An 89,102-nucleotide genomic window follows, 5' to 3' on the forward strand; every position below is an offset into this window, starting at 1 on the left:
CGCCTGTCGCTCGTGCATGTGGGGAGCCTCGCTCCCGACGCGCTCGCCACACCTCAAACCATGGACTATGAAAGGGCCAGACTCTCGAAATGAATGAGGGACCCGAGGGTCTCAGGTCACACACAATATATTCAGAATTCATATTATATTTTTTCCCTCAAAGCAGGATCATTTGCCCCGCCCTGGCCGCCCCCGTATCTCGACCGGCATCCACGAGTCGAAGACGCTGGCCCTCTACAATGCTGGGCGAGCCCTGCTGGCGGCGCGGGACCATGAAGCCTTCTCGGTCGCGCAGATCGCCAAGCAGGGGCGATGCTCTGTCGGCGCGTTCTATGTGCGCTTCCCGGACAAGACGGCCTTCCTGTCTTTCGTGATCGGTCACAGCTTTGATTTCGCGGCGCGGTCATTTGCTGACACGCTGGCACATGGTGGGATCAGCGTGACGGGTGTTCCGGCCAAGGCGCAACTCGCGGTTTCGCGTCTGGCTGAACAGTTCGCCGATCCGGAATTTGCCGGAGCCCTGCGCGCGGCGGTGAAGCTGGGATTTGCCGAGCCTCACTGCCGCGTTCCGTTCGATCTGTACAAAACGGCCATTGCGGATCATGTCACAGACTGGCTTGCGGATGGCCGCACTCGGCATGAGGCCCAAATCGAGGCCGCATTGCACATCATCCTCGGAGCGCTGACAGATGCAGCGCTCTCTGAGGATGGCGCAGTTTCGCTGAAGTCGAACGCGCTGCAAAACGCACTGGGTTTCCTGTTGCAGAATGCGGCCTCCGGCGCGTTCAAATCCGGCCGCAGTTTCGGGCGTCCAAAGCCTTCAAAAACGGCGCACCAAAAAACGCTGCCGGTTTCTGCGCTCAAAAAACCTCCGGAATCGGCAAGAGAACGCCCTTCAAAAATGCCCGCCCCCAAGCCTGCGCAGCAAAAATCCCTGCCCGCTTCCCCTGCCCGCCGCATCCGGAAAGTCTGAGCCCGGGGTCCGGCACAAGGTTCGCATGCCGGAAGGGGAGAAGTGCGAAAGGTGGCTTGCCGTGCCGGACACGAACAAAACTGAGTCTGGGAAATTCCCGGACGCCTTCCTGCGGGACCTTGGCGACCGCTTCGGGTTTGATGCGTTCCGGCCCGATCTGCGCCAGGAACTCGATTACATCGCCCGGCGCTACAAGCGTGATGTGAGGCTGTTTGACTCGGCAGAGGATCAGAAAGCGGAACGGCTCAGGTACGGTGTGTTGCGGGAGCAGATCGAAGCCCTCCAGCAGATGCTGGCTTCGCCTGAGTATGCAGACTTCGGCTCAGAGATTTTCCTCACACTGCGAACAGCGATGCCGGACACTCAGGTTAGCGGGTTAAGCCAGCTTCCGGCTGCGAACGGAGCAGCGGGCGAACACATCCTGCAATTGCTGGAACGCTTGCTGCAGTTGTCAGCCGCAACGGCTGCTAATGTTGAACAGCGCAATGCTCCGGGTATGGGGCGCAGACCCGATTACGCGCTGGAATGCCTTGTGCGGAACATTGCTTATCTCTGGAAAGATGTCCTGCAGCGGCCATTCCGGCTGGATTATCACAAAGGAAGCGTCCTTACGCAGGCTGCAGAGTTTGTCATTGCGGTTGCGGGCTTAGTTGCGCCGGATGTTCCGCAAACACGGCTGATTACAGCAATGCGGACAATTATCCGGGAACAGAACTTTGTACCGCCGGTAAAATAGTAATCTCGCAGCTTACCGGGCTTGTCTGCCTTATGCTCACAGAAATGCCCCTCGCTGCGGACAGGCCATTCCTGCCAGCGCATTCAAATGCGCCGCCCGTCCGGCTGTGCTGCTCTTGGCCCGGCAAGCCGGGGCATGTCGCCCCTGCACGGGAGGCAGCAATCCGGTGCGCAAGCTAGGAGATCAGAGACAGGCGAAACGGCGCCCGGCGAATGACAATGCCGGGTCGCGCCGCGTTGTCTCATTGCTTGGGCCGGACCTGCCCATCACCGAAGCCGAGTTGCAGCTTGTTGAAGTCTGGCTCTCCGGTATCATCGCCTCACTGGCGGGGGCAGAAGGCACCCTGCGGGACAAAAGCAATAGCGGGTGATCACCATGAAGCGTGCGGCGATCTATGCGCGGGTCTCGACCGGCAAGCAGGCAGCAGGCGAACTCTCCCTTCCCGATCAGGTGAACCAGTGTGAGGGGTTCGCGAAGGCGAAGGGCTTCGAACTTGCGGAGCAATTTGTGGATCGCGGCGTCTCGGCCCGCTCCGACAAGCGGGCCGAGTTCCAGCGGATGATCAACCTGGCGCTCAGCCCACACCGCCCGTTCGACGTGATCCTTGTTCACAGCCAATCGCGCCTGTTCCGCAATACCCGCGATCTCCTGATCTATCAGGGCAAGCTGGCGGAAGCCGGTGTTTCGCTGGTTTCGATCACGCAGGACCTTGGAGAAGGCGAAACCGCAGACGTGCTGCGCACGGTGGTGGGCGCCCTGGATGAATACCAATCCAACGAAACCGCCAAGCATGTCGCCCGCTCGATGATCGAGAATGCAAAGCAAGGCTACTGGAATGGGGCCTCAGCCCCGTTCGGCTATCGCACTTATGCCGCCGAAACACGCGGCGCCCGGATCAAGAAAAAGATCGAGACCGATCCGGCGGAGGCCGAAATCGTCCGGCTGGTATTCCGGCTCTATGTGCAGGGCGATGGCCAATCCGGCCCGATGGGGGTCAAGCGGATCGTCTCTCACCTAAACTCTGCTGGATACCGCAACCGGCGCACTCAGCCGTTCCGGGTCCAATTTATCGACAAGATTCTGCGTAACACGGCTTATATCGGCGAGCATTGGTTCAACCGCACGAACTCCCGGCGCAAGACCGAGCGCCCGAAATCGGAATGGGTGCCCTTTGAGATACCCCGGATCATCGATGATGCCCTCTTCTATGAAGCGCAGTCCAAGCTCGACCGGCAGCACCCGCTGAAAACGCCTCCTCGCATTGTCACCAGCGATGTGCTGCTGACTTCCGTTGCCGTCTGTGCGGACTGCGGCGCGCCGATGCGCAAGCTGACAGGCAAGTCAGGCCGGTATTAGTATTACCGTTGTTCGCGCAAAGCCGACTCGGGTGCTTCGGCCTGCAAAGGCAGTGCGATCCCGATGGCAGAGCTGGACGGCATCGTTCTGGACGCCATCGAAGACAAAATCCTCGAACCCAGGCGGCTCAAGAAACTGACCGAAACGCTTGTCAGCCGGGCCAGCGACCGTGCGGGAGCGCTGAACTCAAGGCGAAAGGCTCTGGAAGGGGAAAAGCAGAAAGCCAGGGCACAGGTGACGGAACTCTACCGGCAGATCGGCACAGGCGCGCTCGCGATGGAGGCCACCCTCTCCGCGCACATCAAGGGCCTGCAGGAAAAGGTCGAAACACTCACCCGGCAGATCGCGTTCCTGGATGCCGAGAGGACTTCGCCGGTTGAAGCCCTCTCAGATGAAGCAGTCGCCGGGTTCGGGAAGGCTGTTTCAGCCGCGCTCCGGAATCCTACGAATCGCGGGTTCGCCCGCGCCTATGTGCAGGCCCTCGTCAGCCGCATCGAAGTGTCAGAGCGCGAAATCCGGATCAGCGGCCCGAAAGCCGCAATTGCCCGCAGCGCCGCCCTGTTTGCATCGAGAGGGGAACTGGTGCCCGGCTCTGCACAAAAATGGTGTGCCCAGCAGGATTCGAACCTGCGACCTACTGATTAAAAGTCAGTTGCTCTACCGACTGAGCTATGGGCACGGACCGGGGGCCGGAATCGACCGAAGCGGCCATTTAGGCTGCGCGAAGGGGCCGGTCAACACCTGCCTGCATGGCGTGGCTTGATGATGCCACTTTTTTGGCGTTCCCTTTGACCATGAAAGCAATTTTCCTCTCTCTCGCCGCGCTCCTGGCCCTTGCCGGGTGCGCCAGCCGGGGCTCTGGTGAAGACTCTCTCGGACAGAATGTCGGCCAGGCGGCTGGCAGCGCGACCGCCCAGACCCGGCAGGGCCTCGGCGACGCGGCCCTCTCCCCCCTCGAAGACCTGAACCTTCGCCGCCGCGAAATTCCGCCCCTGCTGGCTGCCATGGCCAACCCTTACGATGTGCCAGCTGATCTCAGCTGCGGCGCCATCGACCTGATGATCGCGGAGCTGGACGGTGTGCTCGGACCGGATTGGGACGCGCCCCAGCCCGATGAGCGGCTGCGGACGGAAGTGCTTGCGGATGAAGCGGCCAATGCTGCGCTTGGCGCGGTGGAGTCCGGTGTGACCGGCTGGATTCCATTCCGGGGTCTCATCCGCAAGGCAACCGGCGCTGAAAGCCATGAGAAGAAATACAACCGCGCCTTCAAGATCGGCGCCCAGCGGCGGACCTACCTGAAAGGCTATGGCCTTGCCAAAGGCTGCCCGGCACCTGCGCGCCCGGATTTCGTAACGCTGCATGCGCACGACGACGAAACGATTATCTACAAGCAAGACTCGCCGGATGACGTTGAGCCGGAAGAAGCGGCGACGGACTAGGCCTGCTTCGCCGCAGAGCGCGTTGATGCCCAGCGCTCCGAAAGCTCTGCCCGCAGTGCTTCGAACCGGCCCTCGGCAATCGCCGTGCGGATCTCCTGCATCAGCGCCTGGAAGAAGGCCGTGTTGTGCCAGGAAAGCACCATCGGGGCGAGATATTCTCCGGCCTTGAACAGGTGGTGCAGGTAGGCGCGCGAATATTCGCGGCTTGCCGGGCAATTGACCGCTTCGTCGATGGGCGAGGTATCTTCCGCGAAGCGCGCATTGGTGAGGTTGATCGGCCCGTCCCAGGTCCAGGCCTGACCATGCCGGCCGGAGCGCGTCGGCAGGACGCAGTCGAACATGTCGATGCCGCGCGCAACGCTCTCGACGAGATCTATCGGCTTGCCGACACCCATGACATAGCGGGGCAGATGGTCCGGCAGGTTCGGCACGGTGAAATCGATGGTCTCGCACATCTGCTGGTGGCCTTCGCCGACCGCCAGGCCGCCGAGCGCGATGCCGCCGAAGCCCTGCGCGACAACGCCCTTCGCAGAGCGCTCGCGCAGCGCCGGATAGTTCGATCCCTGAATGATTCCGAACAGGGTCTGGTGCTCGCGCGCTCCGAAAGCCTCAAGACTGCGCTCGCCCCAACGCAGGGAGAGTTCGAGGCTGCGCTCGGCCTCTTCGGGCGTGCAGGGAAAGTTCGTGCACTCGTCCAGCTGCATGGAAATGTCGGCGCCGAGGAGGTCGGCCTGAATTTCGATCGAACGGGCGGGCGTCAGCCGGTGTGTGGAGCCATCGATGTGGCTCTGGAAGGTCACGCCGTCGGCGTCCATCTTGCGTAGCTGTGCTAGTGACCAGACCTGGAAGCCGCCGCTGTCGGTCAGCACCGGGCCGGACCATTTCGCAAAGGCGTGCAGGCCGCCGAGCTTCTTCAGCCGCTCCGCGCCGGGGCGCAGCATCAGGTGATAGGTGTTGCCAAGGATGATGTCGGCGCCTGCGGCCCTCACCTGATCCATGTACAGCGCCTTCACCGTGCCAGCCGTGCCGACCGGCATGAAGGCGGGCGTGCGGATATCCCCGCGCGGCGTTTTCAGCCAGCCGGTGCGGGCCTTGCCCTCGCGCGCGCGGATTTCAAAAGGAAAAGTAGCCATGCGCCGGGGCTATAGGCGCTCGACCTTCCGAAGCCAAGCACCGGTCTCAGGCCGCCATCGCGCCCCAGGCAGCCATCAGGATGGTAAAGGCGCGCATGTCGCCTGTTGTGGTCGCGGCCATCTTGTTCATGGCGTAAGCGTAGGTGGCCTTTGCGTCCATATCGACGACGACCAGCGAGCCGCCATAGCCGCCCCAGAAGATGGTGTTCGGATTGGGGAACGGCACCGAACCGCCCGCAAGGCCGTAGCCCAGACCATAGCGAACGGGGATGCCGAGGATCTTGTCGGTGCCTTCGATCTGCAGTTCCAGCGCCTTGCGGCATCCGGCTTCTGACAGGATCTGCTTGCCGTTCGCCCAGCCGCCATTCGCCATCAGCGACTGCACCGCCGCCACAGACCGCGCATTGCCTGTGCCGCCTGCGGCCGGAATCTCCGCGCCGCGCCAGGCGCGGGTGCGGGTGTCGAGCGGATTTATGGGAGGGTTGGAGGACATGTTGGTGACAAGTTCGTCTGCTGAGCCATTGCCCAGCGTACCGCTTGCAGGCGGCGGGGTCAGGTCCGCGACCCGGTGATCCTCCGTAGACGGAAGGCCGATATGGAAGTCTGCACCAATGGGGCCAGCGATCTCTTTGCGGAACACCGTGCCGACGGTCTCGCTGGCGATACGACGGATGACTTCCCCGACCAGGTAGCCCTGCGTCATGGCGTGATAGCCGGGCGCCGTGCCGGGTTTCCAGTAAGGCGCCTGCGCGGCCAGCAGGCTCGTGGCCTTCTCCCAGTCATAGAGGTCTTCGCGCACCAGCGGCTCTTTCCAGCCGGAGAGGCCGGCGGAATGGCTCATCAACTGGGCGACGGTGACGTCCGCCTTCCCGTTGGCCGCAAACTCCGGCCAGTATTTCGCGACCGGCGCCGCAAAATCGAGTTCACCCTTGTCGGCCAGCAAGAGCGCGGTGAGCGCGGTCATCGTCTTGGTCGTCGAGTAGACGTTGACGATCGTGTCCTTCTCCCACGGGCGCGTCTGCGCTTCGTCGGCATGGCCAGCCCAGATATCGACGACCGGCTTGCCTTCCAGCTTCATGCAGAAGCAGGCGCCGTTCTCTTCGCCGTTTGCGAAGTTCGACTCGAAAGCTGCGCGCACCGCTTCAAAGCGCGGATCGACATGTCCCTGGCTGCGGACCTGGCTCATTACAATTCCTCCCGGCGGGCCCGTTCTCTCAATGGGAACGCGCTCTCGCGGGCTTTGGCCTAATTTGCGGGCGGATTGCTGGCAAGAGCGCGGACGTCTTTACCTAACGTCAGAAAGCGATCTCGACGCCGGCGAGTTCGGGCAGCTGCAGCACGATGAGGAGATCGCGCAATTCCTGCCGGGCGGCCTTGTGGCTCATCGTGAAGGCGACATTGGACGCCTGCTCTGTCAGGTCCAGCAGCGTCAGGCCGGCCGGGAAGAGTTCGCGGTAGATCACACGCTCCGAAAGGCCGGGCGCAAGGCGGAAACCGATGCGTTTGGACAGGTTCTCGAGCGCACCGCCGACGCGTTCCTTGTTGCGGGCCGCCAGCGGCGACATGCGGTTGCGCATCACCACCCAGTCGATCGGGCGGCGCGACGTCTGCGCCTTCTTCTTGCGGCAACCCCAGACCATCTCCGAGTAGAAACTCGGGCGCAGCACTTCCAGCGTCTGGGGGTTCACATCGCCGAGCAGGTCGAAGTCCACGAAGCTGTCATTCAGCGGCGTGATCAGCGTATCGGCATACATGTGTGCGAGGCGCGACAGGAACGTGTCGCCGCCGGGGGCATCGATGATAATGAAGTCGCACTCGCGTTTCATGCGGGCCAGTGCGGACAGGAAGCGTTCGCTCTCCTCCGCTTCAGCCTTGTCGAGATCTCGTTCCTGGCTCGCCTCGACGCGGACAATCTCCGGCATGGTGAGCTTGGCGCCGGTATTTTGCATCCAGCGCGCGCGGTTCTCGAGATAGCGGGTCAGCGAGCGCTGGCGCACGTCCAGATCGATGACGCCGACTTTCTTGCCGATGGAAAGCAGACCGACGCTCAGATGGATCGAGACCGTCGATTTGCCGGCCCCGCCCTTTTCGTTTCCGATGACAATGATGCGGGCGTCCGCCTGCTGGGCCGGGATGTCCGCCACGCCGCCGCGGCTCAAATCAGACATCCCATCGGCGGGCATTCTTTGGACTCCACTAAAAACCCGGCCTCAGGCCCGGGTCAAACCAGCAAATCACGCAACGCGTGGAAGTGATTCAATAGGCGCGGAGGGTTTCTGAAGTGTTAGCCCGCATTCGATGAAGAGGTCGTCCTCGTCGAAAGCCACGACATTTGTCAGCAGCGGAACGGGCGCAGCAGCTTCCTCGAACAGCATCGGATCCAGCACCATTCCGGCAGGCGTCGCCACCGGCGTATAGTCCGCATCGGCTTCCAGAGGCATCCGGGCAAGGCTGGTCAGCACGGCGCGCAGGCTGGCGAGCGCGCCGGATACCCGGCCATACTCGCGCTCCAGCATGTAGGCACTCGCCGAGACCGCCGATTCGCCGCGCTCGAACATCCAGCTGTCGGATGCGTCTTCCGGAAGCGCGCTGCTTCGGATGGCTTCCGGCTCGCGCACATCAACCTGTGCTTTCCGGAGGCCCAGCGTAACAGCCCCGTAGAGAGCCAGCGAACGAACGGTGTTAACGATGCGGTGTGTCATGACTAGGAAATTCCGGTCTATGGGTTAACAACCCGTTTACTTCATCCTGATGCGGGGCCGGATCAAAGTGAAATTCGTGACAGAAAAGAGTGTGGCTATCGTGCGCTCGCGTGTGGCCTTGCAGCAACAGGTGCGCGCCTGGAAAGCCGCGGGCGAGACTGTCGGATTCGTGCCCACGATGGGCGCGCTTCATGCGGGTCACATCTCGCTCGTTGAAAAGGCGAAGGAATTCGCCAGCCGTGTCGTCGTGTCCATATTCGTTAATCCGGCGCAGTTCGCACCGGGCGAAGACTTCGACACCTATCCGCGCCGCGAGGATGAAGACCTTGCCCTGCTGAAGGCTGCCGCATGCGACGCCGTTTATTTGCCGACTGTTGCAGAAATGTATCCCGATGGTTCGGTCACGGACGTTCGGGTGAACGGCATGTCGGACCTGCTCGACGGAATCTACCGGCCGCACTTCTTCTATGGGGTCGCCACCGTTGTCGCGCGCCTGTTCCTGCATGCGCAGCCGGACGTCGCGGTGTTCGGCGAGAAAGATTACCAGCAGCTGCAGATCATCCGCCGCATGGTGCGCGATCTCGGCTTTCCCGTTGAAATCATTGGCGGCGACACAAAGCGCGACGGCGATGGCCTCGCGCAGTCTTCGCGCAACCTCTACCTTTCTGCGGAAGAACGCCGCACCGCCGGCGCGCTGTTCGCGGCGCTGCACCGCGCCTCTGTGCGCCTGTCACGCGGAGCGATTCCCTCTGAGGTGCTGGACGAAGCGCGCGCCTTTGTGCTCACGGCGGGCTTCAAGTCTGTGGATTACATCGCACTGGTCGATCCCGGAACGCTGCAGGCCCTGCCCGCCGATTCGCCGCTGCCCGCCGGTACGGCCGCACGCCTGCTTGGCGCCGCCTGGCTCGGCCGGACCCGGCTGATCGACAATGTCAGCGTGACGCTGTGAAGTCCTTCAGCGCATCGAGGCAGCGCGTGTTGTCCGCTGCGCTGCCGACCGTAATGCGCAGCTTCGTCGGAAGACCGTAGCCCGCAATCGCCCGCACGAGGATCGCGTGATTCTTCAGATGCTGGAAGGCCGCCGCCGCCCGCTCGGCACTGCCGAATTCGCTGACAATGAAGTTAGCATGCGAAGGCGGCGTCGGCAGGCCCATCGCGTTCAGCGCCTCCGTCATCTTCGCGCGCCATTCGGTATTGTGATCGCGCGACAGTTTCAGGAAAGCTTCATCGCCGACGCTGGCAATGCCGGCAGCTGCGGCAAGCGTGTTCACATTGAACGGCCCGCGGATGCGTTGGTAGGTCTGCGCAATCGCCGCCGGCATGTAGGCCCAGCCGAGGCGCAGCGCTGCGAGGCCATAGATCTTGGAGAAGGTGCGCATCATCACGGTCGTATCCCTGCGATCCACCAGGTCGCGCAGGGCAGCTTCGTACTCTGGCCCGAGATATTCCGAGTACGCACCATCGACCACGAACAGGACATGATCTGGTAGCGCATCCTGAAGCGCCTGCAACGCCTCTACAGAAAGCATCGTGCCGGTCGGGTTGTTCGGGTTCGCTAAAAACAGAATTTTCGTCTTCGGCGAGACCGCGCCGAGGATGGCATTCACACCCGCCGTCATGTCCGTCTCCGGCGCCTTGACGACGGTTGCGCCGTGTCCGCGCGCGGACACTTCGTACATGGAGAAGGCGTGCTCGGTGAACAACACCTCGTCGCCCGGCCCGGCATAGCATTGGGTGAGCAGGTGGATGATCTCATCCGACCCTGCGGACGTGACGACGCGGCTGACATCCCGGATCCCCTTCGCCGCCGCGATGGCTGCGCGCAGCTCGCCATAGTCCGGGTCCGGATAAACTTCGAGCCCTGCCCCCGCCGCCTTGCGCACCGCCTCTATTGCCAGCGGGCTCGCGCCGAAGGGATTCTCGTTCGAGGCGAGCATCGCCACTGGCCCCGCCGCGCCATGCAGCTTGCCGCCCGGAACATAGGGTTTCGTGCGCGCGATATGGTCGAGGGGGCGGATCGTGTTCATGAGGCGGGCGATTACACCAAAGCGTAGGCGGCGAAAATGCCTTCCCGCGTGTCCTCAGCCTTTTGGGGGCGCGGTCGATTCCCGCACGACCATCCGGTGCGGCAGGACGATGGCTGTCTCCGCGCCCGGATCGGCCTTACCGAACAGCCGGCCGGCGGCTTGCGCCGCCATCTCGCGGATCGGCTGGTAGACGGTCGTCAGCGAGGGCGAGACCACAGAGGCCAGCGGCGTATCGTCAAAGCCGGCCACGGACAGGTCCTGAGGAATGCGCAGGCCCTTGCGATAAGCGACCGCCAGCACGCTTGCGGCCATGTCGTCATTGCTGGCGAAAATGGCTGTCGGCGGGTCGCTGGCAGAGAGGATCTCCTCGGCCGCACGCAGGCCAGATTCGAAATGGAAATCGCCGACAGCCACAAGGCCGGGCTCCGGCTTCAGGCCGTGCCGGGCGAGCGACGTCTGGAACCCTGCCTCGCGCAGCCGCGCCTGCGGGTGGTCGCCGGGTCCGGCGATGAACCCGATGCGGCGATGGCCGAGGCCGATCAGGTAGTCGGTGATTTCCTGCGCGGCGAGTTCGTCATCCATGCTGACATGCCCGGCCTCGCCCACCGCTTCGGAGGGCGCAAGGCGCACGAAGGCGATGCCGGCCTCGATCAGCCGCCGGATCAGCGCCAGGTCCTCGGTCAGCGGCGGCACCAGGATCACGCCGGCAAGGTCCGGCTCTCCGCGCAGGGAGACAAGCGAGTCGATCCCGCCAGTCATCTTTTCGAAGATGGCATTGAAGCCTTCGGCATTGCATCGCTGCAGCACGCCAAGCTCGATCTCGCTCGTATAGTTGCGCGAGGGGTTTGAATAATAGACCGCGATCAGCCGGCTCTGGGTGGCGCGCAGATTGCGGGCGTAGGGGTTGGCCCGGTAGCCGAGCGCCCGGACAGCTTCCATCACGCGTGCACGGGTTGGCTCGCGCACATTGGGCTCGCCGTTCAGAACGCGGCTGACCGTCTTGAAGGACACGCCGGCCTCGCGCGCCACATCAACGATGGTTGCGGGTCTGCGGTCGTGCGTATCGATGGTTGGCCCCTGCATGTTTCCTACAGCCTTTTGCCGCGGACATCGTTGACACAACCTTATGGTGTCGCCGCAAGGCGGCAAGCCCCGTTCGCAGGCGCAGGGTTAATTCTCGCGGCGTTTCTCGGGGAACAGCTGGCGCACCTTGGCCAGATAGTCGCGCGGATGGATGAAGTCGTCAGAGAACCAGACCGCGTCGTGGGAGTCGAAAATCTTCATCAGCCAATCAATCACCAGCTTCCCATGCGTCAGGCGGCGCACGCGCTCGGTATAGGTGATCCAGAAGCGGACCGGCGCCAGCTCCGGCAGGTCCAGCGGCTCGAGCCGCGGGTCGATCTGCGCCATGTAGGAGGGCAGGACGGCAATGCCGCCGCCCCTCGCGCAGGACTCGGCGATGACGGTGCCGGAATTGGTGATCAGGGCAAAGTCGACCATCTTGCGCAGTTCGCTCATCTTCGGCGCCCAGCGGTCGACCTGGTTCACATAGGACGTGTGCAGGATGCAGCGGTGCTTGTGATAGTCGAAGATGCTTTCGGGCCTGCCATGGTCGCGCAGGTAGTCCTTCGAGGCGAACCCGACATAATGCTGCACACCCAGCCGGTGCGCGATGATCTCGCGGTCACGGGGTTCCTGGAAAACAATCGCGATGTCCGCCTCACCGGCATGAAGGTCAGGCGGTTCGTCGCTGACCCTGACCTTGATCTGGACACGCGGGTACTCGCGGTGGAACTCCGTCAGCTTCGGGGCAATCCAGTATGGCCCCAGCCCGTCGCCGGTCCCGATCGTGATGGCACCCTGCACGAGTTCACCGCCCCTGGCGGTCTCGCGGTGCAGCGTGTCGGCCGCTTCTGCCATTGCCAGTGCATGACGAAGCACGAGCTTGCCGGCATCAGTCAGCTCAACCCCGCGTGTCGAACGCAGGAAGACCTGCGTGCCGATGCTGCGTTCAAGCTCGTCTATCTTCCGGCTGATGGTCGGCGGGGACTCTCCCAGCCGCGCTGCCGCAGCGCTCATGCTCGACAGTTCGGCCACAACGCGAAAAACGCGCAGTGTGTCCCAATCCAGACGGTCCGTAGACATTGAAAATCACCCGATGGCGCGCCTTCGCCGGACGCAACGTCAATCGCTGCGCCCGGTGTGAGACTTGCCATGCCCGGCGTCAACTCAAAAATGTAGATGACGCTGCGACATCATCCCAAAGTTGAGGTTCTGTAATTCTAGCGACAGAAGCTATTCGGCTGCCATGCGGCCCGACAGCATGCCGTCGAAGTAGGCGATGGTCTTGGAGAGGCCGTCGCGCAGCTGCACGGTCGGTTCCCAGCCCAGGATTTCGCGGGCCTTGGTGATGTTGGGCTGGCGCTGCTTCGGGTCGTCCTGCGGCAGCGGGCGGAACACCAGCTGCGACTTCGACCCCGTCAGGTCGATCACCTGCTCGGCCAGCTGGCGGATCGTGAATTCGCCCGGGTTGCCGATATTGATCGGGCCGGTCACGCTGTCCGGCGAGTCCATCAGCGAGATCAGGCCGCGCACCAGGTCGTCGACATAACAGAAGCTGCGCGTCTGGCTGCCATCGCCGTAAAGTGTGATGTCTTCACCTTTGAGCGCCTGAACAATGAAGTTCGAAACGACGCGCCCGTCATTCGGGTGCATGCGCGGGCCATAGGTGTTGAAGATGCGGGCCACCTTGATGCGCAGCTTGTGTTGACGGTGATAGTCGAAGAACAGCGTCTCGGCGCAGCGCTTGCCCTCGTCATAGCACGAGCGCGGGCCGATCGGGTTGACGTTGCCCCAGTATTCTTCCGGCTGCGGATGGATGTTCGGGTCGCCGTACACTTCCGAGGTCGAGGCCTGCAGGATCTTCGCCTTCACGCGCTTGGCGAGGCCGAGCATGTTGATGGCGCCGTGCACACTGGTCTTGGTCGTCTGCACGGGATCGAACTGGTAGTGGATCGGGCTTGCCGGGCAGGCCATGTTGTATATCTCGTCGACCTCGACATAGAGCGGGAAGCAGACATCGTGGCGCATAAGCTCGAAGCGCGGATGGTTCAGCAGGTGGGCGACGTTGGTGCGCGTGCCAGTGAAGAAGTTGTCGGCGCAGAGCACGTTGGCGCCGCTCTCGAGCAGCCGCTCGCAGAGGAAAGAGCCAATGAATCCGGCCCCGCCGGTGATCAGAATGCGACGCTCGAGGTGCATGACTGCGTGTCCTTTAACTATACGGGCGGGCTGGAGCGCCCTGTCTCGCACCAAATTCTGCAAGAACCGTGCAAGCCATCGTGAAAATTCGCCTGTCAGGCTGTGAACCACAACTTTGCGGGGAGGAAAACTGCCGGAATCCCGGGGTTTAACCTTCAGAGGCGGCTCCACAGCCTGAAAATCAGGGAGAGATACCGGTCGCCTGCCCCGGGCCCCGTGCAGTACTGGCCCGGCCGGCCCGTTCCAAAAAGGCGCAAGGAGAGGCCCGGACTAACCCAACGCGGCCTGCCTCAGCTTCGAATGCCGCGCCCCGTAGGCGGCATAAACCACTGCGCCCAGCAGGAGGTAGGCCCCGACAATCGCCGCCGGCACCCAGTCGCCCCGCAGACATTTCAGCACGATGTCGATGGCGACCGGCGCAGACATCGCAAGGCACGCCGCCAGCGCCAGTACCGGGATGACCCCGATCCAGATGCCCCCGATACGGACACCTCCGAACGGCACTCTGAAGGGCCGCTCCAGCTCCGGGCGTGCATTGCGCAGCCAGATCACGCTGATAGCGACCGTGGCAAACACGATAGCCGTGCCGAGGCTCACAAGATCGCCCAGCAGGGAAATCGGCAGCGTCGCCGCCGCCACGCCCGAGATCGCCGCGATCAGGAACGTGCCCTTCACTGGCGTGCTGAAACTTGCATGCAGCTCCGAAAACACGCGCGGCATCAACCCGTCGCGCGACATCGCGAACGCCACGCGGCTCTGCGCATAGGTGTTCACCAGCAGCACCGAGCCGAGCCCCGTCAGCGCACCAGTCTTGATGATCAGTATCCAGACGGGTTCGCCGATGACCGAGACCGCAACCGCCACAGGGTCTGCCACGTTGAGTTCGGTATAGGGCACCAGCCCCGTCATCACGATGGCGACCGCCGCATACAGCGCGGTTGCAATCGTCAGCGCGCCGATGATTCCCACCGGCACATCCCGCGCCGGATGAGTCGATTCAGACGCCGCCGTCGCCACGGCCTCGAACCCGAGATAGGCGAAGAACAGGATCGAGGCTGCACGAATCATGCCTTCCGTGCCGAAGTGAAAGCCGCCCTGGTTTTCCGGAATGAACGGCGTCCAGTTTTCCGGCGTCACATGCCCGGCCCCGACCAGAACGAAGGCTAGCAGGACGCCGATCTTGATGAATACCAGCACGGTGTTCACGAGCGAGGAGTGTTGCACGCCGCGCGACAGAATCGCCGCGACGAAGATCAGGCTGAAACAGGCCAGCAGGTTCACCGACCCGGTCTGGACCAGCCGGCTCTCCTCATCGATCATCTGGCTCTGCAGCGTTGGCGTCACCATCCATTCCGGAAAACTCACGCCGAAATCGCCGAGCAGGCTGACGAGGTAGCCGGAGAAGCCCACTGCGAGCGCCGCGCCTGCCAGCCCGAATTCGAACATCAGCATCCAGCCCAGTACCCAGGCGAAGACTTCGCCCATTGCGGCATAGGCATAGGTGTAGGACGCGCCCGAAACCGGCAGCACGGAGGACAGCTCTGCATAGCACAGTCCCACCAGCGCGCAGGCGATGCCTGCAAGCACAAAGGACAAGACCACCGCAGGGCCGGCATAGCTTGCCGCCGCTGTCCCGGTCATCACATACACGCCGGCGCCGACGATACACCCGATGCCCAGCAGCACGAGCTGGACCGGCCCGAGCGATTTGCGCAGCCCGGTTTGATCCGCCTCCTGACGAACCGACTCGATCGACTTCTTCAGGAACATCGGATTCATGTGTCTGCGCCCTTCTGCCCATCCCTTCCCAGTCTGAGGCCGAAACGGCGGGCGCGCCCGAAAATCCGGATCATTCTTTTGCTTGAACGGGCCAGATTTCGCAGGTGCCGGGGCTTGCCGCAGACTCCGGCTTTCCTTCCCTGCCCCGCTCTTGCTACAGCCGGAAACAGACCCCGGAACCGCGCACCCGCCATGACCCATCCATTTGAAACTGTTTCCGATACAGACCTCGCCCGCTTCGTGGCCGAGAATCCCGTCGCCTGGATCGTGCCGGCCGCCGATCCGGCCGATGCCTTCCTGATGCCGCTGCTGCTCGAGACGGACGCGGGCGGCGCGCCCGCGAGCCTGCTCGGCCACCTGCCGCGCCACGGCCCGCTGACGGAGCGCATGAAGGAAAATCCCGCCGCCACCTGCCTCTTCCTCGGCCCGCACAGCTACATCCCGCCGGGCTGGATTTCGAAGCCCGGCTGGGCGCCCACCTGGAATTTCGTGTCGCTGAAAGCCAGCGGCAGGATCGTCCCCGACGACCGCCTGACAGACGAAGCCATCCGCGCGCTCGTCGCCCATATGGAATCCGCCTCCGGCTGGAATGTCGAACAGGTCGGTGCGCGCTATGAGACACTCCTGCGCGGCGTCATCGGATTCCGTATGCGGATTGATCGGCTCACGCCGCGCTTCAAGACCGGGCAGGACGAAACCGAAACCTCCCGCGCCGAAATCCACGCGGCGCTTCAGGGCCACGCGCTGCAGTCCTGGATGCGCTGACCCGCCATTCTGGCCCGAACGCGAAACCGAATGTCCCGCCCCGGCGGGCCGCTCCTGCGCGCCACTGCTAGGAAACAGGCACGCCCCGATCCATCAGACAGAGCGCCGCCATGTCCCTGCCGCAGAACCATCCCGTCCGCGATTTCGCCCCCGGCTCGCCGGAGCGCGCGCGCCTGATCGATGAGCTGAAGCACCAGCGCGCCAACCCGCGCTGGATCCTTCCGGTCATCAACGGCAGGAAGGTCGACACCGGCACGTCCACCGAGATGCGCGAGCCACATGCCCATGCCCGCGTGCTGGGCACCTATTCCTCCGCCGGCGCTGCGGAAGCGGACGCAGCGATCAAGGCTGCCGTTGACGCGCGCCACGACTGGGCACGCACCAGCCCTGCCTCCCGCCGCGCGGTGTTCCTGCGCGCCGCGGAACTGCTCGCTGGCCCGTTCAACGCGCGCCTACTCGCCGCCACGATGCTGCAGCAGAGCAAAACGGTTTTCCAATCCGAGATCGACGCCTCCTGCGAACTGATCGATTTCCTCCGCTTCAACGTTGCCTTCTCCGAACAGATCGAGGCGATGCAGCCGCTCTCCACCGCCGCCGAGCGCAACCGGCTAGAGCATCGCCCGCTTGATGGCTTCGTCTTCGCCGCTTCGCCGTTCAACTTCACCGCCATCGCCGGAAACCTCGCCCTCGCACCCGCGCTGATGGGCAACACAGTCGTCTGGAAACCGTCCGAGCGCTCGGTATATTCTGCCGCCTTCCTGATGGACCTGTTCGAAGCGGCCGGCCTGCCGCCCGGCGTCATCAACATGCTTCCCGCGGAAAACCCTGCGCCGATCGGCGATTCCGTTTTTGCCAGCGAACACCTTGCCGGCGTGCATTTCACCGGCTCCACCGCTGCGTTCGATCGCATCTGGCGCACGGTCGGCGGGAATGTGTCTGCCTACCGGTCCTATCCCCGCCTCGTGGGGGAAACCGGCGGCAAGGATTTCGTCTTTGCGCACGCCTCGGCCGATATCGACGCGCTCGTCACCGCTCTTGTGCGCGGCGCGTTCGACTATCAGGGCCAGAAATGCAGCGCTGCCAGCCGCGCCTATATCCCGCTCAGCCTTTGGAAGCCGGTGATCGAACGTCTCACCGAAATCGTCCGCAGCCTGACGATGGGCGATGTGACCGACCTGTCGAATTTCATGGGCGCGGTCATCGACCATCGCAGCTATGCCCAGATTTCCAGTTTCCTCGACTATGCCGCCAGCGCCCCTGGCCACCGCAGGATTGCGGGCGCGGCGCCCTCGGACAAGGACGGCTGGTTCATCCCGCCCACGGTCATCGCCTGCGATAATCCGAAATCTCGGCTGATGACGGAAGAAATTTTCGGCCCCGTCCTCGCGCTCTACGCCTATCCGGATGCAAAGCTCGAGGAAACGCTCGCCCTCGTCGACCAGTCGACCCCCTATGCCCTCACCGGCGCCATCTTCGCCCAGGACCAGGCCGTCATCGAGCGGCTGTCCCTCGCGCTCATGGACGCTGCCGGCAATTTCTACATCAACGACAAGCCCACCGGCGCGGTCGTCGGCCGCCAGCCCTTCGGGGGCGGGCGCCGCAGCGGTACTAATGACAAGGCGGGCAGTCCCTTCAACCTCCTGCGCTGGACCTCCCCGCGTACGGTCAAGGAAACCTGGGTCCCGCCCCGGTCACACCTGTATCCGCATATGGCCTGAGCGCCGCACAGCGCCGGTGCCGGTCAGCGCGTCACAACATCTCGCTGCATCGGTGCGAGCTTAGCCAGAAGTTTGTTCTGTGCACGGAAGGGTACGCCTTCCTTGTTCATGGCGTGCTGCAGGTTCTCAACCAGCGCATTGAACTCGCGGTTGGTAATCCCGTGATCCTTGTGGGAGGAGGCCATGTCCCTCCCCGTATAGTCGCACGGGCCATTGAGGATGTAGCAGAACTGTTCCTTCAGCGTCCGGCGCAACCTGACAAGATCGCTCGCGGCCAGAATCTCTCCGATCCTCGGGTCCGCGACGCTGCGCTCGACCAGATCGTCTACAATCCGGCTGATGCCCGCCTCGCCATTGAACGCGGCAAACAGGGCCTCGCCTTCGAATGGTTCTGCGCCGGCATTGGTGTTCGACATTTCATACGGATCAACCGGCAACTCGCCCGGAGGTGGTTCGGCGAAAACCAGGCTGACTGGCACAAGCAACACGGCGAAGAGAGTGCTGAGCTTCTGCATGATTTAGAATCCAATCTGTGCACTGAGATAAACGCCGCGCTGACCATCAAAAGTCGCAATCGAGCCGAGGTCCGTGTAACCGGCCGTCAGGGTCAGCGTGCTATTGACAGCGTAAGCGCCGAAGACATCAAAAAAGTCATCTTCCTGCGCGAAAGCAAGCTTGTCCGGCTTGAAACGATACTCGCCGCCGATCACGAGGCGCCGGCTCAGCATATAGCCGAGCGAAAACTCCGGCTGAACGCTGCCTTCGTCACTGAAGCCAAGTAGGCCAGTCTGGTGCGCCTTCGTGTAGCGCAGTGTTGCATTGGCCAGAACGCTTTCTGCCAGGAACAATTTCGTTGCAGAAGCGTAGAGATCAACGCCTTCATGGTCTGCGGCGCCCAGAGCGCGCACCAGTGCTTCCTGATTGGATCGCTTGAACTCGGCGCCGATCGCAATCTGTGGCAACCACTTGTCCTGATCATAAACGGCGTCACCCGCAACGCGCAGTTTCGCGCCCCAGACATCCTGCGCAAACTCGAACCCTTCCCCGATGCCTAGCGCCGCGCCGGCATCCTGCGTGTCGAACACCATGCGGGAATAGGACACTTCCAAACGATCGTAAAAGCCGGCCGCCGCGCCGTAACTTGTCAGGCCGAAATCGCGCACGGAGACATAATCATAATGCGCGGTTGCACCGATACCGCGATCGGTTTCATTGCCGGTGATCAGCGCCCAGGGCGTCAGCGCGCCGCCGCCTGCCCCCTCAAGGTTGGAAATGCCGCGGGTCAGCAGCAACTTGCCGCCGGGTTCAAGCGGCAACCCCTGCGCCGCGCAAACTGGAGACGCTGCAACAGCTCCCGCTGCAATCAAGAATATTCTGACATTCATGTCGGCTGGCACTCCGGTTACGGATCAACTTCCGCGCGCCGCCGGAATGATCCTGTTTACTATGATCCCACTTGTATTCAGGGATTTATTTCCGGAAGTGTTTAACGACACGGAAATCTTATTGTGCGAGGGACAATTTATGTTCCCGCTTCTTCGCTCTCTCACCGCCCTCATCTTTTTCCTGGGCGCGCTGACCGGCGCTGCTTTCGCCGAGAAGGTCACGTTCGTGGTGACCGATGCGTCCGGCAAACCGGTGCGAGATGCTGTGATCATGGTTGCCGCCGAGCCCGGCGCGCCGAAGCCGGCTTTTGCCTGGCCGATGGAAATGAAGCAGCAGAACCTCGCCTATGATCCCTATGTGCTGATCGTTCCGGCCGGCACCGAAGTGAAATTCCCGAATCTCGACCGCGTCCGCCACCACGTCTATTCCTTCTCCAAGGGCAACAAGTTCGAGCTGAAGCTGTACGGCAAGGACGAGTCCCGCGCGGTCACGCTCAAGACTGCCGGCATCGTTGCCATCGGCTGCAACATTCACGACGAGATGGTCGCCTATATCCGCGTGGTCGATACCCCCTACGCGGCAAAAACCGATACCGATGGCAAGGCCATTCTGGACCTGCCGGCGAGTGCATCGAGCGCAACCGTGTGGCACCCCGATGCCCTGCCTGCAGAAGTGAAAGTTGCCCTGCCTTCCAGCCGCGCGGCGTCTGTCGCCGTCACCCTGAAAGTTCGCCACACGCATGCGCATTGATGCGTGGATACGCGGGTCGCTGCGCCGCAAGCTGACGCTGATCTATTCCGTCCTGTTCGGCGGAATCATACTGCTCGTCGCGGGCGCAGTTTATTCGAGCATCAAGTTCAATGCTGAACGCACCGTGGAGCGCGAACTCGTCGCCAGCGTTGCGGCGTTCGACAGGCTCTGGTCAATGTCGGCGCAGCACATGGCTGCCAGCGCTGAAGTCCTGTCGGCAGACTTTGGCTTCCGCGAAGCCGTGGCCACAGAGGACATCGACACAATCGCCTCTGCCGCGCAAAATGCCAATGCACGCCTCGATGGGTTGCAGGTGGCCGTGGCCTTTACCGATGGCCGTTTTGTTACGGCAGAGGGAGACGCGGGTGAGCTGCCCGAAACGGTCTACACCGCACTGATCGAGGTCGAGCGCCCCAGCGGGGTCATCAGCCTCAACGGTCTGCACTATCAGGCCGTTGCGGTTCCGGTAAGGGCGCCGTCACTTGTCGGCTGGGCCATCTTCTGGTCCGATCTGGATGCCGGGCGCATGCAGACACTCGAGCAGATGTCGGCCATTCCGGTAACGGCTGAAATTCTTCCCACCGCCGATGTACCGGGTACGGACGAAAGCGTCTTCAAGACAAAGGATGCTCTCGGCGCCTCAAAGATCATCTCCAGCTTCGGCGATACGCAGCCTGTCAGCCTGGTGATCACCTATCCTCTCAAAGCGGCGATGGCACCGTATCAGCCGATGCTGGTGGCGATCCTGTTGTTCAGCCTTGCCGGAGCAGCCTTGCTGATCGTGTCCGGTGGGTTTGTAGCGCGTTTCCTGACGCGGCCGATCAATGATCTCAACGCCTCCGTGCAGGCACTTGCCGAAGGGCACCGCAAACCGGTCGATGCTCCGGCTGACGACGAGTTTGGCAGCCTCGCCCGCAGCTTCAACACAATGCTCGGTGACCTGGAGGCCCGCGAGGCGGCAATCGTGCAGATATCGCGCGAAGACAGCGAAACCCGCCTCGCCAATCGCCGCGCCATGAATGATGACCTGCGCGCACGCATGGAATCGGACGGAGAGCGCAACCTGCGTGTCGTCGTCATCCGTGTCATGCGGTTCCAGCATGTGCGCGCAGCTATCGGCCATGCGGCTGCAGCGACTGCGCTGAATGTTCTGGCCGGACGTATCAGCGACTTCATGGATGGCGCGCGACCCTACCGGATCAGTTCAACGGATCTCGGCATGATCCTGCCCGCCAATGGCAATTTCAGTTCGAAGGAAGCCTTGCGCCGCCTCGTCAGTGCGTGCTCCCAGCCGGCAACCATCGGCGACGCATCGGTGGACCTCCTCTTGTGCTGCGGCCTTGCCGAACCGGAGGCCGCGCCGGATGCCCCGATCGGCCCGATAGACCAGGCCGTCGTCGCCGCCGACTTTGCCGAGAAGCGTCAGGAACCCGTCGTCGCATTCGATCTCAAAGACTACGGCAATCCTGCCGCGACCCTGTCGCTGATGAGCGAGATGCTGTCCGCCTTGTCGGAAGGTGGCCTTGCACTTCACTATCAGCCGAAATACTGCCTCGCAGATGACGATGTCTGCGGTTTCGAAGCCCTCATCCGCTGGCACCACCCGGTTCGCGGTCAGATATTCCCGGACAGTTTCATTCCGATTGCGGAAGAAACCGGACATATCCGTCAACTGACGGAATGGGTCGTGTCACAGGCGATTGAAGACCAGCAGCGGCTTTCCCGCGAAGGCTTTGATCTGCCGATCTCCGTGAACATCTCCGGCCGGCAGCTGAACGACGAGAGCTTCGCCCTGTGGGCAATCGGCAAGGTCAAGTCGAGCGGCGCGAAGCTCTGCTTCGAGATCACGGAAACGGCCGTCATCAACGATCCTGAAAAAGCCCTTCGGATCATCAACCTGTTCCGCAATACCGGCATCGGCATCTCGATTGACGACTATGGCGCGGGACTCTCCTCCCTCTCCTACCTGAAGCAGATCCCGGCCAACGAACTGAAGATCGACAAGTCCTTCATCCTCGCGATGACCGAAGGGCGCTCCGATCAGCTGATGATCCAGTCGACCATCGACCTGGCGCACGCGATGGGCATGTCGGTTGTAGCCGAAGGTGTCGAGACAGAGCATGTGATGGCCCTGCTCAAGCTGATGGGCGCCGACACCGCGCAGGGCTATTTCATCTCGCGGCCACAGACCCTCGAAGCGACCCTCGAATTTCTCGGCGCTCCGCGCGAAATCCGCCATCAGGCCTGACGCCATCTGCCTCTGAACAGGCCGCAGAAGCTGGCCTCCGGTATCCCGGAAACATGCCCTGGCAGTCTGCTAAATTCTGGAGCGGGCGAAGAGATTCGAACTCTCGACCCCAACCTTGGCAAGGTTGTGCTCTACCCCTGAGCTACGCCCGCGTCCTGAATGGGTATGGCTGCCGTGACCGGCAGAGCGGTGGGAATAAGCGGACAGGCGAGGCTTGGCAAGGGCCAAAAACAAGTCCGCTGCAGCGGCTAGCCCCGGAGGACCGGGCGGATCTGGTCGGGGCGCACTTCACGGCCATCGGCATCGACGAAAGCGGCCCGGATGGCGGCCTTGGAGCCGGCCTTGGTGAAGGTGATCGGCGGGGGTTCGCCATTGCCGAGCCAGATATCCCCCCATTGGGTGAGGCCGATCAGGATCGGGCGCAGGGACAGGCCCATGGCCGAGAGGACATATTCAGGCCGGGCGCGCTTGCCGGGGACCTTGTACATCTTGCGGGTCAGGAGGCCCGTATGGACGAGGTTTTTCAGCCGCCCCGACAGCACCGTGCGGGGGCAGTCCAGCTCTGACTGGAAGTCGTCAAACCGGCGCACGCCGTACAGCGCGGCCCGCAGAATCAACAGGGTCCACCGGTCGCCGATAGCATCGATGGCCCGCGCCAGGTTGCAGACATCAGGCGGGACAGGCGAACGGCGGGCAAGCGGAATCTGGCTCATGCTTAACTTTGTGAAAGTGTTCGGAACTGAAATAAAGACTGCCTTCACGAAAAGGGCTGCACTTTGTCACCCGGAGGTCGCATCCGTCTGCGATGAGACCAGTCCAGCCCGGAGACAAAGCCTTGCCCCTGAAGCGTTTTCCCGCACTTCTCACCTCTGCCGCAGCGCTTCTAGCCCTTGTCACCTGCGCCGCGCCGGGGGCTCCGGCCGCCGCATCGGTTGCGCAGTCCTTTCCGCAAGATTCCAGCTTTTTCTACGAAATCGCGGCGCCCGAAATCCGCGCGAAATCCTGCGCGGCGCATACGGGCGACCCCACCCCTTTCTCCCCGATCAGCCTGTCGGCAACCGCTTTGACCGAGGCGCAGGCCGCTGCGCTCGCCAAGCGCCTTCCGGCGGGGGCGAGCCTGGCGGGGGGCTGGGAGCTGACTTCGGACGATCCGAACTTTGGCGGGCTCTCCGGCCTCGCCCTTGCGGAGGGAAACCTTCTGGCGGTGACCGATGCTGGCGGCTGGGTCGCGCTGGGCCTGATCGATGACGCCCCGGCCTCTGCCGCGATTGCCTACATGAAGGGCGCCGATGGCCGGTTCCTGTCGGGCAAGACGGAGAATGATGCGGAGGGCCTCGCCTGGCGGGAGGGCATTGCCTTTGTCAGCTATGAGCGGGACTTCCGGGTCGAGGCTTTCGACCTTGGCGGCTGCGGCGCAGCAGCAATGGCTGTGCGCGTGGCGGCGCTGCCGGGGGAGTTTGAGGGCAAACCGGTCGACACAAATTCAGGGCCCGAAGCGCTGGCGTTGACGCCGGAAGGCGCGCTGCTGTTCGGGTATGAGGGACTGGCCGATGCCACCTCGCCCATCGGTCAGGTTCTGGCCGATGGCACGGGCCGGTGGACCGGGCGACTGGCGGACAACCCCAAGGGCTTTGCGCTGGTGGCGATGGACGTGGTGCGCCTGCCTTCCGGCGAGGAACGGGAGATTGCCCTCTACCGCGCCTTCGACCCCGTGCGGGGCGCGCGCTCGGTGCTGGTCTGGGGCGCGGGCGAGGACCAGCGCCTAACCCTGTCTCGGCCCGTGCTGACCGACAATTTCGAGGGGCTGGCGGCGGAGGTTCTGCCGGATGGCCGACTTCGCCTGTGGATCGTCTCGGACGACAATTTCAGCAAGCTGCAGCGCACCCTGCTCTACGCCTTCGAGGTAACCCCCTGACAGGCGTGAAGATAACGGCCCTTCCCACGGGGGCCCGCACCCCTTAGATTGGGTTTGCACAAGGGCTGCGGCGCCCGCGTGGGACTGATCTCCAGCGACCTTACTTACCGTCAGGGAGTTGGCACTCTGGCTGGGGCCGTGGCCCTGGCTCATCCGGCGCCCACCTAGTCTCTAGGTCGACGGGAGTGAAATGTGCCCAGCGGCGACTGTGGTTCTTGTGCGTTTTTGTTTTTTGCTCGGTGCTGTTGCCGAGCCTTTCAGGCCCAGCGCACCTGCGCCTTCGCTTTGCTCGTGGGGCGCCAGGTATTGCGCGCAGCACGATTGCCCGGACGCGGGGGTTCCCGGCCGGTTTGTTTTTCCTGAACTCAGTTTCCTGTCATCCCGGCGAAAGCCGGGATGACAGGGATTGGCTAGGATGTGTTTGGGGTGAGGGCAGAGGCCCCCTCCGTCAGCCTGCTACGCCAGAGGCTTCGCAGGCTGCCACCTCCCCCGCTGCGCAGGGGAGGATGGGGATGGGGCCGCAGGGTTTCGGTTGTGGCGAGCGCGAGGAGAGGCGTGGGCACGTTGGTGCTCCACACCGGATCATCCCAGCGGGGTTTCTCGCGGACGTATGGTCTGTAGGCTGAGGGATCGGGGATCTTGTCGCCAAGGTAGGCGATGTAGACATAGCCCCAGGGCGTGGTGGCGTAGAGAACCTCTTCGTAGCCCGCGCTGGCATACCATCTGATCAACCGGTTCAGTGACCACCAGAGGATCGGCCAGCACAGGGCATGCACATGCGCAAAAAGGGGCGCAAAGTGCGGGTTGGCTCGGAGGGCGCGCATCGGGATCATGGGGAGAGTGTAACCCCTGTATTGGGGGTGTAGCGCAAGTTTTCTGGTTTTTCTTTCCGGGCTTTGATCCGTATGGGGATTTTTGGCGTTTGGGCTGATTTGGTGTTGCATAAGGCACCTTCAGAACCCCTCTCCCTTGGGAGAGGGGCTTAGACGTTGCGCGGCGGCGTGAGGGCGGAGTTGCCAAGCTTCGCTCCAGAGCCCAAGAAGCGGCGATGAGCATTGAAGATGACAAGACGACCCTGCGCCACCGGATGCGGACGTTGCGCGCGGAAGCGGCGGCGCGGGATCCGGATGCGGCGGAAAAGCTGGCGGGCATCTTTCCGATGAAGTTGCTGGAGCGCTATGGCCCGGTCGTCTCGGCCTATGTGCCGATCAATGAGGAGCTGGATCCGATGCCGCTGCTGGAGCGCCTGGCGCGGGCCGGGGCGGAGACCTGCCTGCCGCGGATGACGCCGGGCGGGATCAGCTGGCGCGCCTGGGCGCCGGGCGAGCCGCTGGAGCGGCGGGGGTTCGGCCTGCTGGAGCCGCCCGAGGATGCGCCGGAACTGGCGCCGACGCTGGTGCTGACGCCGCTGCTGGCCTTCGACACGCAGGGCAACCGGCTGGGCTATGGGCGCGGGCATTATGATCAGGCGCTGTCGGTGCTGCGCGCCAAGGGACGGGCTTTTGCCTGCGCGATTGCGTATGCGGCGCAGCAGATCGACCGCGTGCCCTCCGAGCCCCACGACCAGCCGCTGGACTGGGCCGTGACCCCTATCGGATCGGTGCCGCTGTTCATGATGCGCAACCGGTCAGCGTTAACGGCGCCGGCCCCGGATTCTGACCCGGCTGCGTGAACTTGTTGACGATCCCCATGCTGGCAAGGAACTTGCTGGTTAGCGGGGCGTTAACAATTGGGGACTCCGCGTGGCCGACGGTAACCATATCACGAATAAGCCATGGCGCCGCCCGGATGAGGGCGCAGATGCGCTGGTTGTTTTCAGCTGGATTGCCGTGGTTTTCGCAGCCTTCGTGCTGCTGCGCCCGCCTGCCCTTCCGGCCGTGGAACACCAGATTGCGGCCGCGCCGGCACCTGTGATGGTGGCTGAGTCGGCCGGTGCGCGGGAGCCGGACTTTTATCCCTGGGTGCGCCCCGGTTCACGCGCGGAAGGCGATGACCGGCCGCGCTGGACCCCGCCCGAAAAGCCGCGCACCGGCGGGTTTTATACCCGCCTCAATTCCCCGCTGGATGACCAGATTTTCAAAGCCTCGAACCACGGCAACACGCAGAGCTTCTATGGCGGCAACTGGTCGCCGGAGCGGGTGAGACCCCGCGCGGGCGGCGCGCTGCTCGAGGTGCGGCGCACGCCGGAGGGCGAAGAGCCGTTCTCGGCGGGCGAGATGCAGTCTGACGGGTTTTACCAGTATGGCCGGTATGAAGCGGTGATGCAGCCGGCGGCGGGCTCGGGCCTCGTGACGGCGTTCTTCACCTATACCGGACCGTGGTTTGGCGGGCCGCATGACGAGATCGATATCGAATTCCTCGGATCGGACACGACCAAGATCCACTTCAACTATTTCCGGAAGGGCAAGAGCATCCAGCCGGCGACCTTCGACCTGCCGTTCGATGCGGCGGCGGCGCCGCGTCTCTATGCGTTCGAGTGGCGCCCGGACGGGATCACCTGGTTTGTCGAGAATGAGCCGGTCTATTCCACGGTGCCGGGCGACCCGAGCCTTCCAGTGGCGGCCGGCAAGGTGATGTTCAGCGCCTGGACGGGCAAGCCGCACATGGCAGGCTGGCACGGCAAGCCGACCTTCCGCGACGGGGCCGGGGCGACGTTCCAGTGCGTGTCGTTCACGCCGATGGGGCATGCGACGCCGAAATGCAGCGACAGCTATTACGGGCCGGTGGTGGCAACGCTGGCCAGCGGCCAGCGCTGAGGCGGGCTCAGCCCTTGAGGATCTGCTCGCGGGCGACGGGCAGGAGCCGGGCAAGCTCCTCGCGGATTTCCAGATCGGACTTGGCAATGCCGGCCTTTTCGAGGTCGCCTTTCACCTTGCGGATCACGTCATCGTCGCCGGCTTCTTCAAGGTCGGCGAGCACGACGGACTTGGCGTAGGTCTCGGCGGCGTCGCCGGTGACGCCCATCAGGCCGGCAGCCCAGAGGCCCAGGAGCTTGTTGCGGCGGTTGGTAACCTTGAACTGGGTTTCCTGATCGAGGGCGTAGCGGGCTTCCTCGGCGCGTTCACGATCATCGAAAGAGCTCATGGAATTCCCTTTTCTGCATCAGGTGTTGGCTGTTTGCGGGTCATATAGGTCGCAGCATGGGGTGTTCGCAATAATTGTTTCTGCCCCCGGTTTGGCGTAACAGTCCCGGCTTGAGGGGCGCGGCGGACCGATTCCACCACGGCGCGACGCCCGGGCACTGCAGGAAGGGCCGAAAAGAATGAACAAGCGGCGCATTGTCTATGAGGGCAAGGCCAAGATCCTCTACGAGGGTCCGGAGCCGGGCACTTTGATCCAGTATTTCAAGGACGACACGACCGCCTTCGACGCGCAGAAGAAGGCCGTGCTGGACGGCAAGGGCGTGCTGAACAACCGGATCAGCGAGTTCATCATGACGCATCTGGCGTCGATGGGCATCCCGACGCACTTCATCCGCCGGCTCAACATGCGCGAGCAACTGATCCGCAAGGTTGAGATCATTCCGCTGGAAGTGGTGGTGCGCAACATCGCCGCAGGGTCGCTGTCGAAGCGGCTCGGCATGCCGGAAGGCCAGCAGCTGCCGCGGCCGCTGGTGGAGTTCTATTACAAGAATGACGCCCTGCACGACCCGATGGTTTCGGAAGAACACATCGCCGCGTTCGGATGGGCGAGCCCGCAGGAGTATGACGATATCGTTGCGCTGGCGCTGCGGGTGAATGATTTCATGAGCGGCCTGTTTGCCGCCTCGGGCATCCGGCTCGTGGACTTCAAGCTGGAATTCGGTCGCTGGTTCGAGAATGACCACGACATGCCGCGCATCCTGCTGGCCGACGAGATCAGCCCGGACAGCTGCCGGCTGTGGGACGCGAAGACCGGCGAAAAGCTGGACAAGGACCGTTTCCGCCGCGATCTGGGCGGGGTGACGGAGGCGTATGCGGAAGTGGCGCGCCGGCTTGGGATCATCAAGGAATCGGGTGACACGGACAACGTCGTCAGCTTCACCGGGGGCAGCAAGTAATGAAGGCCGTCGTTCACGTCTCACTGAAATCCGGCGTGCTGGACCCGCAGGGCAAGGCCGTCGCCGATACGCTGGCGCGGATGGGCTATGGCGAAGTGGAAGCGGCGCGCGTCGGCAAGGTGATCGAGCTGGAGCTGGGCGCGGGCGTCTCGAAGGCGGACGCTGAAAAACGCGTGAAGGAAATGTGCGAGAAGCTGCTCGCCAATACCGTGATCGAAAGCTACCGGATCGACCTCGTCGCCTGAGGCGTCGGGGCGCAGCCCTTCCCAAACTGTGATCGCCAACAGGCCGGCAGTCCTCTGCGCGGCAGGCATGGTTTATGCGGTATTCACACATTGACGCATTAGTGAGCGAATGATCACTTGCAAACAGGGCCGCGCTCGGGTATAAGTCCGCCTGACAGAAGAGAGACAGTCTCCAGATGGCCAAGACCGCACCCACAGTGGCTCGCAAGGAGCCTGACAAGAAGCCGCGCGTGCGCAACGCCAAGCCGAAAATCGAGCGGGCGGCGCTGAAGCTGTTCATCCATGAAGGCGTTGATGCCGCCACGACGCGCGAGATTGCCGACAAGGCCGGCGTGTCCGAAGGCGCGCTTTATCGCCATTACAAAGGCAAAGATGAGTTGGCGCTGTCGCTGTTCATGGCGACGCATAACCGGCTGGCGATGATGCTGTCGGAAGTGCTCTCCGGCAACGGTACGCTTGAGCAGAAGGTGAAGGCCGCCGTGAAGGCGTATTGCGAGCTGGCGGATGAGGATTTCCTCCTGTTCTCGTTCCACCTCGTTTCGCTGAACCGGTACCTGCCCTATGACAAGCGCCGCGAGGATGACCCGGTCTCGATCACCGAACGGATCATCAGTGGGCTGATGGATGACGGCACCATTCCGAAGGGCGACCCGGCGCTTAAGGCAGCGATGGCGCTGGGCGTGGTGATGCAGGCCGGCCTTAACAAGATCTACAACCGCCTGCCCGGCCCGCTGTCGCAGCACGCGCCGGCGCTGGCGCGCGGCGTTCTCGCTGTCCTGAAATCCAACTGATCGCAAGCCAACGGAGCACACCGCTATGCGCGGCACTCTCTTCAAGCTCTCCTACTGGGTTCTCTCAGTGGGCTATGTTCTTGTGTCCCTGCCCTTCCTGGCCTGGCCGGGGCACGGGCCGGTGCGCTTCATCATCCGCAGCTATACGCGCGCGATCAACCTGGCGCTGCGCCACATTGCGGGCATCCGCAAGGAAGTGCGCGGGCGCGATCTGTTGCCGGAGGGCGCGTTCGTCATTGCCTCGAAACACCAGAGCTGGGGCGACGGGTTTCTCGTCTATCCCGAAGTGCAGGACCTTGCCTTCGTGACGGGCGACCATCTCGAGCGCTTCCCTCTTGTGGGCGGCATCCTGAAGAAGCTCGGCGCGATTGTCATCGATACCTGCGGCGGCGGCGAGAAGAAGGCATCCTCGCTGGCCAATGGCATGTCGAAAGCGAAGGAAGATGGGCGGCGTGTGCTGATCTATCCGGAAGGGCATCTTGCGCCGGTGGGCTATCATTTCCGCTACAAGTCTGGCGTCTGGCACATGGCCGAGGCGATGGGTGTGCCGGTGGTGCCGGTGGCGACGAATATCGGGGTGTTCTGGCAGCAGCAGGAAACCCCGCGCGCGCAGGGCACGGCCGTGATCGAGTTCCTCGATCCGATCCCGCCGGGCCTGCCGAAGGACGAGTTCATCGCGCGCCTGACCGAGGTGGTTGAGGCGCGTACGGCGGAGCTGGTAGCGGAAGCAACCGGCGAGCCGGTGCGCCGCGCGGTGCTGATCCCGGACCCGCCGAACGGGATGGAAGCGGCGCCAACGGTGAGTGATCTGGCGGCGTTCAAGAAGGCTTGAACCGCTAGCGCAGACTAGATCAATACAGGGATACCTAGCATAGGCAGAATCATTATTAGGCTTTTTTCCCTGACGTTCTTCCAGAACAAGACAACAATTCGATCTCTTTCAAGTCCCTGTCGGCGGCTTTTTTCTTCTTCAGAGAGCGCTTTCCAGTGAGCGCTTTCCAGTCTTCGCCATTTTCTATTGCGCTCTCCCTAGCTTTAGTCGCTGCCAACATATCTATTTGGGAATCAAAGTAATCCTTGAACCCTTTCGGGGTGATTGGAACTTCAAACTTGCGGACTACATCGACTACCGACTCATTGCTGATTATCGCTTCACCGCCGCGTGCTTTGCATTTCGAGCAGACGAGGCGGGCTTGGAGCTCAGATAAGTTCATTTTTCCATACTCGCCTGCAAGAACAACTCTGGAAGAGTGTTTGCATGCTACGCAAGTGATGGACGCATACTTCGCGCTTGAGCGAAAAAGATCTAGAACACCTTTAAAGTCGATCTTCTGCCCCAAAGAATTTGAACGAGACAACGCCCCCTCCAACGTTTCGGTTCGGTTAGCTAGAGATATCCCGCATCTCATTGTGGTAGCAACCGCATTCCGGTTGAAGAGGCAAGGGATGCGCGCGAGATGGCTTCCAATGGAGCTACTTGAACTTCCTTGTGCTTAGGCCTAGTTCTACAAGAACTCAGGAGGACGGCCTCCCCCATTTTGGGAACGTGACCGGGACGGCCCGCCTTTAGCGGAGCTTCCCATGCCCTGGGTTCTTCTTGTTCTGGCCGGTCTGCTCGAAATCGTCTGGGCGGCGGCGATGAAACAGTCTGCCGGGTTCACGCGCCTTGGCCCGACGCTGATCATGGCAGCGGCAATGCCGGCGAGTTTCTTCCTGCTGGCGCTGGCCATGCGCAGCCTGCCGCTTGGCACGGCCTACATGGTGTGGACCGGGATCGGCGCTGTGGGCGCGTTCCTGTTCGGTGTGGTGTGGCTGCAGGAGGCGGTGACGCCGGTGCGGCTGATGGCGGCGGCGATGATTGCAGGCGGGATCGTGCTGATGAGGCTGGCCTGATCAGGCGGCGAGGGCGGCGCGCCAGAGGGTGAGTTTCTGGTCGAGGCTGCGCGCGGCATGAGCCGGGCTGGTGGACGGGACGGTGATGGCCGTCGCGGCGGGTGGCAGGAAGCGGGCAGCATGCTTTCGGAAGCTGGCGGTCGCCTTGCCGCCGTTCAGCAGCACACGGCCGATTCCGGGCTGCGCGGCGAAGAAGGCGGCGAAATCGTTGGGGACTTCATCGCGGATGTTCGAGTCGAGACTACCTTCGCGCACGCAGAGCTGCAGCACATCCCAGACGGCGACGCCTTGCGACTGAAGGCGCGCGGCACGCTCCGCATACGGCAGGTCAGACCCGGCGCCGAACAACTGGCCCATGATCGGCCAGAAGGCATTGCGGGAATGGGCGTAATACTGACCGGCCTCAAGCGAGGCGATGCCGGGCATGCTGCCGAGGATGAGCAGGCGCGCGCCAGGCGCGGCAATCGGCGGGAAACTGCGGACAATCATCCGCACACGGCCGGATTATTCCGCCGCGGCCGGAACGATCGTGACGCTTTCGCCGCAACCGCAGGCATCGGTCTGGTTCGGATTGCGGAACACGAACTTCTCGTGCAGCAGCGTGGTTTCGTAATCGACCTCGCTGCCGAGCAGGAAGAGGACCGCCTTGGCATCGATCAGGATGGTGACGCCGTTATCCTCGACCACCTCATCGAGCGGCTCCGGCGCGGCGGCATAGTCCATGACATATTCCATACCGGCGCAGCCGCCATTGGTGACGCCGACGCGCAGGAAACCCATGCCGCGCTCAGCCATGATCTCGCGCACGCGCGTGGCGGCGGCGTCTGTAAGGCGTACGGGTTTGGGTCTGGGGCGTCTGGCCATGCGCTCTAGGTGGGAGAATCCGGGGCCCATATCAAGGCCTTATCCCTGCTTCGCGGCGTATTATCCTTCGAAACCCAGCAAAAGCAACTGTGACACAGAGCCGGTTGCGCGGGGGCGGATCTGCCGTGAACACTACCCTTCCAAGGAGGGACGTTGATGCAACTCCAGCAGAATGAGCGACTTTCGACCGCCGCCGATCTGGTTACTGCCGCCCGCGACCTGTTCGGAAAACATGGCTACGACGCAGTCACCGCGCCCGAGATAGCCAAAGCTGCCGGAGTATCAAGAGACAGTTTCTACGCGCACTTTTCCGGAAAGCTGGAACTGTTCGAGGCGGTGGTGGCCGCCGAGTTCGGCTATGTGCGCACCCAGATCACCACGAAGGTGGCCTGCAGCCAGAACGCGCTGCAGATGCTGATTGATGGCGGGGACATGTTCGTGACGACCTGCTCGGCGCCGGAGACGTTCCGCATCCTGTTCGTGGATGCGCCCCGTGTGCTGGGGCACAAGCATGTGCACCGGGTGGATTCGGAATCCACCCATGCGGCGCTCCGCCTGGGTGTCACCGGCGCGAAACTGGCCGGGCAGCTGCCTTCGGAAATCGATGTGGATGCGATCACCTCGCTGATGAGCGGGGCGTATGACCGGGCGGTGATCGATGGCGGCGACGGAGACTACGAGGCGCAGCTGAAATCGCGCCAGGCAATCCGGTCGATCTGGATGGGGCTGTCGAAACTGGCGCAGGCTGAAGACCGGCGGGGCTGAGCCCTCAGAGCATGTTCAGCGCGAGGCGCGCTTCGTCGGACATGCGGGCCGGCGTCCAGGGCGGATCGAAGGTGAGGCGGACTTCGACATCCTTGACGCCGTCTACGCCCTTCGCGGCGTTTTCGACCCAGCCCGGCATGTCGCCGGCGACGGGGCAGCCCGGGGCGGTCAGCGTCATCTCGATATCGACCTTGCGGTCGTCGTCGATATCGACCTTGTAGATCAGGCCGAGCTCGTAGATGTCGACCGGGATTTCGGGGTCGAACACGGTCTTGAAGGCGGCGATCAGCTCGTCCGTCAGCCGGTCGAGTTCCTCCTGCGGAATCGCGGAAGGCCCCGCGGGATCGCGGGCACCGAGCAGGTCCTGGGAGGTCAGATCGTCAGCCATGATGCTTTTATACCAACATTTTTCGCGCCTTGGCGAGCGCTTCGGCAAGCGCATCCACCTCGGCCTCAGTGTTATATAGGGCGAAACTTGCCCGCGCCGTAGCCGTGACGCCCAGATGTTGCATCAGGGGCTGGGCACAGTGGTGGCCGGCGCGAATCGCGACGCCGTAGCGGTCGAGGATCTGGGCGAGGTCGTGCGGGTGGGCGCCTTCGAGGCTGAAGGCGAGAACGGCGCCCTTGCTGGGGGCTTCGCCGTGGATGCGGATGCCGTTGACGCCGCGCAAGGCACTGGCAGCGCGGGCGTAGAGGGCGTGTTCGTGGGTGGCGATTTCGGCCTTGTCGAACTGGCCGAGCCACTTGAGGGCCGCGCCGAAACCGATGGCTTCGAGGATGGGCGGCGTGCCGGCTTCGAACTTGTGCGGGGCGGTGTTGTAGGTGATGCGGTCAGTCTCGACGACTTCGATCATCTCGCCCCCGCCCTGATAGGGCCGTGCGCGGGCGAGCGCTTCGGCGGTGCCGTAGAGCGCGCCGATGCCGGTGGGACCGTAGATTTTGTGGCCGGTGATGACATACCAGTCGCAGCCGATGGCCTGCACATCGACCGGCAGGTGCACGGCGGCCTGGCTGCCATCGATAAGGATTTCGGCGCCGGCGGCATGGGCGAGCTCAGTGATGGCGGCGACATCGGTGACGGTGCCGAGCACGTTGCTCATGTGCGTGATGGCGACCATTTTCGTTTTCGGGCCAATGGCGGCGGCCATCGCGTCCATGTCGAGCGAGCCATCTTCGGTGAGGCCAACCCAGCGCAGGACGGCGCCGTGGCGCTCGCGCAGGAAGTGCCAGGGCACGATGTTGGAATGATGCTCCATGATCGAGAGGACGAACTCGTCGCCCGGCTGGATGCGTGCAGCGAGGGCGGAAGCGACGAGGTTGATGCCTTCGGTCGAGCCTTTGGTGAATATGATATTGTCCGTGGACGGAGCCTTCAGGAAGGCCCGGACGGTCTCGCGGGCGGCTTCGAAGGCTTCGGTGGTTTCGTTGGCAAGGGTGTGCAGGCCGCGGTGGACGTTGGCGTATGCGGTGCGCATCTGGTTTGCCATGGCGTCGATGACGGCGTCCGGCTTCTGCGCGCTGGCGGCGTTGTCGAGGTAGACCAACGGATGGCCGTTGACCTCGCGCGAGAGGATCGGGAATTCGGCGCGGATGGCGGGGAGGTCGATCTTACGCATCACACTGCCAGCCACTTGCTTGCCTCATTGCGCAGCACGTCCTCATGCTCCCCAGCCGCTTCCAGCGCTTCGGCGATGAAGGCTTCGGTGAGGAGGGCGCGGGCTTTTTCGAGGGGGATGCCGCGTTGGCGGAGATAGAAGAGTTGGTTGGCGTCGAGCGCGCCAGAGGTGTTTCCGTGCGCACACTGAACATCGTCGGCGAGGATTTCGAGTTCCGGCTTGGCGAAGACTTCGGCGCCCTCTTCCAGCAGCAGCGCGTTGTGCTGCATTGAGGCATCGGACTGCTGGCCGGAATTGCGCGGCACGATGAACTTGCCCTGGAAAACGCCGCGACCGCCATCAAGCACAGCGCCCTTGGTGACCTGGCGCGTGATGCAGGCGCGCGCGCCGTGGCGGACCTGGCTGGTGAGGTCGCAGTGATAGCCCTTGCCTGCGAGATAGGCCGCGTTGAGTTCAGCGTTCGAGCCGGTTTCGCGGTGGGTGAGATATGTTTCGAGACGCGTGACTCCCGCGCCGAAGGCGAGGACGGTCTGCGTCGTGTGTGCCTCCGCATCCTGCTCGATCAATGCGGTGATTGCCTGCGCTTCGCCGGCGCCGCCTTTCTGGTAGACCGTGCGGTGGAGGCGCGCGCCCTTCTGCAGGGTGAACTCGATCAGCGCCGCAGAGAGCGCCGCGCCACCGAGGTGGCTTTCCGAGACATGAAGCTCCGCCCCCGGACGAAGCAGGAAGACGATGCGCGATGCGTTGATGGCGCCGGGGCCGGAGAAGACCATGTGCAGGTGCACGGGCGCCTCGCCCGAAACTTCCGCCAGCAGCGTGCCGTTCGACAGCGCAGCGGCGAGCGCGCCGAGCGGGAAATCTTCCGCGCCGCCTGCGGCCTGCACGTCTTCCTTCGGCAGTAGGCGCAGGCCCGGCGGCAGGGATTTCGGGGCGGTGTAGCCGGCCGGCGAAAAGCGCAGCGTGGCCACCTCGCCTGCAAGCGGATCAGCCGCCGGCGGCGTTTTCGATGAATCCAGGGTTTTCACGGCAGCGCGGAAATCGCTCCAGCGCCAGCCTTCGATGCGGCGGTGCGGCAGGCCGGTTTTCGCGAAGGCTTCGAACAGGCGCTCGCGGCGCGGGTCTGCCTTCAGGCCGGCATAGCGTGCGACCAGTTCGAGTTCCGCAACCGTCGGATCACGGATGAGTTCCTTCAGCGCGGTGGTCACACAGCCTCCGCGAGGACGCCGTCATAGCCTTCCTTCTCGAGGCGCAGTGCGAGTTCAGGCCCGCCGGACTTGATGATGCGGCCCTTAGCGAGGACGTGCACCTTGTCCGGTTTGATATGGTCGAGCAGGCGCTGGTAGTGCGTGATGACGAGCATGCCGCGCGACGGCGCGCGCAGGGCGTTGACGCCTTCTGCCACGGTGCGCAGCGCGTCAATGTCGAGACCGGAGTCGGTCTCATCCAGCACCATGAAGCGCGGCTCAAGCATCAGCATCTGGTAGATCTCGAGGCGCTTCTTCTCGCCGCCCGAGAAGCCGACATTGACGGGGCGCTTTAGCATCTCGGCATCGAGGTTCAGCATTTTCGCGACATCGCGCGAGCGCTTGATGAAATCCGGGGCGGAGATTTCCGCCTCGCCGCGCGCCTTGCGCTGGGCGTTCATGGCGGTGCGCACGAAGGTCATCACCGGCACACCGGGAATTTCGACCGGATACTGGAAGGAGAGGAAGAGGCCCTTGGCGGCGCGCGCTTCGGGCTCCATTGCGAGGATGTCTTCACCGTCGAGCGTGGCGGTGCCGCCGGTGACACCGTAGCCTTCCCGGCCGGTGAGCACATAGGACAGGGTCGACTTGCCCGCGCCGTTGGGGCCCATGATGGCGTGGACTTCGCCCGCCGGCACGTTCAGCGACAGGCCGGAAAGGATGGTTTTCACCCCTTCGCCTTCACCGACCGTCGCACTCAGGTTTTCGATCTTAAGCATGCCGGGGATTTAGGGCGCCCCGCACCGGAATGAAAGCAGAAAGCGCCGGTAGACCTGCCCTGCGCCCGCGCCAGTCAGCCTGCGGCCGCGACCAGGGGCAGGACGAAGATGATGGTCCAGACCAGAGCGAACCCTGCAGCGAGCTTCCACATGACAGCCTCCCGAACGGCCGGAATGGGCCGTTTTCGCCGGGGAGGAGCAATTTCCGGGCCGGATCAGCCCGGATAGCTGGCGCTGGCCTCGCAGAAGGGGGCGGGATTGAAGCCTTCTGCCACTCTGATGACCCGGCATTCCTCGGTGCTGCCGTCCTCGTTCAGGCGGTTAACCACGACGGCGACCTCGTCCAGCTTGCCGCCGGTGATCTGATAGAATTGAGTTTCCCATTCTGCCGCGCTGGAGCGGCCGGTGGCGGCGATCATGCCGTTGGGGGCCATGCCGATGCTGTAGCCGGCGATTTCCCCGGCGCGGGTGAACAGGCCGTCGCTGCCCTGCAGCCAGAGGGCGTAATTGGTGTTCACCATCGCGGTGTAGAGCGGGATCAGAAGGTCCGGCTGCAGGTCTCCGTCGATATCCTCCAGCGTCGGATAGCTGAAAGCGACCTCGACCTTTTCTTCGATCAGCTGCAGCGAGGCGCCGCCCTCGCCGGCCAGTTCGGCGCGGAATGTGCCAAGGCTTTCGGTGTCGCTGGCGATGATCGTGTCGGAGGAGATGACGAAGCTCGGCTTGCCTGTGCCGAGTTCGAGGCGGCAGGGGGTGAGCTGGGTGAGCTGGCTGCCATAGTCGCGCTCGGCATCGGCGCAGGTTTCGAGGCCCATCAGGCGCTCGGTGGCGGCAAGACGTGCGGCGTCTTCTTCGCTGGGCGCCTCGACCTGCTGGTTGCAGGCCACAAGCGCGAGCAGCGGCAGGGCCGCGAGCAATTGGAATTTCATGCGATCAGCTCTCCTCCGGACGGCCAATCCTATGGCGCGGCGGCGGGAAAAGGCAATCTATCCGACGCTGCCCTCGAGGCTGACTTCCAGCAGCTTCTGCGCCTCGACGGCGAATTCCATCGGCAGCTCCTGCAGCACTTCGCGCACGAAGCCGTTGACCAGTAGGGCGACGGCCTGCTCCTCGCCGATGCCGCGCTGGCGGACATAGAAGAGCTGGTCTTCGGAGAGCTTGGTGGTGGTGGCTTCGTGTTCGAGCTGCGCGTCGGCGCGGCGGTTTTCGACATAAGGCACGGTATGCGCGCCGCAGCGGTCGCCGATCAGCAGGCTGTCGCACTGGGTGAAGTTGCGGGCGCTCTCGGCCTTCTTATGGATCGAGACGAGGCCGCGATAGGTGTTGTCGGACTTGCCGGCGGAGATGCCCTTGGAGATGATGCGGCTCTTCGTGCGCTTGCCGAGGTGGATCATCTTGGTGCCGGTATCGGCCTGCTGGCGGCCATTGGTGACGGCGATGGAATAGAACTCGCCGACCGAGTCGTCGCCGCGCAGGATGCAGGACGGGTATTTCCAGGTGATGGCGGAGCCCGTTTCCACCTGTGTCCAGGAAATCTTGGAGCGATGGCCCCGGCAATCGCCGCGCTTGGTGACGAAATTGTAGATGCCGCCTTTGCCGTCTTCATCGCCCGGCCACCAGTTCTGGACGGTGGAGTATTTGATCTCGGCATCGTCCAGCGCGACGAGCTCGACGACGGCAGCGTGCAGTTGGTTCTCGTCGCGCATCGGGGCGGTGCAGCCTTCGAGATAGGAGACGTAGGCGCCTTCATCAGCGACGATCAGCGTACGTTCGAACTGGCCGGTGCTTTCGGCGTTCATGCGGAAATAGGTCGACAGCTCCATCGGGCAGCGTACGCCTTTGGGAACGTAGACGAAGGTGCCATCGGAGAAGACGGCAGAGTTGAGGGTGGCAAAGAAATTATCCGACTGCGGAACAACTGAGCCAAGGTATTTCTTCACGAGCTCCGGATATTCATGCACGGCTTCGGAAATCGACATGAAGATCACGCCGGCTTTCTTCAGCTCCTCGCGGAAGGTGGTGGCGACGGAGACAGAGTCGAACACGGCGTCGACGGCGACACGCGGTTTCTCGCGCGCGGTGGCGGCGGTTTCGGCGGCGCCTTCGACGCCGAGCAGCACTTCGGCCTCGCGCAGCGGGATGCCGAGCTTCTCATAGGTCTCGAGAATTTCCTTCGGCACATCGTCGATCGACTTGTACTTCGCCCCGGCTTTCGGCGCGGCGTAATAGTAGAAGGCCTGATAATCGATTTCCGGATAGCGCAGGCGCGCCCAGGTGGGCTCCTCCATCGTCAGCCAGCGGCGATAGGCTTCGAGGCGCCAGTCGAGCAGCCATTCGGGCTCGCCCTTCTTCGCGGAGATGAAGCGGACGGTATCTTCAGAGAGGCCCTTCGGGGCCATGTCCATTTCGATGTCGGTGATGAAGCCGGCGGAATAGTTCTCCGACTCGAGGCGCTTCGCCGCCGCGACGGTGCCGGCATCAATGCCGTCCTTCACCTTCACTTCGGTGCAGTCCTCGTCGTGCTCATCAATTCCGCCGCAGCAATCCATCACGCGGTTTCCTTCAATACTGTCCGTCTCGCCGCCTCCAGCCAGGCATCGGCGAGTTTGCCGAAATCTTCTGGCCTCGAGTCCCAGCCGAAGCTGGCGCGGACGGAGGCTTCGGCAAGCGCGTCATCGGCGCCCATCGCCATCAGCACAAGTGATCTTTTCACCTTGCCGGACGAGCAGGCTGAGCCAGCCGAGAGGCAGACGCCGGCAAGGTCCATCGCCATCACCTGCGTTTCGGCGCGGAAGCCGGGGCGGGCAAAGTTGGATGTGCCGGCCAGGCGGGGGCTCGCTTCGCCGATCACGGTGACGCCGCCTTCGGCTTTCAGGCGCGCTTCCATCGCATCGCGGTGCTTTGCCAGCATGGCATATTTGGGGAGATCGCGCACGGCGGCCTCTGCGGCGGCGCCGAAACCGGCCATGCCCGCGACATTCTCCGTGCCCGAACGCAGGCCGCGTTCCTGCCCGCCGCCATATTGCAGCGCTTTCAGCGGCGCCCCGGCCCGGTGCCAGAGGGCGCCGGTGCCCTGCGGCCCGCCGATCTTGTGGGCGGAGAGGGCGATATAGTCCGCACAGAGGAGGGCTGCGTTGACCGGGACCTTGCCGAGCGCCTGCACCGCGTCGCAGACGGTGAGCCCGCCCGCCTCGCGCACGAGGGCGGCGGCATCGGCGACGGGCTGGATGATGCCGGTCTCGTTATTGGCGAGCATCAGCACGAGGATCGGCGTGCCCTTGATGGCCTTGTCCCATTTGGCGAGGCGCGTGTTCAGGTCCGCGAGGTCTACCTGCCCGCTCGCCAGCACATAGGCGGTCTCCACCGGCACGCCGGCATAGGCGGCGGCCTTGGTGGCGGCGTCATGCTCGATGGCGGAGACGATGAGGGTGGCCTTTGCGTCCAGCGCCAGGACGGCGCCCTGAATGGCGAGGGCGAGGGATTCGGTGCCCCCGCTGGTAAACACGATATCTTCGGCCCGCGAGCCGATGGCGGCACCGATCTGGCCGCGCGCCTTCTCCACCACGGCACGGGCCGCCCGCCCGGCCTTGTGGACCGAGGAGGGGTTGGCAGCGCCCAGGTCCAGTGCGGCGAGCATGGCCTCGCGGGCTTCCGGCCGGATCGGGGCGGTGGCGTTGTAATCGGCATAGATCATTGTGCCCTCTATATAGGCCTTTCCGGCCTGTCTCGCACCTGCAGAAAAATTTGCTTTTTCAGATGGTTTTGGCCTATCTACCCGCCCTTCAGCAGGAAAAGCCGAGGATCAGATGGCAGAAATCATCATTCCGGGCCCGCAGGGGCGGATCGAAGCGCGTTATACCGAGCCGCCATATCCGGGCGCGCCGATTGCCCTGATCCTGCACCCTCACCCGAAAGCCGGGGGCACGATGCAGGACCCGGTGACGATCATGCTGTACCAGCTGTTCGAAAAGCACGGCTTTGGCGTGCTGCGCTACAACTCGCGCGGCGTTGGCCGGTCGCAGGGCGTGTATGATCAGGGCATCGGCGAGCTGGAAGATGCTGCCTATGTGCTCGACTATCTCGAGAACCTGTCGGAATCGCCGCGCTATGTCTGGTGCGCGGGTTATTCCTTCGGCGCCTGGATCACGCTGCAGCTGCTGATGCGCCGCCCGGAGATTGACGGCTTTCTCGCCATCTCGCCGCCGGCGAACCATTATGACCTCTCCTTCCTCGCCCCCTGCCCGGCTTCGGGCCTGATCGTTTCGGGCGATGCGGATTCGATCGCCTCGCCGGAGGATGTCGAGCGGGCGCTGACGAAAGTCCGTGTGCAGAAGGGTCACAAGGTCGAGCGCGCGAAGGTGAAGGGCGCAAACCACTTCTACGTGGACAAGCGCGAAGAGCTGGTCACCGTTTGCGAAGAATACCTCCTGCGCCGCCTCGCCGAAGCCGAACAGCAACTGCGCCTCGAAGCGGATGAAGATGCCGATGACGCCGAAGTGGTCGAGGAAGAAGAAGACTTCGAAGAGTAAGAGAGGCTGGCCCGTTCACACTTGAACGGGCCGCCGCCTTCCGCATACGGAGCGCTGATCATGGCCACAATCCGGTTTGCGGACAGCTCCGACACGGAAACCATCCTTCGCTTCATCCGCGCACTCGCCGCGTATGAAAAGCTGGAGCATGAATGCTTCGCCGATGAAGAGGGGCTGCGCACGCATCTGTTCGGACCGCGCCCCTATGCCGAAGTCCTGCTGATCGAGGAAGACGGCGAAGCGCATGGCTTCGCGTTGTTCTTCCATAACTTTTCGACCTTCCTGGCGAAGCCCGGCATCTATCTCGAAGACCTGTTCGTCGACCCCGCCCAGCGCGGTAAGGGCTATGGCAAGGCGCTGCTGGCGAGGCTCGCGGAAATCGCTATCGAGCGCGGCTGCGGCCGGCTCGAATGGTCGGTGCTCGACTGGAACCAGCCGTCCATCGACTTCTACCTCTCACTGGGCGCAAGGCCGATGGATGAGTGGACGATCTACCGGCTGGACGGCGACGCCCTGTCCGGACTTGCCAGCGCCTAGGTCCGGCTCTCCCAGCCAAAGATCTTCCCGCCGATCTGAGGCGCAGGCACGCCCGTTGTCGTTGGCCAGCTGATCGGCAGGTCGCGCACAGTGCGGGCGGCGAGGAAGGCGAAGGCTTCGGCTTCGATGGAATCGCCGCGCCAGCCAGCCTCTTCGGCTGACATCAGCGCGCACGGCAAGGCGCCCTTCAGGGCGGCCATCAGCGCCGGATTGTGCCGTCCGCCGCCGCAAGCGATGACGCGGGCAGGTTTCTCCGGGAGCTGATCAATTCCCGCTGCGACGGAGGCCGCCGTGAATGCGGTGAGCGTTGCGGCGCCATCTTCCAGCGACAGGCCGTCGGCCATGCCGGCGTTGAAGTCATACCGATCGAGCGATTTCGGCAGTTTCTCGCTGAACCAGGGATGGTCCATCAGCCGCGCGAGGCGCGCCGTATCGACCTTGCCCGCGAGCGCGAGGCGGCCGCCGGCATCGTGCGTGCCCTTGCCGTGACGCTCCACCCATTCGTCGATGGGGCCGTTCGCGGGGCCGGTATCGCAGGCGATCAGCGTGCCGTCCGAGAGGCGCGCGGTGATGTTGGCCACGCCACCGAGGTTCAGCACGACCGCTGTCTCGCCGCCGAGCCGGTCCATCAGCGCGGCGTGGTAGGCGGGGGCCAGCGGCGCGCCCTGCCCGCCGGCCTCAACATCGGATGTGCGGAAATCGCAGACCATCGGCACGCCGAACGCCTTCTGCAGGCCGAAGGGATCGACCAGCTGCAGGGTGGCGCCCTTGGCGCCGGGCTTTGCGCGCCGGTGCAGCACGGTCTGGCCATGCACCCCGGCGAGCGCAGGGCGGATGGCCCGCTCCGGGCCGGTCAGCATCTGCCAGGCCTCGAAATGGGTGCGGCTGATCACGTCGAGCGCGGCCCGGAACGGCGCTTCGGGGACCGGCCCCTGCCAGTTCCAGGCCCGCGCGGCATCGGTGGCTGCCTGCAGCAGGGCGCGCTCGGCGGGGGTGTACTTGCGCTCCACGGCCGGGCCGAATTCGGCAACCTTCTCCCCATCTGTGAGAATCATGGCGGCATCGACCGCATCCAGCGAGGTGCCGGACATGAAGCCGGCCACCCAGACGGGCCGTGTTTTTTCGGTAACGGTGTTCAAGCCCTGCCCTTTCCGTGTTAGGCGCGCGTCTGCTCCACGGAGACACAAGAAAATGAGCCAATACAAGTCGGAATTCCTGCACGAGCTCAGCTGGCGCGGCTTCATCAAGCAGATGACGCATGAGGCAGAGCTGGACGCTTACTGCGCCTCGGGAACGCCTGTGGCTTATATCGGCTTTGACGCGACGGCGGACAGCCTGCATGTCGGCCACCTGATGAGCATCATGATGCTGCGCATCTTCCAGCGGCACGGCGGCCGGCCAATCACCCTCATGGGCGGCGGCACGACCAAGATCGGCGACCCTACCGACAAGGAAAAGTCGCGCCCGCTGCTCACCAATGACCAGATCAACGCCAATATCGCCGGCATCAAGAAAGCCTTCGATCCCTACATCAACTATGCCGGCCCGAACGGCGCTATCATGGCGAACAATGCCGACTGGCTGGACAAGCTCGGCTACATTGATGTGCTGCGCGATATCGGCGTGCACTTCACCATCAACACGATGGTGAAGCAGGACACGGTTGCGCGCCGCCTGGAGGCTGAGCAGCCCTACACTTTCCTCGAGTTCAACTACCTGCTGCTGCAGTCCTACGACTTCCTCGAGCTGTTCCGGCGCCATGGCTGCCGCCTTCAGCTTGGCGGGTCGGACCAGTGGGGCAACATCCTCGGCGGCGCAGACCTGATCCACAAGATCGAGGGCCAGCAGGCGTTTGGCCTGACGTCGCACCTCATCACCACCGCCTCCGGCGCGAAGATGGGCAAGACGGTGGGCGGCGCGGTGTGGCTCAATGCAGAGCGCAAGAGCCCGTATGAATACTGGCAGTTCTGGCGCAACACGGAAGATGCCGATGTCGGCCGGTTCATGCGCTTCTTCACGGACCTGTCGCAGGAGGAGATCGTTCGCTTCGAAGCCCTGAAGGGCGCCGAGATCAACGATGCCAAGATTGCGCTGGCGAACGCGGCGACGGCCTTGCTGCACGGCGATGCCGCGGCGCAGGAAGCTGAGGCGGCGGCAAAGGCTGTGTTCAGCGCAGGTGCGTCTGCCGATGCACTGCCCACGGCAACTGTTCCGCATGCGGAGCTTGAGGCGGGCCTGCTCGTCGCGGCGGCCTGCACCGCAGCAGGCCTGTCAAAGTCCAACGGCGAAGCGCGGCGCCTGATCGAGCAAGGCGCGATCAAGGTGAATGATGAAGCTGTGACGGATCCGAATGCGAAACTTTGGGCGTCGGACATGAAGGACGGCGCGATCAAGCTGTCGGCCGGCAAGAAGCGCCATGCGCTGATCAAGGCGGGGTAGTCTTCAAAGCCCCTTCTCCCTGGGGAGAAGGGTGCGCTGCACTGTGGGAAACCGGATTTTCAGAACGTCTCGTTCTTGATCGCCGGCAATTCCTTCGGCAGCGGCGCTTCTTTGGGGCGTGCCTTGGCTTCGGGAATCTTGGTGTCCGACGGGTTCTCGAAGATGCGGCGGATGACGCCGGGGGCGAGGGCCGAGAGCGGGTTGACCGAGACGTTGGCCTTTTCCAGTTTGCCGCGCACACCGTAAGTCAGCGAGAGCACGCCTTCGCCATCGCGCCCGACCACGAGATCGCCGAGGATCGGAATTCCTCCGAGGGCGGAGTTTACGCCGAAGCTCGGCACCAGGACGCCGTCGATCTGGATATCGCTGGACTTGGTATCAATGAAGCCGTTCGCCGTAAGGCCAAGGGCCGGACCCTGCGCCTTGGCACCTTCGATCACATAGCGCCCGCCGGAGATCTTCATCGGGACATCGATGCGGCTGAAATTGACACCCTCGCCCGACAGCGTATCCGCCAGGCCGCGCAGCGAGGCGAGCGACAGGATCTGCGTCAGGAAGGGCGCATTGCTGAGGCGGGCATCGGTGACCTGCAACTGGATTTCCGCCGGCTTGCCGTCATGTTCCAGTGTGCCGGTCATCTTAAGCTTCCCGCCGGTGATGAAATCCGCATTCAGGAAAGCGCTGGCGAGGAAGCCGGCATCGCCAGTTGTCACATCCAGCTTTGGTGCGCCCTGCCGTGCATCAATGCTTGCCTCAAGCGGCGCGCCGCCAGCCGCCGTGCCGGTTGCATTGAAGGTCTCGAAGCCTTTCTTGCCGGACGTGATCGACACTTTCGCGTTGCGCAGATCGAGTCCTGCACGAACTGTCAGCCGCTCAACCGCCGCATCAAGGCTCATGCCGCCGCGCCCTTCGCGGTCATCCGCACCCAGAGTACCGAGGCCGGGCATCAGCCCGGAAACATCAAGGTGCTTGCCGCCTAGCCGCAGCACGAGCTGGTCAGCGGCGTTGCGGCTGACCTTGCCGTTCACATCCGCCACGTTGCGGAAATAGGCGCGGCGAAGGTCTGCCGAGACCAGCCGTGTGTCCGGACCGAGGGTGAAGTCGCCGTCTATGGCGGCGCCATCAGCGGAAAAAATCACGCGCGATGTCGCCCGGTCGCCGTTCAGCGAATAGTTGATGGCCGCCGCCGCCGCGCCGCCGCGCGGTTTCAACCAGCCGATCTCGGCCGCATCGAGCCGGGATTCCCGGAAGTCGATCTTCACATCCGCCGTAGTCAGGTTTGCGCCGTCGAGCGTAGCCTTCACATCCAGCGGCGCCTCGCCGGTCATGTAGGCGCGCCCCAGCAGGCCGAAGCCGTTGATGAAATCCGGCGTGACGATGCCCTTGGCCACAAGTGCGGCGGGCTTGCCGTCCTCGGCGAACGTATCCGTCCAGGTGAAGTCGACCGGCGAGGGGCCGAGGCTGCCCTGCCCGGCCAGGACAATGCCTTTGGAGTCGACATTCACATCGACGATGCCGCCCGTGAAATCAAACCCGAACGCAGCGGCTTTCAGGCCCGCATTGCGCAGCTTGCCGAAGGCGTTGAAGCGCATGTCCTCATACGGAACATCGTTCAGCGCCGGGCGGAACATTTCATAGGTGCCCTCGGCCTCGCCGGAGATGCGCGCCGGGTCGAGATCGAACTCCAGCCGGGAGTCTGCCAGTACACGGATGATGTTCCGCGCCGGGCCGCGCCCCTTGGCGAACACGCGGAACTCCGATCCGCGCGGATAGAAGGCCGGGAAATCCACCAGCCCTTCGGTCACCGCCCAGCCGGCATAAGCGGCGCTGTCGGCCACCACGCGGAAGCTGTTGCCCGTCAGCCGGCCCTTGCCGCGAGCATTTTCCACGGCCGGCAGGTCCGACAGGAATTTCACGCGCGCATCCTCGACATCGAATGTGACATCAAGATCTGTATCCCGCAGGTGGCCTTCCGCCATGCTGTCGCGCTGCAGCGATACCTTGCCGATGGCGTTGCGCGCCTTGCCTGCCTCGACATTCATCGCGCCCCAGTCGCGCGCGCTGGCGGCAAGCTTCACCGGCCAGAGCGCGATCACGGTCTGCAGCGGCAACTCTCCCGGCACACGCACGTCCAGCGAACCGATCACCGGCAATTCGCCGGGCTGCTGGTCCGGCGTGCGCGCGAGGTCGCCCTTGATCTCGAAGGCCGCGCCGCCGGTCACCAGTTTCGCATCAAGCCCGCGCACCGCGAGCAGGTCGAGGTCCGCCTCGCCGGCGGCCTCGAGGCTTGCAAAGTCCACCGGCGCGGCGAGCAGCGGGGTCAGGTCGGCGGTCAGGGCCGGGCTCTTGATCCGGAAGGGCCGGAAGCCCTCGCCCGTCAGCGCGCGGTCCAGTTCGATTTCCGCCCGCCCCTTGAACTGGCCGAAGCCGACCGACTCCAGAACGAAAGCCAGCTTGTCATCGGCACGGGCATAATTGCCCGTCAGGCGCACATCCCGTACGGGCTGCACCCCATCGAGAAACTTCAGGGCGCCTTCGCCGCTCCGTGCGGCAAGCCGCACGTCCTCGATGCCCTCTGCTTCGGTGAAGGCCACCGAAATCTCGAAATTCGATTCCAGTCCTTCCGCGGTTTCGCCGCCAAGGCCGATGCGCCGGAACAGTTCGCCGAGCGGCCAGTTGGCCACGCCCAGCTCGGCCAGCATGCGCGTGCCTCTCTCGCTGGTCTTCATGCGCAGGGCCATGCCGCCCGGCATGCCTTCGCCGAGCCCGCTGCCGGACAGGGTGAGGCTGAGCCCATCGGCCGTGCGTGTCAGCGCGCCTGTGGTGTGCTGCACCGATCCGACCTGCGCCTGGTCCTGCCCGCGCACGCGCAGCTCGAAGCCATCAAAGCGCACCGCCTCGATCGTCAGTCCCCGGTCGGTCTCGCGCAGGGCGGCCAGCCATTCGGGCAGGACGGTGTTGGCATAATCGAGCCAGCCTTGCGGTGTGGACGGCAGCTCCCGCGCCTTGAACTCGGGCAGCGGATCGCCCGCAATCTGCCATTCGGTGCTGCTGACCTGGTCCAGCCCGACCCAGCCGTCTTCCATCGACAGGCGCAGTACTTCGATATCGCCGAGCAGCAGCGCCGAGGAAGAGAGCACGAGGCCGGCCCGGCGCGCCTCGGCCGCCGGGCGCCCTTCGCTGTCCATGAGGCGCACGTCCTGCGCCCGGATGCGGATGCGCTTGTCTTCCGGCGACCATTCCAGCTGCAGCGCCCCGATGGAGACCGGCCGGCCTTCGCGCGCTTCGGACAGGGCCTGTTCGACATCCTCCCGGAAGGGGCCGAGATCGATCGGCCCGCTCGACAGGCGCAGCCAAAGCAGAACGCACGCCGCCATCAGCACCAGGACGAGGCCGCCAAGGATCTCCATGATGACAACAGACGCGGTCTGGCGGACCAATCCAAAACTCCTCTGGACGCGGGTTTGCCGCACGCCCAATGACAGAGAGAAACTATAATAACGTGAATTGGTTGAAACTATGGGAGAACTGCATGCCTGCTGAGCTGAAAGCCGGAAAAAAGGCCCCCGATTTCAAGCTGGAAACCACGGGCGGGCCAAAGCACCTGAAGGACTTTGCCGGCCAGCACCTCGTGCTCTACTTCTATCCCAAGGACGATACGCCAGGCTGCACCCAGGAAGCGCTCGACTTCACCGCCCATGAGGCCGCCTTCCGGAAGGCCGGCGCCGCTATTCTGGGCGTCTCTCGCGATCCCCTGAAGAAACACGAGAAATTTGCTGCAAAGCACAATCTGACCGTCCTTCTTGGCAGCGACGAGGACGGGGCGGTTTCAGGCGCCTATGGCACCTGGCAGGAAAAGTCCCTGTACGGCAGAACTTACATGGGCATGGTGCGGGCAACGGTGCTGATCGGGCCGGACGGACGAATCGTCCGGGTCTGGCCGAAGGTCAAAGTGAAGGGCCATGCCGAAGAGGTTCTGGCGGAAATCACCGGAAAACACGCCTGAGGCCCAATTTGAGGGCAGATCCCTGCCCCAGATGCCGGGTTAATAAGAAGTTTACGCTCTGGACCTAACATTGCAGAAAAATATGATTTGCGGGGGTTCCGCACCCTTTCGAAATAGGTATGTATGTCGGCGGGGAATGGGAAGCCGGCCGCAGTGGGCACTGCGGCTTCATAAGAAGTTTCCAGCGAACGGGTAGCTTGCATGGCGAAGTGGAGTTCGAACCTCAAGGCTGCGTTCGACCGCGCTTTTCCGGAACGTCAAATCTATCACCGCAGCGGCGGCACGGTCCGCTATATTTCCGTATCCCCCTGGCAACAGGCCATGATGGCAGCCGGCGCGACCGCCGTGGCCGGGTGGACCGTGTTCGCCACGGCCAGCTTCGTGTTCACCGGCAGTGATGCCGGCGTTCCCGGCGGCGAGGGCAAGGAACTCGCCAAGTATGAGCGCTGGGTGCAGGACCTGCGCGCCCGCGAGTCGCTCCAGCGTACCCTGCTCGAGGAGCGCTCCCGGGAAACCGCCGATCTCGAGAAGAAGCAGAAGGCGCTCGAGGAACTGCTGAACGAAATGCGCGAGGATGACGGGCAGAAACTGTCCGCCCTCGAAGGAAACGGCGCCTCCCTCCTGGTCGAGGCCTCAATCGAAGAAGCCGACCGCCGCGAGTCCCGCGACACCCAGTTTGCCAGCGCCGGCTTCAGCGTACCGGCCCCGCGCGGCACCTCCAAGGCGATCGAGCAGGACATCTACCGCCTGTTCAACCATATGGAAGACCTCGCCGCCGAGCGCGCGGAACGTGCCCGCGGCGTGCTCGCCCTCACAAATGTTGGCACCGACAGCCTGCTGGCGAGCAACGGTGTCGGCGGCCCGGAAGTGTCGATGGGGGCGCTGACCTCCTCGGCCTCGGAATGGTCGTTCGGGGACAAGACCTTCATGAGCCGCATCATGCAGGCCCGCGCCCGGATCGCGGAAATGAAGCATTTCGAGAAGATCGTGGCGGACCTGCCGCTCGGCCAGCCGGTCGGGGTGCCCTACCGCTTCACCAGCCCCTACGGCGTCCGCGTCGACCCCTTCACCAAACGCCCCTCGCCCCACATGGGCATGGACATGGCAGCATATCGCGACGCCCCGATCATCACCACCGGTCCCGGCAAGGTCAGCTATGCCGGCGCCCGGTCGGGCTACGGTCTGCTGGTCGAGATCGATCACGGCCACGGGTTCAAGTCCCGCTACGGCCACCTGCGGTCGATCACGGTGTCAAATGGTGCTACAGTCAAGACCGGTGATCTGGTAGGACGTATGGGCTCCACCGGTCGCAGTACCGGTGACCACCTCCACTACGAAGTGTGGTACAACGGCAAACCCTACGACCCCATGAAATTCCTGAAAGCAGGCCGACATGTTCACAAAGAATAACAAGACCCCGGAAGCCGCCCCGCCCGAGCCCGCGAAAGTGGTGCCCGCTCAGGACGCGATCCGGGGGGCTGCCACGAAGACGGCAGCGCGCGCGGCTTCGATCATTTGCGCCGACATGAAGATCAACGGCTCGATCAGTTCCGAAGGCGCCCTGCAGATCGACGGCATCGTCGATGGCGACGTTTCCGCGACCGACATCACCATCGGCGCTTCCGGCCAGATCACCGGCGAGGTGAAGGCCGAGGTCGTGAAGGTGAAAGGCAAGATCAGGGGCTCCATTCGGGCCCGCAAGGTCGAGCTGGAAACCGGCGCGCATGTGAAGGGCGACATCGTCCATTCCTCGCTGCAGATTCAGTCGAACGCTGTGTTCGAAGGCCAGGTGAAGCACGCGGATGACCCGCTGCGCGAAACTGGCCCGCAAGCCGCCAGCGAGAGCAAGCCTGCCTCGGCTTCGCTCGGTTCGGGCTTCGGCATTTCCAGCCAGCCGAGCTGAACCGGACTGACATTCCGAATACCGAACGCCGGCCCGCAAGGCCGGCGTTTTTTCTTTGCCCCCCAGACATGTTCCCGGCAGGAGCGCCTCACCGGAAACACAAAGCCCCGGACCAGAGGACCGGGGCTTTGCCATTCAGTATTGAACCAGGTCAGATCAGACCGGCTGTGCGTTGCGGCACTGCGGCGTTGCCTTGAACTTCTCGCGGCCCGCATTCAGGCGCTCGGCAATCGTCTTGCAGCCTTCCGGCTGGGCGTCGCCAAGACCCTGCAGCTTCTTGCAGATCTTGTCTTCGTTCACGAGGTTGAGGACGGCAGACTGCACTTCGAAGCAGACGAGTGCGTCCTTGGTTTCCTCTTCCGAGTTCATGAACTCGAGCCAGCCGCGGCCACCGGCATTGCCGGCCTGACGGAAGGCTTCCTTGGCGCCGTCGCGGTCGCCACGCTCGAAGCGGGACTGGCCGATCCGCACCCAGACGGTGCCGCGATCTTTCACGCCGCCGAGTTTCAGCGCCTGCTGCAGCGCATCCTCAGTTTCCTTCCACTTCTGCAGCTCGCTGTAGGAGGCGCCGAGACGCTCGTACATCGCGCCGCCACCGCCCATTTCGGCAGCCCGGCGGATGACCGGAATGGCTTTCTCGTGCTCGCGCGCAACCTGGTAGAAGTCGGCCAGCAGGGACATCCTCTCGACCGTCGCCTTGATGCGGCCGGCATTCATTTCCTTCTCCAGCACTTTCGCGGCGTAGTATGGCGCGTTGAACTGGTTGTAGAAGTTCACGATGCGCATGATCTCGTCTTCGGTCTTCAGGATACCGGCGAGGTACATGGCCTTCTGGACTTCAAACGCCTTGCGCTGTTCGTTTTCCTGGAAGTAATTGCCGGCGATGGCATCCCAGTACTTGCGCTCTTCCGGGCGGCGCTCGACGAGCACTTCGAGGACTTCAGCGAGTTTCGCCTTCTGGCCGCTCTCGTTGTAGAGGAAGACGAGCAGGTCGTAGAGTTGCTGGTCGAACTTGGCGCCATCGTCACGGCGCACTTCCTCGGCCCAGCGTACCGCTTCCTTGTAGTTGTCGATGCGCTGATACAGGACCGCCAGCTGCCATTTCTGGGTGCGGTCAGGCTTTCCGCCAGCGTTGATCCAGCGCATCATGTAGTCGAGCGCCAGCTTCTGGTCTTCCATCTGCAGATAGATCTGCGCGATGTTGTAATAGGTCTGGGCCGCCTGGTCCGCCGGGATATAACCCTTGTTCAGTGCGTCCAGCAGGTCCTTGATCGCGCCAGCGCGGTCGCCCTGCTCGATCTTGATATAGGCCGACAGACGGATGACAGCGCCTTCCTCGTAGCAGTTCAGCGGCTGGCTCCTCAGCTGGTTCAGCTTCGCGATGGCGGTGGCCCAGTCCTTGTTCTGCATCGCTGCGGTTTCAGCATCGAGATAGGCCTGTCCGGTCTTCGCGCCGAACTGCGTTTCCGTGCAGGCCTGGGCCAGCGCGGAGCCGGCGCCCATCAGACCCAACAGGCCCGCCGCCACAGCCCCTTTGAGGAAAACACTCAGTTTCATCATTTCTCTCCTGGCCGCTTTACAGCGGCTTACACTCTCGCTTGCAGGTCTCTCCGGCAGTCTTGCGCCGCCTGGAGAGGAGAAGGAGCAGGCGGCTGGCCCTGGCGAACCCCTGCCCGGATTGAGCCCTACTGGATGTTGAATTCCAGCGGGTAGACCACGTTCCGGCGCTCAACCGCCTTGCCGCGGACGATCTTCGGGGCGAATTCCACACGGCTCACGGCACGCTCGGCTTCCGACTTGAACACGCTGTCCGTGCAGGTGGCCTGCACATTGTACGGCTTGCCGCGGGTATCCACGTCAAAGCGAACGTCGCAGCTGCCTGAGATGCCGCGTTCGGCGGCGCGCTGCGGGAAGGACGGTGTCGGCGGGCGGATCGGCTGTGCGTCGCGGTCAGAGACGGCCACTGGATCGATCGCGAGCGACTTCATCCGGCCAAGATCGAGGTTCTGCGGAACAGCCCCGTCGATCTTCGGAGTCGGCAGGTTGATGCTCGACTTGGTGGCCGACTGTTTCGGCGGCGGCGGCGGCTTCTGGGCTGAGTCAATCCGCTGCGGCTTGGCCCGCTGGCGCGTGCGCGCCTCGGAATCCTGCTGCTGCGGCGTGATCGCCGCCAGAACCCGCTGTTCGCCGGATGCCAGATTCAGCTCTTTCACCGAAATCAGCAGGTTCATGACCATGAAGATTATCAGGACGATCGGGATCGCGATGACCGTCGCCACCAGGATCCGCATGAAGGGACTATTGAACATCGCCTGTCTCCCTAACCCGTCGTTTTCGCCGAGATGTTGATAACAGTGTCACCATCAATCTTGTTGATAGCTTCCATTACGTCAACCATTACCGACGCATCTGCGTTCACATCTGTTTGAATCACGACTTCACCGCGTGGGTTGTCGAGCCGCATTTCCTTGATGGTGAAGCCGACTTCAGCCGGATTGATCTTCTTCTTGTCGATATAGATGTCGCTATTGGCATCGATGGCGATCAGGATCGCCAGCGGCTTGGCCTGTGACTTGTTCTCGACTTCAGGGCGAAGGATCTGGACACCCGGTTCCTTGATGAACTGGGCCGTCACGATGAAGAAGATCAGCAGGATGAACACCACGTCGAGCATCGGCGTGAGGTCGATGTCGGTGCCGCCTTCGGAATATTCACGTCTTGCACGTGCCATAGTTACGCTCTCCTGCGATCAGGTCTGAGTGATGAGGATGTTGACGCGTTCCTTGAAGCCCGCGTTGTAAGCCTCATCCCGGATCTGCACCACCACGCCGCTTTTCGCCTTGGGGTGAGCTTGAATGATAAGCGCACTATTGGGCGATTCTGCGACAACCCGTTCGATGTTCGCACGCACCGAGCTGATGTCCGTCGGGCGTCCGTTCACCGTGATCAGGTTCGATTCCTCGACCAGGATCAGAATGGCAGGCACCTGGACTTTCTCTTCATCGGGCGGTGTCGGCGGCGGCGGCGGCTCGAGGCCGATGGCCTCTTCCCGCGCAAAGGTCGACGTCACGATAAAGAAGATCAGCAGGATGAACACGACGTCGAGCATCGGCGTCAGGTCGACGTTGGCCTCGTCGGGCCGTCTTGTCTTGCGTCCGCGCATCAGCCGATCTCCATCGAGTCTTCAACCTGCTGGACCGAGCGATTGACGCGGCGATCCATACCGGACGTGAACATGATGCCCGAGAGAGACGCGACCATGCCGGCCATGGTCGGGATGGTGGCACGCGACACGCCGGCCGACATGGCCTTTGCGTCTGCACCTGCTGTGATCGCCATGATGTCGAACACGGCCACCATGCCCGTCACCGTGCCGAGCAGGCCGAGCAGCGGCGCGAGGGCGACCATCGCCTTCGTCAGCTGCACGTTCTGTTCCGCCTTGATCCGGACTTCCGACACCAGCTTGTCACGCACCCAGTGGGCGAGTTTGGATTTCCGGTCGGAGCGCGAACGCCACTCCGCAATTGCCTCGGCGGCAACCTGCTTGTGCGCGAACCGGAAATAGAACAACCGCTCCAGAATCAGGGCCCACATGACGAAAGTCGCCGCCATGATGACCAGCAGCACGGGGCCGCCTCGATCCAGAAAGGCCTGTAGGTCTTGAAAACCCATGCGGGTTACTCCTCCAGGGGTTGGGTCAGGACGGGCTTACGCCCGTCCCCCGTGCATCGACTCCATCTTCTCGGCGACGAGACCTGCGGCCTGTTCGTCAAGAAGCTGCTGATTGGTGCGGGCCATCGACGAGACGACCGCGTGAATGAGCAGCAGCGGGATAGCGGCCACAAGACCGAACACTGTTGTCATGAGAGCGACCGAGATACCGCCTGCCATCAGCTTCGGATCGCCGGCACCGTAGATGGTGATGGCGGTGAAGGTGATGATCATACCCACAACGGTACCCAGAAGGCCGAGCAGCGGGGCGACAGCAGCAAATACCTTGATGATGTCGATGCCACGCTCGAGACGGGGGGCCTCGCGCAGGATCTGCTCGTCGAGCTTGAGTTCAAGCGTTTCGACGTCGCGGTTGCGGTTGTTCTCGTAGACTTCGAACACACGGGCCAGCGGGTTGCCGGTGCCAGCCTGACGGCTCTTCGCGGTCGCGCGCATGGCGGCGCCGGTCGTGAACAGCGTGAAGACCTTGTAGAAGCCGAGCAGGAGGCCGATGACAGCCAGGATGGCAATCACGGCACCGACCTGGCCACCTTGAGCAAGACGGTCAGCAAATTTCGGCAGTTCGCCGAGGATGCCGAACAGGTTGCCTTTCGACGGGTCGACCGGGGCCTTGATCACTTCGCCTTCGCCAGCGCGGGCGAGTTTCGTCATGGCGCTGGAGTACGGGCCTGAAGGCTGGGTCTTGAAGACTTCGAGGAAGCTTTCGCCGCGCTCGCCGCGCTTCACTTCAACGAAACGGCCGCCATTGACGGTCGCGGCGTTGAACACGCCGATACGGATCAGTTCGGCTTCGGCAATCGAGCCGCCTTCGCCGAGGCCGTTCACCGGCGCCGTGAAGGTTTTGACTTCCGATTGGGCAATCATTTCCTGAAGCATCGCCTTCGGCAGACGCTCCAGCTGGCCACGGTTCGGGAGAACGCGGGCTTCCGCGATTTCGGCAATGCCGGCAACGCGGTCAGTATAGTCGAAGTTTGCGAAGGAGTTCGCGATTTCCGGCATCGTGGCACCGGCGGCCGAGCGGAACTGGCCAAGGAGTTCCTGGAAGTCGCCGGCGAGGGTCGAAACCTGCGCTTCGAGTGCGCCGAGGCGGGCTTCGTTGGCATCGAACTCGACGCTCAGGGCGCGGGCTTTGCCTTCAGCGGCAGCAAGCACGTTGCGGGCTTCCTGCATGCTCGCAGCCTGGCTGGCGCGGTCCTGTTGGAACTGACGCAGGCGAGCCTGGTCTTCCGTCGACATCTGGTTCGCGTCCTGGCGAACACGGTTCAGAACGTCGCTGAGCGATTGGGCCGAGGCGGGCATGGAGACAGCGAGCGAGACCGAGCCGAAGAGGACTGCGGCGCCCAGTGCCTTGAGATTGGATTTGAACGTTTTCATGACTCTGTAAACCTTCGTTTCTGAGCGACTGGCCGCTTACTGGACCGAGAATTTCTGAACCGGGGCGAACAGCACGACTTGCTGGGCTTTGCCCTGCGCCACGCGGATTGCCTGCTGAATGTCGGGAACGAAGCTGCCCGGAAGCGCGACCCACTCACCCTTGGCGCGGTCATAACGCGCGGCCTTGCCGTTCGGCGTGACATATACATAAGCAACGCGGCCGTAGAGGAACATGTCGACGTTGGTCGGGTTGCCGTCGATGTTCATCGTTTCCTGCCAGGTGCTGACCGTGCGGCCATATTCCATCTCGGCCGAGTAGGCTTCCATGATCAGGCGGTACTGCTCGGAGGAGGTGATGTCCGGAGCGCGCATCGCGGCATCCAGGGCCTCGAGGCGGGCATCGCGGATGTCCTTCTTAAAGGGAAGGTCAGCGGCGACGAACATTTTCAGGTCTTCGACCATGCTGAGCAGCATCGGCACCGTCTGCGCCGTGATGTCGTCGATCGAACCGAGCTGTTCTGTCAGCGACGCGATTTCCTCGCGCTGCGACTGGACAACCAGTTCCTGCTGTTTCGCGAACAGTTCTGCCGCATCCCGGCGCTGCAGCAGCGTGCGGTACTCGCGAACCATGTCCGAACGGTCATCGTCCAGCTGATTGATCTGGTCCTGGACCTGCTCAGCCTTGCGGGTCGCCGCTTCGCCGGTGGCAAGGGCCTCGCGAAGCTGGGCATTTGCCGGGATGGCCAGGCCCGCGATCAACGCAACAGCGATCACGCTGCGGGCCGGTGACAGAAGTTTCATCATGAGGATTGCCTCTCACTCTCCAAACGGTCGCGCCGTAGCGCGCAAAATCCTGGGTTCTGGGCGCGCCTGCTGACGAGGCCGTCCCGTTGATATCCAGCCACACACACAGAGCCGGACGTGAGAAATGGAAGTGAAAGGGATGACCCTCACCACCTCCCCTGACTTGTTATGGAGCGTTAATCGCTCTCTCTTTATCTGCCTGTTGGGCGGCGGCGTCTTCTGCGCCACGACCGGCAAAGCCCTTAGCCATGAAGTGCGACGGTAACAATCCTCTAATTGCGGATCAATCGCGCTTTACGATTCGTTTAGAAAATACCCGGCCTCCCCCTGAACGCAATCAGCGCGACGCAGTGGATGACAGTTTAGACATCATCTTTCATGCCGGGATGTCAGCCTGATGACACCCGCAGAATCCTGACGCGCGAGTCATTTCCGGAAATGGGTGGGAGAGTGGCTGGGGTGCTAGGATTCGAACCTAGGGTGGCGGTACCAAAAACCGCTGCCTTACCACTTGGCGACACCCCAACAGTGGAGCGCGCGAAATAGCTACTCTTTGCGGTGCTGGCAACTCCCGAAAATCGCATTCACTGCGGCAAGCTGCCTGCCTTGCCGGCAGGGTGCGCTGACACATGAATCTACATATGCCTGTTGGGGCGCCCTTTACTTTTTATCGATTATCAACAATATCGACATTCGGAAACTCCGGATACCTTACCAGCAGAGGAACAGTCCCGGTCATGAAAACCTTCTTCCTGTCGATGGCAGGCGCTTTCGTCGCGATGATCCTGTTCATCGTGCTCTTCTTTTTCGGGCTGATCTTCCTCGCTGTCAGCGCGGCGAGTTCCAAGCCGCCGCGGCCGAGCAATGTCGTCCTCTCGCTCGACCTCAATGCCGCCCTGCCCGACCAGGCACCAACCGCCGGGTTTGCCGCCTTCTCAGGCGTGCCCGGCTTCACGGACCTGCTCTTGAAAATCCAGGCCGCCGAATCCGACGACACCGTGAAGGGCATCTACCTGCGCGGCTCGCTGACCGGCATCGGCTCGTCCCGCTCCGAAGAGCTGCGCGATGCGCTGAAGAATTTCCGCGCCGCGGGCAAGTTCGTGGTCGCCCACACGCAGGGCATGATCGCCCTCGGTGGTCCGTCCGCCTACTATTCGATCTCCGCCGCTGACGAGATCTGGATGCAGCCGGGCACCGACCTGATGATCAGTGGGGTGACGTTTGAAACCGAGTTCCTGAAAGGCCTGTTCGACAAGATCGGCCTCACCCCGCAGATCTACGCGCTCTACGAATACAAGAACGCGCCGAACTCGTATAATGAAACCGGCTACACACCTGCGCACCGCGAGGCGCTGGAAACGCTGGCCACCTCGATGTGGGAAACAGCGCTTGCCGATATTGCCGAAGACCGCGGCATGCAGCCCGCGCAATTGCGCAGCCTGCTCGAGTCCGGACCGAAACCGGCTGAAAAAGCCGAAAAGCTGAAGCTCGTCGACAAGCTCGGCTGGCCGGAAGATGCAGAGGACGCCGTGCTGGAGCGTGCCGGCGAGCGCTCGGAACTCGTAGACCTCATGTCCTACACGCCGCCGCCTTCCAAGGCGAAAGCCAAGGACGGCATGATCGCCATCGTGGGCGGTGAAGGCGCGGTCGTCACCGGCGGCAACAGTTCCGACTCGCTGTTTTCCGAGCCGCCTGCCTTCGCCTCCGACATTGTCGCGCGCGCCATTCTCGATGCCGCCGAAAATGACAACGTGAAGGCCATCGTCTTCCGCGTCGACAGCCCCGGAGGATCGCCCACCGCATCCGACCAGATCTGGCGCGCCGTGAAACGTGCGCAGGAGAAGGGCAAACCCGTCGTCGTCTCGATGGGCTCGCTCGCAGCTTCCGGCGGCTATTATGTCTCCGCCGGCGCTGACGCCATCCTCGCCAACCGCACGACGATCACCGGCTCGATCGGCATCTTCGGCGGCAAGTTTGCGCTGGACGGCACCTTCAACAAGATCGGCATCACCTTCGACGCGGTGACCGTTGGCGGCGATTTCACCAACGCTTATGGCATCGGCAAGTTCAACCAGGCCCAGGAGGCGGAAATCCGGGCATGGCTGAAGCGTGGCTATGATCGCTTCGTCGGCATCGTCGGCGAAGGCCGCGAGATGTCGTATGATGAAGTCCACGAAATCGCCCGCGGGCGCGTGTGGAGCGGCGAGCAGGCGAAAGCCCGCGGCCTTGTCGACGAGATCGGCGGCTTCACCTCCGCCATCCGCAAGGCGCAGGAACTGGCCGGCATGGATACGTCCAAGGCGCCGCTTATTACCCACTACCCGCATCGCAAGTCGGGCTTCGAAGCGCTCGAGAGCCTGTTCGGCGTCTCGGCAGAAACCGCCCGCGCGGCGGCTGTGCTGAGCGCCATCGCCGGTGACGAGCGCACCCAGGCGATCCTCGAGGAACTCGCCGCCGCCGAAGCCATGAACTCGGGACAGGCCATGGCTGTCGGCCCGCGCATCCGCGAGCGCTAGGCGCCCGCCGCCTCCCCGTCTGCGGCCCGCCGGAACCCCTCCGGCGGGCCGTTTTCATTGGCCCGGCGCCACTCGCACTCGCCTGTTGCAGGTACAGCGCTTGTGGAGACGTTACGGATCGTCTAGCCCCACGGACAGAGCAGATCAGGATCCGCATGAATATCATCGTCACCGGCGCGGCAGGTTTCATCGGCAGCGAAGTTGCGCTTCGCCTGCTGCGCGAAGGCCATTCGGTCACGGGTGTCGATTCCTTCACGGCCTATTATGACGTGAAGCTCAAGGAAGACCGCGCCGCGCGCCTCGCCGCCTATCCGAACTTCCGCCTCGCCCGCGCCGGGGTCGAGGATGCCGAAACGATGGACCGCGTGTTCACACGCGTGAAGCCGGATATCGTCCTGCACTTCGCGGCGCAGGCCGGCGTGCGCTACAGTCTCGAGCATCCGCGCGACTATATCAGCGCCAACATTGTCGGCTCGTTCAACATCATCGACCTGTCGCGCCAGCACAAGGTGCGCCACCTCATCCTGGCCTCGACAAGCTCCGCCTACGGAGCAAACCAGAAATTCCCCTTCGAGGAGCGCGACTCCGCGCCCTATCCGCTGACCATCTACGCGGCCACCAAACTCTCCGCCGAGCTGATCGCGCACAGCCACGCGCACCTCTACGGCGTACCGACAACGGCCCTGCGCTTCTTCAGCGTCTACGGCCCATGGGGCCGCCCGGACATGGCCTTCTACCTGTTCACCGACAAGATATTCAAAGGCCAGCCCATTGATGTGTTCAACAAGGGCGACCTGTTGCGCGACTTCACCTATATCGACGATCTCGTGGAGTCCATCCGCAGGCTGATGGATTGCCCACCGGTTCAGGGCGGACACATCATCCGCGGCGACTCTCTCTCGCCGGTCGCGCCTTACCGGCTCGTCAATATCGGCAATGCCAGCCCCGTGCGCCTGATGGATTATATCGAGGCCATCGAAACCGCCATCGGCAGGAAAGCCGTCAAGAACATGCTCGGTATGCAACCCGGCGATGTGAAGCAGACCTATGCGGACGTGCGCCTGTTGAAGGCCTTGACCGGATATACGCCGGACACGGACTATCGCACTGGCATTGCAAAATTTGTCGACTGGTTCCGCGACTATTACAAGCCGGCCTGAAGGCCCACCGAAGTCGCCAGCTGACGGAAATCTTCCGGCAGGGGCGACTCCAGAACGAGCCTCTTGCCTTCCGGGTGCGGCAGGTCCAGCCGCGCCGCATGCAGCATCAGGCGCGGCGCCGTCGCCTGCCCCTCGCCATACAGCGCATCACCTAGGATGGGGCAGCCCAGCGACATCAGGTGTACGCGGATCTGGTGCATTCGGCCGGTCTCGGGTGCGAGTTCCATCAGCGCAAACGCGCCGTTGCGCGCCCGCACGCGCCAGCCCGTGCGCGCCGCCTGCGCGCCCTTGCGGTCCGGTTTCGCCACGATCATCCGCGCCTTGCCGCTCTCCTCCACCTTCGCGAGTGGCGCATCGATAACGCCCTCGTCCGCGTCCGGCAAACGCCCCTTAACCAGCGCCAGATATGTCTTCTGCACATCGCGCCCGGCAAACGCTTCGGAGAGTTTCGCCGCCACCGGCTGCGTCTTTGCCGCGACGATGACGCCGGACGTACCCTGGTCCAGTCGGTGCACAAGGCGCGGCCGCTTGCCATTCGATTTCGCAAATGCTGCCATCAGATCATCCAGCGAGCGGGCAATCCCGCTCCCCGCCTGCACAGCGAGGCCAGAGGGCTTGTTGAACGCGATCAGCGAATTGTCCTCATGCAGAACGAGCCCGCGCACGAAAGCGAGGTCTGCCGGTGGCAAGGAAGGAACCGGCCGGTTTCGGGTCATCAGGATTTCTTTGCCTTTGCGCGCAGTTCAGCCAGCCGCTTCAGTTTCTCCGCGATCGGCCCCTCCCGGCCCTCGCCTTTCGGATCGTAGAAGACCGGGCGTTTCATGCTTTCCGGGAAATAGTTCTGACCGGAGAAGCCTTCCTCCGTATCGTGATCATACTGGTAACCCGAGCCGTAGCCCTGATCTTTCATCATCGAGGTCGGAGCATTCAGGATATGTTTCGGCGGCATCAGGCTACCGGTCTCGGCGGCCGCCCGGCGAGCCGCCTTGTAGGCTACATAGGCTGCATTCGATTTCGGCGCGGTGGCGAGGTGGATCACGCAATGCGCCAGTGCCAGCTCGCCCTCTGGCGAACCCAGCCGCTCATAGGTGCGCGCCGCTTCTCCCGCCACCATCAGCGCGGTCGGGTCGGCGAGGCCGATATCCTCGCTCGCCATACGGATCAGGCGCCGGGCAAGGAAGAGTGGGTCCTCGCCGCCTTCCAGCATCCGCGCAAACCAGTAGAGCGCCGCATCGGGGTCTGATCCGCGCACGGACTTATGCAGCGCGGAGATGAGATTGTAATGCTCCTCGCGGTCCTTGTCATAGGCCACCGCCCGGCGGGCGAGGCCCTTGGTCAGGTCCTCCGGAGAAAGCAGCCCCGGCTCGCCCATCATGGCGAAAGCCTGCTCGGCAAGGTTCAAGAGGTAGCGCCCATCCCCGTCCGCCATCTGGATCACCAGCGCGCGCGCCTCTTTCGTTACCGGCAGGCGGCGCTGCTCCAGATTCTCCGCCCGTTGCAGGAGCAGCTCCAGCGCCGCCTCATCCAGCCGCTTCAGCACCAGCACCTGGCAGCGCGAGAGAAGCGCGCCGTTCAATTCAAAGCTCGGATTCTCCGTCGTCGCCCCGATCAGCGTCACCACGCCACTTTCCACAAAGGGCAGGAACCCGTCCTGCTGGGCGCGGTTGAAGCGGTGGATCTCGTCAACGAACAGCAGCGTCCCCTTGCCGATCTTCCGGCGCGACTCCGCCCTCTCGAACGCCGCACGAAGTTCCTTCACGCCGGAGAAGATCGCGCTTATCGCCTCGAACTCCAGCCCCGTCCCTTCCGCCAGCAGGCGCGCAATCGTCGTCTTCCCCGTTCCCGGAGGTCCCCAGAGGATGATGGACGACAGCCGCTTCGCCGCGAGCATCCGCGTCAGCGCCCCTTCCGCCCCGATCAGGTGATCCTGCCCGACCACCTCAGCCAGAACCTTCGGCCGCAGCCGGTCAGCCAGCGGTCTTGGGGCGCCATCGGAGAGGCCAGCGGAATCGAAAAGGTCGCTCATCAGGGCTTTCTAGGCGAGCGCGGGCGTTGTGGTAAGCTGCGAAAAAAGTGGGAGGAAACTGGATGAAACTGGAAATTACGCCCTCGGGGCAGGCCTGCGGCGCGAGCGTCCGCGGCGTGGATCTCTCGAAACCGCTGTCAAAGGACGCCGCCGCTGCCATCCGCGCCGCCTGGCTGCAGCATCAGGTGCTCGCCTTTCCGGACCAGAAACTGACCGATGACCAGCTGGAAGCCTTCACCCTCGCCTTCGGCCCATTCGGGCATGATCCCTTCATCGCGCCTATTCCCGGCCATCCGCATATCATCGCGGTGAAGCGCAAGGCCGACGAAACCTCGCCGATCTTTGCAGAAAGCTGGCATTCCGACTGGAGTTTCCAGGCGAGGCCGCCTCAGGGCACCTGCCTCTATGGCATCACCATACCGCCCACCGGCGGCGACACCTTGTTCGTGAACCAGTACCTCGCCCTCGAGAAGATGCCTGCCGAGTTGCGCCAGCGCATAGTCGGGAAACGAGCCATCCACTCCGCCAAGAACGCCTACGCCCCCACCGGTTTCTATGGCACGGGCGACAAGGGCCGATCTATGGACATCCGTCCCTCCGAAGATGCACAGGCGACGCAAACCCATCCGATCATCGACAAACACCCCGAAACCGGCCGCGAATGCCTGTTCGGAACAGCGGGATACATCATCGGTATAGAGGGGATGGAGCAGCAGGAAGGTTGGGACCTCGTTTCCGAAATCTATCGCTGGCAGACCCGGCCCGAATTCCAGTACCGGCACAAATGGCAGAAGGACATGCTGCTGATGTGGGACAACCGCTGCACCCTGCACATGGCCACCGGCGGTTATGCCGGACATGACCGCCTGCTGCACCGCACCACAATTGGCGCCGCATAAAGCGTTCCGCACACACGCAGATCGGGTTATGTTTTCCCCGCGAGGCCGCGAGAGTTGGCCCGGGAGGAAAATCGATGGCTGACACCTGGCACGGCGCAAGCGCCGGCATCCCTGACCCTTGGTCGCTGCCGCTGGAGACGTTCGACGTTTCGAAAGCGGAGCTGTTCGAACAGGACCTGCACTGGGAATATTTCCGCAGGCTGAGGAAAGAGGCGCCCGTGCATTACTGCCCGGACAGCCTTGTGGGGCCCTACTGGTCGATCACCAAGTATAACGACATCGTCGCCGTGGATACGAACCACAAGGTGTTCTCCTCACAGCCGAGCATCGGCATCGGCGACCCCAGCGACGGCATCACGCCGCCGATGTTCATCGCGATGGACCCGCCGATCCACGACATCCAGCGCAAGGCCGCGCAGCCGGCGGTTGCCCCTGCACAGCTGGCTGAACTGGAAGCTCTGATCCGAAAGCGCGTCATCAATATCCTCGAAAGCCTGTCGATTGGTGAGCGGTTCAACTGGGTCGACAAGGTGTCGATCGAACTGACGACACAGATGCTGGCGACGCTGTTCGATTTCCCCTTCGAGGACCGGCACAAGCTGCCCTTCTGGTCGGATGTTGCCACCACCACGGACGCGGCCGGGATTGTCGGCGCCGATATGGAGTGGCGGATGAAGCATCTTACCGAGTGCGTGGAATATTTCTCCCGCCTCTGGATGGAGCGCGCTGCGGCGCCGCCGCGGATGGATTTCATCTCGCTGCTCGCCCACAATCCGGACACGGCGAACATGGTGCATAACCCGATGGAGCTGATGGGCAACCTGATGCTGCTGATCGTCGGCGGCAATGACACGACCCGCAATTCGATCTCCGGCGGCGTGTATTTCCTGAACCAGTTCCCGGCCGAGTATGCCAAGCTGAAAGCCGATCCGACCCTGATCCCCAACATGGTTTCGGAAATCATCCGCTATCAGACACCGCTGCCGCATATGCGGCGCAAGGCGCTGGAGGATATCGAGTTTGGCGGCAAGCTGATCCGCAAGGGCGACAAGGTGGTGATGTGGTATGTCTCCGGCAACCGGGATGAAGAGGTGATCGAGCGCGCCGACGAGTTCCTGATCGACCGCCCGAATGCGCGCCGGCACATTTCCTTCGGGTTTGGCATTCACCGCTGCATGGGCAATCGTGTAGCAGAGATGCAGCTGCGCATCCTTTGGGAAGAGATCCTCAAGCGCTTTGACCAGATCGAAGTCGTCGGCCCGCCGAAACGGGTGCATTCGAATTTCGTGCGCGGATATGAGGAACTGCCGGTGATCGTGCACGCGCGCTGACGCGGCGATTATTCAAGCACTTTCAAGGCATCGACCAGTTCGACGTCGACCATCATGTCGAGATAGGCATCAAACCACGGCTTGTGAGCTGAGCCGACGATAACAAGCACGCGGCCGCCGGGAGCGTGTTCCATGGCTTCGCGGATATGTGCGATCTGGCGGAGGTTGCGGGCTTCCCAGGACATGACGCGTTTGCGCCCGGCGAGGTTCTGGCTGGGGCGGTCGATCATCACCGTCCATTGCAGTTCGACATCGGCCACGCCGGCCTCAGGGCTGTTGAGATAGCGATAGGTTTCAAGGGTTTCTTCGGGTGTCGTCAGGCGCTCACCGGCCTTGATGAGGGGCGCGTTTGCGGGGTCTTCGAGGATGGACTGCAGGTCAATGTCCTCCATCAGCAGATCAAAATCCGCCCACGCATCCGCCATCATATCGTCCGCATGATGGTCGTCAGTCGGGTACACCCGCTCCAGTCCGAGACGCACGGCGAGGCGCGAGCCGATCTGATGACTCTCGTTTTTTCTAGTTTCGTATTGATTCAGGAAGGCCACGAGGTCCGCCGAGATTCCGTTTCCGGCCACGCGCTCCTCCTCCGGCAGACGCCACCATTGGACGAGGGCAGAGTGCGGGTCGCCTGAGGCGGTGAACAGCGCCGCGAGGCGGCGGCGGTCGGCAGCCGCCGGCGTTTGCAGCCAGTCACGCAATGTGCGGCGGACTTCGGCTTCGGCCTCTGGAAGGGTGAGCTTCAGTTCGGCTTCGGCCATCGCTGCGCCGCGCAGGAAGCGGGCGCCGTAATAGTTGACGGACTCGGGATAGATTTCTTCGTAGGCTTGGAGGCCGTGGACGCTTTCGCCAGAGAGGTTCTCGATGGCGATAAGGTCCGGCTTGAAGGCGGCGAGACGGTCAAGCAGCGGTTCAAGCACAGCGGCATCGAAGTCCTCCGGCGTGCCGGACAGGTGCATCGTGCCGAGCACGAGCACTTCGGTCGGCTTGCCGTGCACGCGCGGCTTGAGATCGCGCGGATCGAAGACGGCGGCGGGGCCGGCATAGGCGGCATCGATCTGCAGGGGCGCAGCGGCGCTGTCCTTCGGCGGTGAGGCGCAGGCGGCGATGAGGATCGCGGCGGCGGCGAGTGTGGATGTGATGCGCATGTCGGCTCCTCCCGTGGTTCAGATGGGAGATGCCGCGGGTCGCGCGTTTGGATGCAGTGGGCGCTCAGAAATCTGGAGGCCGCCCAGCATGAAAGCCCGGACAGGGCGAACCCTTCCGGTTTTGAGAGGTCTGTAGCAAGCGGAGACGAGCCAGTCCGCAGTGCTGTTGGTAGTGAGACAAAAGCAGTCGCGACCTGCCCGTCTCCGCTTGCCGGGGCTGGGGCCCCCGCCCGCCACGCGCATACGCTGCACGGGCGACAGAAGCCCACATTACCACAGCCGCGCAGGTGTAGCGTTCAGGGAGCGAAAAACGGGGTGATGTGTTGCGGGAGTCGGGACGGAGGTGTTGCGTACACGGTGCCATCACCTCCCACCGCCTGCGGCGGCGGGAGGCAAGCGCATGCCCGATGACTGGTATCAGGTCCGCACGGTGCCCTTGATCGTGCGGCCGTTGCGTTCGAGTTCGATTTCCCAGTTACGGCCGCCCTTGGCGATGACGCCTTCGAGATCCTTCACCGAGCGGGTCGATTTTCCGTTCACGGAGCGGATGATGTCGCCCGGCTGGAAATAATTGCGCGAGACCGTGCCGCGCGTGACCGAGTGGACGTAGATGCCCGACCCCTTGGAGAAGGGGTCAAGGCCGTTTTCCTCGGCGAGGCGGGGCGAGAGTTCGATGACGCGCGCGCCGTTGAAGATGGAGGCATCCGACAGGAGCACGAGGTCGGCTTCGGTGGCGCCGGGCGGTGGCTCGACGGTGACGTCGAGCGTCTGGGCAATGCCGCTGCGGAGCAGGGAGATCTTCGCGACCTCACCGGGATTGCGGATGGCGGCGAGGAATTTGAGGCCCTTCTCGTCGAAGACTTCGCGGTCGTCGATGGCGGTGATCAGGTCGCCGCGGCGTAGGCCCGCCTGCGCGGCAGGGCCATCGGGATAGACTTCCGTGACGATCACGCCGACCGGGCGGGCAAGGCCCTGCGAGCGGGCGATGTCGAAGCTGACCGACTGGGCGGCGAGGCCGAGCCAGGGGCGCACGAAGGTGCCGCCGTTCACGGCCGCGTCGACGACGCGCTTCACCATCTCGGACGGAATGGCAAAGCCGATGCCAACCGAGCCGCCGGTGCGCGAGTAGATGGCGGTGTTGACGCCGACGAGTTCGCCGCGCGTGTTGACGAGCGCGCCACCGGAATTGCCGGGGTTCACGGCTGCATCGGTCTGCAGGAAGAAGGAGTAGTCGGTGATGCCGACATCGGTGCGCGCGGTGGCGGAGATGATGCCGTTAGTGACCGTCTGGCCGACGCCGAACGGGTTGCCGATGGCGAGGACGAGATCGCCCACCTGCACGGCGCGGGTATCCGCAAAAGCGAGGGTCGGCAGGCGTTCCCCCTCGGGATTGATGCGGAGCACGGCGAGATCGGTGCGTTCGTCCGCGAGCATCAGCTCTGCCGTAAACTCCCGCCGGTCGCTGAGCACGACGCGGAACGTGTCGGCGCCCTGGATGACGTGGTTGTTGGTGACGATGATGCCGTCCGAGCCGACGATGACGCCGGAGCCGAGCGAGTTCTGCACACGGCCCTGCGCGGGGACGCCGAACATCATCTGCTCGAGCGTCATGCCGCGGGCGGCGACCTTCTTCTCGGTGTAGACGTTGACGACCGCCGGGGAGGCGGCGCGCACGAGCGGGGCGAAAGTGAGCGAGATTTCCTGCTGGGAGGCCGGCAGGCGCTCCGTGGCGGTGGTGGCCTCGGCCGGCTCGGGTGCGGCCTGGACGCTGGCGAGTTGGGGCGCGGCCGCCGTTTCGCCCGCAGCCAGCGGGCTCGGCCCGGCCTGCGAGAACATTGGCGCCAGTGCGACCGTGAGCAGCAAAAGCACGGCAGCCCCGAGGAAGGCGAGCAGTTTGGAAACGTGTTTGATCATGTCGCGGGTGTGGGTCATGAGTAAGGCTCTATTGCGGCGCGAAATGTGGCGCAATTGGTGCGGTCATGACATTTCAGATAGGCGACTTTCAGGCGAGCGCTACCCCTCCCGGGCGGCGAGCTTTGCGAGGTTGTCGGCATGTGATTCGCGGCTGATCCTGTAGAAGCTGACGCAGATCAGCATCAGGGTCCAGGCCACCAGAAGCGAAATGCCATAGCCCCAGCCGAGGGACCGGATGGCTTCGGGCGTAGCGCCTTCCGCACCCCCGCCCCGTGACATTCCGGCCACGGCCAGCACAAAAGAGGCGGTCATCACACCGACGCCCTGCGACAGTTTCCGGATGAAGCTGATTCCCGCGAAGAAGATGCCTTCCGACCGGCGGCCGGTCTGCAGTTCGGAATCTTCCACAATGTCGGCGACCATCGAGGCCATCAGCATCTGTGTGACGATGATCAGGGCGAGGTCGAAGATCGTGATGGTGATGATGATGTTGAACAGCGCCTCGCTGCCGTTAGGCGGCAGGAGGCCGAGCAGGCGCAGGAAGACCGGCATCGGGGCGATGGTGAAGGCCAGGACGCCGATGATGATGGCGCCGCGCTTCTTGCCAAGCGTCTTGCCGGCGATCGGGGCAATGATCAGGGCAAGGATGGCGGAGATGTAGACCGCGGCGGTGATGGCCGAAATCTGCTTGTTGTCGAAGCCCCAGAAGATTGTGTTGATGTACTGGTTCAGCGTTGCCGAGATGCCACTGGCGATCAGGCCGCAGAGCGTGGCGAGGAACAGGGCGCGGAAGGACGGGTTCGAGACCGTCTCGAAGATTTCCCGGAATATCTTGCCCAGTGTCAGCTGGCGCGCGGCAGGCGGCGCCTTGAGATGCGGGATGTGATTGTGCGTACCCGCCGCACAGATCAGGACGCAGATGAAGATGCAGACGGCGGCGACTGTGCCGTAAGTGTTCCAGCCTGCGATATTGAAGACGCCGATCGGGATTTCTTCCGTCGGCACCAGCAGGTAGCGGAACAGGAGGATCTGGATGGTCAGCCCGCCGAACCAGCCGAAGAAATAGCGGAAGGACATCAGGGAGGTGCGCGCATCATAATCCTGCGTGAGTTCAGCTGCGAGCGCGGTGCTGGGTACGTCGTAGAAAGTGAAGGAGAGGCGCACGAGGATGGTGGTGACCACCAGCCAGAGGAACAGGTCGTTACCCGAAATGCCGACAGGCGGGTTCCAGGTGAAGTAGTAAGTGATCGCGACCGGGATCAGCGCCGCGTACATGAACGGGTGGCGCCGGCCGAACTTCGTGCGCATGTTGTCGGACCAGTAGCCGACGACCGGATCGGAAATCGCGTCGATGATCAGCGCAAACAGCAGGGCAAGGCCGACAAGGCCCGCATTCACGCCGAGGATGTTGGAATAGAAGAACAGCAGGGCATACTCGAAGCCGTTGTTCTTGATGCCGTCCGCCGCCCCGCCGATGCCGAAGGACAGGCGCGTGAAGAGGCTTGGCTTGGCAGCGGTCGCTGTCGTCATCGAAACATTCCCTGATTGGATATGAGCAGCGCGTCAGAGGCCGAGCACGAGCTTGGCGAGGATGTTGTGCTGGATCTCGTTGGAGCCCGCATAGATCGAAGTCTTGCGGTAATTGAAGTAGCTCGGCGCGGCGGTGAGCGCGTGCACCGGCGTCGGCGAGGTGTCATTCGCCCCTGCCCCCGCCAGCGCGACCGTGTCCTGCACGAAGGGCTGAGAATAGAGGCCGGCCGCTTCGAGGGTGAGTTCGGTGATCGCCTGCTGCGCCTCGGAGCCCCGGCATTTCAGCATCGAGCTTTCCGGGCCGACATTCTGCCCGGCGGAGAGGGCCGAGAGCACGCGGCGCTCGGTCATGTCGAGTGCGTCGATCTGCATTTCCATGAGGGCGAGCTTGCGGGCGAAATCCGGATTGCGGATGACCGGCTCGTTGCCGTCGATCTCCTTGGAGGCGACCTTGCGGGTTTTGCGCAGCATGTGGCGCAGGCCGGGGGCGTAGGCGTTGCCGCGTTCGAACTCGAGCAGGTATTTCGCGTAGGTCCAGCCTTCGTTCTCCTTGCCAATGAGTGCGTCCTTGATCGGCACACGGACGTTCTCGAAGAATACCTGGTTGATTTCATGCTGGCCTTCGGCGGGGCCGTCGAGCGTGGGCAGCGGGCGGACGGTGATGCCGGGCAGCTTCATGGAGAAGACGATGAAGCTGATGCCTTCCTGCGGCTTGCCTTCTTTCGAGGTGCGCACGAGGCAGAAGATCATGTCGGCCCACTGTGCGAGCGTGGTCCAGATTTTCGAGCCGTTGAGGACATAATAGTCGCCGTCGCGCACGGCGCTCATCTGCAGGCCGGCGAGGTCGGAGCCGGCGCTGGGCTCGGAATAGCCCTGGCACCACCAGACTTCGGAAGAGAGGATTTTCGGCAGGTGCTCTTTCTTCTGCGCCTCATTGCCGAAGGCCATGATGACCGGGGCGACCATCGAGACGCCGAAGGGCGCGACATTGGGTGTGCCGGCGCCGGAGAGTTCGGCCTGCAGGATATAGCGCTGCGTATTGGTAAGACCGGGGCCGCCATACTCTTTCGGCCAGTTCGGCGCGATCCAGCCTTTCGAGGCGAGCTTCTTCTGCCAGGCAACCTGGGCGGCCTTGTCGACATAGCCGTTCTTCGACAGCGCCATCTTGGCGCGCAGTTCGTCATCGAAGTTGGCAGCGATCCAGTCGCGCACTTCTGTCTGGAACTTGAGGTCGGCGGGCGAGAGAGAGAGGTCCATGTCCGCCGCTCCGGTTATTCGACGATGTCGTAATAGGCGATCTCGGGCGCGCCGCCGAGGACGGCGCCGAGCTTCGGACCAGCCGCCTTGAAATACTCCGTCTGCCCATGCGCCTTCAGGGCATCGGCGGAGGCGTACTGTTCCATGAAGATGTAATCGGTGCTGGAGCCCTTGGCCTTGTAGAGCTGGTAGGTGAGGCAGCCCGGCTCGTTCGCCTTGACCTTCGCCATCAGGTCTTTTGCCACCTGCTCGAATTCGGCCTGCTTGCCGTCCTGGATTTTCAGTTTCGCGACAACACCGATCATGATTTTCCTCCCGGGAGCTTTTCTCGATTCACAATATGTGGTCCGCGAAGCCCGGCAAGCCCATCCGCGAGGTTAACGCCGGGACGGGGCCGCTCCCGATCTGGAACAGGACTTGCTGACTTGGGGCGAGACCTGGAGTCCGCTAGCAGATGCTCGACATGATTAACGCCGATACCCCCCTCGAATCCGCGCCTCGCGCCGAGGTTGAGCCGGAGATGATCCTCGCGGTCATCCCGACGCTGAACGAAGCGCGCCATATCGAGACATGTATCCGATCCCTGATGACCGGCGCGACGGAGTTGCACCGGGTGCCGCTGACGGTGGCGGACGGTGGCAGCACGGATGATACGGTTAACATCGTTGAGGGGCTGAAGGCGGAGTTTCCGAATCTTCGCGTTCTTCACAACCCGAAGAAGCTGCAGGCGGCGGCTCTGAATCTCGCGGCGGAGGAACATGCTGGCGCTGAAGCGCGCATCCTCGTGCGGTGCGACGCGCACTCCATCTACCCCGAGAACTTCATCCTCGACGTGGCCCGCTCGCTGGCGGTGCAGGGGGCGGCTTCGCTGGTGATACCGATGGATGCGGTGGGCGAGACCTGTTTCGAGAAGGGCAATGCCTGGATCGTCGACACCCCGCTCGGATCCGGCGGCGCGGCGCACCGGGGTGGAAAGGCCTCCGGCTGGGTTGATCACGGCCACCATGCCGGCTTTGACCTTGGTTGGTATCGCCGGATCGGCGGCTATGACGAGAGCTTCTCCCATAATGAAGATGCTGAGTATGACGTGCGCCTCGGCAAGGCAGGCGGGCGCGTGTACCTCGATGCCGGCATCCGCATCCAGTATATTCCGCGCGGCAGCGTCACGCGGCTATGGAAACAGTATGCCGGATACGGCCGCGGGCGGGCGAAGAACGTGCGCAAGCATGGCTCGCGCCTCAAGATCCGCCAGACCGTGCCGATCCTGGCGATGCTGGGCAGCCTGTCCGGCCTGCTCGCCTCGCTGGTGTTCTGGCCGGCGATCCTTCTCCCGTTGGGATATGTTGGCATTCTTTGTGCAGCGTCCGTCCTGGTGGCCCTGAAACACAAGTCAGCCTGCGGCCTGTTCGCAGGACTTGCTGCAGGGACCATGCACATGAGCTGGGCATATGGTTTCCTGAAAGAAACGATTTTGCCTGCGGGTCAGTAAAAACACTGCTCAATTCTTGGTTTTCGGTCGTGAAATGCTTAAGGTAAAAGGCAGCGGGACGCGTAACATGCCCAATCACGGCGAGAGATACTCCAAGTCTGAAGTAGAGCGGCGAAGTTTTTTCGGCCGGACAGCCCAGGCTTTGCGCAGCCGGATCCGGCGTACGTTCGGCTATTCCGACACGGACGTGGAGGTGGCCGATGCCGCCCCGCAATCACCTGCCCCGCGACCGAACCGCGTCATTCGTGCGCCTGAGGGCGTGTGTCTGTACGCGATCGGCGACATTCACGGGCGCCGCGACCTTCTCGAGCGGCTGGTGCAGCTGATCGAGGAAGACGCCGCGACGCTGCCCGAAGGCATCAAACCGCAGATCATCTTCCTCGGAGACTATATCGACCGCGGCCTGCAATCGCGCGATGTGATCAACTTCTTCACCAGCGGCGCTGTCGATCGGTTCGATCCGGTTTACCTGATGGGCAACCATGAAGAGGCGCTGCTGCGCTTCTATCAGGAGGCCACGTTCGGTAGCCAGTGGGCCCGCTATGGCGGGGCTGAAACGCTGTATTCCTATGGCCTCGCCCCGCCGAACCAGAGGGCGAGCCTGAATTCGCATACCGAGATGGCAGCGGCGCGCGATGCATGGATGAAGGTCTGGAACGAGTTCCGCGTCCGCCTGCCGGCGGAGCATCTGGCCTTCTTCCAGTCGCTGAAGCCGTACCATGTCGCGGGCGATTACCTGTTCGTGCATGCCGGCCTGCGACCGGGGGTCGCTCTCGACCGCCAGACGATGCGTGACATGCTGTGGATCCGCGAGGAATTCCTCGATGATCCGCAGGACTTTCCGCAGATGATTGTTCACGGTCACACGCCGATGGATACGGTGCATTACGACCACCGCCGGCTGGGCCTCGACACCGGCGCATTCCTGACAGGGCGCCTGACCGCGGCCCGCCTCAGCGGCACAGATGTTGCTTTCCTCAGCACCTGAGTCATGTATTTACCAGCGCCGCCGACGGGCGCTGATGCAACGATCTCTGGGAGTTATCTGAAGCCATGTCTGCTTTCCGTCCGCTCACCTTCCTCGCTGCCGGGTTCGCGCTCCTGCTCGCCGCCTGCGGCTCCACCGGGGCCACGCAACCCGCCTCGGCCCGAGACGTCGCCCCGGCGGCCATGACCCAGGCTTCGACCGCCTACACGCTCGGATCGAGCGACAAGGTGCGCATCACCGTTTTCGGCCATCAGGATCTCTCGGGTGAATTCGAGGTTGACGGCACCGGATCGATCTCGCTGCCGCTGATCGGACAGATGACCGCGCAGGGCCTGACGACAGCGCAGCTGGAACAGTCAATCGCGACCAGTCTCGCGAGCGGTTACATCCTCAACCCGCGTGTCAGCGCCGAAGTGATCAACTACCGCCCGTTCTACATCCTGGGCGAGGTCGGCAATCCGGGAACTTATCCCTACACGAACGGCCTGACTGTTCAGAACGCGGTGGCTGCCGCCGGCGGTTTCACCTACCGCGCCAACAAACGCATCGTGTATATCAAGAGCATGGATTCCGACCGCGAGGTTGCCTACGAGCTGACACCGATGACTGTGGTGAAGCCGGGCGACACACTGCGGATCGGTGAACGCATCTTCTGATCCGCGACCATCGGATCACAGACTTGTGAGCGCCGCAGCCGGGTCTGCGGTGCTCTTTTTTCAGGCGCCGGGCAGATCCGATTCTCGTTCTGACGGCTGCGACACGGCGTCCCGCGTGCGCAGAATCCCGGGTTTGCACACTCTGCCAGCACCGCAATCACTACGGTGCCGTAATATTTAACGAATACTTCGCTTCACGGGAGAAATTCTGAATTTCCGCTTAATTCGCGGGCGCAGCAGTGGTATAGGGTTTGCAAACGCCAAGTGCAGGATAAGGGAGCGGCTTTGCCGCAGACGCCGTGGGGGCTCTGCCAAAGTTCGATCCTGTACTCGGCCCGTAGACTAGTAGGGGATGTTTCATGGAATTCCGGATTGGCGATCAGACGAGCGGTCTGGACGACAGCGCGTATGAGAATGACGATATCGAAGGCTCGCCGAATGGCGGGGATTACAGCCCGAAGCGTATCTTCGATGTTGTGGTCGCTTCGATGGCGCTTGTCTTCGTGGCGCCGCTGCTCCTGATCGTTGCGCTGGCGATCCGCCTGCAGGACGGCGAAAAGGCCCTCTACTCGCAGCCGCGCTGGGGCTTCAACGGTGAAACGTTCCAGTGCTTCAAGCTGCGCTCGATGGTGCCGAATGCGGCCGAGAAGCTGCAGGCCGTGCTCGACTCCGATCCGGAAGCGAAGCGCGAGTGGGACCTGACCCAGAAGCTGACCAACGATCCGCGCATCACGCCGCTCGGCAAGTTCATCCGCGCCACCTCGATCGACGAGCTGCCGCAACTGCTGAACATCATCCGCGGTGACATGTCGATTGTCGGCCCGCGCCCGATCCCGCTGTACGAGCGCTCCAAGTATGGCGAAGACTTCGTGCATTACTGCAGCGTGCGCCCCGGCCTGACCGGCCTGTGGCAGATCAGCGGCCGCAGCAACACGACCTATTCCGAGCGGATCGAACTTGACAAGAAATACGTCCAGTCGCGCACCTTCTGGGGAGATATCGGCATCATGCTGAAAACCGTCCCGGCAGTGCTGTTCTCGGTCGGCGCCAAGTAAGGCCCGCACGGCAGACCATGAAAATGTCCGGGATCGCGCGCTGAGGCGATGATCCCCCGAACCAGGATGGCAACATGACCGGTTCAGGACACATCAGTGCGTTTTCAGCCCGGCGGGCGGCGCTGTTTGCGCTGCTCTCCGGTGCTTTTCTGGCCTGCCTCGCGCTGCTGGTGTCGCCGCCGCCCGTGCCGGAGATGAAATCCTCCGCTATCCCGCCGCCGCTGCGGGCGGACCGGCAGGTGGAGCCCTCCTTCGTGCACCATTTCGGCCGCAAGCATGACGAGGCGACCTGGTTCAAATCCGACTTCTACTACCCCAATTCAGGCCATCCCGCCTGGCAGGCGGACCTTATCCACTTCAAGAAGAACCGGGTGGAGCTGGAGGTGCGCCGGCGCAAGGTGGCCTACAAGAACATTGCCGGAGCGGAATACCAAAGGCGGGGTTTCTACCATTACGGGCGGTATGAGGTGGTGATGCGTGCTGCGCCCGGTTCCGGCACAGTGTCTGCAATGTTCACGCACACACACGGCCAGTTCGGCGATCCGCATGATGAAATCGATATCGAGTTTCTGGGCAAGGACCTCACAAAGATGCACGCGAACTACTTCACCAACGGGCGTGAGCACGGCGGAATCTACATTCCGCTGGGTTTCGATGCGAGCAAGGAAGTGCATCTTTACGCGTTCGAATGGGAACCGGGCGCGATCCGCTGGTATGTCGATGACCGGCTGGTGCACACGGCAACGCCCGCCGACATGGCCATCCCGCAGGCGCCCGGCCGGCTCATGGTTCACCTCTGGAGCGGTACGCGTGACCAGTTCAACTGGCACGGCGAGCCGACTTTCCGGAACGGCGCGCGGGCGCGCTTCTATTGTCTCAGCTATCAGGCTGCCGGCGATGACACCGAGCAATGTTCTGACAGCTACACTCCCCGGAAATACCGCAGGTAGGCAGACCTCTGGCAGCTGTGCCTCTTGCCTTTTCCCGGCGCCGCGCCCAACAGCGAACCGATGACAGAGCCGCGTTCAGATACTCCGGCCCCGGACCAAAATCCGGAAGGCAGCGAAAAGCGTCTGGCGCGCGCCTTCGGCTCGGCCATGATCTGGAACGTGGCGAACAATATCGCCACCAATGGCATCACCCTGGCCGTGTTCATCTTCCTTACCTACAAGCTGAATGCGACGGTCTTCGGCATCTTCGCGCTCGGCGTCATCATCGTAGATTTCTTCAACCTCCAGGCCCGCTCCGCCTGTATCGACGCGACCGTGCAGCGCCGGCTGTATTCGCGCCTCGAGATGGATTCGATTTTCTGGGCCATGATGGCGGTGACATTGGTGGTGATTGTCATCTGCGCCTTCTTCGGCAGCTGGCTGGCATCGGCCAACAATGAGCCGAGTCTGTCCCTGATCATGCCGGTTCTGGCGCTCACGTTGCTGCCCATTCCGCTGTCCGTTCCGCCGAATGCGATGATGCTGCGGGACTTCGACTTCCGCGGCGGCGCCATCCGCGGCATCGTCGGCGCACTCGCCGGCGGCGCGGCAGCGCTGATCACCGTGTTCAGCCCCTTCCCCGAATGGGCACTGGTAGCGCAGCGCGGCACGCAGGTGACCGTTCAGTCGCTCATCCTGGCCCTGCGCGTACGCTGGTGGCCGGGCCTGCAGTTTTCCCTGCCGATTGCCGCGGGCTTCCTCAAGGATGCCGGGCGCATCTTCGCCGCCCAGTCGATCAGCTCCTTCCACCTGCGCTCCATCGATCTGATCGTGGCCTTCAGCTTCGGCGCCGCAGCCGTTGGCCTGATGCGGATTGCGAGCCGGTTCGTCGATATCCTGAACGGCACTTTTATTGCGCCGATCAGTTCGCTCTGGGTCGTGCTGCTGTCCGAGAAGAACCAGGCGGCGGGAAACCGCGATCTGATCTACCGCCGCCTGTCGCAGATGTCGGCGCTGTTCGCCATGCCGATCTTCGGCGGACTGGCACTGGTGGCGCACGACCTGATCGCCGTGGCCCTGAGTGATGAATACGCGCAGTCTGGCGGCATTCTGGCCATCCTCTGTCTGGCTGGGCTGTTCTCGCCGCTGACCTATTTCCGCAATGCGGCGATGATCGCGGTGAAGCGGTTCAACCTGCTGATTGCCTACTGCCTGTTTGATTTCGTGCTGATCAGCGTGCTGGCGAACTTGCTGGCCAAGTATTCCCTCGAAGCGGTGATCTTCTCCCTGGTCCTGCTGGAAGCGATCCGTATGCTGCTGACCGTGCCGGTGCTGCTGCGCGACATGGGCACAAAGCTGAGCGGTCTGATCCTCGCTGTGCTGCCGGCCTATATCGCAACGGCCGTGATGGGCGGTGCGGTGTGGTTGGTCGACATCCAGATGGCTGGATGGGAACCGCTGATGCGGCTGCTGATCAAGATCGCTGTCGGAGGCTTCGCCTATGCCGGCTACCTGCTGATCTTCCATCGCGACTGGTCGATGACCGCGATCGCCATGCTGAAGCCTTCCGGCCAGAAGGCCGGTGCTGCGGAGACGGCGGAAGCAGTCGCTTAGGCGCGGCGGCGCGTATCGCCTGCGCCTTCGGATTTCATGCTGAGCGCGATGCGCTTGCGGGCCGCGTCAACTTCCTTCACGCGCACACGCACCACCTGCCCGGCCTTAACGACCGTATGCGGATCTTTGACAAATGTGTCGGACAGTTCGGAAATGTGGACGAGTCCGTCCTGGTGGACGCCGATGTCAACGAAGGCGCCGAAAGCGGTGACGTTGGTGACAACGCCTTCGAGCGTCATGCCGGGCTTCAGGTCTGCGAGCGTCGAGACGCCGTCCTTGAAGCGGGCGGTCTTGAATTCCGGGCGCGGGTCGCGGCCGGGCTTTTCGAGTTCCTTGAGAATATCGCGCACGGTCGGCTCGCCGAAATTCACGGTGGCAAAATCGCGCGGTTTAAGTTTTGACAGGAAGGCCTTGTCGCCGATAAGGCTTTTCAGCTCACGGCCGGTTTTCTCCGAGATCGTCTCGACGACTTCATAGGCTTCCGGATGGACGCCGGAGGCATCGAGCGGGTTCTTCGCATCGCGGATGCGCAGGAAGCCGGCAGACTGTTCGAACGCTTTCGGGCCCATGCGGGGCACCTTCTTCAGCGCCGCGCGGGATTTGAACGGGCCATTCTCATCCCGGAAGGCGACGATGTTCGAGGCGAGCGTTTCGTTGAGCCCGGAGACGCGCGCCAGCAGCGGCGCAGAGGCGGTGTTCACATCGACGCCGACCGCGTTCACGCAGTCTTCGACCACAGCGGTGAGCGAATTCGACAGGGCCGACTGATCGACATCGTGCTGGTACTGGCCGACACCAATGGCTTTCGGCTCGATCTTCACAAGTTCCGCGAGCGGGTCCTGCAGGCGCCGGGCGATGGACACCGCGCCGCGCAGCGAGACATCGAGTTTGGGAAACTCTTTCGCAGCGAGTTCAGAGGCCGAGTAGACCGAGGCGCCGGCTTCGGACACCATCACGCGGGTGAGGCCGAGGTCGGGCATTTTCGCTTCGAGTTCGGCGACGAGCTTGTCTGTCTCGCGGCTGGCCGTGCCGTTGCCGACGCTGACGAGCTGGACCTTGTGTTTCTTGGCGAGTTTCGCGAGCTCGACGAGCGCGCCGGCCCAGTCGCGTTTCGGTTCGTGCGGATAGATGGTGGTGGTTTCGAGCAGCTTGCCGGTGGCGTCGACGACCGCGACCTTGCAGCCCGTGCGGATGCCGGGGTCGATGCCCATCACCGTTTTCGGGCCGGCGGGGGCGGCGAGGAGAAGGTCCTTCACGTTGGTGGAGAACACCTTGATCGCCTCGGCATCGGCGCGCTCCTTGACGCGGGCGAAGAGGTCGTTCGTGCACGCCGGAGCGAGGCGCGTCTTCCAGGCGGCTTCAGCCGTGGCGGCGAGCCAGTCATCGGCAGGCCGGCCCTTGTGGGCGATGCCGGCCTTCTGCATGACGGTTGTCACCGCCGGATGCGGGCGCCCCTCCGTATGCGGAATATCCAGGCTGACCTTCAGCACGCCTTCCTTCTCGCCGCGCAGCAAGGCCAGCAGACGGTGCGAAGGCAGGCCTTCGATGGGCTGGTCGAAATCGAAATAGTCGGAGAACTTTGCGCCCTCCTCCGCCTTGCCCTTGACGACGCCGGAGCGGACCTTGCCTTCCTTCCACATCTTCTCGCGCACCGCGCCGACGATTTCCGGCGTTTCGGAAATCTGCTCGATGAGGATGTGGCGCGCGCCTTCGAGCGCCTCTTGGGCAGAGCCGACGCCCTTGGTTTTGGAGACGAACTTCTTCGCGATCTCGGCCGGGGTCAGCGCCGGATTGGCGAGAAGCTGTTCGGCGAGTCGGGCGAGGCCGGCTTCGCGGGCGATGGTCGCCTTGGTGCGCCGCTTCGGCTTGAACGGGGCGTAGAGATCTTCGAGCGCAACCTTCGTTTCGGCGGCCATGATCTGCTTTTCCAGGGCGGGGGTGAGCTTGCCTTGCTCCCGAATGGATTTCAGCACCGTGTCGCGCCGGGCGTTCAGGTCCGTCAGGTAGGTGAGGCGCTGGGCGAGGTGGCGCAGCTGGGTGTCATCGAGGCCGCCGGTGCGTTCCTTCCGGTAGCGCGCGATGAAGGGCACGGTGGCGCCCTCCCCGATCAGCTCGATGGCCGCCGCGACCTGCTGGTCCCCGACGCTGATTTCGCGGGCGATGATGCGGGCAATCGAAGCGGAAACGGCGGCTGACATGCGCGGAAAGTCCTCTGGAAACACAGCTGAACCGGGCATGGGCCCGGCGCGGCATCATGTGAGGCCGCATGGTTTACCAATGGTTTCCAGACCGGCGGCTTACTGCCCGGGAACGGGTGAAACCAGATAGGTGGAGACAGTCGCGCCGACCGCCTCGGCCGCAGCGGCGGCGCGGCTTTCCTCGGCGAGGCGGGCCTGGCGGGCGGCTTCGCTTTCCTGGCCGACAAGTTCCGGGGCGGCGGTGAGCACGGCCGCAGCCGTGGCGCGGCGGTCTTCTTCGGATTTGTCGCCCGGCTGGGTCAGGAAGGCGGCCATTTCGCAGTCGCCCGCCGGCAGCCGGCCCTGGGCTTCGAGACTGGTCACGATGGCGCGCTGTTCGGCGCTTAGAATGCAAGGGGTGCGGCTGGCGGAGGACGCCATCGCGGAGAGGCCGGTTTCGTCGGAAGCAGGCGTGAGCGAGGGGTCGATCTGGTCGACGCGGCCTCGGGTGTCCGGTTTTGCCGGGGTGATCTGATCGAAGGCGGCGCTGCTGCGCTCGGCCAGGGTGGCGCCGGAGGAGAGCTGCTTGATGGCGGCGGACCTGTCCGGTTCGGCGCCGGATGGCAGGCAGACGATCAGGGCGGCAAGCGCGGCACCGGCGGAGAGGGGAAGCCGGAACGGGAGCATGTCAGGGTCCTGTCTGGGTGATCGAAATCTGCGCCCCGCCATATTGCGCGACCGAGAGGCTGAGGCCATCCCCATATTGCTGGTGAAGCAGGATGTTGCCGCTGCCGGTCTGGCTGACTTGGGAGAGGTTGCCGGTGCCGTCCTGCAGGATGCCGGCGAGATTGCCGCAATTGCACTGGCTGAGCTCGACCGCATTGTCGGTGCCGGACTGGGAGATGAGGGCGAGGGCGCCCTGCCCGTAGCCGGACTGGGTGATGCTGGCGGCGTTGCCGCTGCCTTGCTGGAGGATCACAGACGCGCTGGCGGGGCCTGCGGAGCCGGCTTTCGGCGGCACGAGGCCCGCAAACAGATCGCTGCCTTCGAGCGGCGGCGAGAGGTCAAGGCCGCCGGTCAGGCCGCCTTCACCGGAGGATTGTGCGCCGGCTGTTCCTGCAAGGATGAGGGCGGCCACGAAGGCCGCCCCTTTCTTGCCGAAGCGAACGGGCTTCACGCTTCACCTATTGCGAAACGTTGGCCAGGTGGCCGGTTCCGGTCTGCATGATGCCCGACAGAGCGTAGCTGCCCGCCTGGTTCACGAAGGCGCGGTTGTTGCCGCCATCCTGCAGGATGTCGGAATAGATCGACGTGGCGCTTGCGCCAGTGCCGGTCTGGATGACATCGGCAAGGTTGCCGCCACCCCCGAAAACGCTGTCGAGTTGCTCAATGTCAGCAGAGGCAAAGTTACCCCCCTGGCTGACGAAGGCCGTGCTGCCGACATCGCTGGAGTGCTGCATCACGTCGACATTGTTCAGCGAACTGCCGGAAGAGCTGAAGACGCGGACAGAGCCGCCCGTCGATTCCTGACGGACATTCACAATGTTGAAGCTGCCATCCATGGAGACGTCGATCAGGCCATTGGCGCCGTCTTCGAACACCGTGGCCGTGTGGCCGATGCCGATCTGGCTAACCTTGATGATGGCATTGACGCCTTCATTGTCGACCGTGACGTTGCCGCGGCTCATGTCCGGAGACACGCCGGGACCCGCTGCGAAGGTACCCTGGCGCACATCCACATTGCCATTGGCGCCGCGCTGGCGGACGATGGCCGAGTTCAAGGTGCCGTTCTGTTTGACGTTCGCAACCGGCAGCGAGGAGGTATTGAACTGACGGATGTTGGCCGTCAGCCGGTCACCGCGCTGATCAATGTGCGCCACGGCATCCGGCGAATTCTGGCGGATGATCGCGGTGTTCACACGGGTGACACCATAGTCATGGATCTGATCGATCGAGGCGATACCGCGCGCGCGGGTCTGTTCGATCAGCGCGTCGTTGGCAAAGCCAGAAGTCATCGGGCTGGTGGCTGATGTCTGCGTGACACGGGCATCGTTGCGGTTGCCGGTCTGCGTGATATTGGCCACGCCCTGGCCGTTGATGACACCGCCGACTGCCTGATCGATGGTCGCAAAGTTGTTGTTGCCGGTCTGCGTGATCTGCGCCGAGTTATCACCCGTTGTGGACGGGAAGCCCTGAGCATGCGCCGAGGCCATCCCGAGGACTGACAGCGAAGCGGCTGCGATAAGAAACTTCTTCATGATACGCGTCCTTTCTTCTCTGTACGGATTACTGGTTGATCGAGGCGAAGTTGTTTGCACCTACCTGTGTGATGACACCGACGGCATCCAGCGAAAGCTGGGTGATGAAGGCCTGGTTGCCGTTGCCGCCCGACTGGTTGACTTCGGCATAGGCGCCGGCCGTGGTCTGATCGATGTCGATCAGGCCGGAATTGCCGGTCTGGTTTACAACCGCCGTGTTTTCGGCGCCCGACTGGGTCACGAACAGGTCGTTGCTGAGGCCGCTCTGGATGAGGGTCGAGAGGTTCAGCGAGCCTGCCTGGGCGAGCGTGATGTCGTTGCCCGTGCCCGACTGGGTGACCGTCGAGGTGTTGGCGCCGACGGTCTGCGTGATGCGGGTCGTGTTGGACGATCCGGACTGGATGGTGCCTGCCTCGTTGCCGATGCCGGTCTGCGAGACTTCCAGCAGGTTGTTCGTGCCGCCCTGCGAACCGGTCGCTTCGTTACCCGTCCCCGTCTGTTCGAAGGAAGCGAGCGAGGTGTTGGCGGTCTGGCTGAACAGGACGCTGTTCAGGGAGCCGTCCTGCGTCGCTGCAAGCGTCGAGCCTGCACCGCTCTGGGTGAAGTCTGCGGCGTTGCCGAGGCCGGTGCCGATCTGCTCGATCGTGATGAACGAACCCGAGCCGAGCTGGCTTGCATAGGCAATGTTGTTCTGGCCGATCTGGTCGATAGACACATTATTGTCCGAACCACCCTGATTGACAGTGGCGAGCTGGCTGCTGCCAGCCTGCATGATGGTGGCCGTGCCGTTGACGCCGTTCTGGTCAACATTGGCGATGCTGTTGTCAGAGTTTCCGCCCGTATAGCCCTGGTCAACCGTCACGGAACCGTTGGTGCCGGACTGTTCGACGTTCGACACGTTGCCGGCGCCAACCTGCTTGACGGTGGCGGATTCGGAACCTGTCGCGAACTGTTCGATCACGGACGTGTTGCCGACACCCTGCTGGTAGAGCTGAGCGGCGGCGTCGCTGCCGGTCTGCGAGATCACCGAGGAGTTCTGGGTCGCGGCGCCAGCGCCGGTGTTGAACTGGTCGACGTCGGCGTCGTTATCGGTGCCGTTCTGCGTGATCGTGCTGGCGTTCCGGGCGGTGCCGCCGGAGAGGGCCGTGTCGGACTGATCCACAGTGGCGTAGTTGAGGTTACCCGACTGAGTGATGGTGGAGCTGCCGGCGTTGCCGCTGGTCTGGTCCACGATGGCCGTATGGTTCGTGTCGTTCTGATTCACGTTGGACGAGTTGGCGAAAGCCGGACTCGCCAGAACGAGAGCGATTGCCGCCCCTGTCATAAGTTTCATGCGCATGTTTACTTCTCCCGTACTGCGTCCCGGCTCGCCTACCCGACGAGCCCCCTGGCCTATACCCAACCCCGTTTGTCCCCTGGGGCCGGCATGATCAGCGCACCCTGCGCCGTCCACTTATTGGCGCGTATGACCGCTGGCACTCGCCAGCGACACAACGCGCTGCATCTCGTATTCGCTCAACGATGTGGGTTGATACGCCTTGCGCGCAACCTGATTCCCCTCGTGAGATACGGGCAAAGACGCCCGCACAATCGGCAGGTCTGCCGGTTTAACCATCGCGGCCGAGGCAATCTGCACAGGCTCAGGCTCGGTCTCTTCCGCCGGAACGGTGTCTGCCGCCGCACCGCGCTTCTGCGACGTCGCGCGGCGCGGCGCCGGCTTGGCGCGGGCACCCTTGGAAAGGGCCGCCGTCTTCTGCACCTGAGGTGCAGGCTCGTCCTGCGCGAAGGTGACAGATTTCTCCGGAATGATGCCGTCCCGCTCTGCGAGGTATTGTTCCATTAGGGCAGCGCCGACCACCTGATCCTGGAACTCCCAGATGCCGAGAGCGGCGCCTTCCATGATCAGAAGCTCAACCGCTTTTTCCGTAGCCTGACGAAGCGCCAGCAGATCCGGCTCGTTCGTGGTGATGCCGGTGTCGACTTCGAGGAGTTCCTTGAAGCTGACAAAGCGGAACGCATTTGCTGCGACGCCGATGGAGGCGATTTTCTTGGAGGCGACAACCGAGGTGATCACCTCGCCCGACTTCACGCTGACGGCGCGCAGATAGACTGTCACCTTGTCTTCGCGGTAATCCGTCTTGGCTCCGATGCCGAGGAAGCGCGCGCCGGCACCGCCCGTCAGCGTGTTGGTGTCGTAACCAATGACGCCGCCTTCGAGGATGATCCCGGCAAACAGGAGGGGCGGAAGCGCGGCCTGGTTCAACTCTTCCTCACCGAGATACTGCTTGCGCATCTCGCGGATAATCTGTCGTTCTTTCAGGAGGTTATCGAGGTTTTCACGCTCGATGACCGTAAACCAGCTGCGGTCACCGGCATCCTGCAGTGCTTTGAGGAGCACCGAGGTTGAACCCTGTGTGACCGCGCGTGACAGCGTTTGTACGCCCTCGGAGGGTTTGAACTGTCCCGTCTGGTCTTCGAATGAGTACACCGCAACGGCGGCGCGCTCAGTCGGCGGCGGAAGCATGCGCAGACGCGATTGGGTATCGGTGCGGACTTCGGATACGGCGGGCTGTTCGATCAGGCCCGAATACTTTTCCTGCGTCGTCGCGCAGGCGGCCATAACGGGCAGCAGTGCTGCGCCAATGAGAAGGCGGCGAACGGAGGCGAACATATCAGAAGCCTCCCGGTGTTAGATCGCCTTCGCCGGTGATCGATCCGAGACCGCTGAGCGGATCTGCCATGCCACTTGTGGACAGATCGCCCGACGCCCCCAGCAGGCCAAGGATCTGGCCATTGGTACCTGCAGTCGTCTGACCGAGGAGCGGGATCGAGATTTCTGTGACGGCGCCGGTCGTGTTGTCGGTGATCGTCAGGGAGACGGAGTCCAGCAGGCGGACGAAGGTGATGACCTGATCGCCGAAGGTGATGGTGCCGGATTCCTGCGGATTGTCGCCGAAAATGGCATCGTTGACCTGCGCCGCCAGCGAGGAGAGCAGACGGCTCTGCAGCTGACGGAGGAACTGGTCAATCTGCGAATTGCCGGTCGTCGGACTGTTCGGGTCCTTGTAGTCATTCTGCGCGTTGGCAATGCCAAGCAGGTGCGCCGAATTGAAACTGTCGCCGCCAAAAGACGGGTTGACCGGCTTGTAGATCAGCTCCTGGGCGCTTGCCGCAAGGCCAGCCGAAGCGAAAGCAGCGGCAATGAATGCCGCGCGCGAAATACGGGTTAGTCCCACCATATGTGCGTCCTCGTCTTGGAGGACACCAGCTTGCGCTATTACTGCACTGACTGATGCGTCCCCACACATCTATATGCAAGTTAAACGCCAACTCAGTATTAGGGTCAACGCTCGATTACCTGAACTCGTGAAATTTAACCCTAATTCTTCAAGTAATCGTCTGAAACTGCGCCAAGTGGGTGTTCAGCGCGGGCCGGGCTCTACCCAGACGCCGGATGTGGCCAGGGTTGCCTTCGCCGGATCATACCGGACGATTTCAGCGCCGCGCGAACCGACGTGCCGGTTCGGGCCGAAAGTCAGCGCCGGGGTCATCGCGCCCTTGAAGTCGCGAACGCTTTCCAGGCGCTCGACAAACCCCGCGCGCGAGACATCGCGGCCGGTCCGCATCAGGCTTTCCACCATCACGGCGGCGGCGGAATAGGCATCGGCTTCGGCAAGGATGGCGGACTTGTCGCCGCCGGCTTTCGCTCGCGTCCTGGCAAAGGCGGCCTGCGCGTTGGAGTCAATGCGCCCCAGCGGGGTTGCGATCGCGATATAGGTTTCCGGTGGCAGCGCTGTGCGGCTGGCCGGGGCGAGCGAAGCGAAAACGGATTGGGTCATCAGCACGCGGCGGGCCGGCTTTGCGTTAACCAGACAAGCCGCCGACGCGAGGAGAACGGTATCACCTTTCTTTGCGGCGCAGGCATCGCGCAGGCTGACCACTTCAAATTGCTCCACAGCGAACCGGCGGAGCGCGGCCGTCTGGTCAGCTTCGCCGGCGGTGAGCGCAAAAGAGGCTGACGAAGAAACTTCAGCCGGAATCACAGAGACGACCGGAATACTCGGATCAAGCCCGCCGGGCGGGGCGCCCTGCGGTGCGAGCAGCGCAAAATGCGTCGAGGCCGCAGAGACGGCCGACGCGGGCGCCATACCTTCGAATATCAGCTTGCGCCCGTGCAGGCCGCCGATGGCATTGATATCGGCTGCAAGGGCATCGAGCACTTTTAACTGCGTGCGCGTTGCCGGGTGACGAGGGTCTGTGATGACACCGACCGTGATCGACGTTTCCGTGATGCCCGGATCGGAAACTTCATCGACCACCGCCAGGAAAGCCCAGAGATCGGCGATTTGCTTGTCGGTCAGATTGAAGCGCGGCATCGCCTCCGACAGATCGTTCCCGCCTGCATCCTTGCCGGTTCGCACGGCGTTGCGGAAGGAGGCCAGCGTGTAGGGCGGGCGTTTGCGGCCTGTGGCTTCTTTCACAGTGTACGGACGGGTCAGCGCATCGCGCGTTATCTGGCTGGGCTGGACGCCGCGCTCGGCCTTGCCGAGGCCCGTACGGCCATGACAGGACGCGCACGGGAAGGAGTTTGCGGGCAGCTTCGTTGTCAGCTCACCGATGCGCGCGGTTGCGCCATCGAGGGCAGAGCCCTTCTCGCCGAAATAGGCCGCGCGGCCGCGTGATTCCGCAGAGGACAGGTCGGCGCTTGCCTGCAGCCCGCCGAGGAGCGCAAACGCCAGGACGGCCACACCTGCCTTATGGCTTGTCGTAAACACCGTCCGCGATATCCTTGACCTGCTCGGCGATCACCACGTCGCTCAGATGTGCCGGGATCTTGCGCCAGCGGGCTGACTTGGTGTTCCCGACAAGGAAAGCCGTCAGATGCGCTTCCTTCTCGAACACCTGCCCCATCTTGCTGCTGACGGTTTCGATATTCTTCGGCGAGCCGGTCAGGAACAGCCAGCCATTACCGGCCTTGTACTGCTTGCGATAGTCGGCCAGCACCCGCGACGTGTCGACCTTCGGATCAACCGTGATCGACACGATGAAGATATCCTTGCCGATCCGGTCTTTCAGGCGTTCCTGGATGCGCTGCAGGTTGGCGTTGATCAGTGGGCACGCATCAACACAGCTCGTGAACATGAAGCTGATGATCACCGTGCGACCGTCGAGAACGTCGGAATAGAACTTCAGCTTCTCGCCCGTATGACTGGTCAACTCCGTATCGGTGAAATATTCGCGGGCTTTTTCCTGGCTATCCGTTGCCTTGACGTTGCGCGTTTCCACCTTGTCGCCCGGCTTGTGCGACAGGCCATGCGCCGATGCCGGAAAAGCAAACAGCGCCGCAAACAGCAGCGCCAGGATGGGCTTTGAAAAATTTGTGAACCGCATGCCTGTTGTCCCCGGACTAATGCGAGTGAAGGCTAGCGCCTTGCGCGCGGGCCGCAATCAGTTCGCGCACACGCGCCTCAACAAAATCCGGGTCCGGCATACCGTAGATGCGCGAAAAGCGGTTGGTAGCCGCGTCGCCGATCAGGATCATGGCCGTGTGGTTTTCCGGATTGGTGGAATAGGCATTCAGCCAGGTCAGCGCCTCGTCCATCACCGGCTTGTCGCCGGTCAGGAACGTCCAGTCCGCCTTGCGCGATGCGGCAAAGGCGGCGAGCCGTTCCGGCGTATCGACCGCAGAATCGACGCTCATGGAAATGAACACGAGATCGTCAGCAGGCACATCCTTCAGGCGGCCCCTGGCCTCCGTGAGCAGCGATGTCGTGACCGGGCAGATCGTCTGGCAGCTGGTGAAGATGAAGTCGACGACGACGACCCGCGAACCGATAACATCAGACTGCAGATGGCGCTCGGCACCTGTCTGGTCCTGCATGGCGGCGTCGCTGAACACGACCAGCGCCTGCTGTTCGGACCCGGCTGCAGGCGCGGAACTGAGCGCGGCATGTGCAGAGTGATCGTGGGACAAGCCGGTCTTGTCAGCCGCCTGGCCGCAAGAGGCCGCGAGGCCTGCAATTGCGGCAAGCGCGAGAAGGCGAATACCGGTCATCGCGCACCGCCCCCCGCTGCTGTCTCCTGCACAACCAGCGTGATGAAGGGCAGCTTCGCATAGTCGAGGCCGAGGGCAGGCACGGCCGGATAAACGTAGTAGGCCCCTGTCTCGTCCGGCGTGAAGCTGAATTCGAACTTGCCGTCCCCAAGCGCCTTGACGGTGTGCTCCTGACGATCCTGACCCGGCGCACGGAATGTCAGCACCCGGACATCCTTGCCCGTGTAGGGCGCGCCGCCGCGGGCCGTGTCATGCAGCGTGAACTGAACTTTCGCGGACTGGCCAAGCGGCACGAGGGCGCCGCTGCGCGAGTCAAAGGCAATGCGAAGCGGCAGTTCATCCCGCGCCAGCATCGGATTGACGGCCGCATCAAACTCGAAACATTCGATCATCTGCGGACTGTCCAGCGTGAGGATCAGCTGGAACTTGCCCTCAACCGGAATCTTGACCACGGATACATATTCGCCCGGTTCGGCTTCCTTGATCGTGCGGTCGGCCACCATTGCGGACACTGGCCGGTGGCCATAGCTGCCGAAACTGCCCATCGGCGCGTTCATGCCTTCCATGTAATAGAACACATTGGCATCGGCAGGGCTGACGACCAGCGTGGCGGCTTCGGTGACCGCCGGCGCAAACAGGTCCGCCGGAAGCAGCGTCGGCGAGTCTTTCGGCGCGCGCTCGCCGGCCTCGAACTCGTTGATGGTGATCGGCGCCTGCCCGCCAATGTCCGCAAGGCGGATCATCGACACTTTCGGGGTCTTCAGGCCACGGACATATCCGAAAGACCGCGAGAACACGATCTGGAACGGCTCTCCTTCAATATCGATCCGGTGAATCTGGCGATCCGTCGCCGTGTCGAACACGAAGACAGCGTTTTTAACCGGGTTGACGACAAAGCCATAGCGGCCATCCGGTGTGACGCGCATCGGGCCGAGGCCCGGCTCGAGCTCGATCGTGGCGCGCTGCTTGCCGGTTGCAGGGTCCAGCACCAGCACTTCGCCTGTCTCGCCATCGGCCACATAGGCGGCCTTCGACAGCGGCGACCAGGCCAGCGAAATCGGCGTGCCGCGGACCGGAAAGTCCATCGTTTTCTTCAGGTTTCTGACATTGATCAGGCTGACGGTGCGGTCGTCCCGGTTGCTGACCAGGGCATGGCGGTTATCCGGCGTCACCAAGAGCTCATGATGTCCGCGCCCGGTCTCTATATGCGCCTTGACGTTCATCTTTTCGGTATCGAGCACGGTCACGCCGGGCTTGGCGCCCGTGGTGCCGACCCAGGCATAGCGGCCATCCGCCTGCACCGTGATGCGGGTCGGGCGCTCGCCGACTTTAACCGTGTCGATCAGGCGGAAGGTGTCGAGGTCGACGAAACTCACGCCGTCAACGGCAGGCATGGCTACATAGACCTGTTTCTCATCCGCAGAGCGTGCCCAGTCTTCCGGCGGGCCCGGCAGGATGACCTGCGTCAGCAGCTTAGTGATTCCGCGCACGCCGATGATCGGGTCGATCACGGCTATGGTCGGGTCGGCGTTGAGCACGACGATGTAATAGCTGTTGAGATCGATCATCGGCCGGACGCCGACATAGCCGCTGAGATAGGTCGCCGCCGCAGACCGGCAGGCTTCCTTCTCCGGCGCATCGCCCGCGCGCAGCGGATCGATCCAGGCTGCCGGCAGCAGGCCCGTGACCGGTTTGCCGGTATTGGTGTCCGTGAATTTCAGGCTGATGCGGGCCATTTCGCCCGCCTTCAGGGGCTGGTCCGGTTCCATCACGGAAGTGATGGCAAAATCGACCTTCAGGCCATCGCGGGAGACAGAACTTCCGCGTACCGCGCCGCTGTCCGGGCGAAGCAGGAAGAAAGCGCCGAGCGCCGCAGCCGCGAGGATCAGCGCCGCCGGCAAAGCGGCCTTACGGACCCAATCTGATACGCGTTCAGCCTGCATGTTCCTCACCCGGCAGAAACTCAACCTGAGCCGGGTGAGCAATAAACATGCCCGCCCGGCTCATGCCAGATAACTCGGAGACCCGCTATTCCTCGACCCTGACAACGCCCCAGAGGCCGTTGAGGTTTCCGAAGGAGGCGACATCCCGGTAGAGATAGTCTCCCGGCACCGCCATCGCCCCCCCCGCCCGCGTCAGGATGTTCCAGCTGTTGCCGACCACGATATTGTCGGTCGTCGAGCGGACCCTGTGGGACCAGTGATTGGACATGACATCCGACGGGCCGTTAACCGAGTTGAACGGCTCCTCCCGCCAGTTATGGCCCAGGATGGTCAGCGTCGTGTTCCGGGCATAGCCGCTCGGAATCGCCACTCGGAACCGCATTTCCTGGCCAGGGCGGGCCTTGAAGACCGGGGTTTCCGGATCATTGCCGCCTGTCATGACGTTGGAATAGGCGCGGAAAGCGTTGTTGAT

86 protein-coding genes and 3 tRNA genes are annotated in these 89,102 nt (G+C 63.2%); 34 read left to right on the forward strand and 55 right to left on the reverse strand.

Annotated elements, in window-relative coordinates; genetic code table 11:
- Positions 1-172 precede the first annotated feature (172 nt).
- The 3 genes from ACK4TE_RS04020 to ACK4TE_RS04030 all read left to right on the forward strand — a co-directional run bounded on the left by ACK4TE_RS04020 (position 173) and on the right by ACK4TE_RS04030 (position 3,065).
- Positions 173-973, forward strand: a complete 801-nt coding sequence (locus ACK4TE_RS04020; RefSeq protein ID WP_409910195.1) for a TetR/AcrR family transcriptional regulator — start codon at positions 173-175, stop codon at positions 971-973.
- A gap of 61 nt (positions 974-1,034) precedes the next feature.
- Positions 1,035-1,709 (forward strand): hypothetical protein, encoded by a 675-nt coding sequence (locus ACK4TE_RS04025; protein ID WP_409910196.1) that lies wholly within the window; start codon positions 1,035-1,037, stop codon positions 1,707-1,709.
- A gap of 375 nt (positions 1,710-2,084) precedes the next feature.
- The gene (locus ACK4TE_RS04030; protein ID WP_409910197.1) at positions 2,085-3,065 is read left to right on the forward strand and encodes a recombinase family protein; all 981 of its coding nucleotides are present in this window, start codon (positions 2,085-2,087) and stop codon (positions 3,063-3,065) included.
- A 603-nt stretch (positions 3,066-3,668) separates the two neighbouring features.
- Here the strand turns inward: ACK4TE_RS04030 and ACK4TE_RS04035 are convergent.
- Positions 3,669-3,744: transfer RNA gene (locus tag ACK4TE_RS04035), tRNA-Lys, on the reverse strand.
- A 109-nt stretch (positions 3,745-3,853) separates the two neighbouring features.
- Here ACK4TE_RS04035 and ACK4TE_RS04040 point away from each other — a divergent pair.
- A complete protein-coding gene (locus ACK4TE_RS04040) occupies positions 3,854-4,504 on the forward strand; it encodes a hypothetical protein (RefSeq protein WP_409910198.1) in 651 nt (216 codons plus the stop codon).
- Here the strand turns inward: ACK4TE_RS04040 and tgt are convergent.
- The 4 genes from tgt to ACK4TE_RS04060 all read right to left on the reverse strand — a co-directional run bounded on the left by tgt (position 4,501) and on the right by ACK4TE_RS04060 (position 8,339).
- Positions 4,501-5,637: a tRNA guanosine(34) transglycosylase Tgt gene (gene tgt / locus ACK4TE_RS04045; protein ID WP_409910199.1), complete on the reverse strand. Its 1,137-nt coding sequence runs from the start codon at positions 5,635-5,637 to the stop codon at positions 4,501-4,503. The two genes, ACK4TE_RS04040 and tgt, sit on opposite strands and share 4 nt — an antisense overlap.
- A gap of 46 nt (positions 5,638-5,683) precedes the next feature.
- Positions 5,684-6,823 carry a serine hydrolase domain-containing protein gene (locus ACK4TE_RS04050; protein WP_409910200.1) on the reverse strand — a complete coding sequence of 380 codons (1,140 nt, stop codon included), beginning with the start codon at positions 6,821-6,823 and terminating at the stop codon, positions 5,684-5,686.
- A 109-nt stretch (positions 6,824-6,932) separates the two neighbouring features.
- Positions 6,933-7,805, reverse strand: a complete 873-nt coding sequence (locus ACK4TE_RS04055; RefSeq protein ID WP_409910201.1) for a division plane positioning ATPase MipZ — start codon at positions 7,803-7,805, stop codon at positions 6,933-6,935.
- 66 nt (positions 7,806-7,871) lie between these two features.
- Entirely contained in the window at positions 7,872-8,339 is a 468-nt protein-coding gene (locus tag ACK4TE_RS04060) for a hypothetical protein (RefSeq protein WP_409910202.1), read from the reverse strand.
- A 76-nt stretch (positions 8,340-8,415) separates the two neighbouring features.
- Between ACK4TE_RS04060 and panC the strand changes: the two genes are divergently transcribed.
- Positions 8,416-9,288, forward strand: coding sequence for a pantoate--beta-alanine ligase (gene panC / locus ACK4TE_RS04065; protein ID WP_409910203.1), 873 nt, complete (start codon positions 8,416-8,418; stop codon positions 9,286-9,288).
- Here the strand turns inward: panC and hisC are convergent.
- The 5 genes from hisC to ACK4TE_RS04090 all read right to left on the reverse strand — a co-directional run bounded on the left by hisC (position 9,272) and on the right by ACK4TE_RS04090 (position 15,403).
- Positions 9,272-10,366 carry a histidinol-phosphate transaminase gene (gene hisC, locus ACK4TE_RS04070; protein WP_409910204.1) on the reverse strand — a complete coding sequence of 365 codons (1,095 nt, stop codon included), beginning with the start codon at positions 10,364-10,366 and terminating at the stop codon, positions 9,272-9,274. The genes panC and hisC overlap by 17 nt on opposite strands.
- A gap of 54 nt (positions 10,367-10,420) precedes the next feature.
- Positions 10,421-11,449 carry a LacI family DNA-binding transcriptional regulator gene (locus ACK4TE_RS04075; protein WP_409910205.1) on the reverse strand — a complete coding sequence of 343 codons (1,029 nt, stop codon included), beginning with the start codon at positions 11,447-11,449 and terminating at the stop codon, positions 10,421-10,423.
- 87 nt (positions 11,450-11,536) lie between these two features.
- Positions 11,537-12,511, reverse strand: coding sequence for a LysR family transcriptional regulator (locus tag ACK4TE_RS04080; RefSeq protein WP_409910206.1), 975 nt, complete (start codon positions 12,509-12,511; stop codon positions 11,537-11,539).
- Positions 12,512-12,661: 150 nt separating this feature from the next.
- Entirely contained in the window at positions 12,662-13,624 is a 963-nt protein-coding gene (locus tag ACK4TE_RS04085; protein WP_409910207.1) for a UDP-glucuronic acid decarboxylase family protein, read from the reverse strand.
- 270 nt (positions 13,625-13,894) lie between these two features.
- A complete protein-coding gene (locus tag ACK4TE_RS04090) occupies positions 13,895-15,403 on the reverse strand; it encodes an amino acid permease (protein WP_409910208.1) in 1,509 nt (502 codons plus the stop codon).
- 192 nt (positions 15,404-15,595) lie between these two features.
- On the opposite strand from ACK4TE_RS04090, the gene ACK4TE_RS04095 reads away from it, so the two are divergent.
- Both ACK4TE_RS04095 and pruA read left to right on the forward strand, forming a co-directional pair.
- Entirely contained in the window at positions 15,596-16,168 is a 573-nt protein-coding gene (locus ACK4TE_RS04095; RefSeq protein WP_409910209.1) for an FMN-binding negative transcriptional regulator, read from the forward strand.
- 110 nt (positions 16,169-16,278) lie between these two features.
- A complete protein-coding gene (gene pruA / locus ACK4TE_RS04100) occupies positions 16,279-17,886 on the forward strand; it encodes an L-glutamate gamma-semialdehyde dehydrogenase (RefSeq protein ID WP_409910210.1) in 1,608 nt (535 codons plus the stop codon).
- A 23-nt stretch (positions 17,887-17,909) separates the two neighbouring features.
- Here pruA and ACK4TE_RS04105 read toward each other — a convergent pair whose 3' ends face one another.
- On the reverse strand, positions 17,910-18,401 hold the full coding sequence (locus tag ACK4TE_RS04105) for a group I truncated hemoglobin (protein WP_409910211.1): 492 nt from the start codon (positions 18,399-18,401) through the stop codon (positions 17,910-17,912).
- A gap of 3 nt (positions 18,402-18,404) precedes the next feature.
- Positions 18,405-19,202, reverse strand: coding sequence for a DUF3034 family protein (locus tag ACK4TE_RS04110; RefSeq protein WP_409910212.1), 798 nt, complete (start codon positions 19,200-19,202; stop codon positions 18,405-18,407).
- A 208-nt stretch (positions 19,203-19,410) separates the two neighbouring features.
- Here ACK4TE_RS04110 and ACK4TE_RS04115 point away from each other — a divergent pair, with 208 nt between their 5' ends.
- Complete coding sequence (locus tag ACK4TE_RS04115) at positions 19,411-20,022, forward strand: methylamine utilization protein (protein WP_409910213.1); 612 nt, start codon at positions 19,411-19,413, stop codon at positions 20,020-20,022.
- Positions 20,012-22,270 carry a putative bifunctional diguanylate cyclase/phosphodiesterase gene (locus tag ACK4TE_RS04120; RefSeq protein WP_409910214.1) on the forward strand — a complete coding sequence of 753 codons (2,259 nt, stop codon included), beginning with the start codon at positions 20,012-20,014 and terminating at the stop codon, positions 22,268-22,270. The genes ACK4TE_RS04115 and ACK4TE_RS04120 overlap by 11 nt, the downstream gene beginning before the upstream one ends.
- A 77-nt stretch (positions 22,271-22,347) precedes the next feature.
- Here ACK4TE_RS04120 and ACK4TE_RS04125 read toward each other — a convergent pair.
- Both ACK4TE_RS04125 and ACK4TE_RS04130 read right to left on the reverse strand, forming a co-directional pair.
- Positions 22,348-22,422, reverse strand: a tRNA-Gly gene (locus tag ACK4TE_RS04125).
- 96 nt (positions 22,423-22,518) lie between these two features.
- Positions 22,519-22,983: a winged helix-turn-helix transcriptional regulator gene (locus ACK4TE_RS04130; protein WP_409910215.1), complete on the reverse strand. Its 465-nt coding sequence runs from the start codon at positions 22,981-22,983 to the stop codon at positions 22,519-22,521.
- A gap of 122 nt (positions 22,984-23,105) precedes the next feature.
- Between ACK4TE_RS04130 and ACK4TE_RS04135 the strand changes: the two genes are divergently transcribed.
- Entirely contained in the window at positions 23,106-24,185 is a 1,080-nt protein-coding gene (locus tag ACK4TE_RS04135; protein ID WP_409910216.1) for an esterase-like activity of phytase family protein, read from the forward strand.
- 410 nt (positions 24,186-24,595) lie between these two features.
- Here the strand turns inward: ACK4TE_RS04135 and ACK4TE_RS04140 are convergent, their stop codons facing one another.
- Complete coding sequence (locus tag ACK4TE_RS04140) at positions 24,596-25,009, reverse strand: hypothetical protein (protein WP_409910217.1); 414 nt, start codon at positions 25,007-25,009, stop codon at positions 24,596-24,598.
- A gap of 224 nt (positions 25,010-25,233) precedes the next feature.
- Between ACK4TE_RS04140 and ACK4TE_RS04145 the strand changes: the two genes are divergently transcribed.
- Both ACK4TE_RS04145 and ACK4TE_RS04150 read left to right on the forward strand, forming a co-directional pair.
- Positions 25,234-25,857, forward strand: a complete 624-nt coding sequence (locus ACK4TE_RS04145) for a 5-formyltetrahydrofolate cyclo-ligase (RefSeq protein WP_409910218.1) — start codon at positions 25,234-25,236, stop codon at positions 25,855-25,857.
- A 70-nt stretch (positions 25,858-25,927) separates the two neighbouring features.
- Positions 25,928-26,941, forward strand: coding sequence for a family 16 glycosylhydrolase (locus ACK4TE_RS04150; RefSeq protein WP_409910219.1), 1,014 nt, complete (start codon positions 25,928-25,930; stop codon positions 26,939-26,941).
- A gap of 7 nt (positions 26,942-26,948) precedes the next feature.
- Here ACK4TE_RS04150 and ACK4TE_RS04155 read toward each other — a convergent pair whose 3' ends face one another.
- A complete protein-coding gene (locus ACK4TE_RS04155; RefSeq protein WP_409910220.1) occupies positions 26,949-27,269 on the reverse strand; it encodes a DUF1476 domain-containing protein in 321 nt (106 codons plus the stop codon).
- 178 nt (positions 27,270-27,447) lie between these two features.
- Between ACK4TE_RS04155 and purC the strand changes: the two genes are divergently transcribed.
- The 4 genes from purC (at position 27,448) to ACK4TE_RS04175 (ending at position 30,092) form a co-directional block, all read left to right on the forward strand.
- Positions 27,448-28,224: a phosphoribosylaminoimidazolesuccinocarboxamide synthase gene (gene purC / locus ACK4TE_RS04160; RefSeq protein WP_409910221.1), complete on the forward strand. Its 777-nt coding sequence runs from the start codon at positions 27,448-27,450 to the stop codon at positions 28,222-28,224.
- Positions 28,224-28,469 (forward strand): phosphoribosylformylglycinamidine synthase subunit PurS, encoded by a 246-nt coding sequence (purS, locus tag ACK4TE_RS04165; protein WP_409910222.1) that lies wholly within the window; start codon positions 28,224-28,226, stop codon positions 28,467-28,469. The genes purC and purS overlap by 1 nt, the downstream gene beginning before the upstream one ends.
- 176 nt (positions 28,470-28,645) lie before the next feature.
- The gene (locus tag ACK4TE_RS04170; RefSeq protein WP_409910223.1) at positions 28,646-29,260 is read left to right on the forward strand and encodes a TetR/AcrR family transcriptional regulator; all 615 of its coding nucleotides are present in this window, start codon (positions 28,646-28,648) and stop codon (positions 29,258-29,260) included.
- Between the two features lie 25 nt (positions 29,261-29,285).
- Complete coding sequence (locus ACK4TE_RS04175; protein WP_409910224.1) at positions 29,286-30,092, forward strand: lysophospholipid acyltransferase family protein; 807 nt, start codon at positions 29,286-29,288, stop codon at positions 30,090-30,092.
- A gap of 55 nt (positions 30,093-30,147) precedes the next feature.
- On the opposite strand, the gene ACK4TE_RS04180 is transcribed toward ACK4TE_RS04175, so the two are convergent.
- Entirely contained in the window at positions 30,148-30,618 is a 471-nt protein-coding gene (locus tag ACK4TE_RS04180; RefSeq protein ID WP_409910225.1) for a hypothetical protein, read from the reverse strand.
- Positions 30,619-30,841: 223 nt separating this feature from the next.
- On the opposite strand from ACK4TE_RS04180, the gene ACK4TE_RS04185 reads away from it, so the two are divergent.
- Positions 30,842-31,153: a DMT family transporter gene (locus tag ACK4TE_RS04185; RefSeq protein WP_409910226.1), complete on the forward strand. Its 312-nt coding sequence runs from the start codon at positions 30,842-30,844 to the stop codon at positions 31,151-31,153.
- On the opposite strand, the gene ACK4TE_RS04190 is transcribed toward ACK4TE_RS04185, so the two are convergent.
- Together ACK4TE_RS04190 and ACK4TE_RS04195 are read right to left on the reverse strand one after the other, a co-directional pair.
- A complete protein-coding gene (locus tag ACK4TE_RS04190) occupies positions 31,154-31,642 on the reverse strand; it encodes a DNA-deoxyinosine glycosylase (protein ID WP_409910227.1) in 489 nt (162 codons plus the stop codon). It abuts the gene before it with no gap.
- Positions 31,643-31,657: 15 nt separating this feature from the next.
- Positions 31,658-32,017, reverse strand: a complete 360-nt coding sequence (locus ACK4TE_RS04195; protein WP_409910228.1) for a HesB/IscA family protein — start codon at positions 32,015-32,017, stop codon at positions 31,658-31,660.
- 156 nt (positions 32,018-32,173) lie between these two features.
- On the opposite strand from ACK4TE_RS04195, the gene ACK4TE_RS04200 reads away from it, so the two are divergent.
- The gene (locus tag ACK4TE_RS04200; protein WP_409910229.1) at positions 32,174-32,782 is read left to right on the forward strand and encodes a TetR/AcrR family transcriptional regulator; all 609 of its coding nucleotides are present in this window, start codon (positions 32,174-32,176) and stop codon (positions 32,780-32,782) included.
- A gap of 4 nt (positions 32,783-32,786) precedes the next feature.
- On the opposite strand, the gene ACK4TE_RS04205 is transcribed toward ACK4TE_RS04200, so the two are convergent.
- From ACK4TE_RS04205 to ACK4TE_RS04235, 7 genes are all read right to left on the reverse strand, one after another.
- Positions 32,787-33,170, reverse strand: a complete 384-nt coding sequence (locus ACK4TE_RS04205; RefSeq protein WP_409910230.1) for an SUF system Fe-S cluster assembly protein — start codon at positions 33,168-33,170, stop codon at positions 32,787-32,789.
- Positions 33,171-33,177: 7 nt separating this feature from the next.
- Complete coding sequence (locus ACK4TE_RS04210; protein ID WP_409910231.1) at positions 33,178-34,398, reverse strand: cysteine desulfurase; 1,221 nt, start codon at positions 34,396-34,398, stop codon at positions 33,178-33,180.
- Entirely contained in the window at positions 34,398-35,603 is a 1,206-nt protein-coding gene (locus ACK4TE_RS04215) for a SufB/SufD family protein (protein ID WP_409910232.1), read from the reverse strand. The genes ACK4TE_RS04210 and ACK4TE_RS04215 overlap by 1 nt, the downstream gene beginning before the upstream one ends.
- Entirely contained in the window at positions 35,600-36,361 is a 762-nt protein-coding gene (gene sufC, locus ACK4TE_RS04220; protein ID WP_409910233.1) for a Fe-S cluster assembly ATPase SufC, read from the reverse strand. Before sufC ends, ACK4TE_RS04215 begins: the two co-directional genes overlap by 4 nt.
- Positions 36,362-36,576: 215 nt before the next feature.
- The gene (locus ACK4TE_RS04225) at positions 36,577-37,290 is read right to left on the reverse strand and encodes a hypothetical protein (RefSeq protein ID WP_409910234.1); all 714 of its coding nucleotides are present in this window, start codon (positions 37,288-37,290) and stop codon (positions 36,577-36,579) included.
- A 57-nt stretch (positions 37,291-37,347) separates the two neighbouring features.
- Complete coding sequence (gene sufB, locus ACK4TE_RS04230; RefSeq protein ID WP_409910235.1) at positions 37,348-38,910, reverse strand: Fe-S cluster assembly protein SufB; 1,563 nt, start codon at positions 38,908-38,910, stop codon at positions 37,348-37,350.
- Positions 38,910-40,055, reverse strand: coding sequence for a cysteine desulfurase family protein (locus ACK4TE_RS04235; protein ID WP_409910236.1), 1,146 nt, complete (start codon positions 40,053-40,055; stop codon positions 38,910-38,912). Before ACK4TE_RS04235 ends, sufB begins: the two co-directional genes overlap by 1 nt.
- Positions 40,056-40,167: 112 nt before the next feature.
- On the opposite strand from ACK4TE_RS04235, the gene ACK4TE_RS04240 reads away from it, so the two are divergent.
- Together ACK4TE_RS04240 and ACK4TE_RS04245 are read left to right on the forward strand one after the other, a co-directional pair.
- On the forward strand, positions 40,168-40,890 hold the full coding sequence (locus tag ACK4TE_RS04240; protein WP_409910237.1) for an alpha/beta hydrolase: 723 nt from the start codon (positions 40,168-40,170) through the stop codon (positions 40,888-40,890).
- A 60-nt stretch (positions 40,891-40,950) separates the two neighbouring features.
- A complete protein-coding gene (locus tag ACK4TE_RS04245) occupies positions 40,951-41,427 on the forward strand; it encodes an N-acetyltransferase family protein (RefSeq protein WP_409910238.1) in 477 nt (158 codons plus the stop codon).
- Here ACK4TE_RS04245 and ACK4TE_RS04250 read toward each other — a convergent pair.
- Positions 41,424-42,566 carry an anhydro-N-acetylmuramic acid kinase gene (locus ACK4TE_RS04250; RefSeq protein ID WP_409910239.1) on the reverse strand — a complete coding sequence of 381 codons (1,143 nt, stop codon included), beginning with the start codon at positions 42,564-42,566 and terminating at the stop codon, positions 41,424-41,426. The genes ACK4TE_RS04245 and ACK4TE_RS04250 overlap by 4 nt on opposite strands.
- Positions 42,567-42,618: 52 nt before the next feature.
- On the opposite strand from ACK4TE_RS04250, the gene tyrS reads away from it, so the two are divergent.
- Positions 42,619-43,866 (forward strand): tyrosine--tRNA ligase, encoded by a 1,248-nt coding sequence (tyrS, locus tag ACK4TE_RS04255; protein ID WP_409910240.1) that lies wholly within the window; start codon positions 42,619-42,621, stop codon positions 43,864-43,866.
- 59 nt (positions 43,867-43,925) lie between these two features.
- Here the strand turns inward: tyrS and ACK4TE_RS04260 are convergent, their stop codons facing one another.
- Complete coding sequence (locus ACK4TE_RS04260; RefSeq protein ID WP_409910241.1) at positions 43,926-47,306, reverse strand: AsmA-like C-terminal domain-containing protein; 3,381 nt, start codon at positions 47,304-47,306, stop codon at positions 43,926-43,928.
- A gap of 92 nt (positions 47,307-47,398) precedes the next feature.
- Between ACK4TE_RS04260 and ACK4TE_RS04265 the strand changes: the two genes are divergently transcribed.
- The 3 genes from ACK4TE_RS04265 to ACK4TE_RS04275 all read left to right on the forward strand — a co-directional run bounded on the left by ACK4TE_RS04265 (position 47,399) and on the right by ACK4TE_RS04275 (position 49,775).
- Positions 47,399-47,872 carry a peroxiredoxin gene (locus ACK4TE_RS04265; RefSeq protein ID WP_409910242.1) on the forward strand — a complete coding sequence of 158 codons (474 nt, stop codon included), beginning with the start codon at positions 47,399-47,401 and terminating at the stop codon, positions 47,870-47,872.
- 201 nt (positions 47,873-48,073) lie between these two features.
- The gene (locus ACK4TE_RS04270; RefSeq protein ID WP_409910243.1) at positions 48,074-49,282 is read left to right on the forward strand and encodes a peptidoglycan DD-metalloendopeptidase family protein; all 1,209 of its coding nucleotides are present in this window, start codon (positions 48,074-48,076) and stop codon (positions 49,280-49,282) included.
- A complete protein-coding gene (locus tag ACK4TE_RS04275) occupies positions 49,266-49,775 on the forward strand; it encodes a polymer-forming cytoskeletal protein (RefSeq protein ID WP_409910244.1) in 510 nt (169 codons plus the stop codon). Before ACK4TE_RS04270 ends, ACK4TE_RS04275 begins: the two co-directional genes overlap by 17 nt.
- A 156-nt stretch (positions 49,776-49,931) precedes the next feature.
- Here the strand turns inward: ACK4TE_RS04275 and ACK4TE_RS04280 are convergent, their stop codons facing one another.
- The 8 genes from ACK4TE_RS04280 to ACK4TE_RS04315 form a co-directional block, all read right to left on the reverse strand.
- Positions 49,932-51,332, reverse strand: coding sequence for a tetratricopeptide repeat protein (locus tag ACK4TE_RS04280; protein ID WP_409910245.1), 1,401 nt, complete (start codon positions 51,330-51,332; stop codon positions 49,932-49,934).
- 128 nt (positions 51,333-51,460) lie between these two features.
- Entirely contained in the window at positions 51,461-52,084 is a 624-nt protein-coding gene (locus ACK4TE_RS04285; RefSeq protein ID WP_409910246.1) for a TonB family protein, read from the reverse strand.
- An 11-nt stretch (positions 52,085-52,095) separates the two neighbouring features.
- Positions 52,096-52,506, reverse strand: coding sequence for an ExbD/TolR family protein (locus tag ACK4TE_RS04290; protein ID WP_409910247.1), 411 nt, complete (start codon positions 52,504-52,506; stop codon positions 52,096-52,098).
- An 18-nt stretch (positions 52,507-52,524) separates the two neighbouring features.
- A complete protein-coding gene (locus ACK4TE_RS04295; RefSeq protein WP_409910248.1) occupies positions 52,525-52,938 on the reverse strand; it encodes an ExbD/TolR family protein in 414 nt (137 codons plus the stop codon).
- Positions 52,938-53,447, reverse strand: coding sequence for a MotA/TolQ/ExbB proton channel family protein (locus ACK4TE_RS04300; RefSeq protein ID WP_409910249.1), 510 nt, complete (start codon positions 53,445-53,447; stop codon positions 52,938-52,940). Before ACK4TE_RS04300 ends, ACK4TE_RS04295 begins: the two co-directional genes overlap by 1 nt.
- A 36-nt stretch (positions 53,448-53,483) precedes the next feature.
- The gene (locus ACK4TE_RS04305) at positions 53,484-54,881 is read right to left on the reverse strand and encodes a MotA/TolQ/ExbB proton channel family protein (protein ID WP_409910250.1); all 1,398 of its coding nucleotides are present in this window, start codon (positions 54,879-54,881) and stop codon (positions 53,484-53,486) included.
- A 36-nt stretch (positions 54,882-54,917) separates the two neighbouring features.
- Complete coding sequence (locus ACK4TE_RS04310; protein ID WP_409910251.1) at positions 54,918-55,685, reverse strand: DUF3450 domain-containing protein; 768 nt, start codon at positions 55,683-55,685, stop codon at positions 54,918-54,920.
- Between the two features lie 451 nt (positions 55,686-56,136).
- Positions 56,137-56,210: transfer RNA gene (locus tag ACK4TE_RS04315), tRNA-Gln, on the reverse strand.
- Positions 56,211-56,422: 212 nt separating this feature from the next.
- Between ACK4TE_RS04315 and sppA the strand changes: the two genes are divergently transcribed.
- Positions 56,423-58,201 (forward strand): signal peptide peptidase SppA, encoded by a 1,779-nt coding sequence (gene sppA, locus ACK4TE_RS04320; RefSeq protein WP_409910252.1) that lies wholly within the window; start codon positions 56,423-56,425, stop codon positions 58,199-58,201.
- Between the two features lie 155 nt (positions 58,202-58,356).
- Positions 58,357-59,361: an NAD-dependent epimerase/dehydratase family protein gene (locus tag ACK4TE_RS04325; protein ID WP_409910253.1), complete on the forward strand. Its 1,005-nt coding sequence runs from the start codon at positions 58,357-58,359 to the stop codon at positions 59,359-59,361.
- Here ACK4TE_RS04325 and ACK4TE_RS04330 read toward each other — a convergent pair.
- Both ACK4TE_RS04330 and ACK4TE_RS04335 read right to left on the reverse strand, forming a co-directional pair.
- Positions 59,346-60,077: an RluA family pseudouridine synthase gene (locus tag ACK4TE_RS04330; protein WP_409910254.1), complete on the reverse strand. Its 732-nt coding sequence runs from the start codon at positions 60,075-60,077 to the stop codon at positions 59,346-59,348. The genes ACK4TE_RS04325 and ACK4TE_RS04330 overlap by 16 nt on opposite strands.
- A complete protein-coding gene (locus ACK4TE_RS04335) occupies positions 60,077-61,387 on the reverse strand; it encodes a replication-associated recombination protein A (RefSeq protein WP_409910255.1) in 1,311 nt (436 codons plus the stop codon). The genes ACK4TE_RS04330 and ACK4TE_RS04335 overlap by 1 nt, the downstream gene beginning before the upstream one ends.
- Before the next feature lie 62 nt (positions 61,388-61,449).
- Here ACK4TE_RS04335 and ACK4TE_RS04340 point away from each other — a divergent pair, with 62 nt between their 5' ends.
- Positions 61,450-62,286, forward strand: coding sequence for a TauD/TfdA dioxygenase family protein (locus ACK4TE_RS04340; protein WP_409910256.1), 837 nt, complete (start codon positions 61,450-61,452; stop codon positions 62,284-62,286).
- Between the two features lie 74 nt (positions 62,287-62,360).
- Entirely contained in the window at positions 62,361-63,617 is a 1,257-nt protein-coding gene (locus ACK4TE_RS04345) for a cytochrome P450 (RefSeq protein WP_409910257.1), read from the forward strand.
- 8 nt (positions 63,618-63,625) lie between these two features.
- On the opposite strand, the gene ACK4TE_RS04350 is transcribed toward ACK4TE_RS04345, so the two are convergent.
- From ACK4TE_RS04350 to ACK4TE_RS04370, 5 genes are all read right to left on the reverse strand, one after another.
- Positions 63,626-64,765 (reverse strand): DUF5694 domain-containing protein, encoded by a 1,140-nt coding sequence (locus tag ACK4TE_RS04350; RefSeq protein WP_409910258.1) that lies wholly within the window; start codon positions 64,763-64,765, stop codon positions 63,626-63,628.
- A 417-nt stretch (positions 64,766-65,182) separates the two neighbouring features.
- Positions 65,183-66,697 (reverse strand): Do family serine endopeptidase, encoded by a 1,515-nt coding sequence (locus ACK4TE_RS04355; RefSeq protein ID WP_409910259.1) that lies wholly within the window; start codon positions 66,695-66,697, stop codon positions 65,183-65,185.
- An 81-nt stretch (positions 66,698-66,778) separates the two neighbouring features.
- Positions 66,779-68,209, reverse strand: a complete 1,431-nt coding sequence (locus tag ACK4TE_RS04360; protein WP_409910260.1) for an MFS transporter — start codon at positions 68,207-68,209, stop codon at positions 66,779-66,781.
- A gap of 33 nt (positions 68,210-68,242) precedes the next feature.
- Positions 68,243-69,466, reverse strand: a complete 1,224-nt coding sequence (locus ACK4TE_RS04365; RefSeq protein WP_409910261.1) for an acyl-CoA dehydrogenase family protein — start codon at positions 69,464-69,466, stop codon at positions 68,243-68,245.
- A gap of 14 nt (positions 69,467-69,480) precedes the next feature.
- On the reverse strand, positions 69,481-69,771 hold the full coding sequence (locus tag ACK4TE_RS04370) for a putative quinol monooxygenase (protein WP_409910262.1): 291 nt from the start codon (positions 69,769-69,771) through the stop codon (positions 69,481-69,483).
- Between the two features lie 149 nt (positions 69,772-69,920).
- On the opposite strand from ACK4TE_RS04370, the gene ACK4TE_RS04375 reads away from it, so the two are divergent.
- The 6 genes from ACK4TE_RS04375 to ACK4TE_RS04400 all read left to right on the forward strand — a co-directional run bounded on the left by ACK4TE_RS04375 (position 69,921) and on the right by ACK4TE_RS04400 (position 76,197).
- On the forward strand, positions 69,921-70,955 hold the full coding sequence (locus ACK4TE_RS04375; RefSeq protein ID WP_409910263.1) for a glycosyltransferase family 2 protein: 1,035 nt from the start codon (positions 69,921-69,923) through the stop codon (positions 70,953-70,955).
- 142 nt (positions 70,956-71,097) lie between these two features.
- A complete protein-coding gene (locus ACK4TE_RS04380; protein ID WP_409910264.1) occupies positions 71,098-71,943 on the forward strand; it encodes a metallophosphoesterase family protein in 846 nt (281 codons plus the stop codon).
- Between the two features lie 65 nt (positions 71,944-72,008).
- Positions 72,009-72,599 (forward strand): polysaccharide biosynthesis/export family protein, encoded by a 591-nt coding sequence (locus tag ACK4TE_RS04385; RefSeq protein ID WP_409910265.1) that lies wholly within the window; start codon positions 72,009-72,011, stop codon positions 72,597-72,599.
- A 359-nt stretch (positions 72,600-72,958) separates the two neighbouring features.
- Entirely contained in the window at positions 72,959-73,654 is a 696-nt protein-coding gene (locus ACK4TE_RS04390) for a sugar transferase (protein ID WP_409910266.1), read from the forward strand.
- A 74-nt stretch (positions 73,655-73,728) separates the two neighbouring features.
- A complete protein-coding gene (locus ACK4TE_RS04395; protein WP_409910267.1) occupies positions 73,729-74,604 on the forward strand; it encodes a family 16 glycosylhydrolase in 876 nt (291 codons plus the stop codon).
- Positions 74,605-74,664: 60 nt separating this feature from the next.
- Positions 74,665-76,197, forward strand: a complete 1,533-nt coding sequence (locus ACK4TE_RS04400) for an oligosaccharide flippase family protein (protein ID WP_409910268.1) — start codon at positions 74,665-74,667, stop codon at positions 76,195-76,197.
- Here ACK4TE_RS04400 and ACK4TE_RS04405 read toward each other — a convergent pair.
- From ACK4TE_RS04405 to ACK4TE_RS04460, 12 genes are all read right to left on the reverse strand, one after another.
- Positions 76,194-78,395, reverse strand: coding sequence for a Tex family protein (locus ACK4TE_RS04405; RefSeq protein ID WP_409910269.1), 2,202 nt, complete (start codon positions 78,393-78,395; stop codon positions 76,194-76,196). The genes ACK4TE_RS04400 and ACK4TE_RS04405 overlap by 4 nt on opposite strands.
- A gap of 99 nt (positions 78,396-78,494) precedes the next feature.
- Positions 78,495-79,061, reverse strand: coding sequence for a hypothetical protein (locus ACK4TE_RS04410; RefSeq protein ID WP_409910270.1), 567 nt, complete (start codon positions 79,059-79,061; stop codon positions 78,495-78,497).
- 1 nt (position 79,062) lies between these two features.
- Entirely contained in the window at positions 79,063-79,551 is a 489-nt protein-coding gene (locus ACK4TE_RS04415) for a hypothetical protein (protein WP_409910271.1), read from the reverse strand.
- 7 nt (positions 79,552-79,558) lie between these two features.
- The gene (locus ACK4TE_RS04420) at positions 79,559-80,632 is read right to left on the reverse strand and encodes a hypothetical protein (protein WP_409910272.1); all 1,074 of its coding nucleotides are present in this window, start codon (positions 80,630-80,632) and stop codon (positions 79,559-79,561) included.
- 28 nt (positions 80,633-80,660) lie between these two features.
- The gene (locus ACK4TE_RS04425) at positions 80,661-81,971 is read right to left on the reverse strand and encodes a beta strand repeat-containing protein (RefSeq protein WP_409910273.1); all 1,311 of its coding nucleotides are present in this window, start codon (positions 81,969-81,971) and stop codon (positions 80,661-80,663) included.
- A 114-nt stretch (positions 81,972-82,085) separates the two neighbouring features.
- Positions 82,086-83,303: a CsgG/HfaB family protein gene (locus ACK4TE_RS04430; protein WP_409910274.1), complete on the reverse strand. Its 1,218-nt coding sequence runs from the start codon at positions 83,301-83,303 to the stop codon at positions 82,086-82,088.
- A gap of 1 nt (position 83,304) precedes the next feature.
- Positions 83,305-83,871 carry a curli assembly protein CsgF gene (locus ACK4TE_RS04435; protein WP_409910275.1) on the reverse strand — a complete coding sequence of 189 codons (567 nt, stop codon included), beginning with the start codon at positions 83,869-83,871 and terminating at the stop codon, positions 83,305-83,307.
- Positions 83,872-84,054: 183 nt separating this feature from the next.
- Positions 84,055-85,407, reverse strand: coding sequence for a c-type cytochrome (locus tag ACK4TE_RS04440; protein WP_409910276.1), 1,353 nt, complete (start codon positions 85,405-85,407; stop codon positions 84,055-84,057).
- On the reverse strand, positions 85,388-86,023 hold the full coding sequence (locus ACK4TE_RS04445) for an SCO family protein (RefSeq protein ID WP_409910277.1): 636 nt from the start codon (positions 86,021-86,023) through the stop codon (positions 85,388-85,390). Before ACK4TE_RS04445 ends, ACK4TE_RS04440 begins: the two co-directional genes overlap by 20 nt.
- 16 nt (positions 86,024-86,039) lie before the next feature.
- Positions 86,040-86,687 carry an SCO family protein gene (locus ACK4TE_RS04450; protein ID WP_409910278.1) on the reverse strand — a complete coding sequence of 216 codons (648 nt, stop codon included), beginning with the start codon at positions 86,685-86,687 and terminating at the stop codon, positions 86,040-86,042.
- The gene (locus ACK4TE_RS04455) at positions 86,684-88,630 is read right to left on the reverse strand and encodes a cytochrome D1 (RefSeq protein ID WP_409910279.1); all 1,947 of its coding nucleotides are present in this window, start codon (positions 88,628-88,630) and stop codon (positions 86,684-86,686) included. The genes ACK4TE_RS04450 and ACK4TE_RS04455 overlap by 4 nt, the downstream gene beginning before the upstream one ends.
- Positions 88,631-88,715: 85 nt before the next feature.
- On the reverse strand, positions 88,716-89,102 hold a 387-nt coding region (locus ACK4TE_RS04460), incomplete at its 5' end, for a hypothetical protein (RefSeq protein WP_409910280.1).

Source organism: Hyphomonas sp., from assembly GCF_046313975.1.
Taxonomy (GTDB): Bacteria; Pseudomonadota; Alphaproteobacteria; order Caulobacterales; family Hyphomonadaceae; genus Hyphomonas.

What these genes read in the sequence shown, in the direction of transcription:
- ACK4TE_RS04030 (WP_409910197.1), top strand. Translation starts at nt 2,085, where the DNA reads ATGAAGCGTGCGGCGATCTATGCGCGGGTCTCGACCGGCAAGCAGGCA.
- tgt (WP_409910199.1), bottom strand. Translation starts at nt 5,637, where the DNA reads ATGGCTACTTTTCCTTTTGAAATCCGCGCGCGCGAGGGCAAGGCCCGC.
- ACK4TE_RS04050 (WP_409910200.1), bottom strand. Translation starts at nt 6,823, where the DNA reads ATGAGCCAGGTCCGCAGCCAGGGACATGTCGATCCGCGCTTTGAAGCG.
- ACK4TE_RS04055 (WP_409910201.1), bottom strand. Translation starts at nt 7,805, where the DNA reads ATGTCTGATTTGAGCCGCGGCGGCGTGGCGGACATCCCGGCCCAGCAG.
- ACK4TE_RS04060 (WP_409910202.1), bottom strand. Translation starts at nt 8,339, where the DNA reads ATGACACACCGCATCGTTAACACCGTTCGTTCGCTGGCTCTCTACGGG.
- hisC (WP_409910204.1), bottom strand. Translation starts at nt 10,366, where the DNA reads ATGAACACGATCCGCCCCCTCGACCATATCGCGCGCACGAAACCCTAT.
- ACK4TE_RS04075 (WP_409910205.1), bottom strand. Translation starts at nt 11,449, where the DNA reads ATGCAGGGGCCAACCATCGATACGCACGACCGCAGACCCGCAACCATC.
- ACK4TE_RS04080 (WP_409910206.1), bottom strand. Translation starts at nt 12,511, where the DNA reads ATGTCTACGGACCGTCTGGATTGGGACACACTGCGCGTTTTTCGCGTT.
- ACK4TE_RS04085 (WP_409910207.1), bottom strand. Translation starts at nt 13,624, where the DNA reads ATGCACCTCGAGCGTCGCATTCTGATCACCGGCGGGGCCGGATTCATT.
- ACK4TE_RS04090 (WP_409910208.1), bottom strand. Translation starts at nt 15,403, where the DNA reads ATGAATCCGATGTTCCTGAAGAAGTCGATCGAGTCGGTTCGTCAGGAG.
- ACK4TE_RS04095 (WP_409910209.1), top strand. Translation starts at nt 15,596, where the DNA reads ATGACCCATCCATTTGAAACTGTTTCCGATACAGACCTCGCCCGCTTC.
- pruA (WP_409910210.1), top strand. Translation starts at nt 16,279, where the DNA reads ATGTCCCTGCCGCAGAACCATCCCGTCCGCGATTTCGCCCCCGGCTCG.
- ACK4TE_RS04105 (WP_409910211.1), bottom strand. Translation starts at nt 18,401, where the DNA reads ATGCAGAAGCTCAGCACTCTCTTCGCCGTGTTGCTTGTGCCAGTCAGC.
- ACK4TE_RS04115 (WP_409910213.1), top strand. Translation starts at nt 19,411, where the DNA reads ATGTTCCCGCTTCTTCGCTCTCTCACCGCCCTCATCTTTTTCCTGGGC.
- ACK4TE_RS04120 (WP_409910214.1), top strand. Translation starts at nt 20,012, where the DNA reads ATGCGCATTGATGCGTGGATACGCGGGTCGCTGCGCCGCAAGCTGACG.
- ACK4TE_RS04130 (WP_409910215.1), bottom strand. Translation starts at nt 22,983, where the DNA reads ATGAGCCAGATTCCGCTTGCCCGCCGTTCGCCTGTCCCGCCTGATGTC.
- ACK4TE_RS04140 (WP_409910217.1), bottom strand. Translation starts at nt 25,009, where the DNA reads ATGCGCGCCCTCCGAGCCAACCCGCACTTTGCGCCCCTTTTTGCGCAT.
- ACK4TE_RS04145 (WP_409910218.1), top strand. Translation starts at nt 25,234, where the DNA reads ATGAGCATTGAAGATGACAAGACGACCCTGCGCCACCGGATGCGGACG.
- ACK4TE_RS04155 (WP_409910220.1), bottom strand. Translation starts at nt 27,269, where the DNA reads ATGAGCTCTTTCGATGATCGTGAACGCGCCGAGGAAGCCCGCTACGCC.
- purC (WP_409910221.1), top strand. Translation starts at nt 27,448, where the DNA reads ATGAACAAGCGGCGCATTGTCTATGAGGGCAAGGCCAAGATCCTCTAC.
- purS (WP_409910222.1), top strand. Translation starts at nt 28,224, where the DNA reads ATGAAGGCCGTCGTTCACGTCTCACTGAAATCCGGCGTGCTGGACCCG.
- ACK4TE_RS04170 (WP_409910223.1), top strand. Translation starts at nt 28,646, where the DNA reads ATGGCCAAGACCGCACCCACAGTGGCTCGCAAGGAGCCTGACAAGAAG.
- ACK4TE_RS04175 (WP_409910224.1), top strand. Translation starts at nt 29,286, where the DNA reads ATGCGCGGCACTCTCTTCAAGCTCTCCTACTGGGTTCTCTCAGTGGGC.
- ACK4TE_RS04185 (WP_409910226.1), top strand. Translation starts at nt 30,842, where the DNA reads ATGCCCTGGGTTCTTCTTGTTCTGGCCGGTCTGCTCGAAATCGTCTGG.
- ACK4TE_RS04190 (WP_409910227.1), bottom strand. Translation starts at nt 31,642, where the DNA reads ATGATTGTCCGCAGTTTCCCGCCGATTGCCGCGCCTGGCGCGCGCCTG.
- ACK4TE_RS04195 (WP_409910228.1), bottom strand. Translation starts at nt 32,017, where the DNA reads ATGGCCAGACGCCCCAGACCCAAACCCGTACGCCTTACAGACGCCGCC.
- ACK4TE_RS04200 (WP_409910229.1), top strand. Translation starts at nt 32,174, where the DNA reads ATGCAACTCCAGCAGAATGAGCGACTTTCGACCGCCGCCGATCTGGTT.
- ACK4TE_RS04205 (WP_409910230.1), bottom strand. Translation starts at nt 33,170, where the DNA reads ATGGCTGACGATCTGACCTCCCAGGACCTGCTCGGTGCCCGCGATCCC.
- ACK4TE_RS04210 (WP_409910231.1), bottom strand. Translation starts at nt 34,398, where the DNA reads ATGCGTAAGATCGACCTCCCCGCCATCCGCGCCGAATTCCCGATCCTC.
- sufC (WP_409910233.1), bottom strand. Translation starts at nt 36,361, where the DNA reads ATGCTTAAGATCGAAAACCTGAGTGCGACGGTCGGTGAAGGCGAAGGG.
- ACK4TE_RS04225 (WP_409910234.1), bottom strand. Translation starts at nt 37,290, where the DNA reads ATGAAATTCCAATTGCTCGCGGCCCTGCCGCTGCTCGCGCTTGTGGCC.
- sufB (WP_409910235.1), bottom strand. Translation starts at nt 38,910, where the DNA reads ATGGATTGCTGCGGCGGAATTGATGAGCACGACGAGGACTGCACCGAA.
- ACK4TE_RS04235 (WP_409910236.1), bottom strand. Translation starts at nt 40,055, where the DNA reads ATGATCTATGCCGATTACAACGCCACCGCCCCGATCCGGCCGGAAGCC.
- ACK4TE_RS04240 (WP_409910237.1), top strand. Translation starts at nt 40,168, where the DNA reads ATGGCAGAAATCATCATTCCGGGCCCGCAGGGGCGGATCGAAGCGCGT.
- ACK4TE_RS04245 (WP_409910238.1), top strand. Translation starts at nt 40,951, where the DNA reads ATGGCCACAATCCGGTTTGCGGACAGCTCCGACACGGAAACCATCCTT.
- tyrS (WP_409910240.1), top strand. Translation starts at nt 42,619, where the DNA reads ATGAGCCAATACAAGTCGGAATTCCTGCACGAGCTCAGCTGGCGCGGC.
- ACK4TE_RS04265 (WP_409910242.1), top strand. Translation starts at nt 47,399, where the DNA reads ATGCCTGCTGAGCTGAAAGCCGGAAAAAAGGCCCCCGATTTCAAGCTG.
- ACK4TE_RS04270 (WP_409910243.1), top strand. Translation starts at nt 48,074, where the DNA reads ATGGCGAAGTGGAGTTCGAACCTCAAGGCTGCGTTCGACCGCGCTTTT.
- ACK4TE_RS04275 (WP_409910244.1), top strand. Translation starts at nt 49,266, where the DNA reads ATGTTCACAAAGAATAACAAGACCCCGGAAGCCGCCCCGCCCGAGCCC.
- ACK4TE_RS04280 (WP_409910245.1), bottom strand. Translation starts at nt 51,332, where the DNA reads ATGAAACTGAGTGTTTTCCTCAAAGGGGCTGTGGCGGCGGGCCTGTTG.
- ACK4TE_RS04285 (WP_409910246.1), bottom strand. Translation starts at nt 52,084, where the DNA reads ATGTTCAATAGTCCCTTCATGCGGATCCTGGTGGCGACGGTCATCGCG.
- ACK4TE_RS04290 (WP_409910247.1), bottom strand. Translation starts at nt 52,506, where the DNA reads ATGGCACGTGCAAGACGTGAATATTCCGAAGGCGGCACCGACATCGAC.
- ACK4TE_RS04295 (WP_409910248.1), bottom strand. Translation starts at nt 52,938, where the DNA reads ATGCGCGGACGCAAGACAAGACGGCCCGACGAGGCCAACGTCGACCTG.
- ACK4TE_RS04300 (WP_409910249.1), bottom strand. Translation starts at nt 53,447, where the DNA reads ATGGGTTTTCAAGACCTACAGGCCTTTCTGGATCGAGGCGGCCCCGTG.
- ACK4TE_RS04305 (WP_409910250.1), bottom strand. Translation starts at nt 54,881, where the DNA reads ATGAAAACGTTCAAATCCAATCTCAAGGCACTGGGCGCCGCAGTCCTC.
- ACK4TE_RS04310 (WP_409910251.1), bottom strand. Translation starts at nt 55,685, where the DNA reads ATGATGAAACTTCTGTCACCGGCCCGCAGCGTGATCGCTGTTGCGTTG.
- sppA (WP_409910252.1), top strand. Translation starts at nt 56,423, where the DNA reads ATGAAAACCTTCTTCCTGTCGATGGCAGGCGCTTTCGTCGCGATGATC.
- ACK4TE_RS04325 (WP_409910253.1), top strand. Translation starts at nt 58,357, where the DNA reads ATGAATATCATCGTCACCGGCGCGGCAGGTTTCATCGGCAGCGAAGTT.
- ACK4TE_RS04330 (WP_409910254.1), bottom strand. Translation starts at nt 60,077, where the DNA reads ATGACCCGAAACCGGCCGGTTCCTTCCTTGCCACCGGCAGACCTCGCT.
- ACK4TE_RS04335 (WP_409910255.1), bottom strand. Translation starts at nt 61,387, where the DNA reads ATGAGCGACCTTTTCGATTCCGCTGGCCTCTCCGATGGCGCCCCAAGA.
- ACK4TE_RS04340 (WP_409910256.1), top strand. Translation starts at nt 61,450, where the DNA reads ATGAAACTGGAAATTACGCCCTCGGGGCAGGCCTGCGGCGCGAGCGTC.
- ACK4TE_RS04345 (WP_409910257.1), top strand. Translation starts at nt 62,361, where the DNA reads ATGGCTGACACCTGGCACGGCGCAAGCGCCGGCATCCCTGACCCTTGG.
- ACK4TE_RS04350 (WP_409910258.1), bottom strand. Translation starts at nt 64,765, where the DNA reads ATGCGCATCACATCCACACTCGCCGCCGCCGCGATCCTCATCGCCGCC.
- ACK4TE_RS04355 (WP_409910259.1), bottom strand. Translation starts at nt 66,697, where the DNA reads ATGACCCACACCCGCGACATGATCAAACACGTTTCCAAACTGCTCGCC.
- ACK4TE_RS04360 (WP_409910260.1), bottom strand. Translation starts at nt 68,209, where the DNA reads ATGACGACAGCGACCGCTGCCAAGCCAAGCCTCTTCACGCGCCTGTCC.
- ACK4TE_RS04365 (WP_409910261.1), bottom strand. Translation starts at nt 69,466, where the DNA reads ATGGACCTCTCTCTCTCGCCCGCCGACCTCAAGTTCCAGACAGAAGTG.
- ACK4TE_RS04370 (WP_409910262.1), bottom strand. Translation starts at nt 69,771, where the DNA reads ATGATCGGTGTTGTCGCGAAACTGAAAATCCAGGACGGCAAGCAGGCC.
- ACK4TE_RS04375 (WP_409910263.1), top strand. Translation starts at nt 69,921, where the DNA reads ATGCTCGACATGATTAACGCCGATACCCCCCTCGAATCCGCGCCTCGC.
- ACK4TE_RS04385 (WP_409910265.1), top strand. Translation starts at nt 72,009, where the DNA reads ATGTCTGCTTTCCGTCCGCTCACCTTCCTCGCTGCCGGGTTCGCGCTC.
- ACK4TE_RS04390 (WP_409910266.1), top strand. Translation starts at nt 72,959, where the DNA reads ATGGAATTCCGGATTGGCGATCAGACGAGCGGTCTGGACGACAGCGCG.
- ACK4TE_RS04395 (WP_409910267.1), top strand. Translation starts at nt 73,729, where the DNA reads ATGACCGGTTCAGGACACATCAGTGCGTTTTCAGCCCGGCGGGCGGCG.
- ACK4TE_RS04400 (WP_409910268.1), top strand. Translation starts at nt 74,665, where the DNA reads ATGACAGAGCCGCGTTCAGATACTCCGGCCCCGGACCAAAATCCGGAA.
- ACK4TE_RS04405 (WP_409910269.1), bottom strand. Translation starts at nt 78,395, where the DNA reads ATGTCAGCCGCCGTTTCCGCTTCGATTGCCCGCATCATCGCCCGCGAA.
- ACK4TE_RS04410 (WP_409910270.1), bottom strand. Translation starts at nt 79,061, where the DNA reads ATGCTCCCGTTCCGGCTTCCCCTCTCCGCCGGTGCCGCGCTTGCCGCC.
- ACK4TE_RS04420 (WP_409910272.1), bottom strand. Translation starts at nt 80,632, where the DNA reads ATGAAGAAGTTTCTTATCGCAGCCGCTTCGCTGTCAGTCCTCGGGATG.
- ACK4TE_RS04425 (WP_409910273.1), bottom strand. Translation starts at nt 81,971, where the DNA reads ATGCGCATGAAACTTATGACAGGGGCGGCAATCGCTCTCGTTCTGGCG.
- ACK4TE_RS04430 (WP_409910274.1), bottom strand. Translation starts at nt 83,303, where the DNA reads ATGTTCGCCTCCGTTCGCCGCCTTCTCATTGGCGCAGCACTGCTGCCC.
- ACK4TE_RS04435 (WP_409910275.1), bottom strand. Translation starts at nt 83,871, where the DNA reads ATGGTGGGACTAACCCGTATTTCGCGCGCGGCATTCATTGCCGCTGCT.
- ACK4TE_RS04445 (WP_409910277.1), bottom strand. Translation starts at nt 86,023, where the DNA reads ATGCGGTTCACAAATTTTTCAAAGCCCATCCTGGCGCTGCTGTTTGCG.
- ACK4TE_RS04450 (WP_409910278.1), bottom strand. Translation starts at nt 86,687, where the DNA reads ATGACCGGTATTCGCCTTCTCGCGCTTGCCGCAATTGCAGGCCTCGCG.
- ACK4TE_RS04455 (WP_409910279.1), bottom strand. Translation starts at nt 88,630, where the DNA reads ATGCAGGCTGAACGCGTATCAGATTGGGTCCGTAAGGCCGCTTTGCCG.